We start from the raw sequence: 115,343 nt of genomic DNA, 5'->3' as shown, positions 1-115,343 counted from the left end.
GAACTTCATTTTTTTTTCTTCATAATCATAAGCATCTAATATTAATAATCTTTTTTTATCATTTTTATCCTTGTCAAATCTACCTTTATCCCCATCCAGTAAATACTTAAGTATTTCTAATTCACTAAGACTATATCCTATAAAAATCACATTATGATTTTTAAATACATTAGACAAAAATTTATGATATATATTTTTTTCTTCTCCATCCATTTGATATCTCTTGATATAATCTTCATTCGAAACAACCATGGTATCAATATTCTTTACACTTCCGTGTATATGGTAAATCTCCCCTTGTTTCAACCCTTTTTTATTTATATCTATAAAATCTGATTGTTCAAAGAATATTTTTTTGCTACACCCTAAACTATTTACTACTTCGTCCTTTATTTTACTACTAATATATATATCTTTTTCTTCCATTGCGAGTATATCAAAAACATCATCATAATTTGTTGTTATATTAATTAAATTCAAATTATATAATTCTCTAAAAATACTATTTTCGTCCTTAACCTTATTAAATTTATCACTTGCTTTATTACTCCCTATTTCAAATATATTTTTATATTCTCTCTTAAATAATTCTCTTATGTCTTTTTCTGTATCTATATAATACTTTGCAATAGAAATAATCGTTCTAAAATCTACATTCCTTAATAGTTCTTTTGTTTCATAATCTAATTGTAATCTTTTTCTAATTTTATCTTCCTTCATTAATATATCTAAATGCTGATAGGCAAAGCTTTTCCAATCAGGTAGCCCAATATTCATAGATACACCTGCTCCTATAAATAAAACAGTTTCATCATCATCAAAAAATCCGTCTAATTTATTTTTAAATTCATCATAAGTCATATAAAAATTCCTCCAGTATTAATTAATTCATTGAAACAAAAAATAATCTACCATTCTCAGTAATAAACAGCAGATTATCTTTTATATTTACCTTTTCATTATTCCAACTAAAACTCCCATAACATTTACATTGCCTTCTTCAACCATAATTGGTTCGTAAGCTGAGTTTTCTGCAACTAGAAGAACGCTTCCACCCATTCTCATATATTTCTTTAAAGTTGCTTCTCCGTCTAATGCTGCTGCTATTATTTCACCTTGCGTTGCTGTGTTTTGTGATTTTATCACCACATAATCACCATCATTAATATTTGCATCAATCATACTATCCCCTCTAACTTTAAGGATAAATGAATTATCAGGTACAATATTTCTTGGCATATAACAGTCTTCTTCTATTTGTGCATTCATTGCTATAGGAACGCCCGCTGCTATTTCATTATAAATTGGTATTTTTATAAGTTCTGATTCTTCAAATTCTATAGAATCATTACCTTCATATAAAATAATATCTTTTCTATCAATAGAATCCCTCACTATTTCATAGGTTCTATTATGCTTTTTATCTATATATGTTACACTCTCAATCTCCTCCGGTAACATACTTGATGAAAAGGCTGGAATATCCTTAACTTTTTCAAAATCTCTATTAATTATTTCAATATCATTTCCATCAGTTATTATTCCATATTGAACATCACTATTACCGCTAATATAACTTTTTAATTGTCTTTCACCCTCTATAGTTCCACTTCCCCATGATTTAATCTCACAAAATATATACGGAACTTTAACCTTATTTTTATATATTGAAAGAACTACATCAACTAGTCCTACTTTTGATCCAATATTTGTTTTAACTTCAACGTCTAATAACTCTTCTGGATATCCATAGCTTGTCTTCATTTCATTTAAAAACCACTGCCTTATAAGTTCTTCATTTCCATATCTGTCTGATAATTTTTCTTTAAACATATAGTCATTCATAGTTACCCTATAAAACATTTTTATTTTAGAGTCTTTTTTCAGTTTAAGATATTTTGAATCAATTTCTTTTACGTATTTAGAAAGTTTTCCATCACTTGTCATAAACAAAAGTTCAGTTGATCTAGTCATAGCAACATATAATAATTTTCTATTTAAAGTATCTATAACTTCTGCATCTTCTATATCGTTTGAATTTTTTAAAGGCATTATTTTATAATTTAGCCCTATTATTATTACAACTTTAAATTCTAAACCCTTAATAGAATGCATAGTTATTAGTTTTATACTTTCCTCTTCAAATTTAAAGTCATTACTATTTGCATCTAATACTTTTGCTTCTATATTATTTTCGCTTAAATACTCTTCATACTCTTTTAATTGATTATGAGTTCTCCCTACTATTGCTATATCTTTCATGTCAAAATCATTTTTAATACTATTTATTATTTCTTTAATATAGCTTTTCTCTTCTTCTTTATTTTTAAAGCATTTATATATAGGATAATCTCCTTGCCTATCAATTAAAGAAGGTTTTACAAAGTTATCATCTTCAATTAAATTCTTATCATTTTCTATTAAGCTATAAGCTGCTTGAGCTATTTGAGTTGTAGTTCTGTAATTCTTAGATAAAACTCTACTCTTCCCTGTCATATCAAAGCCTAAACTAGTAAAGCTTCTACCTTTAACAAGCCATGAATGTGCATAAATACTTTGTGCAACATCTAATATAAATGTGATACTTGAATATTCTTTCTCGTTATATAATTCCTTAATAAAATCTAATTGTATTTTACTTAAATCTTGGCTTTCATCTATTAAAATATGAGTATATCTTTCAGCCTTATTTCCTTTTATATATTTTAGAGCATATTCCCCTAAATCTTGAAAATCTACTAATCCTTCTATTTGAAGTCTTTCATTATATTTAATTAGTATTTCGTAAATCGCCTCTCTTGCCTTAGAGTTTTTTATAAGTCTTTGAGGCCCATCCCCTGAATTTTTTGACATCCTTCCAATTCTATCTGTATTTTGGTATTCAACTAACTCTGAATATCCACAAGCTTTTATCCAAGTAATTTCGTCCCTAAAAAAACTTAGATTTTGCTGTTTAATAAATTTTACTTCCGGATATTTTTTGCTAACTTCTAAAATACTTTCTAACAATGCATTTTTTGTTTGAATTGGAGTTGCAAGTTTTAAATTTACTTTATTCCTTTTGCAATACATTGAGAAATACTTAAATATTATTCTATCTATAGTTGATATTTCTAGTATTTCATCATTAGGTTTATCAAAAATCAAAGTATCTTGTATTTCATTATTATGTTTTTGTATATCTTCAAAAATATATTTAACATATTTAGTTAAAGCTTTGTTGTAAGTAATCATAAGAATTTTATCGTCTTTTTGAAAAGCATATCTATCTATAAGTATCGGCAATCTATTTACTGCAACAGTTGTTTTTCCAGAACCTGCAACACCTTTTATAATCATATGCCCATTAGGTTCAGCTTCTATGATTCTTTTTTGTTCAACATTCAAATTCATATTAATTTCCCCTTATTTCTGTAATTACTTACATTATATCATTTTTACCATTATTTATAAATTTATCTATTAATTACTTTTATTTATTCATTTGTATTGCATAAATCTAATATTTTATTTTGAAACAGGCATTTATAAAACATTCTATTCATTTCATAAGTTTAAAAGATTAAAACTACTAAAATTCTATGCTATACTTATCTGGGAATGTGAAGTTAATTAAACTAAGGGGCTATCTACTAAATTAATAATGAATGAATACTAATTCATCCATTAAAAAAGGTAGGAGAATCATAATGAGAAACAACGAGGAATACAGAAAGAAAATAGAACTTGTAAATAGTACACCCGCTGAAGAATTAGAACTTGTGCACGATGAAAAAATAGAAGCTATGACTTCTGAGGAATTTTCAAACTATAAACCAGAAATAACAGGAATCTTTGACGAGTATATACTTCTTAGCAAAAGGGATTACAGTGATGATTTAGCTTTAATTAACACCGGGTTAGATCTTCAAAAAATGAATTATTTATTTGAAAGAGAAAAAGAATATAAGAATGTCAAACTTTATAGGGGCGAAGTTAGATATTGTGAAATATTCGGGTGTCCTATAATCTACGATTATTCTTTAAATGAACTTATAAAAGAATATTTGCCGGAGTAACTTATGCCGACACTTTTATATGCAATTGGGTTTTTAATGTTTTTGTTCTTAATTACTTTAGCTTACGCTATCTATGATGAATATTTTAGAAAATAATTTGTAAGTTATTAAAGGAGATTCGAATGAATGATAAGATTTTAGTTGATAGAAAATTTTATTTACTGCTTTTAATTGTAGCAGTTTTAAACGTTTTAGATTTGATAGTAAGGATAATAACTTGGTTAATCTAAAATTACATATATTTAAATCTAAAAGAGATTAGAAATACACTTCTAGTCTCTTTCTACTATATATTTAAATAAATTTTTTCATAAAAAATAATTTATAATTCTAGTACACATTTTAAATTCCTTTAAAATACTTTACATAAAACCTTTACTTAAGGTTTTCAGATTGTTATTTGCTTTTATAAAAATAAAGTATTATAATCTCAGATATAAGTGAGTGATTACTCACCTCGTTTTGAAAGGAGATTTTTTTATGAATTTATTATCAGTTGAAAATGTTTCAAAGAGCTTTAAAAATTCAAAAGTTTTAGATTCCATTAATGTTAATGTTTCTGATTCTGAGATAGTTGGGATTTTAGGTCCTTCTGGAGCTGGTAAAACTACCCTTATAAAATGTATTATGGGGATGGAAAAGGTTGATTCTGGTGATATAACTTTATTAGATTCAAAAATTCCAAACAGAGAGGTTTTAAATAAAGTTGGTTATATGGCTCAATCCGATGCTTTATATACTGAACTTACAGCAAAAGATAACCTTTATTTCTTTGGTGAAATTTTTAAGATCCCCAAAAAAGATTTAAAAGAAAAAATAGATTTTTTAGTAGATTTAGTAGATCTAAAACCTTTTTTAAGTAGAAAGGTTAATAAGTTTTCAGGAGGAATGAAAAGACGTTTATCTTTAATTATCGCTTTAATCCAAGACCCTCAGTTTATAATATTAGACGAGCCTACTGTAGGGATTGACCCTGAACTTCGTTTAAATATTTGGAAAGAAATAAATAACCTAAAATCTAAAGGTAAGTCAATTATAGTAACTACTCACGATATGACTGAAGCTATAAAGTGCGATAGGCTTCTTTTACTTAAAGATGGTAATATCACAGCGAGTGGTACTCCAGATGAACTTATGAAAAAATTCAACGTAGATTCTATAGAAGAAGTTTTCTTGATTGCAGGGAGGAAAAAATAATGAGAATAAAAAGTATGGTAAGTAGGATTATAAAGCAAATAATAAACGATAAAAGAACTCTTGCTCTTATGCTTTTTGCTCCATTAATTTTACTTGCTCTTATGAACTTTCTTTTTAATTCAACTTCTACTAAAAACCCTACTTTAGGTGTGCAAAATATAGATAAGAATTTAGTAGATACTTTAAAAGATAATGATATAGATATAAAAGAATATAATAATCATACTGATATTAAAGATAAAATCAAAACTGATGACCTTGATGCTTTTGTTTATATGAATGATGATACTTTAAAAGTAACCTTTGAAAATTCTGACCCTTTAACTTCAACAGAGATTTCTGCAAAAATTAAAGGTGCAGTTTCAAAAATCAAGGTAGAAGATATAGTTAATCTCTCAAAAAAGCAAGGCGAAATAATCAAAAAACAAGCTAAAGCCCTAGCTCTTTTAGGAAACATTAATCCTGAAAAACCAAACTTAACTAAACCTTCTGATATTACTATAGATTCGAGTTATATTTATGGAAATGAAAACACAACTATTTTTGATACTATGATCCCTGTACTTATCGGTTTCTTTGTTTTCTTTTTTGTATTTTTAATCTCTGGAATATCACTTGTAAAGGAGAGAACTTCTGGAACTTTAGATAAGCTATTATCTACCCCTATTAGAAGATCTGAAATTGTGTTTGGGTATTTGATAGGTTATGGGTTGTTTGCAATTTTACAAACTATAATTATAGTTTTATTTACTGTTTATGTTTTAAAAATAAATATTATAGGAAATTTAGGCTTAGTTTTCTTAACTAATATAATAACTGCTTTTGTTGCACTTTCACTTGGAACTCTTTTATCAACATTTGCAAATTCTGAGTTTCAAATGATGCAATTTATCCCTATAATAATAATCCCTCAAATATTCTTTTCTGGTATAATACCTGTAGATACTATGCATAGCGGCCTTCAAGCCTTTGCAAAGATTATGCCTATCTACTATGCTGGAGATGCTTTAACTAATGTCGTTATTAAAGGAAGCTCTTTAAATATAATAGGAAAAGATTTAATTGTTCTATTATTATTTGCAGTAGTATTTACAATTTTAAATATAGTAGGCTTAAAAAGATATCGTAAAGTTTAATTAAACTAGGAGGAATAAAATTGATTGATTCAATTTCTAATGTATTTATAGATAAAATAAATTCAGATACAGAAATGACTGAAAAAAAGAAAAATATACTAAAAGTAAGCGTAGAGCTCTTCGCTAAAAACGGGTATTTAAATACATCTACTCGTGAAATTGCTTCTCTTGCAGGAGTTGCAGAAGGCACAATCTTTAAGCATTTTGGCTCTAAGGAAAATTTATTATTAAATAATATTATGCCATTTATGATAAATAATTTAGTTCCTGAATTTGCATTAGATTTTGCAAAAGATAAACTTAAAAATAATAACTTAAGTTTTGATTCTTTTATCTATTCTGTAGTTAAAGATAGAATAAATTTTATAAATAATAATCTTCAAATGTTTGAGATATTAGTAAAAGAAGTATCTTATAACAGCGTGATTTTTAATAAATTTTTAGATGCAGCTAAAGCTAATATATTCCCTCCCTTTAACGCTATTTTAAATAAATACAGGGAAGAAGATATTTTAGTAGATTTAAGTAATGAAGATATAATAAGGTTTATTTTAACTAATATCGCAGGGTACTCTGTATCTAAGATTCTTTTAAAAGACTTAAAAGAATTTAATGATGAAGAGGAGATTAAAAAAATCTGCCTTGTCTTAACTAAAGGATTAAAAAAATAATACTTTATAATAAAAGCCCCAATAGAAGAATACTTTCTAGTGGGGCTATGCTTTTATAAAATAATACGCTATATTTAATAATAGTATTGAAAAATAAATATTTAAAATTATTCATCTTTTTTGTTTTTATGTCTATTACTAGTTTCAATAGCAAGTGTTGTTGCAATACAAAAAATCAACGTGAAAACTTGCCATGAGGACCATCCTCCAAACTCCATAAACATTCCTCCCCACATAATGAATTGCTTCTTAGTATAATACAAACCTTCATTACTTTCTTATTTAATTATATACAAACAACAGTAAATATTAAACATTATTTACAATAAATTATCAATTGCTTTTCTTTTAATCTTAGTGTATTTAATCTTAATCCTAGCAGCAATCCCAGTTGTATAAAACCCTGCTAAAATCACAATTCTTTAAATCTTCGCTATTTATAAAGAAATTACAGATACCGCTATCTCCCCAGATAATTTCTACGCCTGTCCCAAACTCGGAATCAATTTGAAGAAGTATAGTATCAAAATTCTCTCTAGAATCATATTTTCTTGGATCCTCTTGAGTGAAATATGAATATCCTCCAATTTTATGTCCATCATTTGCATATTCCTCTGCAAACTTATTATATATTTCTTCATCTAAATCATATATATTATCAATCTTATTTTCAGTAAAAACCTTGTTATACTCTTCTAAAAATAGCTTTTCAAAATCATAATCATCTATTGAAATACCTTCTTCTACAGGATCTTTAAATTTAATGTTGTTATTCTAAAGCTCTGTTTCCCTATTATTTATAAAGTTTTATATATAAAAAATTCACTAAGACCTATATCTTAGTGAATTTCATAGTTTATTTTTATAAACTTAATTTAATTTCTTACTTCTTTCTTCTCTTATCTTTTTAACTTCCTCTATAGATATTTCAAACTTTTCTGATATAGTTTTATCGTCTAAAACATCAATTATTTTACTTATCGCTTCTTTAAAGCCTTCAATCTTCCCTTTTTCTATACCTTTTTCTATACCTTTTCCTTCATAGTATAATCTTCTTACTTCTTCTACTGTCATCTTATATACACCACCTTTTGATTTTTTGTAATCTTCGAATTTCTCTTCTAGGAATTTATCTTTTATTAAAAATAAATACTCTAAGAAATCTACTAGTGCTTTTATTAATTTTAGATTTTATCAAAATTCTTTATTCTTTTAAATATCTTAGAAAGTTTATACATTATAACTGCGTGAAAAACCAATAAACAATTCATTAAAACAACGCTTACGCTTGCTATAACTAAAATTGTTATGCCAAGTATAAATCCTGAAAAACTTAATATTTTAGCTCTTTTTAAACTTTTACAATCTAAATCTTCAGCTACATAAAATAAAAATATATCTACAGGAAACTTCCCCCTTTGAAGTTTTATAAATGCTATTAAGTAGTTTAAAGCTATAAAAATAAGTACACTATAAATCAAAATCATAATTTAATTCCCCCTATGATTTTATTATATCATTTGTAAATATTTGTGATAATAAAAAGAAACCCTAAAATTAGAGTTTCTTTTAAAATTAATTTATTTTAAATTAAAGATATAAATCTCTTTTACCTTTAAGTAAGTTATCTATATTATTTTCTGTTATTTTTCTTGTTTGATCGTTTTTAATTTCGCTAGCTATTTTTCTTGCAAAGTTTATAGCTTTTTCTTTGAATCTATCATCACCGTAATCTATAGCGTATTCAACTAAAGTTGTGATTGCGTTTGGCTCGCAAACCTTTTGTATCTCTCCTGATTTTGCAAGGCTCATAAATCTATCTCCGACTCTTCCTTTTCTGTAGCAAGCTGTACAGAAGCTTGGAATATAACCGCTATCTATTAAGTTTTCTATAGCAACTAAGCTGTTTTCTTCAACGTCGTATAGCTTAAATTGCTCGTCACTTTCTTCGTTTAAGGCTCTCTTTTTGTAGCCGCCTATAACTGTAGTAGATCCTATAGAAATTTGTGAAATACCATATGTCATTATTTCTTTTCTAAGTTCTGGTGTTTCTCTTTCTGTTATCATAAGACCTGTAAAAGGAACTGCTATTCTTATAACTGCAACTACTCTTTTAAATGTTTCATCATCTACTAAGAATGGTAATTCTTCTAAATCAACCCCTGCAGCTTCTCTTATTCTTGGAACTGATATAGTATGGAATCCTACCCCGTATTTTTCTTCTAAGTGTGCGTTATGCATCATTAGACCTAAAACTTCGAATCTTGGGTCTGAAAGTCCAAATAAAACTCCAGCTCCAACGTCTTCAATTCCAGCTTCCATAGCTCTATCAAACGCTGTTAAGTGGTACTCGTAGTTACTTTTTAATGAGTTTGGATGAACCTTTTCATACATAGGTTTGTTATATGTTTCTTGGAATAATACGTAAGTTCCTATTCCTTTTTCATATAATTTTCTATAGTTTTCAACTGATGTTGCTGCTATATTTACGTTTGTTCTTCTTATTTCTCCATTACCGTTTTGAGTTTTATACATTGTATCTATGCACTCTAAAACGTACTCTATAGGAGCGTTTACTGGATCTTCACCTAATTCTAAAACTAATCTTTTATGTCCCATAGCTTCAAGGTATTTAACCTCTTCTGCTACTTCTTCTTGAGTTAATTTTTTTCTTTTGAATTTATTACTGCACTTATATCCACAATAAACACATTTATTTACACAATAATCACTTACATATAGTGGAGCAAATATAACTATTCTCTTACCGTATATCTCTTCTTTTATCTCTCCAGCTATTTTAAATATTTCTTTTTCTACATCCTTTTCTTTTGTAGCTAAAAGGATTGCTATGTCTTTGTAATCAAGCTTTTTTCTTTTTCTTGCTTTTTCTATAACCTCTAAAGATTCCTCTCTAGTTGGATTTTTAGTTTCTTCTAATATCTTGTTTATGTACTCGTGATTAATAAACATTTTATTTCCTCCTCTAATCCTATGAGTTATTAAATTTTTGCTTGAATTACTTTAAAATATTCTTTCTATATTAATCTATAAAAATCCAATTAAAATAAAAAAACTGACTTTCTAAAAATTTAAAGAAAATCAGTTTACCACAATAAAGACTATTAAAAATAGCCAATTAATCAAAATTATAATTGTTTTATAAACGTCTCTTCCAAATTAGATTTAATATATCTCTGCCTTGTTAGAATGAATAGTTTAAAGCCCAAAATCTTAAAGAATTCTCTCTAAAATATGGATATCTTTAATCATTATATACCTATTTTAGCTTTATTTCCAATAATTAATTATTATAAAAAATCCCATTTTAGATAAAAAAACAGGTTTAAACTCCCCTTGTTTAAGTTTAAACCCGTTTTATCTAGAAATCTAATTATTCTTTTGCAATTATTTTTATCTTTAGTAATATTTATTTATCTTTTAATACTTCTTCAAACCTTTTATCTATAAAATCTTTTGAGAATTTAATTCCTTCTTTGTAATCTCCTTCTCCTGTATACCAAAACTCAGTAACAAATCTTCTAACACCCATCTCGTAAGAAGTTTTTATTATTTCGTTAAAGTCTACATGACCTGTTCCAAAAGGAATTTCTCTAAACTTCCCTCTAACTGTTTCTTTTAAGTGAAGTGCAAAAATCTTTCCGTGACCCTTTTTTAGATCGAAAGTCACATCTTCCCCTAAACTTTTAGAAGCATTAGTTATATTTCCGCAGTCTGGATACACTCCAAGATAAGGTGAATCTATCTTTTTAACATACTCCATAGCTTTTCCTACTGTATTCATAAAATTAGTTTCCATAGTTTCAAAAGCTAAAATTATTCCCTTTCTTGAAGCTAAATCTACAGACTTTTTTAAGTTTTCTAAAAAAAGTTCTCTTGTTTTTTCGTTTCCGTTTTCGTAGTACACATCATACCCTGCAAGTTGGATTATCCTTATCCCTAAATCGCAAGCAAGGTCTATAGCTTTTTCCATTATTTTAAGAGATCTTTCTCTAGTAGTTTTATCCTCGCTTCCTAAAGGAAACTTTCTGTGTCCGCTTAAACACATAGTTCTAATTGGAACTCCAACTTCAAACATAAGGTCAACTAAAACTTTTCTCTCTTCTTTTGTCATATCTAATCTTTTTAATTTCTCGTCTGTTTCATCTATGCTCATCTCTAAAAAATCATATTTAAAAAACCTTGCGCACTCCAATTTTTCTCTCCAAGTTAAAGTGTTTGGCATAGCTTTTTCATATAATCCTATAACGTAATCTTTCATAATATCCATCTCCTATAGTTAAAGTTATTAAGCCCCTGTTTGACCGTAATATGCGTTTGGTCCATGCTTTCTTTGGAAATGCTTATTAAGTAGATCATCTGACATACTATTTATTTCTTGGTTTGCTAAAAGCTCTGTATTATAAGCCATCATAGCTACTTCTTCAAGAACTACAGCATTATGAACAGCTTCTTTTGCATCTTTTCCCCAAGTAAAAGGACCATGATTTTTAACTAATACAGCAGGTATGAAGTCTGGGTTTATATCTTTAAAAGTCTCAACTATAACTGCCCCTGTGTTGTATTCGTACTTTCCTTCTATCTCTTCTCTTGTCATATCTCTAGTACAAGGTATCTCATCTGCAAAATAATCAGCTTGAGTTGTTCCGTAAGGTTTTATCCCTCTTCCAGCTTGTGCAAATATAGTTGCCCACCTTGAGTGAGTGTGTACGACTCCCCCTATATTTTTAAATTCTTTATATAATTTGATGTGAGTATCTGTGTCTGATGAAGGTTTGTATTTGCCTTCAACTACATTTCCATCTAAATCAACAACAACCATATCTTCTGGTTTCATAGTGCTATATTCTACACCAGAAGGCTTAATTACTACTAAGTTTTTTTCTCTATCTATAGCTGAAACATTCCCCCAAGTAAAGGTTACTAAATTATGCTTTGGTAGAAACATATTAGCCTCATAAACTTCTTTTTTTAAATCTTCTAACATATCTTTAAACCTCCTTTAGTCTGTAACTATATATAGAGCAGCTTGTCCTAGCTCTCTATTTGCAGAAATTATAATATCTCTATCTTCTTCATTTATAACTGCAACATTACTTGGACCTACTCCTGATTCTATAATATTAGTTTCAAATTTTAAGTTTTCTTTATCTATGCATCTTACATAAAATAAATCTTTATCGCATCTTCTGTAGCCCCCGATTATAGTCGGAACCCCTCTAAGTTTTCCGCCCCAAACTACGTGACCAAAATCCATCTCTTTAGGGTATTCGTAGATTATTTTATAATCATCCCCTACTTTTTTATTTATTCTAAAATGTTTTCCGTGGAAAGACTCTATAGTAACTAATTCGTCTTCTCCATCTTCGTCTATATCAACTACAGCCACGTCACTTGTAGGTCTGTCCATAATTTTTTCAACAGTCCAATCTTCGTTATCATTTTTAGGAGGAGTAACTTTAAATACCCCTTCTTCTGAAGTTACAAGTCCTACTGTAACCCCATCTAAATTTGCTCTGCAGTATCCGTGATTTTTAGTTAAACCTTCTTTTATAACTTTAAGTTCTATTTTTTCGTTTAAATCTTCTTTTATTTCTCCTACATATATTTTTCCAGGGTCACTCCAGTCCTCTTTAGATTTTTTACTATTACAAAGAACTGCACCTAAAAAATATAATTTTCCGTTAGCTTCTAAAATATCAAAACGGTGAAGGTAAGGTAATTTAAATAAAGTTTTTATCTCCCATTTTCCCTCTACATATCTTCCCCAAACTATCTCTGCATCTTCTGATTGGAATGTTGGAAAGAATCTTTGAACTGCAAGAAAATCTCCGTTTTTACCTGGAATAGGGATTATAGACATAGTTCCTCCCGGAGCCTCCCAAACAGTAGATCTTTTAAAATCTTCTCCTTCATACATATAGCAAGGTCCTTCGCCTTCTGTAGCTATAAGTATCTTTCTGTCTCCATCTATAACAGTGCTACTAGTTGCGTAGCATCTATGTAAATCATTTAAAAACTTCTTTTCTATCCTCATCTAAACTTCCTCCTCTTTTTAATCTTTAAAGTTAAAGAGGATGTTACTCTAAATACTTTAGGGTAACTCCTCTTAAAAATTATTTATTAACTATATTTTCAGTTATCTTTTCTTCTATTTCTTTTTCTGATAAAAGGTTTTTAAGTCCTATAACAGTAGTTCCTGAATTTTTAGCTTTATCAAAATTTCCTTTTAAAGCTTCTGAACAAAATACTACATCGTAAGAAGAAGCTTCCGTTTTTGCTGCCCCTATACTAGTGTGGTGGATTTGTACTGGTATATTTAATTTTTTAAATACCTTTTTTATTTTCATTTTTATAATTTGGCTAGATCCCATTCCATTTCCGCATGCTGCTATAACTTTTAACATATTAATCTCCTCCTAAGTTTTATAAATTCTATCCCTTTTAGTAAATGTTTACATAGTCTTTAAAAATTTTTGAGTGAATTTTTAACTTGCACTCTTTTCTTCGTTTTCTTTATCTTCTAGATATCCTTCGTAGTCTTCTACTATTTTGAAGTATCCTTTTTTATTTTTGTAGTATTGGATTTGAGGTATTATAAGCATTCCTATAACTGCAATTCCAACACCAACGTAAGCTAGTTTATCCATAAGGAATCCGATTACTGGCCATAAAGTATCCCAGTCAAAGTTTCCGTGCCATCCTCCAAACTCAGCTAGTCCGAAGTAGTAAGCTGCAAAAGCTCCTCCTAAAACTTGAATAACTCCTGATAAGAAAGGAATAATCATTGCTGCTTTTAAGCCACCTTTTTTGTTTGCAAAAACTGCAAATGTTGCATTATCGAAAAACAGTGGTACGAAACCTGCAATTATAAGTACTGGGCTCTTAAATACTACTAGCCCTATTATTGCTATAAATTGACCTATAGCTCCAAATAAGAATCCTATAGTAACAGCGTTTGGATGACCGAATCCATAAGTTGCAGCGCAATCTACAGCTGGAACTGAACCTGGTAATAATTTATTTGAGATACCTTGGAATGATTCTGTAAGTTCAGCTACGAACATTCTAACTCCAAGTTGTAAGATACTTAAATAAACTGCAAAGTTAAGTGATTTTTCTAATATATAAAATATAAAGTTTGTGTTTTGATCAAAACCTTTATCAATACTATGCATAAGGTCTGGTCCTAGTATACCCATTATTATTCCAAAGAAAACAGTCATTAGTATACCAGTTGCAACAACGTTGTCACTAAATATTGATAAAAATCCTGGAAGTTCTAAATCTTCTATACTCTTTTTGTTGTTACCAACTTTTCCTGCTATTTTATCTGTAATCCAAACTCCAAGCATTTGTTGGTGACCTATAGCAAAGCCTCCACCTTCAGTTAAGTCTTGGCAAGGTTCTACAGTCAGATTTGAAAATACAGCCCAATATGTTCCAAGTAAGAATCCTAGCATAACTACTACACCTAAGTTATTTAAATCTGGGAAACAGAAGAATACAAGCCATAGCGCTGTAGCTGATTGTTGTACCATTACGTGACCTGTAATAAATACTGTACGAACTTTAGTGAATTTTCTAAGTAGTACAAGTATTAGGTTAAATAAGAATGCTATAAGTAAAACTACCATCATCATAGAGAAAGATTTTCCGGCTTTTCCTATTGCTTCTTGAGCTGCCGTCTGACCGAAATACGGGTCTATAACTGCAGCTTGCAAGTTAAACCTGTCTTTAAGTCCTGCTAAGATAGGACGGAAGTTACTAACAAGACCACCTGCTGCAACGTTTAAGATAAGATATCCAACTGTTGCTTTTATAAATCCTGCCAAAGACTCGTAAAATGGTCTTTGAAGTAACATATAACCTATAAGAACTATAAAACCAATAAAGAATGCAGGCTTAGTCAGAATGTTGTTTTGGAAAAATTCCCAAATTGAAATTATTATATCCATATGATTTATCCTCCCTTTTTTCCTTTATATTTTATCTATTTGTTTATTAAAATTTATGTAAATCTAAATAAGTTCTTTTAAATCTTCAACTGATTTTGCTTTTAGAAGTTTTTCTACTATTTCTTCGTCAGAAATAAGTTCTACCATATTTGAAAGGTTTTGAAGGTGGATATTATTATCTACTGATGCTAAAACAAAGAATAATCTAGCTTCATAGTCAGCATCCTCTCCAAAGTTTACTGGCTTTTCACTTTTCATAAAGCAGATTGAAGTTTCATTAACACCTTTTCCTTCTTGAGCGTGAGGGATTGCAATATCAGGTGCTATAACTATATAAGGTCCGTATTTTTTTATGCTTTCTATAATTAAATCTGAATATTCTTTTTCTATAGCTTTTTCTTTTTCTAAGGGAGCGCATGCAGCTTTCACTGCATCCTCCCAAGAATCAAAGCCCTCGTGAAAAGAATATCTACCTTTTTCTATTAATTCTTTTAACATAGCTTTTTCCTCCTAAGTCTTAAATTTATAAGAATGAGTTGTATGGTAAGTTTATATCAACTTCGAAACAATCATCAAACCCTCTAGGATAATGGTATTCTCTCTTATCTTTATCTTCTGGGAATGTGAATTTTCCTCCAACTTGCCAGATAAATGGTTTGAATTTGTATTGTAATCTGTGTTTTTTCATATCATATAAAGCTAAAATCTCGTCTGTATCAGCTTGGAAGTTTGACCAAATATCGTGGTGGAAAGGAATAACTACTTTAGTATTTAAAGATTCAGCCATTCTTAAAATATCTACTGAAGTCATCTTATCTGTTATACCTCTAGGGTTTTCTCCGTATGACCCTAAAGCTACGTCTATTTTGTATTCATTTCCGTGTTTTGCGTAATAGTTTGAGTAGTGTGAATCTCCGCTGTGATAAAGGTTTCCCCCTGGAGTTTTTATAAGGTAGTTTACAGCTTTATAATCCATATCAACTGGCATCTTACCTCTTAAATCTCCTTCTGGTGGTGCTGTAATTAAAGCTGTTCTATCAAAAGACTCTAAAGCGTGAAGCTCTATATCTTTTATTTTTACAACATCTCCAGGTTTAACTACTATACATCTTTCTACTGGAACTCCCCAGCCTACCCATTTATCAACACAAGCTTGTGGTCCTATAAAAGGAATATCGTTTGAGCAGTTTTTAAGAACTGCTGCAGCAACATTTACGTCTATATGATCGTTGTGATCGTGAGTTGAAATTACTGCATCTATTTCTTTTATTGCAAATGGATCTAGTACAAAAGGTGCAACCCTAAGGTTTGGTTGAAGTTTCTTTCCTCCGCACATTCTAGCCATCTGGTGTTCTGGATTTATATAAGGATTCTTTTTAGTTTTTTTACCACTTCCACACCAGAAGTCTATGCATATATTAGCGTCCCCTTCTGATTTAAGCCATATTCCTGTACAACCTAGCCACCACATTTTAAATGTTCCTTGTTCTACTACTTCATTTTCTATTTCTTCGTTTAACCAAGTTCCCCACTCTGGGAATGTATTTAAAATCCACTGTTCTCTTGTTAATTCATTTACTATACTCATTATTTGTACCTCCTAAACTTGTCCTTTTTGATTGTTTTGAACTTTTCTGAGTTCGTTTAATCACTTCTTGACTTAATTATAATCTGTAAATGTTTTCTTTGCAAGTATTTTTGTTTATTTTGTTTGATATTTTTATCTTTTTGTTCTTTGTGTAGCTATTTCACTATATTTTATTGTTCGTTTTGTTCGTTTTGTCTTTTTATTTACTCTAAACTTATTGATTTATCTCTAGGTTTTTTGTACAATTTATATATAAAGATGATTTATGATTATTTTGAACGTTTTTATCATTAATTTATCATCTTTTAATATTAAGTTCATTACAGATACAAAAAAATTTACTATTATAAATGGACATCTTATATTTATTAATTATTAAGGAGGTGCAAAAATGAAAAATGCAAAAGGTTTCGTTTTTAAAAGGCAGCAAGCTATCTTAAAATATTTAAAAGAGCATAAATTTGCAAAAACAGAAGATTTAGCAGAACTTTTAAAAACATCTAGTATTACTATTAGGCGTGATTTTCAAAACCTTGAAAACGAAGGTGTTGTAAAAAGAAAATACGGTGGCGCTGAACTTATAGAGGGTGCTTTAAATGATGACCCTTACTTTAGTGAAAATAATAACGAAAGAGAAATAATAAAAACAGCTATAGCAAAAAAGGCAGCTGAATTTATAGAAGAAGGAGATAGCATCTTTATAAATTCAAGTTCTACAGCTATTAAGGTGTTAGAGTATGTAAAAGATAAGAGAGTTGTTGTTATTACTAATAACGGTAAAGTTTTAGGAATGAATTTAGACCCTAAGATAGAAGTTATCTTAACTGGTGGAGAAGTTTACGGAAGAAAACAATCTATGGTTGGAGATATAGCAACTCAAATAGTTTCAAAAATAACTGCAACTAAATGTTTTATGGGGGTTAGCGGAATAACAGCCCACACAGGTATAAGCACCTCAGTGCTTCAAGAAACTACAGTAAATAAGAAAATGCTTGAAAACTCAATAGGTCCGACTTTTATACTAGCTGATAGTTCTAAAATAGGGATCCACCACAACTTTTCAAGCGGTGAAATAGGCTTTGTTAACTATATAATTACAGATAATAAAGCAGATAAAAATGAAATTTTAAAACTTGAAGAAGCTTCTGTTGAAGTAATATTTACGGAATAAAATAAAAAACTGCCAGAATAATCTTTATCTGGCAGTTTCTTTGCATTCTTTATCTTTTTTGAATATATTTTTCATTGCTCTTTTTAAAACTTCAAAAAAGCTAAGTGATCTAACTATATTATCAGGATTAATATATTCTCTTATTGCACGAAGCACTTTCTTAGAATCTTTTGATGAAAAAGTATAAGTACCATTTTTCTTTGTTTTAAGAGCAAAACGTGGAATCCATTTCCCTTTAAACATAACTGATACTATAACACAATCTACTTCTTCCCAAGGAATTTGAATGAATTTTCTTATATCACGATCATTGTAAAATTCAAACCCCTTATCACCTACCATTATTTTACCGTAGTCTGAGATTCCAGTGAAAGCTGTTCCTTCAATAACTAAATCAACCTTTGTATTAAGTGATTTTACCATAATTAATCCCTCTCTTCTAATTATTTTATATGTACTCTTTTAAGTATATTATATCTAATAAAGACCTAGGTTAAAGAATTTTTTAACCTAGGCCATATAAACATCTTACATTAATCCAATTACGTGTAATAGTATACCTATTATAAATAGAGCTATAATCATAACGATTGGAGATACTTTTTTCTTTAATAACCACATGCAAAGAAGTGTTAATAATAACCCTGCAAGCCCTGGGATTAAAGAGTTTAAGTTATCTTGTAAAGTTGTAACTTTTTCTGGAGTTAATGATAACCCTTGGCCTTGTTGAATTAAAGCAGTTTTAATTCCTTCAGCGCCAGCTGGTAAGTTAGCCCAGTCTATAAAAGCACCTTTACTTAGTTGAACAGAAGATACTACTGGTGTAAATGAGATAGATACCCATCTGTTAACTAAAGAACCTAAGATAAACATACCAAGGATTGAAGCACCTTTAGTAACATCTTGAAGTAAGTTACCTGATAAATCGTCTGTAATACGAGAACCAGCTTTGTAACCAAACTCTTGAGTGTACCAAGTAAATGCCATTCTAATAATATTCCAACCTAAGAAGAATATGATTGGTCCTAAAATATTACCAGCCATAGCAAGAGATGCTGCTAAACCACCTAAAATAGGTCTTAAAGTGAACCAGAATACTGGATCTCCTATACCTGCTAAAGGTCCCATCATACCAACTTTAACACCTTGAATAGTTACATCATCAACAGGTGCACCGTTTGCACGATCTTCTTCTAGTGCTAGTGTTACTCCGATAATAGGAGAAGCTACGTATGGGTGAGTATTGAAGAATTCTAAGTGACGAACAAGTGCCGCTGATCTTTCTTCTTTTGTTTTATATAATTTCTTTATAGCTGGAACTAATGAGAAAGCCCAACCACCATTTTGCATTCTTTCATAGTTCCAAGAACCTTGAATAAAGAATGAACGAAACCAAATCGCAAGACGATCTTTTTTTGATAATTTTAATTTCTTTTCGTTTTCCATTATAAATCCCCTCCTCTTTAGTAGTTATCGATAATATCACCTACTGGATCCCCAGTATTTGTATTACCGCCTGAACCACCTTTTTTACTAAGTGCTAAGTAGATAAGTGCTAAAGATACACCGATTGCACCAAGTCCAATAAGAGTGATTTCTGAAACAGTTGCTAAAACGAAACCAATTGCAAAGAATGGCCAAACTTCTTTTGTTGCCATCATGTTTATTACCATTGCATAACCAACAGCAACAACCATTCCACCACCAACAGCTAAACCTGCTGTTAACCAAGCTGGCATTGAGTTAAGTAATGCTTTGATTGGCTCTGCACCGATTAAGATAATAAGTCCAGCTGGGATTGCTATACGAAGCCCTTGAAGACAGATAGCAATTATGTGCCACATTTCTACTTTTCTTATGTTACCTTCTTTAGCAGCAGCATCCATTAAATGAACAAATGCAGTAGCTATAGTACGTACTATGATAGTTAATAATAAACCTGCAACAGCTAATGGAATAGCTATAGCTATAGCTGAATCAACACCTGCTGTGCCTTGACCACCTAAAACTAAAATAATTGCAGATGCAACAGATGCAAGTGCTGCATCAGGTGCAACAGCTGCACCAATGTTTGCCCAACCTAAGGCTATCATTTGAAGTGTACCACCTAAGATTAAACAAGGAACTAAGTTTCCTGTAACTAATCCGATTAAAGTACACGCTATTACTGGTTGATGGAATTGAAATTCATCTAATATCCCTTCAACACCTGCTATAAACGCTATAATAATAACTAATGTAATTTGAAAAAAATTTAAATCCACGACCTTAATCCTCCTTTTAAATTAAAATATGATTACTTTAATTTATTTAATTCTTCTTGTGCTTTTTTTAGGATATCGTCCATCTTTCCTTTATCATCATTTGGGACTTTACGAACATCAAATGTAAGTCCTGCTTCTTTAAGCTTAGAAAAAGTATCAATATCTTTTTGGCTAAATGCAAGTACTTTGTTTGGTTGAACTTTTCCAGGTGAGTGTGCCATAGATCCAACATTTACGACCTTTATAGGAACTCCCCCTTCTACTGCTCTTAATAAATCTTGTGGATTTTCAAAAAGAAGTAATGCTTTTTGTCCTCCAAAGTGCTTGTCGTCTTTTGCAAGCTTAATCATTTGTTCCACAGGAACAACGTGAGCTTTAACCCCTGGTGGAGCTGCTTGTTGTATTAACTTTTTACGAAGCGCATCTCTAGAAACATCATCAGAAACAACAATAATTCTTGTTGGATGTGTTGCTTTTGTCCAAGCTGTAGCAACTTGACCATGAAGTAAACGAGAATCTATACGTGCTAAAACGTATTCGAAAGATCCAGGAGCTCCTGAATTAGATTTTGCACTAGTATCTTCTTGTGCTTTTTCTACTACTTCTAACTCTTCTGGTTTGATCTTAATTCCTTCTCTAGAAGGATTTAGGATATTTTTTGCAATTTCGTGTGCTGTATCCATTGAAAAACGAGATCCAAAAGCTTCAATTACCATAGGTAAGTTCATACCAGCTACGATTGCCCATTTGTCTTTGTGTTCTTCAAATAAGCTGTTAGCTTGGTTAAATGGAGTCCCTCCCCAAAGGTCTACTAAAAATAAAACCTCTTCTGAATTTTCAAATGATGCAATTGCATCTTCCATTTTTTTCCTGATGTCATCTGGTCCTTCACTTGGCATTAAAGTAACCGCTTTAACGTTTTCTTGTTCACCGAAAATCATTGAAGACGATTGCAGAATACCTTTGGCGAATTCTCCATGACTTGCAAGAATAATTCCTACCATCATATCTCCCTCCTATTACTCACTTAAACTTTCTTTAAAATTGAATTGAAATTTTAAACAAAATTTACATAGTTGAATTTTATCACTTTTTTTATGCATAAGTACATTTTTCTACAATATGTTACAAATTGTTAATCTTTTACTAAACCATTATTTTAAGTAAATTTTAGCTGAAAGTACATATAATCTACTTTATGCCTTTTTGATGTTTAGTAAACGTTTAGTAAACAAATTTTAACACTTTGTTAATATATTAACTTGTAAAAAAACATTTTTTTAGGATTTATTTTTATGCACAAAATTTGAAATTACTTTCATAACACCTTATTAAAAACTCCTTTTTCAGAAAAAATTTTTCAATGCTCTGCTTTAAGTTTCCTCTAGCTAAAAATTTATCGCTAAAAGGAAATTTAAAAAGACTATAGCATATTTAATCTATAGTCTTTCCTTATTATCTCTTTATTATTTATTATTTTTTATTTGGCATTTGTGCCTTTCCTAATACAACATTCATTAATCCATCATCTGTTTGAATTTTCCATTCATTATCCTTTTTAGTTAAATGAATTTCTCCACTTCTCTCGTCTGTAGGTGGATTTTTAAATTCTTCTTGTAACATTTTTTCCATTTCTGCATCTGTTACTTGTTTTCCACTAAATGCAGCTTGCATAGCTTGAGAGATAAATTTTAACATCATTTGAGATATGTTAGGTCCCTTTACAGTAACATTTACTGTTGCATTATCTCCATCTATTTTTTCTGAAGTTGCTTTACCGTCTATTTGCTTAATTACATTTGTCATAGCTTTTTCAGTATCTTTAGATACCTCTTTATCTTCTTTTGCATCTCCAGTTTTAACCTTATCTTCTATAAGATCATTTAATTCTGAGTTATCACCTTTTTTAATTTCGCTGAAATACTCATTTACAACATCAGTAGGCGTTTTAGTTCCACATGCAACAAGCCCTAAAGCTAATATACCAATAAGAACTACAGCCGTTAACTTTTTAAGATTTTTCATTTGCTCTTACCCCTTATCATTTATTTATAAAGTATCTATACAATTTTACCCTAAAGCTTTATATAAATTTGTCATACTTTGTCTAAATCTAGTTTAATTATCAATTTATTCATATTTTTTTAGATACATTTACGAACATATGTTCTATTTTAAGGCTTTTTGGTTTATAATAAACTTAATAAATTATTTTGAGGTGTTTAAATGATTGATTTAAATTTAATCTTTTCTAATGATGATATATTTTTAAAACATATATATTTCGAAGAAATAGAACTACAAAGATTATTAGATAAAATAGAGAAATCAAACTATAAAGACAAGGATTTATCTTTAAAAATTTTAGGTAAATTGATAGATATTTATAATCTTCTTTAATGTTTATAAAAAACTTTTAAAAATAATACTTGCATAAACAAGTAATGTGTCTTATAATAAATTTAAAATTACTTGCATAAACAAGTATCACTTTTTGATATCGGCCGAATTTAAAAAGTAAAAATAACATAATTAAAGAAAAGAGGATTTAAACAAATGAAAACATTAGTAATATTAACACACCCAAATATCGAAAATTCAAGAATAAATAAGGCATGGATGACTCGTTTAGAAAAAGAAGAAAACATAACAATCCACAATATTTATAAAGAATACCCTGATATGAAAATCGATGTAAAGAAAGAACAAGAATTAGTACAAGCTCACGAAAGAATAGTATTTGAATTCCCATTCTATTGGTATAATGCTCCTGCATTATTAAAAATGTGGCAAGACGAAGTATTTGCTTTTAACTTCTCACACGGACCAAACGGAGATAAATTAAAAGGAAAAGAATTTATGTTAGCAATATCAGCTGGAGGTCAAGAAGAATCTTACAGAGCTGGTGGAATGCAAAGATTTACTATAAGTGAATTAACTAAAACTTTTGAAAATATGGCAAGCTTCACAAAAATGAATTACAAACCTGCATTTGTAGCATACGATGCACACAACTTAACAGGTGAAAAAGTTAAAGAAAGCGCGGAAGCTTTAGCTGATTTATTAACTAAATAATATATTTAAAATTTTGTCCAAAAAAATATAAAATTTCTCATAATTAACTTCTAATTAACTAATATAAAAATAGGATGCTTTTAATCTTTAAAAGCATCCTATTTTTTATTTATTTAAATTTTCTTTTATCGTATTTAATAAATCTACGCCTTGCATTATTTGCTCTTCGTTAAGGCCATTAGTAGTTTGAACTAAGCATTCATTAATTAACTTTAAAACTGGTTCCTTTAAAGAAGCTCCTTTTTCTGTTAGTTCAATCCTATTTATCCTTTTATCTTTAGCACAAACTCTTTTTACTATAAGCTCATTTTTTATAAGAGTATTAATAATTCTAGAAGTACTAGCCTGATCCCTATTAGTTAGCATAGCTAAATGGCATTGAGAGAGACTATTTGTATTCCATAAATTATTTAAGATAGTGTATTGTTCAAAAGTGATTTCTATCCCGTTTTCTTTAAATTTACGAGTTATGCTATTTGATATAAGTTTTTCTGTTTCATTTATAAGAAGTGCTAAGTTTTCAATCATTTTATCACCTTTTTTTATTTTTTATCTTTATATGATTATAACACAAACTAGCTTAAAATTTAAAAAACTTGCAGAATATTCTCTGCAAGTCCTCTACCAGAAGATTCCCCTCTTAGTCATCTCTTTTTGAGCTAACTCTATAGCTTTAGGTTCCTCTTTTTCTATTGCTTTTTTATGATAATCTTTAAGTTCTTCATCTTTTAATTCTTTAAGTTTATTTTTGATTTTTTCCTCTTCACTTTTAAAACTCATAAAAATCATCTCCCATCCTTTTATATATAAAATTATATCAAAATTTTTTTCATATGATTTAGAAGTTAACAATTGTTATTTGAATGTTTTATCTTGTAGATTTTTATTAATATACTCTTTGTAAGAAGTTATATAAAAAAATAGCCTACAAAAACTTTGCAAGCTATTTCCTTAAATTAAATTATCTCAACTTTAGTAGTTTCTTCTGTTATTATTTCTGCCCCAAGCTTTTTAGTAACTTTACCACCAGTAGTTACAAAAACATCATTAGAGACTATAGCATCCATAGCTCTATTTATCTGTTCTTTTGTTAAGTCTGTTTTGATCTCCCTTATTCTTAAATTAAACTTTTTCCCAGACTCATTTTCAAACCCCATTACTAATGACTTTTCTAACATATACAAATTCCCCCTTTTAAATAATTTATTTTGCCTATCTTTTGATACTTAAGCTTCTTCTTCTAAAAGTACACTATCTTCTTCGACTGTAAGTTCTGATAACGGAAATGCTATTAAACTAGCTATCTCTGACGCTACAGCGTACAGTCCTTCTTTAGTAGCTGAAAGGTTAAGATTACTAAATCTTTGAGATTTAATTATATCCTTCCCATTTTCGTTTTGCCCCTTTAAATAAGCGACTTTTAAGCTTGCCTCATTCACTATTTTTGATACCATATCTATCAACTCCTTTCATCTACTAAATATGCAAAAGGAGTTCTTAAATAGAAAAAGCATCAAAATAATTGATGCTTTTTTTTAATCCACAGATAACGTTATTAATACAGAGTTATCCTCTAAATAATCCTCCTCTATAACTTTCATATCCGTTTTATCTATTTTTCTAATTAAATTCTCATATACTTTACCCTGTACGTTCTTCTTATATTCCTTATCAAACTCTTTAAGCTTTATATATAATTCATTAAGTCTCTTTATATCCTCAGTTAATACCTTTAAAATATAACATTCTTTTGTTTTAGTAAAAAGTAAGTCGTATCCTTCTACACTTGTTTTAATATTATCCTCTAAAAGTTCTATTGGAAGGCAATATTGTTTTAGAGTCTCTAAAAGCACTTCCTTATCATTAAACTGAGTTTTAAATTCTTTTACATTTTTTGTTTTAAGTGCTTCCCCTAGCAAATTATCAGTAGTTGATGTAAATATTACGACAGCTATTGGAATAAGTAGCATACACGCTGACATTTAAATCACCCCTTAAAAGTCTACTATTCTAGATTGTCTGTAATCAGTGTTCCTTTTTTCTTCTTTTACTTTTAGTCTTCTTTTTAACTCTTCTCTTCTTGAATTTGGAAGACTTAAAAGTTCTAAAAATTCATCAACATTTTTGAATGCACCTTTTTCATTTCTGTATCTTATAACTCTTTTTGCTAAAATGATATTAGTTCCACACTCTTTCATTATCTCATCTTCATCCATACTATTTATATCTATAAGATTACTATTTTTATTATATTCAACCTTAACTTCTTCTTTTTTTACACCAGAAGTTCTAAGATTATTTATTTCTTCCACAGCTTTATTAACTTCAGCTTCTGGCTCTATGATTTCTATATCTTCTATTGATTCGTCTTTTGAAGAGTATTCCATTTTAATTCTTTCATACATCATCTCTTCTTTAGTTGGAAGCTTTGAATCCTCTAATGCTTTTAATCTAATTAAATACTCTTTTCTTATAACAAAATCATAGATTATATTTGCAAAAAATAATATTATTACTGCATTTGCTCCAAAATCTAAATTAATAATCATTAAAATCCAAATAGCAGCAACTGATATTGCACCTAATATAGTCCATAAATTTTTATTAACTTTTCTTCCTATATAAATAAGTTGCACCCCTGAAAAAAATAGTGTTAAAGGTGTTAACATCCAAAAGGAATTTAATAACCCCCACTGTTTATCATATATTATATTTTCTTTCACTTTATAATTTACCTCCTAGTCTACAGTTAAAGTAAGGACAACCGAATTATCTTCTAAAAAGTCTTCACTTTCAATTTCCATATTAGTTTCTTTAATCTTTTCTACTAGATTTTCATATACTTTCCCTTGAACATTCTTTTTATATTCACTGTCAAACTCTAGTATTTGAGAATAAAGTTTATCTAAATCCCCCTCATTTTCATAGTTTATAGTTAGATTATATCCGTCCCCTTCTTTTTCATATAATAAATCATAATCTTCTACTCTGACAGAAATATCATCACCCTCAACTTGCATTGGAAGGTTATAAGACTCTAAAGTTTTGATTAACATTTCTTTATCAGTAAATTGAGTTTCAAAACTTTTAGTAAATTCTAAATTCTCCTCTTCTTCGTTATGCTCAACAAATATCGTCCTTCCAGCAGCTTGTTCAACCCTTGATAAATGGCTTATAACAGTCTGTCTATTCATTCTTGATTTTGCTAAGTCTATGCACATATTTCCATATTCATCTGTTTTCCAAAGTAAGAAATCATACTTAAACCCGCTCAGATGTGTTTTTATAATAGTTGACATTATATTTGCATCATATCCAGCCCTTCTTATATAAGATTGCATTTCATCTATACTTTGAACATTCGTATATATTCTCTTTGTTCCTAACCTACAAAATTTTTCAAACCCTTCTTTACCTAAAGATACCCTTAATACTAAGGCTACAGGTAAAAGTGCTATACATACTGACATTTATATTCCCCCTTTTAAAAATCTATAGTTCTTCCACCTCTAGATTTTTTAATTTCATCTGAATTATCTTCATCTTTTACACTGATTTTTTCATCTTCATCTTGATTTTTATATTCGTTTCTATCTTCTAAAGCAGTTGCTGCTACTGCTCTTACGTTAGCCCATTTTCTTATTGCTAATATCTGTTCTCTTTGAGTAACTGAAAGAGGTACTGTGTTTTTAATTACTCTTTCTAAATCTTTAATTTCTAGATTTCTATCCTCTGAAAAAGCTTCAAATAAAGCACCTATTACTGCTTGCTCTATTTCAGCTCCAACGAAACCTTCTGTTAAATCAGATAATCTATCTAATAAATCTTCTGAGACCTCTATACCACCTGAAACTTCTGTGTTTTTTAACTTTTTATTTAAATGTAATTTAAATATCTCTTTTCTTTCTTTTTTAGTTGGTAAATCAACAAAAAATATTTCATCAAATCTACCTTTTCTAAGCATTTCTGATGGCAAACTATTTATGTTATTTGCTGTTGCAACAACGAAAACAGGTTTTTCTTTTTCCTGCATCCAAGTTAAAAATGTTCCAAGAAGTCTTGAAGAAACCCCTGAATCTCCACCACCACTTAATCCACTAAACCCTTTTTCTATTTCATCTATCCACAAAATAGAAGGAGATACAGCCTCAGCAGTTTTAATTGCTTTTCTCATATTTTCTTCCGAACTACCTACTATACCGCTAAATATTTTCCCCATATCTAACCTTAAAAGAGGAAGTTTCCACATTGCACTTATAGCTTTAGCTGTTAAACTCTTACCACAACCTGGTACCCCTGTAATTAGAACACCTTTAGGTGCTGGTAAATTATATTTTTTTGCCTCTGGCATCCAGCTTCTATTTCTTTTAATTATCCATCTTTTTAAATTTTCTAAGCCACCTACATCATTAATATTTAAATCTGCCTTTATAAATTCTAAAATTCCTGTCTTTTTTATAACTTGACATTTCTCATCAATTATAAGTTCTAAATCATCTATATCAAGTCTACCGTCTTCAACCATAGCTCTTGCGAAAGCATTTTCAGCTTCTTGGACAGTTAGTCCTAATGCTGCTTTTGCTAAGATTGATTTTTCTTTTTCATCTAAATTTATATTGATTCTTCCACTATCTTTATTAGCCTCTATCATACCATCTAATATCTCTGTAATATCCTCTACTGTTGGTAATTCAAAGTCAACTATAGTTATATCTTTTTGAAGTTCAGTTGGTAAAACAAGCTCAGGTGAAATAAAAATCACATTTTTAGGATTCATACTACCCTTTAGGCTGTATGATAAATCTCTTAATTTCCTTATAACATCAAAACTTTTTTTATTATTTTGAACTCCTAAAAACACATGGAAATCCTTCAAAATAAATATTGCTGGCTCTTCGACTTTTTCAATAAATTCAAGTGCATCTAAAGGATTTTTTGCATCTTTTTTAACATATTGCCCGTCACAAAGAACTCCCTCTGTTTGACTCCAAGTATAGACCTTTCTAACAGTTTTAATGTACTCTGTATCTTTTGCAATATCTTCTATAAAACATATTGCTCTATCTTCTTCCCAAGTAGTCATATACAAAAAAGGAAACCTAGCTTTTAATAGATTCGATATATATTTTTTGTAATCTGTCTTTAACATTTTAGTCCCTCCAACTCTTAATTACACTCTCTTTAATCTTTTCAATTTCACCCATACCATTTATAAATATGCTTCCGTTTTTACTTACCCTAACTTCCACTTTATTTTTTATATCTGAAATATTATTTTTCATATTTTCATACCTTTTTGATAAAAACCTATAATTTTGATTTGAAGATCCTACCCAAGGTCTTGAAAAGTCTCTTTTATCTTTTATATATGGTCCATCAATAAGTAAGTCTATATACCTTAACATCTTATTCCATTCTTCTTTATTACTTTTTAATATGTATTCATATTCATATCCACTAAAACATAAAATTGAAAGATTTGTTTCATTCTTTATTCTTTTAAAGATGTAGGCAAGCTCTTTTCCTTGACAAAAAGGCTCTCCACCTAAGATTGTAATTCCTTCAATCTCCTCTTGCTTTTTTATATCTAAAATAAGCTTTTCTACATCTAAAAGTATTCCTGATTCAAAGCTCCAAGTATCAACATTCATACACCCATCACAATGAATAGGACATCCCTGAACCCAAATACAGTACCTTAAGCCTGGACCCTCTACATTTGTTTTTTTTAATATTTTATAAGTTCTAAGTTTCATTAAAAATCAACTCTTCTAACTCTTCTATTTTCAATATTTCTTATTATTTCTTCGCATTTAATTTTTCTTCTAATCTCATTTTTTTTTGATGGTGCTACATTAATAAGTTCTATAAACTCATCAATACTTTTAAATCCACCCTTTTCTTCCCTATACTTTATAGCTCTTTTTGCTATTACTATGTTTGTCCCACATTCTTTTATTAAAGTTCTTTCATCGCAGGTATTTATATCTATTTTATTTGATACATAATTTTCTTTTGATGATTTATTCACTAAAGAATTTATTTCTTTCATAGCCTCATTAACTTCTCTATTTGCATCGACACTAACCTTTTTTCCTTTTAACTCAGTATTATTTGTATCCTCATCTAACTTATAGTATTCTTTATTATTTTCCATAATTTTTTGCGTTAAAATATTTGAATAGGCTCTCAAATATTCCTCTCTAATCGCGAAACTATAAATAATATTCCAAATATAAACTACGGCGAAAATTCCTACTGAAACATCAAAAGATATAAACTGAAATATTATATGTAGCATAGCTGATGCATATATTAATGCTAAAGTAACAATTCCTATCACTTTCCACTTTTTATTATTTACTTTAAGTCCTATATAAATAAGTTGAAGTCCAGATAAAAGTGAAACAAAACTTAATATAACCCAAAGGGAATTTTCGATTCTCCATGATTTATTATTCATAAATTCATTCATCTTAATTCTCCTCGTTTAAAACTTCAACTTCTTCTTCAAATTCAGCAACTTCAGCCTTTTCATAATATTCATCTAAAAGTTCCGAATCAACTATTCTAGCTTCTAAAAGAGCTTCCAATTCATCTGCATATTTTAAACATTCTTCACCTTTCATACCTTCTGTGTATGCAGAAATCTCTCCATTTGGATAAATTCTTACTTTTATTTTTTTATTACTCATATTACTCCCCCTAAAATTTTTTTAAAAAACTACTTAAATTATACCACCTATGTCTAAATTTATCAGTAATCATTTACCATAATAGTCCTAAATACCCCATAATAATCTATAAAAATAGAAAAAAAGGTAACGGTGTGTCCGAAGCACCGTTACCCTTTCCTGCGATATAAGTTATCCTAGTTACTATCAGTAAATATTTTAACCATATTTTATATTTTTATACATAATTTATATTAGTATATCTTAAATAGAATATTACAATAAAAAAGACAATGGCAATTTGCCATTGTCTAAAATTCTAATTAAAAACATTTTTTACAAGGTTCATACCCTTGAGCCTTTGCTTTTTCTGAATCTGTACTCCAACTAGTTTTAGTGTTACCGCATTTTGGAATCCTATGATATTTCTTACCTGTTGCTGTTAAATAAACTGTTTGTCCTTTTTTAGCAGGCGCTTCTACAGTAGTATTTTTCTTTGGCTTACTAGATTCATTTTTAGAAGTATTACTATTTGAAGCTGGTTTCTTGTTGCTTGAACTTGAAGAGTTTGAATTACTCTTAGTCTCACTTTGGCTCTTTTTTGGAGTAGAAGTTTCTTTTTTAGGTTCTGCCTTTTTTGGCTCCTCTTTTTTTACTTCTTCTTTCTTACTTTCTTCAGAAAATGCGCTATCATCTTTTTTATCGTCTTTAACTTCCTGCTTATCTTTTGATTGATCATCTTTTTTATCTTTCAAATCAATCTTTTCAGTATTTTCTGTTTGCTGAGTGCTAGGTGCCTCAGTCATTACAGTTTTATCAGAACCACATCCTATTAATGTCCCCGAGAATGCAATTATGATTCCTAAAGTAATTTTTTGTAGCAATTTATTCATATTATTCACCTCAGAGGGTATTTTATCATTTTTTTGTATAAATTGTAATAAAAACCTTATTTTATGTTGTAATTTTATTATTTTGCTAATTCTTATAAATATAAATTATTTATTTCACAAAATATAAATAACTATTTTTTATAATATCAATCTTTAGTAACTTTATAAGTATTAATTTGACTTCCTTATTCTATATTTTCAATTTAAAGAATATTGTATTTTATTACCATATAATCAATTTATTTGTTATATTTAAAACTTTTTACTATAATATTGATATAAACTTTTATAAGGGAGATAAATATGCTAAAACAATTTCTATTTGGTTCATCAATTAAAGAACCAATATTTTTAAAAGACTTTAAAGATGATAACACTCAATTAAAAGACTTAGAAAATTTGATAAAGCAAGTTAAAACAAGTAAGGTTAATCAAATTAAAACTGATTATTACCTTTTAAAATATGGAATTGAGGGTGAAAAAAATATTAGATATGAACTTAACAACTCATTTTTACCTATCCTTGTTCTACACGATATTAGGCTTGAGGACGGCGAACACTCAGCTCAAATGGATTATATAATCCTAAACCCATATTTTATTATGATTCTTGAAACTAAAAGGTTAACTGGAGATATCTATATTAATGAGTCAGGCGACTTTATAAGAAACTTTAAAACTAAAAGTGGGAAGATATATAAAAAAGAAGGAATTTTTAGCCCAATTTCACAAAATGAACGACACGTTAGAATTCTAAGTAAGATCTTAAAAAAACATAATCTAGTAAATAATTTTCCGATACTTTCTTGTGTTACAATAGCTAACCCTAAAAGTATCGTCACAAAAACAAAAGCACCAAAGCAAATAAAAAGCGGGATAATAAAATATGATCAACTTACAAATCACTTAAGTAAAACAATAGATACATATAAAAAGAAAAATGCATTTGATATGCCTGATAAAAAACTATATTCCATAGCAGACTTTTTAAAGGAAAACAATAAACCCGTTAAGATAGACTATAATTCAAAATACGCCTTAACTAAAGAAGACTTTGTAGAAAATGTACCTAATAATAATTCTTTAAATTCTTCACCATTAAATGAAGATTTAAATTTCAAATCTTCAAATTTAGAAATTAAAGAACCTACAGTAAAAATTATAATAGAAGATTTTTGTAGCCCTAAAGAAATAAAAAATAAAAAAATAAATATAGAAACACTTAGAAATAAGCTAAAAAATTATAGACTTCAAAAATCAAAAGAAGAAAAGGTCGCAGCCTTTTATATTTTTAATAATAAAACTTTAGAAGCAATTCTTAATGCTTTACCTAAGACTAAAGATGAGCTTCTAAAAATCCAAGGCCTTGGTCCTATTAAAGTAGAAAAGTACGGTCAAGCCATCTTAGATATCCTCAAATAAAATAAAGCCAAAGAGAAATAATGCATCTTTTCTCTCTGGCTTTTAACTTATAATATATATTCATCTATTATTTTATCTATAGTGCTTCCTCCACCTTTGGTCCCTCTGAACTCTTTAATAAAGCCTTCCCTAAAATATGCCCTTAGATTATAGCTATTCCCGTCACAAATCCTAAATATATCATCATCCCTTATTCCACTTTCGATATAGTTGTTAACCTTAGTAAATAATTCTATTGCTTCTCTTTTCTCTTTCATATAAGTTCTTTCTTCAATTATTTCTTTAGTTTGAGATTTATAGTATTTGTAATTTATACTTCCATCTAAATCGATATCGTATTGCTCTGTTTTAAAATCCTCTACCTTTCCTGTTCCCTTATCTATTATCTTTATTCTTAGCTTTTCAATCATTATCTTTTCCTCATCTTTAAAAATCGTAAAGTTATATCTTTTAATTATTTAACTATAATTTTACCTCTTCTACTCTTAAATATCTAACTTTAATCATACAATTAAAAGTGGTAACAATAATTAGGAGCATAAAAATGAAAAAAACTATATCTATTTCTCTTATTTTACTTATTTCAATAAGTTTAATTTCTTGTACTAATGAATCTACAGTTTCTTATAAATGTGATTCTAAAGACGATGAAATTGTTCTTAAAGATAAAGATGAAACATCTAAAACAGATGATAAAAAAACTTCTAACAAGGAAAACACTAAAGATACTAAATTAGAAAAAGCTTGGAAAACTCAAAAATTCTTAGATACAGATATCAAAGGCCGTAATCTTTACGAATCTGAACCTAATTTTTGTGAAGAAGCAGAAGGTCTTTCTTTTCCTATTAAATATCAATTTTATTATAGTGATGATATTGCACTTGGTGCTAGTATAAAAATTTGTTTTAAAACTATAGGAAAAGATACTATATTAGATTCACAAAAAGAAGAAGTTTGGAATTTAATCTTAAATTTCAATAAGAGAAATCCAAATAACAAACTAAAGAGCGTGTATTTCTATAATTTAGATAATACTGCAAATGAAAGGTATCATTTTAATTATACTAATAATTGTTATATTCAAAATTAAAAACATTATTTAAATATTAACTTTGAAATTATACTTCCGTATAATTTTAAAAAGGAATCTCTAATTAGCAATTCTTTTATTTGCTAAATTGAGATTCCCTTTATTTTATAACCCTAAAACCTATCTTACGTCATAAATTTTATTTAATTTTTCTGAAATAGCTGAATCTATTTTTTCCATATATTCATTGAAAGTGTCCATATTTCCTAAGAATGGTGAAAGCACACAAGCTCTTAGTAAAGTAACTTTACCTTCTTTATCCCACTCTTCCCTGCTCATACCACAGCTGTGAACGAAGTGGAATGGAGAGTCACCGTAATCTGGTTTAGCAAAATCAGTGTGTGATGTTATAAAGTCATTTGCATAAAGTCCGCCACTTACAAATGAAGCTTGATCATACATATCGTGATTTAACTTATTCATTATTTTTAAGTCTTTATTTCCTTCTTCATTGAATACGAAATCCACCATATTAAAGTCTGGTCTAATTAAAGTATGCATAATAACCTTTTTGTCTCCAACCATAAATGATTTTCCGCTAAAGTGATTATAAAGGTTAAATGCCCCTTCTATACTAGCTCCCATAAGTTTACCGTACCCTGTTATATTAAGTGGTAAAACTTTATGTGCTGTCCAAACTGCTGCTGCTGTTGCACCTGCTTTTGAACCTTCAAGCATAAATGCTCCAAGTAATGCCGGTATATTCATTCCTTTTTCAAATACATAAGTTGCAAAATAAGATATTGAATCTCTCATTCTCTTATCTTTTATTACTATACCACCTGCTGAATAAGGAATATATCCCATTTTGTGTGGATCTATTGTAATACTATCAGCTTTACTCATAGCTTTATAAGCTTCGTAAGTTTCGCTAGTTGGCCAAGCATCTGCTGTAGCTTCATTTTCGAATACACCATATTCTAAATATTTTGCTTTTAATTCATCTTTTTCAATGAATTTATCATTTTCATCTAAGAATATAGCTCTTGAATATCCACCATAAGCTGCATCTACGTGAACATAGAATTTGATTCCTTCTTTTGCTAATCTATCTTTAACTTCTATTATCTTGTGGATGTCATCAACAGCACCCTCTTCTGTTGAACCTACAACCCCTACAACTCCTAAAGTTGGTATGCCTTGTGATGCAAACTCTCTAATTTTCTTTTCAAGTTCTTCTGTATCCATTCTATATTTTTCATTTACTTTTACAGCTTCGATATTTTCAGTTCCGATACCAATTATATCTGCTGCTTTAAGCCAAGAATAGTGCTTAGTTTGTGGAACAAACCATTTACCTAGCTTTCTTATTTTATCTCCACATCCTCTTGCTGAATGTTCTTTTAACTCGTCTAATTTTTCAGGTACTTTAGCTAATAAATCTAAAACTTCTTCTGTAGACATATTTAAAAGTTCCCATTCACTTTTACCTTCAACTAAATTTGGAGTAACTTCTTTCATAGCTAATGGTAATGATTTAATATTTCTTGCATACCATAGTCCTTCTAGGTTTGCAATTGAACCATCTGCACAGATGTGTCCCCAACCTATTCCATCTTCATATCCCATAAACTTTGCAAACTCTAAGCCTACTTCTTCTTCCATTTCTGAAGTTCCAGGTGAAGATTCATACGCAACGTTATTTCCGTTATAAAGCATTGCTGCAAAATATCCAAGTAATGCTGGCATTAAAGTTTCTGAATTCATATGTCCTAAAAATCTAGGTGAATGCCAAGGTAATGATTTTGATCTTAATTTAACTGAAAGTTCTGTTAAAACTTCTTCCATTTTATCAGAAGTCTCTAAATAATCTTTTTGTCTTTTATCAGTATTTTTTATAATTGGCATATCCTCTGGATGATAGTTTTTTCTCCATTCACTATGGTCCTCAAAAAGGTCTACTAAATGTCTTTCAAAGAACTCTGTATTCTCTGATTTTGGTCCTAAAAATAATGCTTTTAAGTTTAAATCTTTTCCACTCATTTTAATCTCTCCTTTAGTTTTCTTTTTTCCAACTTGGTTTTCTACAAGCAAAAATAATTAAAGCTATACCTACTGAAACTATTGTTCCTATTACTTGGAATGCTACATAAAAAGTCTTATCTGGTGTTCCACTTGGTGGAATTAATCCGACTATTATTGTTAATAAAATTCCAATTAACGCCAAACTAGCTGTAACCCACATTAAACCATTTCCTTTTGAACCTAGTCTAAATGTTCTCTTAACATCTGGCCTTGTATATCTTAATTTAATAGCTGAAATTGCAATTAAAATATAAACTATACAATAAAGGATTGTTGTAGTTACAGTGATCATATAAAATGCACTGTTAACATCCTTTGTAAATAAATAAGCTAATGATATTATTGAAATTACTGTAGCTTGGATCAACACTATAGTAAGTGGTGCTCCATTTTTACTTCTTTTTTGGAATACCTTTGGTAGATTACCTTCTTCAGCAACCTTTATCATAGCTTTAGATGGTCCAAGTACCCAAGCACTAAGTTGTGCAAGTACACCTATAGCTATCATAGCTGAAATGATATTATTAAATAGCTTTGGTATTCCTAAACTTTGGCAGTATATAACAAAAGGCTGAGTTATATTAGATAGCTCCATTTGTCCCTTTGGCACTGCATTTGCAACTGTTAATCCTGCAATTAAGTTGAAAATTACAAGTAAAATTACTGATCCTATAACTGCTATTGGATAATTCTTTTTAGGGTTTTCTATATTATTTGCATGAACTGATGATATTTCAACTCCTGCAAAGATAAATATAATTCCTGTAAAATAAGATAAGCTTCCTAAATTACTAAAATCGGGTAATACCTTACTCATAGAAAATGTTCCTAAATAACCATCAGGATTTATACCATTTTTAAAAAGATAAGCTAGTCCTAAAATAACTAAAGCTAAAAACGGTACGTATACTCCAATAACTGCTCCTAAATTACCTACTACTTTAACCATATCAAATTTTAAATTTAATAAAGTTACTAACCAATATGAAATAACTATAACCCAAAATATAAATATATTATTTTGAGCTAAAACTGGATTATTTATAACATATCCAATTAAAACACCAACTGTAGATGCAACCATAACCATTCCAAAGAACATTTGAACCCATAAAAGCCATGAAGTTACAAAACCCCATTTATCTCCAAATGCCTCTCTTACCCAAACTTGAGGACCACCTTCTTCTGGCCACCCAGTTGCAAGTTCTGCTGCAATTAACGAAATTGGAATAGCAAATAATATAACAGCACCAATTAAATATGAAATCTGTGTCCATCCGTTAATTGCTAAGGTTGGTACACTCCTAACTGTGCCGAAAAATGCCATTGTTATACCAATCAGTTGAAAAAGTGTTAGTTTTTTCACACTACTCATATAAACTACTTCCCTTCATATTAAGTTTTATTTATTTTAAATAATCAGTATTTTATCCTCCTTTCTTTAAATCGTTTACATTTTTTATCTTTGAAATATTGATTATTTAAAGTCCACCCATTTAATTTTGTCCCTACCTCTTTACACCTCCATAATATACCCATTAAATTCTATGTCAAATAACATCCTTTATTTTATAAATTTATTTATTAACTTTATGATGAATTTTAAAATACATTTTTTTCTACTTAATCAAATTAAATCTAAATTTTGAATTTTTAAAGCAATTTCCCTAACCTTTACGAATTATATTTTTGCTGATTTATATATAATTCAATAGGTATCGATTTTTTTATTTAAATGCTCTCATTTTTATTTGTATTTTAAAAGTAAAATTTTTAAACTTAAAATGAACTTTATTTAACTACATTATTTTTATTTAATATATAAAAAGTGCGATGTTTTTAAACACCGCCTTATTTTTATATTAGTTAATATAATTTATTCATTTTTAAAACTTCTTCTTTCATTTTATCAACCATCTTTGACGGTGATAAAACTTTTACGTTTTTACCTTGACTTAGAAACCATTTTTTTATTCCATCACCTAAAATTTCTACTTTAATAACCGTCTTATCTAAGTCTTTTGATATTACTTCTGCTGTAGGGAGCTTATCTAGAACCGATTCCACTGATTCTCCATAATATTCAAAAACAATTCTTTGCACTTTTCCACCTAGCGTGTATTGAGCCTTCTTTCTTAGTTCACCGTCATCTATCTTTTTGTTATCTTCTAATATGAACGGCTTGTCTAACTCTTTATAATCTATTATTTTATCTATCCTATAAACATTAGCACTTACGTAATCATTAAAATCGGCAAGGAGATAAAAATAGTATTCCGAAAAAATTATAGATATCGGCTTTACCTTTTTATCAATTATACTTCCATCATCTTTTTTATATATAATATTTGTCACTTTTCTATGTTTGATGCATTCACTTAAATCCCAAATTTTATCTATAAGTGGTTCCTTATGTGATAATTCAACATAATTGATCTTCTCATTCCCTATAATCTCAATTATGTGTTTCTTTTGAGCATCACTTGCAATATTTAATAATCCCTTAGATAGCAACTCCATTTCTTCTTTGCAAAAGGCTCTGCTTTCTAAAAGAACCTTTATCAAAGCTAATATACTTTTAGTATTTAGCCCGTCATAGCAGCTTTCTAGTATGTATCCTTTTTTAGATTTATCATAGTTAATATTGTTTTCACCAAGCTTTGTTATATTCTCAGTAAAATAACATCTGATATCTTCTATGTCTCTTTGGATCGTTTTTTCATTTACATTATATATGTCTGCTAGCTCTTTCTTATTTAGGATTTCATTTTTTAAAAATCTATTGTAAATATCTAAAACTCTTTTAACTTTCTTATCTTTAGGTTCCAAATATCTCCCCCCGTTTCAATATATATTATATATATTTACATGGACATATCTTGTCTATTTTAATATATTTGGCAACTTATTAAAAATCCTAGTCTAGTTATATTTAAATGTCTTCTTTTAATAAAAGTTCCTTATTAACTACCACTATCTCAGGTATCAGAATTGTTTTCTCTTTATCATCTAGTAAAAGTAATTTCTCTTTAATTAAAATCCTTAAGCTCTTCTTTATATTTGATATATTCCTTAAATCTTTTTCATTTAATTCTATTCCATCTTTATAGTTAAGCTTCATAAAATTAATATACCCTAAGATTTCTTTTTCTTTTCCATCTATTAATTTTATTAAGTTATAGAGCAAGTTTTTTTCTAGCTCGTTTAAAGCGTTAATCGAATTAAATAATCTAATGTATATATCGACTCCTAAAGGATGCTTCTTTATTTCATTTTGCATCTTTTCTAATTCTATCTTATAATTTGAAACACCATTCAAATCATTCTTTTTTATCTTTAGTCTATTCATCAAATCCCTCCTCTCACTCCCTATTTAATTATATTTATTGTTTTGGACAAATTTTGTCCATTTGCAAATGTTTTTTCAAGAAATAAAAAAAATCTGGGCTAAAAGCCCAGATTTAACTACCAATTTAATTATTAAAGTTAATTTTAGTGTTTGGAACTTTGCTTCTAAATACTATTGTAGCAAATAATCCACCTAAAATTGCAGGTACAACCCAATTTAATCCTAGTCCTGATAAAGGAAGTTTGTTTACAAACTCAAAGTTTAATCCATAATTATTTAAAACTGTTAAAAGACTAATTATAAGAGTTACATACGCAGCCCCTTTATAAGTTACATCTCTAGTAAATACACCTTTAAATAAATTCATAACAACTAATACTATTGATACTGGGTATATTAAACTTAAAATCGGTACTGCAATTTGAATTATAGTGTCTACGCCTAAGTTTGACATAACTGCACTGAATAAGCAAATAATAATAACTATAACTTGGTACTTTAATTTTCCTTTAGTTACATCTTCAAAATATTTAGCTGTAACTGAAGTTAATCCTACTGCTGTAGTTAAACAAGCAAATCCCACTACTATAGCAAGTATCATAGTGCCTGTTGTACCTAATAATTGATGTGTAATGTTTACTAATAAAGCTGTTTGAGAAACACTTGTATCATATAATCCTGAAGCTGTAGCTCCTAAATAAGTAAGCCCCCCATAAACTAAAGCAAGTCCAACACAAGCTATAAGGGCTGATTTAGTTGTAAGTCCTAGTAATTCGTTATTTCCGTATCCCTTATTTCTAAAAGCAGTAATAACAAGTGCAACTATTCCACCAATCCCTAGCGCATCCATTGTTTGATATCCTTGAGTTAATCCTGTAACAAATAACTCATTAGAACCTACATTTTCCAATGTACCTATAGGTGAAACTATTCCTTTTATAATTAAAAATGCTAATGCTACAAGTAATATCGGTGTTAAAAACTTTCCTATTATGTCCATAACTTTATTTGGCTTAATGCTTAAAATCAGTACTAAAATAAAGAATATTATTGAAAATACCATAGGATTAAATCCACCAAATAAAGGTTTTATACTCATTTCAAATGTTGTTGCTGCTGTTCTTGGAACTACAAGCATAGGCCCAAGGCATAACATCATTAATATTTCTAAAGTTATTCCAAATTTCTTTCCGGCTCTTCCTACAACGCCTTGAAGTGATCCGCTCTTTGCAACAGCTAAAATTGATAAAAATATTATACCAACATCTGCTACTATAAATCCTAAGAAGCTAGTTCCCCAACTGCTACCTGATGTAAGACCTATAAATGGTGGGAAAATTAAGTTTCCTGCACCAAAAAATATAGAGAAGAGTGCAAATCCAACTATTAGTATATCTTTGTTCTTTTTCATAATATAACCCCATCTCTCTGTTTTGAATTAATTTCATTTTTTCCTTTGCTTATTAATAATCCCTTAATAATTATGCACTATTATACTCACTCTTTAAATTTTTTTCAACTTTTTTCGATTGATTTGTAAATAAAAAGGTTAAAATTATAAATTTTATAATTTTAACCCTTACCAAATATTAATCTATTATATTCATTTTTAACTATCTTTTCTAAAAACTCGGTGTAAAGACTGTATCACCACTATAATTACCAAGTTCTTGAACTCTTTTACCTTCGATTAAAAACATAACTTTATCAATTCCAAGTTCTTTATTTAAACAAAGAGTATTAACTATGGAAAAAATCTTAGCAGTACTTCCCGCAGAAGTATTATGTTGTGGGTTATTAAATTCTTTTCCCATATCAACCGTCGCCACTCTTTCTTTTACAGTAACGCTTGAAACTCCTACATTTTTTGAAAGTCCAACTAATGGATGATTTCTTAATTTAATAACAATATCCTTTAGTCTATCTAAATTAGCTTCTGACTTTTCAGTAATCCAAATATCCTTTTCAACATTATATAGATGTAACGTAATTGGGATAATTTTGTTTTTTGGATTTTCTACTGGTTTTTGTATTGGTTTTTCTACTTTTCCACTAACTTTTGATTCTTCTTTTGCCGTCGCTTTTTTTACAGGTGTTGATTCTTTTTTTAATTTTTCTTTTTTTGGTTCAGCTTTATCTAGCTCTTCTTTGCTTTTCGTATTAGTCTCTGCATCACTCTTTTTAGAAATATCTTCTTTTAATTGCTCTTTTTCTTTATTTTCTTTTTCCGTAGTATCTGAAATCTCAATTTTTTCAGCTATAGATATTTGTTCTTCTTTATTTGTACATCCTACAAATAAAGTTAAAGACGCTAAAACCGTTATTAAAAATATTTTTCTCATACTTCCCCCCAGAAAAAATTATATATTTTATAAAAATAATTTATCATATCCAGTTCTATTTTTTATTAAAATATTGTACTTTTACGAACTAAATAGTTGCTTTTATGATTCTTTTCTATATTTTTAATAATTATTAAACTTCTACATTTATTTTCGACATTAAATAAATTTCTATATTTTTGCTTGTAGGTTAACACATAGTATAAACTCCCCTACAACATTGTTTTGCTTCCTTGTTGGTATTTTACTAAAATCACCTGAATAAAGGCATTTTTTTATGTCCATAATCAAAATATATAAAATTTTCAAGAATTTTTCGAGGTGAGATTATGGTACATACATCTACTTGTCCACATTGCAATTCAAAACACTTTATTAAATACGGGAAATATAGGAATGTCCAAAGGTATCAATGCAAAGATTGTCTTAAAACCTTTAACGAAGGAACTGGACTTGTTTGGCATAACACTAGAAAGAGTGTTGACCTTTGGGACAAATATACTCGTCTTATGTTATCTGGTGCCACAATACGAGATTGCGCAGATAAACTAGATATTTGCATAGAAACTTCTTTTAGGTGGAGACATAAAATCTTAAAGCATATCGGAACTTATACAGCTTCTAGAAGAACTCATATAGTTACAGCTATGAGACATACTAAGTTTTTAGAAAACTTTAAGGGGCAAAAGATTCCCCCCATTTGCACTATTTCTAGAAGAAAAAATATCTTTGTAGCTACTACTATAAATAAAAATAATTACTCTCTAGCTAAGATATCCTTTGATTCTATGAGCCCTACAAAAGAATCTATAGAGAATTTATTAAATGAGTTTAAACCTGTATTTAACACTTATTTCCTGCCAGGAAAAGATAGGTTTTCTTATCTTGTATCAAAAAAATTAAACTACTTTCTTCATAAAAAGAAAGAATTAGAAATCTCTAGAGAAGAAAGTGAAATTTTGCTTAGTAACTGCTCCAATTTTATATTGAATTTGAGAAGATGGCTTAGAAGATTTAGAAGCGTTGCTACAAAGTATCTTCAGGTTTATTTAAATTGGTTTGTTTATATTTATGAGGGATCTTATGAAAAACATACTGTTTTATCTAATTTAATAAGCTCGATTTTTTGTGTTAAAGTGCTTTAATTTTCATTATATATTAGTCCTAGTATAATTATATTTTGATAACTCACCCTTAGCTATTCTACTTGTCCACATTTAATCATTTTATAAAGCATGTCTTAATAATTTTTACTTGTCCAAAATATTAAAAATTTAACCAAATATAGCAAAAATCCCTTGTACCAATAATATCTCGTAACAATGGTGTAGTTTTTTTAAATTTTTATATTTAGTTATAACCGCAGGCTGAATTCTATTTATTCCCAAATAAAAAAAGACCACTCCTTTTCAGAGTGATCTTTTAAAAATTTATTTAATTCCATTTTTAACAGTGCTTCTATAGCCTACATATGTAGCAACGAAATATCCTCCGTATACTACAACCATTATTACAACAGTTAGTAATGATGACATACCTATATCTGGTTTGTTAAATAATGAAAGGAAGTCATTGACAACTTTAATCGCAACAACTGAGTGCATTAAAGCAACTATAAGTGGTAATCCAAAGTATATGCTTACTTGCTTAAATATAGCTTTGTTTATCATACCCTCTGAAACACCAATTCTTCTTAACGATTTATATCTTTCTAAACTATCGCTAGCTTCTGATAATTGTTGAAGTGCTAAAATAGCTGTACTAGTAATTAAGAATATTATTCCAAGATATATTCCTATAAATAGTATTGTACTTGTCATACCATTACTTTGATTATAAATCTCTGTTCTTGTCATTCCATTTATAAAATCAATGTTCTTGATTTTACCATCTCTAATTGCTGTAAATGTAGTTTGAGCTTTAGCCTCATCCCCTTTATCAGCAAAGTTTATGTTCATTATTTCAGAAGAAGGTTTTATATTTTTAACAACGTTATCTGGAACAATTAATGTTAGTATATTTGATTCCATTACTGTACTTTCAAACCCTTCATTTATAACTTCTTTATTTTGAATCGAATAATCTTTTCCATCTATTTTTATCTTCTCATTTGATGCTTTTTCTAAAGCATCTATTATTTCTTTTTTCTCAGAAGAAACTAAAACTTTTCCTTCTTCAAGATTTATTCCTTCTTTTCCTTGTAAACCTCTTAATTGATTAAAAGAAGTTATAGTTATAGCCATCACCGGCATCTTATTTTCTTCTAAAGTCTTTTTAACTGTGCCATCAGCTATATATTTACCAACTATATCTATACTTGGTGTACCCTCTAAATAATATTCATTAAAAGTTACTTGCTTATCATTTGATCCTAAATTTATTCCTGCCTTTTTAAGATTTTTTGATATACTAGGTATTGATCCATCTCTATCTTGGAAAGAAGTTATACTAGCTCCATATGGCGTAGTTTTTTCTAATCCTTTTTCTAAAGCATTCTTAAAGCTTAGTCCTGTTGATAACGTACCAATTGTTAAAAATAACATAAGTGAAATTACTGTCATTGAAATAAAGTTAGTATTTATTTTGCTATTTATTTGTCTTAAAGTAAATATATTTAATCCTTTTAAATATACATTTTTATTTTTTTGAATTAAGTTTAAAACAAATCCTGCTAAACTAAAGAATATTCCTAGCGTTGCAACTACTCCAAACACTATAGATAACTTAAATTTAAAGTCTGATGGGTTAAGCCCTGCCTTAATTACAAAACTATATGCTACTGCTAATAAAGCTATTGAAATTATAAATATAATTCCATTTACTATAGGACTCTTAACCTTAATATTTTCACTTTTTCTTGCTGCTGTTAACATATCAATAAGCTTGTATTTTGAAATAACAACTGAGTTAAATATCATAACTAATACGAATATTATTCCAAAGTATATAACCGTTTTGACTATGGCATCTACTGATAATAAAAATTTATATTCACTAAGTGAAACTGTAAATAATTTTGCTGCAAATAATGATATTACCTGAGAAAGTCCTATCCCTACTATAAGTCCCACTACTAACGAAAAAATACCAACTACTGCTGTTTCGTAAGTTAATATTTTTGCAATATTACTTTTTTTCATACCTAAAGTCATATAAACTCCAAGCTCTTTTTTACGCTTTTTAACTAAAAAGTTATTTGCATAAAGTATTAGTCCACCTAAAATGAATGAAATAAATATTGAAACACCTGATATAAGTTGTTGCAATAGCTGTATGTATTGCGCCTTACTTGATGCCATATCAGAAAATGCTTTCTGATCTCCTACTGAGTTAAAGGCATAGAATATACAAACACCTAAGGTAAGTGTTAAAAAGTATATTGAATAGTCTTTAAAACTCTTTCTTACGTTTCCTATCGCTAATTTTAAGTACATTAGATTTCTCCCTCCCCTAGAAGAGTTACTGTATCCATAATTTCATCAAAGAATTCTTTTCTAGTTTTGTTTCCTTTTACTAGTTCTTTAAATAGCTTACCATCTTTTATAAATAAAATTCTATTTGCATAACTTGCTGTGAATCCATCATGTGTAACCATAAGTATTGTAGCATTTAATTCTTTGTTTATGCTCTCAAAACTTTCAAGTAGTTTTCTTGCTGATTTTGAATCAAGTGCTCCTGTAGGTTCGTCTGCTAAAACTACGTTAGGTTCTGTAACTATCGCTCTAGCGCAAGCAACCCTTTGCTTTTGTCCTCCAGATACTTGGTATGGAAATTTATTTAGCATTGCATCAATTCCAAGTCTTTTTGCTATATCTCTAACTTTTCTATCTATTTCTCTTGGCTTTTTACCTTGAATTGTAAGCGCTAATGCTATATTTTCGTATATTGTTAAAGTGTCTAAAAGATTATAATCTTGGAATATAAATCCTAACTTATCACGTCTAAATTCTTCAAGTTTTCTTCCTTTTAATTTAGTTTCGTCTTCACCATCTAATAGTATTTGACCTCTTGTTACTGTGTCAATAGTTGATATGCAGTTAAGAAGTGTTGTTTTACCACTTCCTGAAGGTCCCATTATTCCAACAAATTCACCTTCTCTTACATCAAAGCTTACTCCCTTTAATGCTCTAGTTATGTTATCTTTGTTTCCATAAAATTTTTCTATATCCTTAACTTCTAAAATGTTTTTCATAATTTAACTCCCCTTACGTTTCGTTCTCTATGTATATTATAATACTCCCTTTTATGCTTTAATCATATTTAAATACCTTACAGTTACCTTTCAATTTTGTAAGGTATCATATATAAAAATAAGGATATTAGAACCCTAATATCCTTACTTTTATATAGTAATTATTTTAACTATTTATTTTTTGAAACTATTTTTAACAGTTCCTTTATATCCTAAATATGTTGCTATAAAGTATGCTCCATAAACAGCTACCATTAATGCTGTGGTAATTAAAGATGATACTCCAATATCAGCTTGGTTACCTGATGTTAAATATTTATTTACAACATTTATTCCAACTACAGAGTGGATTAATGCCATTATAAGAGGTAATCCAAAGTAAATACTAACTTGAGTAAATATTGATTTATCAATCATACTCCCATCTACACCTATTCTTCTTAATGATTTATATCTACTAATGCTATCATTTGCTTCTGAAAGCTGTTGAAGTGCAAGTACCGCTGTACTAGTTATTAAGAATATAATCCCTAAGTATATAGCTATAAATAAAATTGTACTTGTTGATGCAACAGATTGATCATATACTTCTATTTTTGTGTGCCCTGAAATATATTGTCTACTATTAGTTTTATCTGCTTCTTTTTTGAACTTATCAAAAAGATTACTATATCTTTCTGATTCTTTTTCATCATTTTTCTTGTGTAAATTTACAGCCATTCTTTTACTGTCTAGCTTTAAACCTTTTATTGCATTGTCTGGAACTATTACAGTTAAATTATTTTCTGCAAATCCGAGACTTAAGAATTCTTGATTTATTACTTCTTTGTTTTGAATTCCATATTCTTTTCCTGAAACTTTTATTTTCTTTTTATTTTCTATAAGACTGTTTATTGAATCTTTAAATTCTGAAATATTTGAAGTTACTAATATTTTATCATTATCTAAAGATATCGGCTCCTTGTCTTCAATCTTTCTTATATTATTATAATCAGTAATCCCAATTGCTCTACCTTTAAATTTCATATCTTTATATTGTTTTTCTGCTTCGCTATCTTTTTTATTTGAAGATATATAATCTGTCATTACCATATCCGGTATAGTATAAATACTATAGAAAGCTGCTTTATCTTCTGGGTTTATCTTAAAGCCTTCTTTATCTAAAGATTCTTTTATAGAGATATCTTCACTTCCATCTCTACAATAAACTGATGATGATATATCAAACGGTGTAGCGTTCTCAAAATCACTCTCTACTGACTTTTTAAAGCTTAATCCAGTTGATAAAGTTACTATAGTTAAAAATAACATAAGTGAAATAACTGTCATTGATATAAAATTAGTATTAATCTTACTGTTTATTTGTCTTAAGGTAAATATATTTAATTTCTTTAAATATATATTTTTGTTCTTTTGAATTAAGTTTAAAAAGAACCCTGATAAGCTAAAGAATATACCTAATGTAGATATTATTCCAAGTACTATAGATACTTTAAATTCTATTTTTTCAGTATTAAGTCCAGCTTTAAAAACAAGTTTATATGCTAAAGCTAAAATGCAAGCTGAAACTATAAAAATAATAGCATTTTTTATAGGGCTTTTTATTTTTATGTTTTCATTCTTTTTAGATGCATTTAATATATCTATAAGTTTGTACTTAGAAATAGAAAGTGAATTAAATATCATAACTATAATAAATACTGTACTAAATGCAATTGTAGTTTCAATTATTGCACTTACAGATATAAAGAAGCTATAATTACTAACTGTAAATGTAAATAATTTTGATGCAAAAACTGATATTAACTGTGATAAACCAAAACCTACTAAAAGCCCTACTATTAATGATATTATCCCAACTAATATTGTTTCATAAGTTAAAATTCTAGATATTTTCCCTTTGCTCATACCAAGAGTCATATAAACCCCTAGTTCTTTTTTACGTTTTTTAACTAAGAAGTTATTTGCATAAATTATTAAACCACCTAAAATTATTGTAATAAATATAGATGTCGCTCCTATTAGAGCTTGAAGAAGCTTTGCATATTGAGCTTTGTTTTCAGCCATATCTGTAAATGCCTTTTGATCTCCTATAGAGTTAAATGCATAGAATATACAAACACCTAAAGTAAGTGTTAAAAAGTATATTGAATAATCTTTAAAACTCTTTTTTATGTTTCCAAGTGCTAATTTAAAATACATTTTTAAGCCTCCTCACCTAGAAGAGTTACTGTATCCATAATCTCATCAAAGAATTCTTTTCTAGTTTTATTTCCTTTTATTAATTCTTTAAAAAGACTTCCGTCTTTTATAAATAAAATTCTGTTTGCATAACTTGCTGTGAATCCATCATGTGTAACCATAAGTATTGTAGCTTGTAACTCTTTGTTTATGCTCTCAAAACTTTCAAGTAGTTTTCTTGCTGATTTTGAATCAAGTGCTCCTGTAGGTTCGTCTGCTAAAACTACGTTTGGCTCTGTAACTATAGCTCTAGCACAAGCTACCCTTTGCTTTTGCCCTCCTGATACTTGATATGGAAATTTATTTAGCATTGCATCAATTCCAAGTCTTTTTGCTATCTCTTTTACTTTTTTATCTATTTCTCTTGGTTTTTTACCTTGAATTGTAAGCGCCAAAGCTATATTTTCGTAGATTGTTAAAGTATCTAAAAGGTTATAATCTTGAAATATAAACCCTAACTTATCACGTCTAAACTCTTCAAGTTTTCTTCCTTTTAATTTAGTTTCATCTTCACCATCTAATAAAATTTGGCCAGTCGTTACTGTGTCAATAGTTGATATACAGTTAAGAAGTGTTGTTTTACCGCTTCCTGAAGGTCCCATTATTCCGACAAACTCACCTTCTCTTACATCAAAGCTTACTCCCTTTAAAGCCATTGTCCTATTTTCTTTATTTCCATAAATTTTCTCTATATTTTTAACTTCTAATATATTTTTCATTTTTATTCTCCTTCTCTTTTGTTAATTACTTTCTACTTTTCAAAAGTATATTTATAGTATTTTTATAACCGATATATGTTAGGTAAAAATATCCAAAATATATAGCTAAAACTACTAAAGCTATAAATGTAGTTGTCGTGCTTATAAGCGAACTATTATCCACAAAAATGCTTTTATTAATTGCACTAATCCCTATGATTGAATGTATTGAAGCTACCAAAAGTGGTAATCCAAAGAAAATACTCATTTGAATTAGTATTGATTTATTTATCATTTTTTTTGGAGTACCTATTCTTTTTAAAGCTGAATATCTATCTATGCTATCTGTTGCTTCTAATAATTGTTGAAGTGAAAGTACAGCGGTGCTTGCTATTAAAAATACTATACCTATATAAATCGCTATAAATGTTATTACAGCCATATTTTCATTATTATCTTTTATAGCATCCTCCTTAGTTACTCCATAAAAGTTGTTACCATTTTTGCTTTTAAAAAATATACCATCTTTATCAAATATATTTTTAACCTTTAATAATTCTTCATTATTTAGATCTAAATTAATATCTGTTTCACTTGCTTTTAAACCTTTTAATGAACTATCTGGAAGTACTATTGTAAATCTATTACTATTTAATCCTGTACTATTAAATGATTCATCAATAACCTTTTCATTTTTCATCTTATAATTATGTCCATTTACCTGTATTTTTGTTTTAGTTTTTAAAAGTTCATTTATAAAATTATCTAAATCATCTGAATTTGATGTAACTAATATTTCATCTTTATTTAAATGTTCTTTTTCTTGTTTATTGAATTCTTTTATTTTATTATAATCACTTAGTTTAATCGCAGAAGTTATTACACTTCTATCAATAGTAGTATCTGTTCCTGTAGCATTTTCAACAATTTTCTTTAACCTAATATCTTTTAATTTATAAATATCTATTGAAACTATTTTTGATTTATTTAAATCTATATCTTCTTTAAAGATACTTTTTAAAATACTATAAGTAGATTCTTTATATTTTAATTCTCCCGTCAATGACAAATCATAAGGAGTTACTTTTCTTATCGCTTTATCATAACTACTTTTAATACTAAAACTCGCTACTAAAGATACACATGTTAAAGATAACATCAATGTTATAACTGCCATAGAAATAAAGTTCGTATTTATTTTGTTATTTATGCCTCTTAAAATAAAACTATTTAGACCTATAAAATAAATTTTCTTATTCTTTTTAATTAGATATATCATTGAACCTGTTAAGCTAAAAAACAAAAGAATAGTTCCAATTATCCCAAGTAATATTGAAATTGGAAATTCTATAGCTTCTAAATCTAATCCTACTTTTAATATTAATTTATAAGCAATAAATATAATTATTACCGACAAAACAAATAAAATAAAAATAACAAATTGATTTTTTATTTTAAACTTTTCACCTTTTTTCTCTTCTATCAATAAATCTATTAACTTATATTTTGATATTGAAATTACATTAAATACAATTACAAAAACAAATATTATGCCGAAATATATGATTGTTTTTATTATTGAACTAACTGATATTATGAAGTTATATTTATCTACCTGTATTTCAAAAATACTTGTAGATATAACTGAAATAATTTGAGATAAAACTATTCCAATTAAAAGCCCCCCAATCAATGATATTGCTCCAACTAAAAAAGTTTCATACGTTAATATCCTTGAAATATTCTTTTTTCTCATTCCTAGAGTCATATATACCCCTAATTCTTTTTTTCGTTTCTTAATTAAGAATTTATTAGCATACACAATTAAGCCTCCAAGTATAAATGAAACGAAAACTGATATTCCTGATGTCAAATCGTTTAACAATTTAATATAGCCGAATGTCTTTTCTCCTGCATTATTAAATAAACTCTGGTCTCCAATAGAATTAAAAGCATAAAATATACAAACTCCAAGTGTCAATGTAAGAAAATATACAAAGTAATCTTTAAAACTTTTTCTTACATTACTTATTGCTAACTTAAAATACATTTCGTCCTCCCAAATGACTAATTAATCACATTAATCATATTGTTTCTTTTAAAACTTAATATTACTCTTTTAAGTTATCCCTCCTCTTAGTGACTTCCCAATCGTCATATACATAATATAATTTTTTTTGAAAAGTCCATATTTATCTTTATTACATTTATCTTTCATTTTTGTAAGAAACAAAAAAAGATAGCTAAATGACACAATCCAATTTAAATTGGATTGTATCAAAAAGCTATCTTTTTTTAATATTTAACTTGCAATTAAAGCGCCTGATAATTCTACACGCTGTGGTTTTCCTGTCATCTCTATTGCTTTATTTATTTCTTCTTGTAATTTTTCTTTAGTTTCACTGCATTTAACTAAATCTATATCTATTATTATTGATTTACCTTTAATTTTAACTGCCGTTTTAGTACCCTCTGTTATTTTACCTGTTTCAAAATTATAACCATTTAAAGATTTACCTTCGCTTATAGAAATAACATACCCTAAAAACGCTAAACTTGCCGGTCTTCTTCCGTACTTACCGCCTTGGATACTTATCTTTCCAAATTTTTTTACAAACTCCGGAACATCCGCTTCTTTTAGAGCACCTTCTTTAATAAATTCATCTAATGGTTTAAAATTTCCTCGCAATTTTAATCTTTGATCTACCTTTACATTTTTTAAAGCTTTATTTATGGCATTTTCTATTACTTCTCTATCAGATCCGTCATATAAATCTACATTTAAAATTATTTTATCACCATCTATGCATGCGCTTGTACGTGTTCCTCTATCGTACTCACCTATTTCAATAGTATATCCATTTAGTTCTTCGCCAGCATCAAATCCAAATATTAACCCTAAACATTCATAAAGGTTTGGAGTTCTCTCCTCCTCCCCTCCAAACACTTCTGCTGACATATATTTTTTATTTATATTATTTAGCTTATCTTTTTCAGCTAGTTCATTTGATCTATCACCTTCAGGATTTCTTTTAGATGTTTCAGTAATATCTTTTGGATTATCTTTATTTGAAGTTTTATTTAAAACTCCATCATCAATTTTATTTTCATTTTTCACTTCAACTTTATTATCATTATTTATATTTTCATCTTTAGAATTAAATTTATTTGATACCTCTTTAGTTTTTACTTCTGCATTTACTTTAATTGTAGAAATACTTTTCTTTACAGGAATATCATTTAAATCATTTTTATAACTTCTACTATAACTATTTTTAACTTCTAATGCCGGTTCTTTATAAATTTTAGTTTTCTCATTACTTTCCGATTTTTCAGATGATACATTTACTTCGTTATTTTTCTTATCTGTATCTTTTTTAGTTTCATCTTTTTTCTGATCTAAATTAACTTCATTTTGAACTTCTGCACTTTTTACATCATTTGGGACTGCAGCTTCTTTATCCTTTCCGCACCCTGTAATAACCGATGCAATCATAACTGAAGCTAGTATTATACTAATTATTTTTTTACGTTTCATTTGTTCCCCCTATTTCCTTTGTTTTTATTTTAAAGCATTTTTTTCCACTTATATTATCGCCCTTATACTAACGATTTTGAATGCATCTACTTATAATTCATAAAAAGTTAAAAGTCAGCAATTAATTTGCTGACTTTTAATATCTTAAACACCCATAGGTTTTAATACTCTAGTGTTATCTATAGGTCCTATAGTTTCTGATTTTTTTCCATCTATTAAAAACATAACGCCGTCTATTCCTAAATTCTTATTTAAGCATAAAGTGTTTACTATAGAATATACTTTAGCTGTTGCCCCTGCTGAAGAGTTTGTTTGGGGGTCTAAAAATTCACGGCCTAAATCTACTGTTGCTATTTTATCTTTTATAGTTACGCTATAAACTTTAGTTTTTTTAGGAATACCGCTTTTTTTGTTATTTCTTACTTCTATTACTAGGTCTTTAATTCTATCTGATTTAACCTTAGTTTTTTCTTTTACCCATTTATCATTTACAACGTCATAAAAGTACATATTTACATTTAAAGTTTTTACTTTGCTTTCTTCAGGGTCTTTTTTATCAGTTACTTCAGTTTTAGAACCATTACTATCTTCCTTTTCTTTTACTGTATTATCATTTGTCTTATCTTTATTTTCATTTTCTTTTATTTCTTCTTTAGGCTTTTCTTTTTCATCACTACTAGTTTGTTCTGTAGTTTGAGCTCCTTCTTCCTTAGGACTCGCATCCTTTTTTTCACCACACCCTACTAAAATAAACATAGACATAATCAAAATTAAAGATAGTATCTTTTTCATAATTAATCTCCTCCCATTTTAAAATAATTTAAAAGACTATTATTAAATAACCAATTTATTTTTGAAAAAAGAGAATTTATGATTAGTTTTCTATATCTTTATTATACCAAATTTATCCTAATTTTAAACTACTTCCTAAAATTTCACTCTTCTTTCCTATATTTAATCTATATCCATTAAATAACATCCATATTCTAAATTCTTTAAATTTAATAAGCTATTTCCTTTAAACTCCTTTCATTAATAATAAATTTCTCTAAGGTTTTAAATATCATATAAAGTTTATTCTCATTTAACTCGATAACATTATTTGGGAAGCAAAGGAGGAAGGCTATGAAAAAAATATCTACTAAAGTGATGTTTTCAATACTTTTTTGTTGTATTGTTACATCTATAATAATCACAACTACAAGTACTATTAAAAGTAAGTCTTTATTTAAAGAACAGGCTACTAGTAATATGGAATTACTATCTAAAACTAATGCCGATTCTATAGATGACGTCTTAAATAAAACTATGAACTATGCAAATAGCATTGATCTTTTAGTATCTAATGTTTTTGATGAAGGAAAGCTAGATAAAAACGACAAGTACATAACTGATTTCACTAATATGCTAGATCCATACATAAAAAACATTGCAAAAGATTATAATGATGCACTCGGGGTAGCTCTTATAATTAACCCTGAACTTACTGACAAAACTCATCAAATAATCTATGAAAGAGATACTTTAGGCGGACCTTTAGTTAAAAAGAATAAATTTACTAAAGATCAATTTAAACCTGATGCTCCGGATATGCAGTGGTATTATAACCCTGTAAATTCTAAATCTCCTATTTGGAGCGACGCTCATACTGATGCTCACTCTTCTAATATGAGAATGTCTTACACTATGCCTATATATTCAAATGATAAATTGATTGGTGTTATTGCTATAGACTTATTTTTTGATAAGTTTAAAGAAATGATAGACAATGTAAAAGTATTTGATGACGGTTATGCTTTTTTAACTAATAAAGATTTGAACTTTATAGTAAATAAAAATGCAAAACCAGATGAATCTTTAAAAAACACTTTAGGTGTTGATTTAAAAATAGGCGATAAAACTACAGGTACAGAGGAAGTTAATGCTAATGGTAAAAAAGCTATCCTAAGTTACACTAAACTTACTAATGGAAATATTATGGCTATAATAGCAAATGAAAATGATATATTCAGCAGCATTAATAAAGGTATTATGGTTAACGTTCTTATAACTGTTATTATCTGCATAATAGTTGCAATAATAGCTTTATATATTTCTAGAAAAATAACTGACCCTATAAATTTCCTTTCTACTTTAGTTAATACTACAGCTAATTTAGATTTAAAGGATAAGGATGAATATAATAATTATAAATTCCCCGAAGATGAAACTGGAATTATGGGAAATGCTGTTCTTCATTTAAGAAAAGTTCTTAAAGAAAGCATGTCTCACATAAAAGAATGTTCTGATAGCACATTCTCTCAAGCAGAGACTTTAAATTCTATAACCCAAGACTTAAAAGAATCTTCTGTAAGCATTAATCAAACTGTTATGGAACTTGCAAACGGAGCTCAAGAGCAAGCTAGCGAGGCTCAAAAAGGTTCTGAAATGTTAGCTGAACTTGCAAGTAGAGTTGATAGTGCAGTTAATTCAGTTGAAACTATAAAAAATGATTTAAATAAAGTTATTGAATTTAATAATAATGGTGGAGAAGCTATGAAAGACTTAGTAAGCAAGTTAGATTTAACTACTTCTATGGGAATAGCTACAACTGAGAATGTTAAAATTTTAGCAGAGAAATCTAAATCTATAGGAAATATAGTAGTTGCTATAAATTCTATTTCAGAACAAACTAACCTTTTATCATTAAATGCAGCAATAGAAGCTGCAAGAGCTGGTGAAGCTGGTAAAGGCTTTGGTGTTGTAGCTGAAGAGATTAGAAAACTTTCAGAAGAAACTTCTCGTTCTACTAACGAAATCGAAGTTATCATAAATGATATTTGCAAAAATATTGATAATATCGAAAAAGTAATAGGTGATTCTAATGACACTATTAAAGAAGCTAATATATCTATGGATGTATCTTCAAAGGTATTTGATGATTTAAGTAATTCATTTAAATCTATGGCAAGTAAAATAATTACCCTTGCAAAAGATATGGATAATATAGAAAGTTCAAAAGCTGATGTGCTTAATTCTATAGAGGGAATCACAGCTATTTGCGAAGAGTCAGCTGCTGCAACTGAAGAAATTTCAGCAACTATTCACTCTCAAGCTGAATCAGTTGATACTGTTTCAAACGCTTCAGAAATTCTTATAAACATAACTGAAAACCTTGAAGAAAATGTTGATAAATTTAAGCTATAAAAATAATATTATTTAAAATTAAAAAAGTCTTTGCAATGAATTTTTGCAAAGACTTTTTTCTTTATTAGTTAAAAATTATTTAAGTAGAAGCTTTTTTAAATTATTTTTCTTCTTTTGAAGTTGGTAATATAACTTCAACTTCTGAATGTGGTCTTGGGATAACGTGTACTGAAACTAACTCCCCAACTCTTTGCGCTGCAGCTGCTCCTGCATCTGTTGCAGCTTTAACTGCTCCTACGTCACCTCTAACCATTACAGTTACAAGTCCGCCTCCAACATATTCTTTTCCTATTAAGTAAACATTAGCAGCCTTAACCATTGCGTCAGCAGCCTCTATTGATCCTATTAATCCTTTTGTTTCAATCATTCCTAAAGCATCGTATTTCATATTAAAATCCTCCTAAAAATCCTTTTATTTTTTATTTTAATTTTTTTATAAACTTATTAATGTTTTTTATTTTAAGCGATATTTTTTAAGCGCTTAAAATCTTTATTTTTGATTTTGGTGTTATTCCAAAAGAGTTTGCCTCTTCTACATCTAAGTGGCACTCAAGGCTAAACGAATCGTTAGTTCTAATACTTACGTTATTTAAAACTCCCCCTCTTAAACCTTTTATTTCTATACTAACTATATCCCCATCAGAAACTTTAAAATGCTCTGCATGTTCGTTATTCATGTGGATATGTCTTTGTGCTACTATTACACCTTCTTCTAACTGGACACTTCCTTTAGGTCCAATTAAAGTTATTCCTGATGTATTTTTTAAATCTCCTGAAAGTCTAACGCTTGGTGAAACTCCAGTAGCTCTACAATCACCTATAGATAATTCTACTTGTGTCTTACTTCTAACTGGGCCAAGCACTCTTATCTTTTCTAAAGATCCTCTAGGACCACATACAGTTACAGTTTCTTTGCAAGCATACTGTCCTTTTTGTGATAAATCCTTAAATTTTGTTAATTCATATCCTTCTCCAAAAAGCATTTCAACATGTTTTTTTGAAAGATGTATATGTCTATTTGAGATTCCAACTGGGATCTCAAAAGAATCTTTAACTTCTTTTTTCTTTTCTTCACTTTCCTTAACTGCTGTAAGTAAAAGTTTTAATACTTCATCTAAATTTTCCATGTTTAAATCTACCTCTTCATAGTTTCTACTTTTTCATAGTAGCTATGATTTTATTTACTAAGTCCATCACTTCTTCGTTATCTAAGTTATTAACTTTTTCTACGATTGTCTCATCTATAGTTACAGGTTTTTCTGATTTTCTTTGAATCTCAGCTGGACTTAAGTTCATTTCCCCGTATGTTTTATTTGAATTATTACAGCAATTATCAGTGTAATTAGTTTCACAGCAAGTTTTATTGCTATTATTTTCTCTTCCTTTACCGATGGCATCACAATCGATTAAGCCATAAGCAACTCTCTTTATATTTATAAGATGCATTGGAGTTACGTTTTCTGAAACTGAACTTCCTCCCCATGTTCCACATCCTAAAGTGAAAGATGGCATAAGTCCTGTTGAAGCTCCTGTTCCTCCAAATGATCCGCCTGTATTTACTAAAATCCTTGATGCTGGTTTTTTAGCAAACTTTTTAACTATTTCTATATCTTCTGTGTGAATACTCATAGTATGACCTATTCCATTTTGAAGAAGTTCTATACTTAATTCACAAGCTTCCATCCAGTCATTTACTACATAGAATCCAAGAACTGTTGTAAGTTTTTCATAAGATAGAGGGTATTTAGGTCCTACGCCCCCTTGTCTTCCTATTAAAACTTTAGTTCCTTCTGGTACGTAAATGTCTGCAGCTTTTGCAATATATTCTGCGCTTCTTCCAACAAATGCTGCGTTCATAGCGTTCCCTTGCTTAAATAAAAGACTGCAAACTTTATTTGTCTCATCTTCTGTCATAAAGTATCCGCCAGACTTTTTAAGTTCTTCTACAACCTTAGCTTCGTTACAGTATTCGCAGATTATTGATTGTTCTGATGCACATATTGTTCCGTTATCGAAAGTTTTACTAGCTATTATGTTTCTTATAGCTTTTTCAACATTTGCAGTTCTCTCAATATATGCAGGTGAGTTTCCAGCTCCTACTCCAAGTGCTGGTTTTCCTGATGAATAAGCTGCTTTTACCATTCCAGGACCACCTGTTGCTATTATTAAACTTACTTCTTTTGCTTTCATAAGTTCATTTGTAGCTCCTATTGAAGTTAATGTAACACAAGTTATAATATCTTCTGGTGCTCCAGCTTCTACAGCTGCATCGTGCATAAGTTTTGCTGCTGTGCTTGTACATTTAACAGCTGATGGGTGAGGTGAAAATACTATAGCATTTCTTGATTTTATTGCTATTATTGATTTAAATATTGCAGTTGATGTTGGGTTTGTTGAAGGAACTATCCCCATAACTAATCCTACAGGCTCTGCTATATCAATTAATTTATTTTCTTTATCCTCTTTTATAACACCTATAGTTTTCATATCTTTTATTGAGTCATATAAAACCTCTGATGCTAAGTTGTTTTTTGTAGCTTTATCTAAAACTTTACCAAATCCAGTTTCTTCTACAGCCATCTCAGCTAAACATAATTCATTTTCCTTTGCAGCTTTAACCATATTTCTAACTATTTTATCTATTTCTTCTTCGCTAAAATCAGCAATTTTGTTTGCTGCAATCTTTCCTCTTCTTGCTAAGTTTCTAGCTTCTTGTATTGATCTTAAATCTTTATCGAAATTTTCCAAACCAATATTCCTCCTTCTTTAAAGACTATTTTTTATAATGATTTTTAAGTCTATTTAGAAGTGACACCTTATCTGCCTTTGAAATAGCCTTACTTGTAATGTCTAAATCCTTATATTCTTTACAAAGTTTTCTAACTTTAGATACCTTTAAGCTATCTAAATCTTTAAAAGCTTCTTCTAAACCTTTTTCTTTTACAAGCTTGTCTAATTCCTCTTTAGTAATTTCTAGATCTATAATTTTATCTAGAACTTCTAAATCTTCTAAAACTTCTTCTTTAGAGGCCTCTTCTACAGCTTCAGTTACATCTTCTTCTATAACTTCCTCTATAGCCTCTTCTACTACTTCTTCAATTAATTCTTCAAAAACTTCTTCCTCTATAGTTTCTTCTAATCTTTCTATAGCAGGTTTAGTTTCTATTATGCTTTCTATATCTCTATGTGGTCTTGCAATCACATGGTTTGAAACTAAAGCATTACTATCTAATCTATTCACTGCTGAAACTCCAGCATCTACAGCTGATTTAACGGCTCCAACATCACCAGTTACAGTAACTGAAACATACCCTCCGCCTATATATACTTTTTCAAGGATATTAACATTTGCTGATTTAACCATAGCATCAGCCGCTTCAATAGTTGCTAACAACCCTTTAGTTTCTATCATTCCTATTGCTTGCATGATTATCTATCCTCCTTAAGTAATTAAAGTAAATCTGCCCAGTTAGCTGGATATGTTGCGTAGAATAATTTAGCTTTATTAGGCGATCCCCAAACTACTTTAGAGTTTTTAGGAACAAATAACACATCTCCAGCATTTGCTTCATATGTTTTACCATTTATAGAAACAGTTACTGTTCCTTCTATTACGTAATCTATTTCTTCGTAAGTTAGTTCCCACTCAAACTCTGAATCTTCAATTATTAAAAATCCAGCGCTCATCTTAGATTCGTCTTTACTAACTAGCTCTTGGAAAAATACTTTATTATCTGGGTTTCCAGTATCAAAGACATCCATCTTTACTGAATTTCCTCTTACTACTTTTAATCCACTTTCATCTACTGAAGATATAAAGTTTGAACTTTCTCCTGTAGCTAATATTTTTAACATCTCTTGAAGTAAACCTTCATTAACTAACTCTTTAAACATATCTAAAAGCTTCATAGCATCTCCATTTTTTGAAACTATATTTTCTAAGCATTTAGATTCAGCACTAAAAATTTCTTTCTCACTAATTTTTTCTGTAGTAAATGAAATGTTATTATTTTTAGCTATATCTTTAGCTGATGGAGTCAAGATTATATCTTTGTCTATATAGAAAACCTTTTCTCCTGTAGCTAAAAATTCTTCCATATCTTTTGCACAAATTAATCTTTTCACCTTCTCACATCCTTTCAAAGATTATAATTTATTTTATTCGCTGAATTTGCAGTCTTCGTCTATAATCCCTATAACTGCAGCATCAACTGGTATCTCATCATCTTTTAGCATCTTTCTTGCAGATGATCCTGTGCTTACGATAACTCTATCTCCTATCCCAGCCCCAATATTATCTACAACTATGAATCTTCTTCCACTAAAGCTTCCGCCTATTTCCTCAGCTAACATAAACTTAAGTCCATAAAGATTATCCGCTTTTCTAGTTGCCCAGATATTATCTATTAATTTTGCTGTTATCATAAGCCCTTTCCTTCTTTCATCTTTATTTTTATCTCTTCTATTGCAGATTCTACTGATGCTGTGTCTCCAAGAATCGCAATTGAAGTCATATGCTGAGGGCAAGTTCCCTTTATATCTTCAACTATTACCCCTGCTGCTTTTTCAGCAACATCTATCGCATAAATCATCTCTATTAATTTGCCTTGCATAAGGCCTATAGCATCCACATTTTCTATCGCTTCTTTGCCTTCTATTCCCATCCTCTTTATAAGAGCACGTTTTGTCCCTTCTGTAGGTGATTTTATAAGTTTAAAATCCATAGCTTAAAGCTCCCTTTAATCTAAAATCTCACTTGTGCAACTTAGTGCTATTCCAAGCGGCGTAACAAACATAGGATTCTTTGGTTTATGTGTATATACCTTAATCTTATTTTCTATTACCCCTTCAATTCCTGTAAGGCAAGCTGTTCCTCCAACTAATGATATCTCTCTAACGTCTTGCCCGTTTATATGATCATTAATTATTGAACCAACCTTTTCAATTACAGGTTTTAAAACTGGTAATAATTCTTCATGTTTACTATTATCTCTTTTAAATTCATCAGCTTCATCAAAAGTCATTCCGTATGCGCCTGAGATAACTAAGGAGAAGTGAGTTCCCCCTGTTGCCTCGTCTGCAACATAAACTACTTTTCCATCTTTTATAATGGAAGTACCAGTAGTTCCTCCCCCTATATCAACTACAGCTCCGTTTTGAATTTTCAAAACTTCGTTTGCAGCTGTAGGTTCATCTAATAGGTTTGTAAGTTCGAATCCCGCAGCTTGTACAACGTTTTTTATAGCCCCACCGTCTAAGGAATCTGTTCCAGGTGGAATAGCGGCTGCTGCATAAATTAGTTCAGAGTTTAACTTTTCTTCTATCTCTTTTTTTAATTCTCTAACTATTTTTACTGCACCAATATAATCAACTACCATACCGTCTCGTACAACATCAGCATATCTATACGCTCCTGCAACTGGTCTGTAATTTTCATCTAGGACTGCTAAAACTACACACGCAGTTCCAAGGTCCACCCCTGTATAATAAACTGATGACTTTTCTAAGATTGGGTCTTCTATAACCTTCTCGAATTTACTTACTAAATCATCACAGTACTCGAAAGTTTTACTTTTATCACTCAATATTTTATCCTCCTATTTCCATAGATATAGTCATAGATAATTCTTTTATAATATCTTCTAAATTGTTTTTTATAACTAAAACTATCTCATCTTCTTCTATTTCTAGAAGGTAATATTTAAATTCGTTAAGTTTACAAAGGAGGATGTAAATATTTAATATTTTTTCGCATTCTTTTAGGTGTATATAAACGTCTGTAATTTCTATTTCGATACTTTCAAAATCACAAACTTTAGGATTAATGGATTCTAATTTTGTTTTTCCTTCTGTAAACTCTCTTAAATTTTTTATTTCTCTCTCTAAATCTATAAGCTTTTGAGATAGTTTTAAGTCCTCATTAATTATCTTGCTTGCTGCTTCTAAAAATGATGCTTCAATAGATTTTAATTTGTATGTAACGATTTTGTGACTGTCTTTTTTATCTAAATCTATTAAAACCTCTTCTTTAACTTCTTCTTTTTTGCTATCTGTAGGTAAATTACTATTTATTTTTATCCCTTTATCTAGTAAATATTGTCTCCCTCCAGGAGTAAGCCTTTGATCTTCTCTTAGCTTAAATTCTTTAAAGGGCTCTTTTCTATATAAGTCTTTTAAATAATCTTCAGTAATAAATCTAAGCATTTATCTATTCACCTACCTATTTAAGTAGATACTCTTTAAGGTATTTCATATCTACTTCACTATTTTCTCTAATTAAAAAATATGGCTCGTTTATTCCTATCCTCTTTAAAGTTTCCTTGCATGTTTTAATATTTTTTTCATCATCATTAGCCTTATTTATAACTCCAACAACTTCTAAATTAAAAAGTTTTGTAAAGCCATCACTTATTGTCTCTTTAGGATTTTTAGAATCTAATACATATACTATTTTTTTAGCATCTTGTGCTAAGGCTATAATGTGCTTATACATCCAAGGGCTTTCTAAATAAGAACTTGGAATATCCATAGTTTTTTCACCATAAATAACATCTGCTGTCCGCTTCAGAGGACCCTTATAATCATTTAAAAAATTTACTATAGTTGTTTTTCCAGAGGCTCTTCTCCCAACAACCATAATTCTCTTTTTCTTCATGTTCTAGTTATAGGGCAAACAGTAAAACCTAACATCTCTTTTAAGGTTTGATTTACTGATATTAAAGCTTCATTTACACTATCTACATCACCACTTATTAAGACTGACCCTGTAAATCTATCTAAAAAACCAATCTCAACGTCTGATGATTTAGTTGCAATATCTGCTGCTATAATTGCAGTTTCATAAGGTGATAATGTAAGTATCCCTATAGCTCCCTTTTCATCTACTCCTAATCTGTCATAAATATCTTTCATAGGAGATGCAATAATATGTGATAAAGTTATTTGCTTTCCTGGTACTGATTCTTGAATTACCCTTTGTATATTTCTATCATTTAAATTACTACTCATTTTAGTGACGAACTACCTTTGCATTCATTTCATATCTTTTGATATAATTTTCAATTCTGTTTAAGTCTTCTTCGCTTAAACTAGGGTCGCCGTATACTGGGTATTCAATGCCAAGTTGGTTATATTTATTAACTCCCATCTTGTGATATGGTAATAAATCTATACCTTTGAAATTTTTATAATCTTTATATGGTAGTAAAAATTCCATAGCTTTAGTTATTGCTTCTTCGCTATCATTTACACCCTTTAAAAGAGGCATACGTATTTGGACATTAAATTTATTTTGAAGAAGATTTTTTAAATTTTCTAAAATCTGCTCATTTCTAACTCCTGTCCATTTAAAATGCTCATCAGAGTTTATGTGCTTAATATCAAATAGGAATAAATCAGTAAATTCTGCAATTTTTAAAATATTTTCCGTTTTTGTATATCCAGATGTTTCTATAGCTGTATTGATTCCAACATTTTTACAAGCCATAAGAAGACTTAATGCAGCTTCAGGTTGCATTAAAACTTCCCCTCCTCCAAGAGTAACTCCACCACCTGACATCTCATAAAAGGTTCTATCCTCTTCTATGATCTCTAGTAATTCTGATATAGTCTTGTTTTCACCGACTATATTTATTGCTGATTTTACGCAAGATTCTTCACATTTTCTACAGCCTATGCAATCAACTTCTCTATCTATTTCATGAAGTCCTGTAACGCTATTTACTTTGTGCACCTTAACGGGGCAAACATCTACACATTCTAAGCAGTTTTCACAAAGATCTTTCTTAAACATGACTCTATTTTTTACCATCATCCCTTCAGGATTTGCACACCATTTACAGCGCAAAGGACAACCTCTAAAAAACACTATAGTTCTAACACCTGGGCCGTCATACATATTGTATTTTTGTATATTGAAAATTCTTGCCTTTCTTTCGATAATTCCATTTGTGTTATTATTCATATCTAAACTCCTAAGCTTTTTTAAATCTTTTCTTTTGGGGAAGTTTAAATTAACTTTTATCCCCCAAAGAAAGATTTATAATTTTATTAAAAATGTGTTAGCATAGTTCTACTTATAATCTCATCTTGAACATCTTTGCATAACTCTACAAAGTAAGCACTATATCCAGCTACCCTAACTATTAAATCTCTATAAGCTTCTGGATTTTTTTGAGCTTCTATTAATGTGTTGTTATCTAGATAGTTAAATTGGATTTCTCCAAGTTGAAGAGCACAAGCACTTCTTAAAAGTGTTATTATTCCTTGTTCTCCTTCTGGTGTATCTAAAAGTCCTGACATTAATTTAAAGTTATGAACCATTCCTATATTCATATTGTCACAAGCCATTTTTGAAACAGATTTAATAATAGCTGTTGGCCCTTTAAAATCTGCTCCTTGAGTTGGACTTATACCATCTGAAAGAGGAGTCCAAGCTCTACGTCCATTTGCAGTAGCACCTGTTAACTGACCAAATGGAGTGTTATTTGAAATTGATAAAGTTCCGTGACTTAAAACTGAATATAATGTTTTATATTTTCTATGTTCCATTTCAGTAAAGTTAATTAAATCTGCACCGATGTAATCAGCGTAGTCATCATCATTACCATACTTTGGAGCTTCTAAACAGTCTTTTCTTAATTTTTCATATCCAACGAAATCTGCTTTTAAAGCTTCTTTAAACTCTCTTAAAGTGTATTTCTTTTCTTCAAATACTAACTTTTTAATTGCAGCCATTGAATCTATATAAGTTGCAAGTCCGCTCCATACAACTCCAGGTCCGAAGTTATACATAGCACCACCAGCTTCTACACCTCTACCTTTTTCCATACATCCTTCATACATCATTGACATAAGAGGTTTTGGTGCAAGTTCTTTGTGAACTCTTTGAGATATAACTGTTGCAACGCTTGTCCATTTAGTTATAAATTTGATTTGCTCTTTAACAGCATTTTCAAACTGCTCGTAAGTTTTAAAGCTATCTACATCTCCAAAGTCTGGACAAACTTGTTTTCCATACCATAATGGAATACCGTTATTTAAAACTAATTCTATACAAATTGGCCATTGAGTATATCCTGTTGAAGTCCATTGATATAATCTACCTGATTTTTGTGGCTCTACACATCCCATTAAGCAGTAATCTCTAGCATCTTCAATCGATACGCCTTTTGCAAGCATCATCTTTATGTGAACATCATCAAAGTGACAAGCTGGGAATCCCATTCCTGCACGGATAACTTCAACTATCTTTTTAAGATATTTTTGAGGTGATGATTTGTGAATACGGCAAGCTAGAGATGGTTGATAAATCTTAACGTGTCTTACTGCATCCATTAAAAGATAAGTTAGTTCGTTAGTTGCATCTCTTCCTTCTCTTGTAACTCCACCAACACACATATTTACAAATGGTTGATATCCTGCGAAGAATTTAGATCCTCCTTCACTTGTAATCCACATCATCTCTGACATTTTAATTAACATACATCCTGCAAGTTCAAAGGCTTCAAACTCAGTCATTCTTCCTGACTCTAAGTCGTTTTTAAAGTACTCGTACATGTATTGGTCAACACGTCCTATTGACATACCAGTTTGGTTTTCTTCAACTACAAGTAGTGATTCTATAGTCCAAACAGCTTGAATAGCTTCATAGAATGTTTCTGGTTTGTGAGCTGGAACTTTAGCATTTACTTCTGAAATTTTTAAAAGTTCTGCTTTTCTTTTTGGATTTGTTTCTTTATCTGCTAATTCTTTAGCGTAGTTTGACATACGTTTTGCATATATCATTACACCTTCTGCTGTATCTATAAGTGATTTATAGAAGTATATTTTTTCTATATCATCAGGGTTTGCATAGTTAAGTTCTAAAAGCTTTTCTTTAGCTTCATTAACTATATCTATCATTCCCTTTTTCATTAAGATAACATCGTATCCTGGGTTTGAATCTCCTCCACCATTAACTGCGTGGTAAGAGCAATCTGATACAAATGATTCTCCTGAAAGTTCCCAAACTCCAGCTTCTCTATATTGGTCTTCACAGTATTCATCTACTGATTTACCTTGCCAAAATGGGAATAATTCTTCTCTCATAAACTTTTTATCTTCTTCTGAGATGTAGAAAGGGTCTTGTGCTCTTTCCCCTATAGTATCTATTTCATCTACCATCCATCTCCAAGCTATATCAGGAGAGAATGCTCCAGCTCTTGGAGCACCGTTTGGAGCTCCTACTATAAGCTCGTTATCTTGGATTACAAGTGGTGCTGTTTCGCAGCAATGTTTAAAACATTTTCCTCTTAATATTGATTTTGGTGTTCCTGGGTTTTGCTTTGCTATTTCAGTTATAGCTCTAGCTCTATGAGTTGTTATTGTTGGAACATGTTTTAAATAATTATCTTTAAGTTTCTTTAAACGCTCTGTTATTCCATCTGGAATACTTCCATCATTTGAAGTAACTATACATTCTGTAACTTTAGGTTCATCATCTTTTTTAATATCATCTGACACGCTTTCAAACATTTTTAATAGTGCTTGACGCTCATTTTCAGACATATTTTTTGTGGCTTCCATAAATTTATTTGAAAATTCACGAATATCCATTTTATCTACTCCTTTACTCTTTAATTAGTTTCTTTTAATATTCTAGTTAAAACATTTTTAAGAAGCTTCATATTATCTACAGAATTATCTAAACCTTCATCTATATCATTATTAACCTCTCTATTCATGCCTATAGAATTTAAAAACTCATCTTTATCTCGAACTTCGTATCCAACTTTTCTTATATATAATAAGTTCATTGGAGATACGTTGTCTGATGTCATTCCTTTTAATGCAGAACCACTTCCTAAAGTCATAGATGGGAATAGGTTCGTAGTTCCTCCCATACTTCCAAATACTCCAGAAGTATTTACTAAGATTCTTCCAACTGGCTTTTTAAGTGCAAATTGTTTTATAACCTCTTCATCATTTGAGTGAATAATAAGCGTATGTCCTTGCCTCTCGCTTAAAAGTAACTCTATGCATTTTTCGCAAGCGTGCATCCAGTCGTCTTCCACGTAGAAGGAAAGTACTGGGCAAAGCTTTTCTTTAGAATATAAATTATCTAAAGAAACGAATTTTTGATTAGATATTAAAACATTTACATCTTGAGGAATATTAAAACCTGCTCTCTTACTTAGATCCTTTGCTGACTTTCCGATAAATTCTTTTTCAAAATTACCATACTTATCAAAAAGGATTTTTATTAATGACTCAGATTCTTCTTCACTCATAAAATAAGCTCCGTTTTTTATAAGTTCTTCTTTTACTTCATTTGCAATTGGACTATCTACAACTATAGATTGCTCTGCACCTGAAACTATTCCGTAATCAAAACTTTTGCTATCAATAATATCTTTAACTGCTTTTTTAATGTTTGCAGTTCTCTCTATAAAAGCAGGTCCGTTACCTGTTCCGCCATAAATCACAGGTTTTCCACATTTGTCTGAAATTTTAAGTAATTCTTTAACACTTGTGTTCATAACTAGTGAAGTATCACGGTGATTCATTAACTCTTTAAAACCGCTTTCTGAAACTATGCTTAAATACGATATAGCTCCCTCTGGAAGTCCATACCCGTTTGCAGCTCTAATTAAAATATCTAAAGTTCTCTTCATTACATTTTTAGCTTTTGGGTGAAGTGCAAAAACTATTGCATTTCCTGACTTTACAGCTATAACTGCATTATAAATAATTGTTGAAACTGGGCTTGTCATAGGGCAAAATGCTGTTATTACTCCTATAGGAACTCCGATATCAACGGTTTTATTTTTTTCATCTTTTCCTATAATCCCAACGCATTTCATTCCCTCTAACTTTTTCTTTAAATAAGAAACAACAAACTTATCTTTTATTAATTTATCTTCTACCTTTCCGGAATCTGTCTCTTCAAAAGCTAACCTAGAAAGTTCACCGTGGTAATCTTTTATAACTTCTAACATACGGTTTACTATTTCATCTAACTTTTCTTGAGGGAAAGTTGATAAACTTTTTTGAGCTTCTCTTGCGTTTTCAACAAGTATTCTAGCTTCTTGCATGGAGAGTAAATCATTATCTATAATATTCATTCTCTTCTCCCCTTTTATTAATTTCTATAGTGATTCTATAGCGTATTTATCTATAATTTTTTGAAGATCATTATGAGGTCTTGCTATAACTACTGAGCTATAAAGATTTCCATCTTCCATTTCTTCTACAGCTCTAACTCCTGCATCTACAGCAGCTTTGCAAGCTCCAACATCTCCTGTTACTATTACTGAAATATAACCAGATGCCACGTTTTCATATCCTACTAATTCAACATCGGCTGCTTTACACATAGCATCAGCTGCTTCTAGAGCAAAAACTAGTCCAAACGTTTCAATTAATCCTATTGCTTCACGTCTAATCATATTAACCATTTCCTTTCTATTCATCTATATCATGAACTGATACTATTTTTCCAACTTCTTTAATAGGTCTTGGCATAACATTTTTAGCTGTTAATTTTCCTATAGCATTTGCAGCTTCAGCTCCAACTTCTACAGCAGCTTTTACAGCAGCAACATCACCTTTAACCATAATAGTAACAAGAGTTGAACCAATATTTTCGTATGAAACTAATTCAACATTTGCAGCTTTAAGCATTTTATCTGCAGCCTCAAGTGCTGGAACTAGACCTATTGTTTCTACAAGCCCTAAAGCTTCATCTCCATAATATTTCATATGTTAATACCTCCAATTTAAATTAATCTCTTATATACCCATTAATAGTAGCTTTACTTTCTTCGTTTGCATGATAGAAAATTAAAAGCTCCTCATTGTGGTCTAAATCAACTCTAGTTTCTTCGATTAACCCGTTTGCTTCTGCTGTTAATAAAGCATCTATTATTGATTCTTTATTAAAAGTTTTAAAGCTTTGGTAATCTCCTTTTAAAGCTTCCATAATATCTATAACTGAAGCTTCGTGAACTTTAGTAAAATGTTTTAATATTGCATAATTTAAAGGTTTCATAAATTTATGCCTCCTTCTTTTTGAAAAAGTCTAAAGGATTTGTAGCTATAGTTAATATACCAATCATCATAATAATTGCTCCAACCCAAGCTACTATAGGTAATGACCAACCGTCTATTCCTGAAATCACACCTAATATTAAGTAACAGAAGAATGGTCCAAAGAATGAATATGTACCGTTACAAGCTGTTCCAAGACCAGCTCCACACATACTATTCCCTTTATACCAAGACATAAATGTTAGGAATGTAAGTAATCCACTTAATACAAACCAAATCATTGCAGGGCCACTAGTAAATGCATCAATAACTAGGTTTTTAGATATATTTATATCTCCAGCTAAAAGTCCCATTATAGGTACTACTATAAATAGGTTAGCTATACCTGATGTTAATTGACGAATACAAATACCGATTTGAGGGTCTACCATAGTTGATGCATATCCTGCAACACAACCTTCAAATCCCCAGCCAAGTGCTGCTATAAGTGCTATAAAAATACCTAAAAATACTGTTCCTGAAACTCCACCTTGGAATCCTGTACTTCCAATTAAGAAACTTGCACAAACACAAATTGCAATTCCTATTGCCATACGTTTTGTGATCTCTTGCTTGTAAAGTATTTTACCTAGAATCGCTGCTATTGCAGGACAAAGTGCTGAGATAGGAACTATTATAGGGCCTGCCATTTGAAGTGCTATAACGTAAGCTGTTCCAGCTATAGGTCCTCCAAGTAATGCTGCTCCTACTATAATTCTTCCTGGTTTAGAATTTAAACATCTTATGAAATCTTTAAATTTACCTTGCACTAGGGAATTTCCAATCGCCCAAAATGCACTACATGTATCATTAATTGCGTTTCCAAGTGCTGCTAGTAAGTAAACTACTATAAATGCTGAAAGTCCAGCTGTGTTTGCACCATACCAATCAGCCCAAACCCCTTTACTCATTCCCATAGTTAAAAATGCTGTGTAAAGTCCGTAAGCTATACCTGAAAAAAGTGCAATTCCAACTCCTTTTTTAAAGAAATTGCTTTTCATTTTCTCCTTTAATTCCATAGCCTTACTAATTCTTCCGTCATTAGTTTTGCTTTTAGAATCAACTCCTACTGATATCTCCGCCATAAATAAGAACTCCTCCCGTTTAATCTTTTATTAATAAACTGATTGTATGTTTAAATTTTAACAATCACCCTATTTTTAAACGTTTACTTTTGTGATGTAAATGTACCTTAAAAATTTTCTTGCATTGGAATGTGTATACTTCTTATTTTTATCTTTTCTCTCTACAATTTGATTATAATCCCTCCCCCTAAGTTAAATGTCAATATTAAATTTCGTCATTTTGTAAACGTTATTTTAGGGATGTTTTTTAAATTTAATTAAAAATTCAACAGAAATTGACTGTTTTTTAAACTTTATGAATGAATTATCCACTTCTTCTTTAAAGAAATTTATAGAATATAAAAAAAGGTCATATAAAAACTTTACCCTTAGGTGAAAGGTTTTTATATGACCATATTAGTAATATTAATTTTTAATTTTAATCATAACCTCTGTGACAAAATTTCTACTATCTTTGCTTGTCCAGTAATCAACTACGTATCTTTCGTAGCATTCTTCTTCGCACTCATAATTATGTAATTCAATCCAGTCCATAATTTTTTTATAAGTATCATCTATATTATCGTGAGAACCTATATGGTAACAAGATGCAAAAAGCCCTCCACCAAATTCAGTAGTTTTTTCTTTCTCGCTTTTTAATAGCCCTTGTTGTATTATTCTCATAGTTTTGCAGTTTTTTGAAAGCTTTTCTTTGAAGGATGGAAAGTTTATTATAACTGGCCCTGTAATTGCATTTTCTATACTTTCAATATAGTTAGTAAAGTCAATATTAATTATTGAGTCCATATAATCATAGTTAAATTCTTGATCTAGATATAACATATCAGTTTTATTTATAAATTTTGCTGAAACCTCATTTAAATTGTTATCAATAACCATCTTAGCCTCTTTAACTAATGAATGCCAATCTCTTATTGACTGCTTTTTTAAATTTAAAAGTCTTTCAGCCTCCTCAAGTTCTTTGATCTTCCCTCTAAAGTTTTCCTCTATTTCAGTACATTCTGATTCATAAATTAATCCTTTAATCTCTTCTAGCTTAAACCCACTTTGCTTATAATACTTAATAACAGGAATAGATAGCATATTGTCTTTACTGTAATATCTGTATCCGTTTTCATCACAAATCTCGTCAGGTGATAAAACCCCAAGTTTATCGTAATATCTTAAGGTTTTTTTGCTTATCTTACAAATCTTTTCCACTTTACCGATATAGTACATTTCATCTTTCATATGTTTTCCCCCTAACCTTTTGTAAACCTATAGTAAATTTTGTTAACTATACTTAATATATCACAAACAGATTATATTTAAATACTAATAAAAATTCTAAAATTTAATTTTTTCTTTAAAATATGTAAAAAAAATAGAGGTAAAGCAATCATTATGCCTCACCTCAAATATATTAAATACCAATTATCTTATCTAACAATGAATCTAAGTCTTTTCTAGAAACTTCTCTAGGATTTGAACTAGTGCAGACATCTTTAAGTGCTGCGTTTATTATGTCTTCTCTAAAATCATTTACTAATTTTATATCCACTCCAAGTTCTATTAAATTCTTAGGGATATTAAGGTTAGCTTTTAGATTTATTATATTCCTTATTAAATTATTAACTCCAATAATTGTGCTAGATGCATTTATATCTAAAAGCTTTGCAAGCCTTTGATATTTAAGTGCAACTATATCGTAATCTTGCATATAAGAATTATTATCTATATTTGCATTAAATTCCATAACATATGGAAGTATTATAGCATTAGCTTTTCCGTGAGGAATATGAAGCTTTCCTCCTAAAGCGTGGGCTAAACTGTGAGTTATTCCAAGTCCAGAAGAATTAAATGCCATCCCTGCAAGGCAAGATGCATTATGAAGTTTTTCCCTAGAAATCATATTATTAGGTTCATTATATGCTGTTAAAAGGTTATTTACGGCTAAACATAATGCTTTTTCTGCTAAAGCATCTGAGAAATCATTAGAATTTTTTGAAACATAAGCTTCAATAGCATGAGTTATTACATCCATACCTGTGTCTGCTGTTATTGATTTTGGAACTGTTTTAGTTAATTCCGCATCTAAAATAGCAACGTCAGGAAGAAGTGATTTATCAGTTAATGCGTATTTTAAGTTTTCTTCTTTGTTTGTTATTACCGCATATTCTGTAACTTCAGAGCCAGTCCCACTTGTTGTAGGAATAGCGTAAAACTCAATCTCTTTTGAATCTTCTTTAAATAGATTATTGTAATATTCACGTATAGCTTTAGCACCATCTATAGAAGAACCTCCACCTAAAGCTATAATAATATCTGCGTTAAGTTCTTTAAGCTTTTGAACTCCAAGTGCTACGATTTGAACACTAGGGTCTGGTACTATATCACTGAAAATAAAAGTATTACAAAGAGTTAATTTATCTGCGATTTTTAAAGCAGTTTTACTCTCTTCCATAAATTTATCGCAAATTATTAAAACATTTTTATTTTTAATATCGCTTAATTTATTTAAAGCACCTTCTCCAAAATATATTTTAGTTTTTAAACTAAATTCATTCATTTTTATCTCTCCTTAAATATTAATCGAAAGATAAAAATAAGTTTTAAGTATACGTTTCCAATATCGTTATTTACATTGTAACATTTTTTTTTAAGATGTAAAACATAATAATACAAAAATCGCCTAAACTTTTATTTTTTAAGCGATTTTTATAGACTTTATTTAACCTTTTCGTACTTATTTTTAATTATATCTAGCTCGTAGACTTGGTAATTTTTATCCACAAAATAATGCATCTTGCTGGTACTTTTCCTATTTGAATCTTCTAAGATTTCTATTTTAAAGCCTTCTTTATCGTTTTCTTTAGCTTCTTCTGGGATATAAATTACACGATTTCCTGAATTCACTAAATCCTTAACCTTTTTAAGAGTTGATATTTTTTCTATAGCTTTGTTTGCTGTAAGTTCTTTTTCTTTATTTTTTCTTTCTTCTTCTTTTTTCTTTTTATCATCTAAATCTTTTTTATCTTTAAGTTTATCATCATATATTTTAAATTTTAGATATTTTATCTTTTCTTTTTGCCTGTCTGTTATATTACTATTTTCTAATGACTTTATTTCTTCTAAGGCTTTTTTATAATCTTTTGATTCTATAAAATCCTCTATTTTATAGAATTTTTCGTTAAAAACATCTTCTAATTTTAATTTTTCTTTTAATTCATTTTTTAAAGAGTAGATATCACTTTTTAGTGTATTATTTTTCACATCTGAAGTTTTATCGATTAAAAGATTAGAATTTATAAAATCGCCTTTATCAAATTCTTCTTTAGAACTTAGATATAATGTAATATTATCTTTTAATTCTTTATTTTGATCCTTATTAGGTAGTTCATTTATTTTTGAAATAGCATTATTATAATCCTTTTTATCTAAAAGTGTTTCTATCTCTTTCTTTTTATTATCTATACTTTTATTTTCATAAATCATATAAGCTATGGAACCTACTATAATAAATATTAATATAGGAATCATTATTTTTATAAGTTTTTTCATATTTTTATCCCCTTATTTTTCATATCTTAAAACTTATTATAGCATTTCTAAATTTTAAAAATGAAAATTTAAAAGGAGATGCAAAAAGCATCTCCTCCTAAAACATTATGAAAATTATAGTAGAAACCCACCCTTAGAATATAACCCCTAACAAATGAGTTTCTACACTAATTCTTATATCAAAAATTAAAGATCTTCAAGTTCATCTTTCATATCTCTAATTAATTCTTTTTCATCAGCTCTAGTTAAGCCCATATCTTTTGAAAATTCTTTTATGCCCTTATCAAATATTTCGTTGAATTCATCAATCATATCTGCGCTAGCTTTTCCTTTTTCTTTTTCAAGTTCAATAACTAGTTTTTCTAAATCTTTGATAAATTTTAATTTCTTTTTAGCTTCTAATTTAGCTTCTTTTTTAAGCCCTTTTATGTTATCTAAATCAATTTTTAAGTTTAATTTATCTAATTTAGACTCTCCTTTTTCAGTTTGTTTTAATTCATCTGCTTCATCATTTAAATCAGCAATATCAGATATTTTATCTAATTTTATATCTTCTTTAACTTCTTCAAAGTAATCTTTAGTTTCTTTTAATTCTTCTTTTTGAGTCTTTTTAGCTTCATTACTCATCTTAAATTCACCTCTTAAACTTTTTCTATAATCTAATTATAGCAACCTTTATCTAAGAATTATCATTTGTGAATTAAGATTTATTCCTTCTAACTAGAATATTAATTTTTAACTTAATTACTTAATTTTGTTAATCCTTTCTTAATAGAAAAAAGCATTATCAAAGTTTGATAATGCTTTATTTTACTGACAATCAACTATCCATTTGCTGTTTGGTAAAAATTTTATTTTATATTCTTTTCCGGCTTCTGGGTAAACTGTCCATTGTTCTAAATTAGTATCTTCACCTTTAAAAGTTACTTCTTTTTCTTTACTAAATTTTTTTAGTCTATCGCAAGTTCCTTTAGCTTCTTTGTAGTTACCACTAATAAAATAAGGTATATCACGCACCTTTGGAACTATTCTTACTGGAATGTAGTATATAAGAGATATAAAAGCTAATGCCAAAAATATATAATAAATCTTTGATAACTCTTTTCTCTTTATTTTTTTATGAATTGCTACCATTCCAACAACTACAAAAATAGTTAAAACAATCTCTATTAGTAGAATGAATAAAAACTTCATAATGCCCCCCCATTTTCTTTTGTATCATAAAAACATTCTACTATACTTACTAAAAAAATTTATAATTTCGTAAAAAATTTAAGTAAGTTTTAACTTTTTAATGAACATACTGTAACTTTGTTATAAATAAACAATTATTCTTTATCTATTTTCCCAATTCCATTTACAGATTTTTGAACAGATTTTGGATCTCCCTTATATATAATGCTACCAACCCCATTTATAGTTCCATCAAAGCTTTCATTAGCGTTTACTATACAGTTACCCGCTCCATTTAATTTTACATTTGCATTTTTAACGTAAAATTTTTCAGCATCAATATTTCCTGCACCATCACATTCTATATTAAAATCTTTTGCTTTTCCTATTAAATCTAAATCACCAGCTCCTGCAAAATCCAAGTCTACTTTATCTGCATTTTTAATATCTATATTTCCATTTATTGCACACCTAAATTTAGAATAAAAGTTCTTTTCACTTTGCATTTTAATATCTAAACTAAATGCTCCGCCAAATATCTGAATATACGAAATAGGCACGTTTATATTGATATTTAAATTACCTTTACTGTCTATATATTTTCCTTTAGGAGATATTATTATCTCTTTTTTATCTTTATTTATATCTAAATTTACTTTATCACTGCCCTCTCCAGTTAAAGAGCAAATTTCCTTATTTCCCTTTTCTTCTTTGATTGTTATTTTCCCAATCTTTTTATCATCACTATTTCTTAAATTTTGTATACTTACTTTATAACCTTCTATATCAGGCATTTTAATATCTTTAAAGCTCATATTTTCTTCATTGAAATTACTTTCAATTCTAGTCTCGCACCCTACAAAAAATAAAGCTAAGAAAAAAATTATTCCAAAGCTCATTAATTTCTTATATTTTCTCATCTATCCACCCCTTAATTGTATTTTTTTACCTTTTATTTAATATTATACTACACCATAAAATATTCACTTTAAAGGTAAAACACATTAACTGATAAATGTTTGTAAAAGCAAAATACATCCAATTATTATAAGAATACTACCTATAATTCTAACTATTATTCTACTCTTCTCATATTTTTTAATATTACTCATTCCTAAAACCTCTTTTATAAAAATAATTATCCTTAATTTATATTATAATCTTTCTAATTTCGTATTTTATTAAATATCCATTCTGTTTTTTAACATAATTTGAATTAACCTTTAAAATAATATTTGTATCAATTGATTTAAAGTATTATTCATATCTTAATAAAATAAAAATAGCTGCAACTTAAAGATCCAACTTTAAATTACAGCTATTTTTTATAATATTTATTTAGTTAAGTACACGTATAAAAGTTTTACAACACCTTCAAGTGCATTATAATGTGTTCTTTCTACTCCGTGACTTGCGTGAACTCCAGGACCTATAAGTGCCCCTCTTATATTATTTCCACCTCTAAGTGCAGCACCTACGTCTGAACCGTATCTTGGATAAATATCAACTACGTGAGGTATGTTATTTATTTTTGCTAAATTAAGTAATTCTGTAGTCATATTGTAATCATAAGGTCCACCAGAATCTTTAGCGCAAATTGATACATCGTACTCAGTGCAGTTTAAATCGTCTCCTATACAGCCCATATCAACTGCAATCATCTCAGTTATATCATTTGGAATATAAGATGATCCGTGTCCTACTTCTTCGTATGTTGATATAAATATCTTTGTTTTGTAGCTTGGAACTATCCCTTCCCTATCAAAAGCTTCTAATAGGTTTAAAAGACAAGCTACGCTTCCTTTATCATCAATAAATCTTGATTTTAAAAATCCACTTTTAGTTATAGTAGTCTTTGGATCGAAGAATATATAATCTCCAGAATTTATTCCTAAAGCTAAAACATCTTCTTTATTTTTAACTACTTCGTCTATTCTAATTTCCATATTTTCTGGATCACGTTTTTTTGAAGATGCATCTTCATAAACATGAATTGCAGCACTAGTACTTAAAAAAGTTCCTGTATATTCTTTTCCTTCTCTAGTTCTTATAGTGCAGTACTCTCCATCTAAAGTTGGAACTATAGGTCCTCCAACTAAAGTGAATTTTAAAGTTCCATTTGAAGTTACAGACCTAACCATAGCCCCTAAAGTATCTACGTGTGCTGAAAGTCCTATAACTTTTTCTTCTGATTTTCCGTCGATTGTAATTATTCCACAACCTTTGTTTGTCATTTCAAACTTATACCCAAGTTTATTAACTTTTTCTTTAATCAAATCCATTATCTCAAAACAAAACCCACTAGGACTATTAAATTCTAAAAGTTCCTTTGCTACACCTAATAAATGTTCTTTATTTACTTTAATCATTTATACCCTCCTTATAAATCTCACTTTTTAATAAATTATACCATATTATTTTACTGTCCATCTTTCTATTAAATACGGTTCAAGTTTTACTATATTTTCTAAAACCGTTTCTTTATTTATAAGTTTTAATAATAATCTAATAGCTTCTTTTCCTATATGGTAAATAGGCTGTGCAACAGTTGAAAGCTCTGGCTCTATAAATTCACAAATATCTATATTATCAAAGCCTAATATACTTATATCTTCTGGGATTTTAAAGCCTTTTCTAATTAAATATTTCATCCCGCCTATAGCTAAAACGTCACTACTATAAAATATAGAATCTATCTTTTCTTCTTTTTCTATAAGTTTTTTCGTTCCAATAAAACCGCCTTCTAAGGTTATTTCTTCTTGAACGTTTAGATTTTCATTATAGATTCCTAATTCTCTTGCTTTATTTATATAAGCTTTATGTCTTATTATAGAAACTTTATCTAAAAGTTTTCCACTAACAAAAGCAATATTTCTCTTCCCCTTACTATATAAATAATCTATTCCTTCCTCAATACCTTTTTCACTATCACAAAATACACAATTTAAATTTTCAAAATCATCTATAATTCTATCTACAATAACAAAAGGTATCCCTTGGGTTTCTAAAAGATTCAGTCCCTCACACTCATTACCTATAGGAATTATGATTACTCCATCTACAGATTTACTCATAAGTAATCTTATGTGATTTAGTTCTCTTTTTTTGTTATTTAAAGTGTTGCATAAAATTATACTGTAGCCGTTTTCTTCAGCTACCTTTTCTATTCCCTTTGCCATCTTGCTAAAGAAAGGGTTTTGTATATCTGGAACTATTACACCTATAGTAAAAGTTTTTTTAGAACTTAAACTTTTTGCAAGAAAGTTTGGTACATAGTTTAATTCTTTTGCCGTTTTTAATATTTTCTCCCTAGTTTCTTTTGAAGTATTTATATCTTTATTATTTATAACCATAGAAACTGTTGTTTTAGAAACATTTACAGCTTTCGCTATATCTGCTAAAGTTGTCTTTTTCATCTTCCACCTCTACATATTTATCTATACTTAAATTATATCATACAAACTATTTCTATAGCCCCCTATAAATATAAAGAGGATGTTAACTATAAATAGTTTTGCATCCTCTTTTTCTAATCTTAATTTAATTTTACAAAACTAATTTTTGTCATAAACTTTTAAATCAGCTGCTATGTTTTCTTTTACTTCTTTACCGTTATAAATATCGTTTGCAAGACCTACTCCTAATGCTCCTATTTCTTCAGGTTGCTGAGCTATTGTCGCTGTCATATCTCCTGAATCTATTGCATTTTTAGCATCATCATTTCCGTCAAAACCGATAACCATAGCATCTACCCCTGCTGCTTTTAAAGCTTTAGTTGCACCAAGTGCCATTTCGTCGTTGTGTGCAAATACCACTTGAATATTTTTATCTCTTTGGATTATATTTTCCATAACTTGAAGACCTTTTTGTCTATCAAAGTCAGCTGCTTGAACTGAGATAAATTTTGCTTTATTTTCTTTATCTAAGACGTTATGGAAACCTTGACCTCTATCCCTTGTAGCTGAAGCTCCTGGAATTCCTTGAAGTTCTACTATGTTTATAGAATCCTTATCTTTTAGTTTATCTAAAACATATTTCCCAGCCATCTCACCACCTACAATATTATCAGATGCGATATGGCTTGTTACTTTACCACCGTTTGCTTGTCTGTCTAGAGTGATTACAGGTACGTTTGCTTTATTTGCAACTTCTACTGTTTTTACTACTGCATCACTATCTGTTGGGTTTATTAAGATTGCTGTTACTCCTAATTGTATTAAGTCTTCAACGTTTGATCTTTCTTTTGCTGGGTCATTAGTTGAATCTAAAACAATTAAATCGTATCCAAGCTTTTTAGCCTCTTTTTCTGCCCCATCTTTCATTGATATGAAAAATGGATTGTTTAAAGTTGATACTACCATTCCTATTTTCTTTGGGTTATCACTTCTAGCACAGCCGGCTAAGGAGCTTATAAAGAAGATACTAATTATTAAACTTACAAGTAGTCTCTTTTTCTTTTTCATTTTTATACCTCCTTAAAGCCTATTTATTTCTGCTTTTTTTATCTAATAATACTGCTATTAATATTACTAAACCTTTTACTATTGATTGATAGAAAGGTGATACGTTCATAAGGTTTAATCCATTATTTAATACTCCAATTATTAAAGCACCTATAATAGTTCCTGTAATCTTACCTTCTCCACCAGCTAGTGAAGTTCCTCCGATTACTACAGCTGCGATTGCATCTAATTCAAATCCTGTACCGGCGTTTGGAGATGCAGAACCTATTCTACTTGTTATAATTACACCTGCAATTGCTGACACAAAGCCTGAAATTACATATGTCATCATTTTTATTTTATCTGTATTTATTCCTGATAATTTAGCTGATTCTTCATTTCCACCTAAAGCGTAAAGATATCTACCGAATTTAGTTTGTGATAATATAAATATTCCAATTATAGCTATAATTATTGTTATGATAACAGGTACTGGTATAAATCCTAATTTTGCATTACCTATTTTTAAGAATGCTTCTGGTAATTTTGATATTGGAGTACCATCAGTATAAACTAAAGTTGCTCCCCTAAATATTGTCATAGTTGCAAGAGTTGCTATAAATGCTTGTAATCTTCCTTTTGCTATAAGAATACCATTTACTAAACCTATTGCTATACCGCAAACTGATGCTCCAAGTATAGCTAAAGTGATACTTCCAGTTGATTTAACTATTGAAGCTGAAAGTGCACCACTTATTGCAAGTGTTGAACCTACTGATAAATCTATTCCTCCAGTTAATATTACAAATGTCATACCAACAGCTATGATTGCATTAACTGAAACTTGAGTAAATACGTTAGTAATATTTGCTACACTTAAGAATTTTGGAGTTACAAAAGTTATTATTACACATAGTAAAACTAAACCTATTAGTGACTTATACTTATCTAAATAAACTTTATAATTTTCTTTCATTTTAATATCTCCTCTCAAAACCTTTATAATTTAGGTTTATTGTAATGCTAATTTCATTATTTTTTCTTGAGTTGCCTCTTCTCTATTTAATTCCCCTGTGATCTTTCCTTCACTCATTACCATAATTCTGTCTGAAATACCTAAAACTTCTGGCATATCTGAAGAAATCATTATTATTGCTTTTCCTTTGTTTTTTAGTTCATTTAATAATTCATATATTTCTTTTTTAGCTCCTACATCTATACCTCTAGTTGGCTCATCAATTATTAAAACTTCAGGGTTTGTTAAAAGCCATTTTGCTAAGATAACCTTTTGCTGATTACCACCACTTAAGTTTTTAATATATTGATTTGGACTTGGAGTTTTAATTCTTATCTTTTTTATATAATCGTTTACATCAGATGCCTCATTTTTTCTGTCTATAACGAACATTCGATTTTCATAGCTATCTAAATTAGCTAAAGTCATATTATCTCCTACAGACATTCCAAGTACTAATCCTTCTTTTTTTCTATCTTCTGAAAGATAGCATATACCGTGCTTAATAGCTTCTCTTATGCTATTTCCTTTTAGTTCTTCACCGTTTATAATTACTTTACCTTCTGTCTTTTTGTATGCACCAAAAACAGTTTTTAAAAGCTCAGTTCTTCCAGAACCCATAAGTCCAGCTACTCCTAGTATTTCACCTTCTCGAACTTTAAAAGATGCATTATAAACTCCAGCTTTTGAAGATAAATTATCTACTTCAAGCATAACTTTACCTTTTTCTACTTCTTTGTAAGGAAATTGATCTTCTATCTTTCTTCCTACCATCATGCTTATTAAATCATCATTATCTATATCTTTAATATTTGCACACCCTGCATACTTACCATCTCTTAAAACTTCAACCTTATCACATATTGCAAAAATCTCTTCCATTCTGTGAGAAATATAAATTATTGCAATACCTTTACTTTTAAGATTATCTATAACTTTAAAAAGATTTTTAGTTTCAACTTCTGTAAGTGCTGTTGTAGGTTCATCCATTATAATTATTCCAGCATTTTTAGTTAAAGCTTTTGCTATTTCAACCATCTGCTTTTCACCTACATTTAAGTTTCCTGCAAGCATATTTGGATCAAAGTCACAACCTATCTGCTCTAAAAACATCTTACTTCTTTCGTTTAGAAGCTTTTTATTTATCTTACCAAACTTACTTACTTTTTCATTTCCTAAAAAAATATTTTCTGAAACTGTTAAGTTATTTATTATACTTAATTCTTGATGTATTATTGTTACTCCAAGTTCTTCAGCTGACTTTATGCCGTGAATGTTAGCTTCCTCACCTTGAATAAAAATTTTACCTTCATCTTTTGTGTATACACCACTTAAAATTTTCATTAAGGTAGACTTTCCAGCCCCGTTTTCACCCATTAAAGCTGTTACTTCTCCGCCATAAGCAGTGATATTAACTTTATCTAAGGCTTTAACTCCAGGGAAAGATTTACTAACACCTTCCATTTTAAGCATAGGTTTTTTAGTTATCATATTAGACTCCTCCTCTTAAAATACAACTCCTGACTTTAGTATTATATTTGCATATGGAGTTTGCTCTCCTGTTCTAATTACAGCTTTGCACACTCTTAAGTCCTCTTTTAATTCTTCATGAGTTACGAATGTTACTTTTACATTACCTATGCAGTTTAATATTTCTTCGTATAATTCCTTGCTTACTTCTTCTGTCTCTTTTGCAAGAATCACTTCTTCAATTTGTAATTCTAATAAAACTGCTTTTAATGTATCTAAGAAACTTGGTAAATTTTTAATTAATGCTAAATCTATTCTTTTAACACCATTTGGTATAGGTAACCCACAGTCCCCTATCCCTAGAGAATCTGTGTGTCCCATTTCTGAAATTACTGTACTAATTTGACTATTTAATAACTGTGTCTTTCTCATAATTACTCATCTCCATAAACTTCTACTATTTCTTCTAAAGTAGGTATTGAAGGCATAGCACCCTCTCTTTGAACTGCTATAGAGGAAACTTTATTTCCAAACCTTACAGCTTTAATTAAGTTATCAAAACTTAAATCTTTAGTATCTAGCTTTGAACTTAATCCTCCGATAAAACTATCTCCAGCTGCTGTTGTATCTTTAGCATTTACTTTAAAGGCTTGTACTATTTCACATCTTTCTTTATTTATAACTGCAGCTCCCTTTTCTCCTAAAGTTACAATCACATATTTAGGACCTTTTTCTAGTAACTTTTCTGAAGCGGCTTTAGCTGAATCTATATCGAAAACTTTAACTCCTGTTATAACCTCAGCTTCTGTTTCGTTTGGAATTATTATATCTGTATATTTTAATAATTCATCACTCATCTCTTTTGCAGGTGCTGGGTTTAAAATTGTTAATTTGTTATTTTCTTTTGCTATTTTAAAAGCTTCTAAAATACACTCTTCTGATGTTTCAAATTGTGCAATTAAAATATCGCTTTCTGTTATCTTTTTCTTAGCTTTAATTATTTCATCATTTGTTATAGTCATATTGGACCCTGAGATAACTACGATAGAGTTGTTACTATCTTTATCAACTGTTATCATAGCCATCCCAGTTGGATTAATATTATCTATATAAATTGAACTTGTATCTATATTATCTTTTTCTAATAACTCTTTTAATATTTGTCCGTTTTCATCTTTTCCGATTTTTCCAATCATCGAAACTTCATTTCCAACTCTCTTTGCAGCAACTGCTTGGTTTGCTCCTTTGCCTCCAGCAATTTTCACGAAAGAATTTGATAAAATTGTTTCTCCAACTCTTGGCATATCTTTTACTTTTATAACTAAATCCATATTAATGCTTCCTAAAACGCAAACCTTATTCATACAAAACATCCTTTCTTAATGATTAACCGTTTTAGTGAAACGGTTAACTAAGTTGTTAATTAGATTATATAACTTTTGTAAACGTTTATCAAGAGTTTTTAAAAATTTATTTATAAAATTAAAAAACTGTTGCACTTAAATTAGTGCAACAGTTTTAGTTTTTCACTGTATTTGATTTATTTTGAATAATTTTATTTATATATTCAACGTATTTTCTAGATCCTCTTAAAACAGTTTTATCATTACTTAATTTTACTTCCATAAATTTAGTAATAAGTTTATCTGTAAAAGGAACTCCTAAAATATATTTTCCGCCCTCTTTATTCTTTATAGGAAGTGCCCCAGACTCTAATAACTTTTCTAGTTTGTGTTTGTTTATAGGATCTAATTCAACAGTAACATCCATATATGACTTAGCTGATATAGCTGCATATATTAAAGCATACCCTGCCATAAACCATATACTAAGTTCCATATGGAAAATCCACTCTAAAAGGACATACGCTATAGTTAACATGAAGAAAACACACCCAAATACATTTATAAATGACATAAACCATTCTTTATAATCAAATTTTTCTTTCATTAGCCAATCCTCCCTTAATGATTTAATTCTATATAAAAATTATACCATACACTATACTTATTTAAAATATATCCAATTTACTATTAAAAAAATACACTAAATTTACATATTTCATCGACAAATTAAAACAAAATTTAATCTAAAAAAAATCTCGCACTAAAAGCACGAGATTTTATAAATTAATCATAATTTATATGTTTAAAATTCTTCTGGAATCATTATAACTATACATTTAACTCTCTTAACAACATAAGCTGTAACTGACCCTACTAAAAAAGAAAACTTTTTGTTAGTGTTTTTACCCATAACGATTATGTCAGTTCCGTCTTCTTGAGTATAGTTTACTATTTCATCTCCTGGAGAGCCGAAAGTAAATTCAGTTTTTACGTTAAACCCAGGTAATTTTTTCTTAGCTTCTTCTAAAACCCTTTTACCTAACATTTCTCCATCTCTTACTTCTTCTGAAACAGCCATTCCATTAACGAATACTATTTCTCTAACATGCATTATAGTTACTTCAACGTCTTCTGGTTTAAAATTATCCTTAACGTATTCTAATGATACTAAGCTTCTATCGCTTCCATCTACAGGAACTAATACTTTTTTCTTACTCATCTCTCGTCACTCCTTTTATATAATAATTATTATATATAGAAAATTCTTCTTTATATAATTATACTCCTTTTTTATACTAAATTTGTTAAATATATTTTTTATTTTTATAAATTTAATATATATTTTTTATTTTTATAAATTTAATATATATTTTTTATTATCTGTTGTTTTTGTATAAAAATGCAAAAAGACTAAGATAAAAATCTTAGTCTTTTACTTAATAGCATATTTTACAAGCTACATATCCTTTATTTTTAGCTTGACTTTCAGTCATTTTTATAGCACCTTCCATTTTATGTGCTGTCGGTGATTTATGGTATTTAGTTGATTCATAAGTTCCCCCGTTAGCATATACTATACTTCCAGACGGTTGTCCACCCGAACTATTAGAAGAATTACTACTAGATGGTTTCTTATTAGTAGTTGGTTTTTTATTAGTAGCTGGTTTATTATTAGGTGACACTTGAGGTTTGTTTTGACTTCCGCTTGTTGAATTATTTGAGCTATTATTTGGTTTAGCTGTTGTTATATTGTTTGTTGTCTGTTCTTTTCTTTCTTCTGCTAATTTTTTTTCAGCCTCAATCCTCTTCTTTTCTTCTTCAGCTTTTCTCTTATCTTCTTCAGCTTCTCTTTTCTCTTTTTCTAATTTTTCTTCTTTTTCAGCTTCTAAATTATCATACTTTGTCTCTTTTTCAGTTACCTCTTCTGATAGTTTTCCACTTTTATCTTTTAAATCATTTATTTCTTTATTTAACTCTTCACTATTGTTTTCTTTTTCAATCTTTGAAATGTTTCCTTCTACTTCAACAATTTTATTGTTTGCAAGTTCATACTCTTCTTTATAATCTTTTTCATTAAATTTCATTAGTAATACCATACCTAATGATAGTACTAGTACTATTTTATATTTTTTTATAAATGCTAAAAATTTATTATTCATTTTCCCCTCTACCCTAGATCCTTAATTTTTGAATCTAATTCCTTACTTTTTGAATTTAATTCCTCAATTTCTTGAATTAATCTTTGCTTTTCATCTTCTAAATTTTTAATTTCTTCATTGCTCTTTTCAGAAATCTTAGAATACTCTTCTTCTAGAGACTTTAGCTTATCTTCACTTTCTGTGTATTTTAAAGATGAGACCTCTACCTTTGAAGGAATTACTAACTCAGTTATAACCATAAGAATAATTACTGATGCAAAGAAAACTCCAAATCCCTTTAAAAACTTAATTAGTTTATTTAATATTTCTTTCATTTTATCCCCCTATAATTTTTCTCGCGGTAATATTTTACAATACCATTCAAAGTTTTACAAGGTTTTATTAACCATTTGTTTTCATTTTGTTAATTATTAGTACATATTTAGTCATATTAATCCAAATATATATTCTGTTTGGGCTATAAAAATATCTTCCTTTTTTAAAACTGAATACTCCTTAAATGCTTCGTTATAACCTATAGGTGGATTTTGAACTTCTAAGCAAACTCCCATCCTTCTCTTTACTTCTTTTCCCCCGTATAACTTTTTGTTATCTATAAAGTTTTGAGTATATACTACTACAGATGGATAACTAGTTTTTATCTTCATATATTTTCCACTTTCTTTTTCATATAACTCTATTATCTTTTTATCTGTAAGCATAAAAGGGTGATCGTATCCGTTTCCTAAATTTAATTGAATATCTTTATTTTCAATATCTCTTCCAATTAGTTTCCCAAAATTAAAATCAAAATTTTTATCTGTATCTAAAATATTTCCTGTTACTCCGCCATCTTTATCTATTTCTAAAAACTTCTTTGCACTTATCTTTAAACTGTGGTTTAAGATATCTCTTTTATAGTTTCCAGATAAGTTAAAATAACTGTGATTTGTAACATTTAATAAAGTATCTTTATCTGATTTTCCAAAAACTCTAAATATTAATCTGTTATCCCTAGTTATTTCGTACTCTATTTTAACTTTTAAATTTCCTGGATAGCCCTCCTCTAAATCCTTTGAAAAATACTCTAAAGAAAGTATTATTGAATCTTCATTTTCTATTATTTTAGAATCAAATATAACTTTATCAAATCCTTTATTTCCCCCATGACCACTATTTTTACCGTAATTTTTATTTAAAATATACTTTTCACCATTTAAAGTGAACTCACCTTTATCTATTCTTCCAGAAGTCCTCCCGATAGTCCTTCCGTAATAGCTTGGATTATCTATATAATCTTTAATATCTTCATACCTTAAAACTATATTTTCTAACTTACCTAACTTATCCTTTGTCTTTATCTCTAATATAGTTCCTCCTAAATTTAAAATACTAACTATTAACCCATTCTCATTATCTATAGTGTATTTTATAACTCTATTTCCTTCTATTTTAAATAATTCTTTCTCTTTAATTCTCATAACTTTCTCTCCTAACTTTAAAAAGAGCGTTTAAATATACTAATTTAAAACGCCCTTTTATTTTATAAACTATTTATAAATTTATTAAATCCCTTTTCTCCACTTTCGTTATTTTTAAATACTCCGCAGTGGACTAAGACTTCTTTAAATACTAATCCTATCTCTTTTTTTAATATATCTAAAGCGTTATCTTCAGTTATATTATTTTCTTTTTTAATTCTATCTAACCAGTCCTTATGACTTTCTATTATAGGGTTATAGACTCCTTTAGTTAAATAACTTATCATATATTTAATTTCATTATTTAATCTTGAAGGAAGTACTGCAAGTCCCATAACTTCTATAAGTCCTATATTTTCTTTTTTAATGTGGTGTAATTCTTTATGAGGGTGAAATATCCCTAAAGGATGTTCCTTAGTAGTTCTATTATTTCTTAAAACTAAATCTATCTCATACTTACCCTCATTAAATCTTGCAATCGGTGTTATTGTGTTATGCATTTCTCCATCTGTATTTGAAACTATATCATTATCTAAATCAGAGTAGTCTCTCCATTTTTTTAAGATATAATCTGAAATCTCTACAAGCTTTTCTTTATCTTTTGAACTCACCCTTATAACTGATAGCGGCCATTTAACTCTTTTTAAAGAGACATCTTTAAAACCTTCTATGTTGTATTTTTCAATTACCTTTGCTTTTTCAATACTGAATTTATAATTTCCGCCTTGATAATGATTATGTGAAAGGATAGACCCTCCAACTATAGGTAGGTCTGCATTAGAGCCTATAAAATAATGATTAAATTTCTCTATAAAATCTAAAAGTTCTTTAAATGTATTTCTATCAATAACCATAGGTGTGTGAGTCTCTTTTAAAATTATAGAGTGCTCATTAAAATAAACGTAAGGAGAATACTGAAGAAACCATTTTTCTTTATTTAATTCTATCGGAATTATTCTATGATTTCCTCTAGCTGGGTAATTAAGTCTACCCTCATACCCCTCACACTCTCTGCAAAGCAAACACTTTGGATAATCACTATCTTTAATTTTTAATGCCTTTTTTATTTCTTTAGGATCCTTTTCAGGCTTTGACATATTTATAGTTATATCTAAAGGTCCAAACTCCGTTGAAACTTTCCACTTTAAATCTTTTTCTACCCTTTTTGTTCTAATATAATTAGATTTTTTACATAAATCATAATAGTAATCTGTAGCTTCTTTGCTTGAGTTCTTATACCTCGCGTTAAATTCTCTAATAATTTCAGATGGCCTTTTAATTATTAAGCCCATAACTTTAGTATCAAATAAATCTCTTTCTGTGATATTATCTTCTATAATATTATTTTCTATTGCAAAATCTAAAATTCCATCAAGTATATAACTTATATCATAAGAAAAATCTTTTTTAGTAGACTTTTTGTAGTCACATAACTTTAATACTTCTAAAAGTTTATTTCTTATAAATACTTCGTCTAAGCTATCTATCAATTCATTTTTTATACCATAATTAATTAATTCATCTATTTTAAAATATATATCACTCATTAATATCTCTCCCTAAAATTTATAGCTTTCTAGTTCCATCTCCTACACCTGCAACGTAAAAGTCTGCATCATACCCTATTTTTTCTCTGTATCCTTTTTTTACTTTATTTATGAATTCATCTACTTTTTCTTCTTTTACTAAAGATATAGTACACCCTCCAAAGCCAGCTCCAGTCATTCTAGACCCTATAACCCCTTCTGTTTTTTGCGCTAAATCTACTAATGTATCTAACTCTATTCCTGTAACCTCATAATAGTCCCTTAAAGATGCATGAGAGTCATTCATTAATTTCCCAAAGCCAGAAATATCTGATTTATTTAAAAGTTCTACAGCTTTTATAGTTCTCCTATTTTCTAGAACAGCATGTCTAGCTCTTAATTTACAGACATCTCTTTTAATATAACTTAAAGCTTCGTCTAAGTTTTCTTCAGTTAACTCTCCAAGAGAATTTATGTTTTTATGTTCTTTTATATCTTTTAAAGCTTCTTCACATTCACTTCTTCTCTCGTTATATTTAGAATCCATAAGTCCTCTTCTTTTATTTGTGTTTGCTATAACTATTTTTATTCCTTTTAAGTCGATAGGAACAAATTCATATTTTAATGAATTAGTATCTAAAAATATAGCTTTATCTTTTTTCCCCATTCCTATTGCAAATTGATCCATTATTCCACAGTTTACACCTATAAACTCATTTTCAGCTTTTTGACTTAACTTAACCATATCTATAGTATCTATATCTAAATTATTATAATCTTTTAATATCTCACTTATTAGTAGCTCTAAAGAGGCTGATGAAGAAAGTCCAGCCCCGTTTGGAATATCCCCATAAACTACTAAATCAAAGCCTTTTTCTATTTTAAATCCATCTTTTTTAAAAGAATAAACTACAGCTTTTACGTAATTTGCCCAGTTATCTTCTTTAATATTTTTTAGATTATCTAAAGTAAATTCTTTTACTCCCTCTTCTTCAAAATTCAAAGAATAAACTCTTACTTTGTTATCTTCTCTTTTACTAGCTATAGCATATGTTCCAAAATTTATAGCACAAGGAAATACATTTCCTCCGTTATAGTCAGTATGTTCTCCTATAAGATTAACCCTTCCTGGAGAAAAGAACTTATCTAAATTTTCATCACCATATTTAAATATATCTTTGAATTTTAAAATCATCTTTTCCATAATATCTCTCTCCTATCTACTAACTCCAAAGTTTTCATTACTACTGCTTATTGAATCTATCTCATCTTCTGAAGCTAATAGCACATCTCCTAAAACGGTGTGTTTATAAACTCCAGCCTTTGTTCCAAACTCTATTATTTTTTGAGCGTCATTATTTCTGATAAAGTTATATAATACTCCCCCTGAAAAAGCATCTCCCGCGCCAACTCTATCGATTATTTCAAACTCATATCTGTTTGAATATGTAATTTTGCTCTCATCTATAAATATTCCCCTTATAGCATTTCTTGAACTTGAAATATTTTCTCTTAAGGTAGTTGCTATAGCTTTTACCCCTAATTCTTTATTCATTCTTTTAAATACTCTATTAAAATATTTTTTTTCTTCTTCTAAACTTTCAAATTTTATACACTTAAATTCTTTGTTATCACTATCTAAATCTATCCAACCAAATACTATATCTGCTCCCTTAACTATTTCTTTCATAGTTTCTGTAAATTCAAAGAAACTCCAAAGTTTGCTTCTGTAATTTAAATCTACGCTAACCTTTATAGAATTATTTTTGCAATATTCTATGCAGCTTTTTACAAACTTTATATTTTCATCACCTAAAGCTACAGTTATCCCTGATACGTGAAATAACTCAGCATCCTTAAAGATTTCTTCTAATTTAAATTCTTCCATTTTTAAACTAGCCATTGCAGAATTTTCCCTATCGTAAAGGACTTTTGAACCTCTAACTGAAGTTCCCTTTTCTAAATAGTATACTCCTAATCTATCGCCGCCTAAAATAACGTTTTCAGTATTTACTCCATTGCCTTTTAGAAAGTCTAAAGCCATATGCCCTATAGGATTATCTGGTACTTTACTTACAAATTTAACATCTTCTAAAAGCTTACTTAAAAAAACAGAAACATTTGCCTCAGCACCTCCAAAGTTTATCTCAAAACTCTTAGCTTGGCTAAACCTAGTGTTTCCGTTAGGTGAAAGTCTCATCATAACTTCGCCTAAGGCTACTATCTTTTTTCCCTTCATTTTAATCTTCCTTTCTTTAAATAGCTTTTACAACTTCTTTTTTCATACAATTTATACCTTTAGCTTCTTTAACCTTTTCTACAAAGCTCTTTGATAACCTTGTTATAGATTCAAAATCACCAGATTTTGACCCTGAAGTTAATGCACCACCAACACCAACTGCTATACATCCATTTTTTATCCACTCACTAACATTTTCTAAAGATACTCCTCCAGTTGGCATAATGCAAACTTGTGGTAATGGTCCTTTAATATCTTTTATTATAGAAGGTCCAAATGCTGACCCTGGGAAAAGTTTAATAACATCTGTCCCACATTCCATAGCCTTAACTATCTCTGTTATAGTCATACACCCCGCCATATATGGCACTTGATATCTGTTGCATAACTTTGCTGTTTCTAAATCAAAATTAGGTCCTACGATAAATTCTGCTCCATTTAATATTGCAACTCTTGCTGTTTCAGAATCTAAAACCGTTCCAGCTCCAACTACAGCTAAATCTCCATACTCTTCTTTTAAAGTTTGTATCACTTCATGAGCCTTAGGAACTGTAAAAGTAACTTCTAGTATATCTACCCCACCTTTTACGCAAGCTTCAGATATTTTTTTAGCTTCCTCTAAATCCTTACCACGCACAACAGCTACAACAGCTGTATCCATTATTCTATTTAAAACTTTAATTTTATTTATCATAGTCCCTCTCCTTATATACCTTAATTAAAATCTTTTTATACCCTACGCAAATTTTTATTTAATATAAGAGGTGCTAGTCCTAAAAATAGCACCTCTTTATAATTTTTATTACCTAACTAACCATCCGCCATCAACAGCTAATATATGTCCGTTTATATAGTCTGATGCTCTTGATGATAAAAATACTACAGTTCCCATTAAGTCAAATGGAGTACCCCATTTCTCTGCAGGTATTCTTCCTAATATCTCTGCATTTCTTTTTTCATCAGCTCTTATAGGTGCTGTATTATCTGTAGCTATATATCCTGGTGCTATAGCATTAATTTGAACATTATATCCTGCAAGTTCGTTTGCAAAAGCCTTAGTGATTCCAGCTACTCCGTGTTTACTTGCAGTATATGGAGGTACAAACTTTCCTCCTTGGAAAGAAAGCATTGAAGCTATGTTTATTATTTTTCCTGAGTTTTGTTTAACCATAACTTTTGCTACTTCTTGGCTTAAAAAGTAAACTGCATTTAAGTTTATATTCATAACAGCATCCCAATCTTCTGGCTTGTATTCAAGAAGTGGTGCTCTCCTTATAGTTCCAGCATTATTTACTAAAATATCTATTTTAGAGAACTTATCTAAAGTTTCTTTAACTACCTTTTCTCTATCTTCCTTTTTAGTTAAATCTGCTTGAACAAATAAAACTTCTCTTCCTTCTCTTTCTATTAATTCACGCGTCTCATCCCAATTATCATCAAAAGTTGCAACAACTAAGTTTGCACCTGCTTTAGCAAGTGCTACAGCATACCCTTGACCAAGCCCAGTATTACCTCCTGTAACTATTGCTACCTTTCCTTCTAAACTAAAAAAATCCATACTAAAATTATCTAACATTTCAAAGTCCTCCTTAAATAACTAAGTTCTATGTTTATTTCTTATAAAATTATCTTAAAGTCTCCATCGCTATAGCGTCCATATCATCAAACGTTTGGTTTTCACCACACATTCCCCAGATAAATGTATAGTTGCTTGTTCCAACACCTGAGTGAATTGACCAACTAGGTGAAATTATTGCTTCTTCATTTTTCACTACTAAATGTCTAGTTTCAGTAGGCTCTCCCATAAGGTGGAAAACTCTAGTTTGTTCGTCCATATCAAAGTAGAAGTAAACTTCCATTCTTCTCTCGTGAGTATGGCAAGGCATTGTATTCCAAGCATTTCCTGGTTCTAACATAGTAAGTCCCATTAGTAATTGGCAACTCTCGCATACGTTTGGATGAACGTATTGATAGATAGTTCTCTTATTTAAAGTGCTATTGTCTCCAAGTCTTACTGGATTTGCATCTTTAATATTTATTTTTACAGTTTTATAGCTTTTATGAGCAGGTACTGAATTTATATAAAACTTTGCAGGGTCTTTAGAATCCTTTGAACTAAACTTAACTTCCTTAGTTCCAGCCCCTATGTAAATTCCATCTTTGCTATCAATTTCATATTCAGTGCCATCTAAAATAATAGATCCAGCTCCACCTATATTTATAACTCCCATTTCTCTTCTTTCTAAAAAGTAAGAAACTCCAAGTTCTTTTCCAGCCTCTAAAGATAACTCTTTATCTACTGGCATTGCACCACCAAATATTATTCTATCAACATGACTATAAGTTAATTTGATTTCATCTTTAACAAATACTCCCTCTACTAAGTAGTGATCTCTAAGCTCACTAGTTGTATATTTTTTTGAATCCTCTGGGTGATTTGCATATCTTATTTCCATTTTTAAAAACCTCCTAAAATTTAAATATCTTATACATTTATATAAAGCAAATTCCATGCCACTTATTTAGATATTTAATTTAAATATATAAAAGCCCCTGTTTAAGCCGTTTTTTAAAACTTAAACAAGGACTTTAAAATAAAATAATTTAAGTGTATATGACACTAATTTAAAAATAAATTAATTTAGTGCCACAAAGTTGTTATTTTGCTATTAGTTATGAGACTGTAATTAATATCTTTACCAATATATGTTAAAATCTTTTTTATATAATCTCATTAATGCTTCCATATAAAAATAATCTCCCCAAAGATTGCATTCATCTATTCCTTTATTATGATGATAAGCGTATACTCCATGCTTTAATATCCCATCTGCTTCTTTTAAGTCTTTAGTTGTGTAATTATTTATCAATTCTCTAAGCATTTTGTGTGCAGATTTTATATAAACTTCTTTATCTTTTAAGTCGTAATATTTTTCCATTTCAAATATACCACAAGCAACTATTGCAGCTGATGAAGAATCCCTAGGCTCCTTATCCTCTTTTTTAAATATTAAATCCCAGTAAGGAATTAAATCTTCCGGTAGTCTATTTAAATAATAGTTTGTTACTGCCATAAAAATTTCAATACTATCTAAAGATTTATTGTATCTGTAATTTAAAGGCATCCCAATTATTGCCCAAGCTTGACCTCTTGCCCAACAAGACTCATCACTAAATCCTTGATGAGTAATACCACTTTTAGGCTTTCCTGTCTCTTTATCGAAATAATAAGTATGGTATGTTGAAGAATCCTCTCTTATAACTGTATTGATTGCAGTCTCAAAATGATTATTTGCTACATTTAAAAAGCTTTCATCTAATGTTTCATCGTATGCCCAATATAAAAGAGGTAAGTTAAGAAGGCAATCTATTATAAGCCTATATTCTCTTTCATCACCGTATTTACCCCAAGCTTGGATAAACTTTCCTTTTTCTTGATATCTTTCTTTTAGCTTTTTTGCAGTTAAAAGCCCAAGTTCCCTTGCTTTTTTATCACCAGTAACTTTATAGCTTGCAACTGCCGAAAGACTATATAAAAAACCTAAATCATGGTGGTCTAATACAAAATTATCCTCATACCTTTTTCTAAAGTTTTCAGTATGTAAATCCCCTACTATTTTATATTTTTCATCACCAGTATACTCGTATGCCATCCAAAGCATGCCTGTCCAGAAACCATTAGTCCAATCATCATTATCTTTTATTCTATATTTATGATTAGTGGTACAAGCGCTTGGAAACTTTTCTGTAAATACCTCTAAATTTTCGTCTATTTTACTTATTATAAAATCTAAAGCATCTTTTACTTCTTCTTTATTTAAATAATCTTCTTTTATAAGTTCTTCTTTATTTTTAATTTCTTCTATATTTAAATTTTTAAACATACAAAATCCTCCTAACGCTTATTCATCCTCTATATCACATTTAGTAATTTTATTAGTTTTAATACCTTCTATTCCTGCGTTTAAGATATTATCATAAACCTCTTCTAAATTAGATTCCATATTCATAACTGCTTCTATGAGCATAGGAAGATTAACACCTGTTATAATCTTAATTCTAGTATCATTTATACTTTCCATAAGTGCTCTATTAAATGGCGAGCCTCCAAAAAGATCTGCTAAAACTAATATTCCATCTTTATCATCTTTTATTTCTAAAAGCTTTTTATTTAATTCATCTGAAAACTTTTCTACGCCTTCTTCTGTAAGACTAATACATTCTACTCCTCTTACATCTCCTAGGATCATTTTTGCCCCTTCTAAAACTCCCGTACATAAAGCGCTATGACTAACCATTAAAATTTTATACATCTTATACCTCCATTTTTAAATAATGTTATATACATTTACTCCTATCAAAGTTATTATTACAACATTAAATACTGTTAAAATCGTTTTATTATTTAATACTCTATTTAAACTTGAACCTAAAGTCCCTCCTAAAATTGCACCTATTATCATAAAGGGAAGCATACTTAAATCCATACCATTAAACCCATCATTTATAAATACCGTAAAAAGCTTTGAACTTTGAGAAAATAATATAATAATTATAGAATTTATAGCTGCCTCTTTAGTATCTAGCGAAAATATTAATGACAAAACACATACATTAATAGGTCCTCCCCCAATCCCTAAAAAAGCACTTAAAAGCCCTAAACTTAGTCCTACAATTATACAAACTACTTTATTTTCAACCTTATATCTTTTAAATCTTGGTTTATTATTCATATAAATTATTATTATTGTTAATAGTACTGCTAAAACCATATTTTGAATTATAGATATTACTGATTCATTATTTACTATTGATAAAGCTAACCCTAAAACCCATTCTCCTAAAACTCCCCCAAGTATCGAACCAAAACCTATATAAATAGTTTTACTTGTTTCAAATTTCACCCCATACTTAGTTTGCTTTATTATAGATACTACTGCCATTACAAAAACTGTAAATGATGATAGTACACTTATAGTTTGAACGCTATAATTACCTAATATATCTAATACAGGTTTTATTATTACTCCTCCGCCAAGCCCTGCTAAAGAACCTACTATAGTTGAAACTAATGCTACTAAAAAATAAATTAAAGCCATTATTTTATGCTCCTGCTATTCTTGGCATCCACATCGGCTCTTTCTCTAATTCAGCCCAAGCATACTTTAAAAGCAATTCACTTTTTAAATCCTTAAATTCTTCTTTATCCCAAAGGTTATTAATCTCTAATGGGTCATTTTCTAAATCATAAATTTCCCCGTACTCTTTATTATAATAAATAGTTATTTTGTATCTTTCATCTACATAAGTCCTTTGATTTATAGTCGTAGGCTCGTGGTGATTTTCACAAATTATATGTTCTCTTACCTTATCTTTTTTCGAAGTCCAAACATCTAATTGACTTTTTCCTGTTATATCCCTTGAAACTTTAGTTTTAGTAGCTTCTAATACTGTTGGTACTACATCTACTAGTGACTGAAGTGCACTATTTACTTTATTTTTTGAAACTTTATTTGGCCACCTTACTATAAATGGAATCTTTATTAAGTCTTCATATAAAAAAGCTCCCTTTCTAGTTAATCCATGTTGCCCAAAATAATTTCCATGATCAGTTGTAAAAATAACTATAGTATCCTCTGAAAGTCCTAAACTAGATAATTTATCTAGAATTTTACCTATATATTTATCCATCATACTAACCATTCCATAATAAACTGAAATATCCTTTTTTAGTGTTTCCTTTGGAACTAGATGATTTCTACTCATTCCATGTATTGCAAAACCTGTTTCTCTATACTCTGAAAAATCTGCATTTTCTTTTTGTGTCATCTTAATATGTGGAGGACTATCTATATGTTCTCCTTCAATTACTTCTGGAATTGTAATTTCATCTTTATCATACATAGATGCCCAAGGTTCACATACTAAATATGGTGGATGTGGATCAAAAAAGCTTGCCCACAAAAAGAAGTTTTCATCATTTTCTTTATACTCTTCTAATAATTTATTTGTTCTTTCAGCTATCCAAGTGTCATAGTGAAATTCTTCTTTTATATCCCATTTATATTTAATGCTCGGGTCCATACACCCTGTATCTCCTAAAAAATAATCCCTCCAATTTTCTACTCCCTTTTCTTTAAGCCACAGAGCATAATGCTGCCCTACATGAGGTTCATTTGTATGGTTTCTTGTAAGTTCAACTTTTTCAAATCCATAAAAGTCCTCATTAAAATTTTTCCAAAACTCTAAATCTTGAAGTATAGGGTAAGCTTCTAAAGAAGTATACTCCTCAGTGCTTTTAAGGGGCTGAAAATGTGCCTTTCCAATCAAAGCTGTCCTATATCCCTCTTCTTTTAAATATCCCCCTAAAGTTTTTTCACTTTCAGGAAGTTTTGTTCCTAAAGTCCAAGCACCATGTTGGCTTGGATATTTGCCAGTTATAAGAGTTGCTCTTGAAGGAGTACAAGTTGGGTTTACAGTATATGCCCTATCGAAAGTTGTTCCTTCTTTAACTAACCTATCTATATTTGGAGTTTTTATTTCTTTATTAAAAGCACCTATAGTATTAAAATGCTGCTGATCGCTAGTTATAAATAAAATATTTGGCCTTTTTTCTTTCAAACTAACTCCCCCTTTTGTATTTTATATCTATAATTAAAGCAATTACCGTGCCACATTCTGTCACATACACTTAAAGAATCAATCTTACAGAATAAAAAAAAGATACAAAAAAATTTATTTTGTACCTTTTTAAATCTTTTAGTAACTTAAAACCTCAATTTCTTCATTATCTTTAGTCCTTTTAATTATAGTAACTCTTCCGTAAATAACTGTTCCATCAACTATATAAGTTTTTCTTCCGCTTGGCTCTTCGTCTGTTGCTATAACTACTATATAAGTTGTCTCTCCTTTTATTATCTTTATACCTTTAGCGTATTTTTCATCTAATTTTTTATTTTTCCAATCTAATATTTCTACATAAGAAATATTAGTTACTTTTTCCTCTTCATTTACATACATTACAGTATTTAAAAAAGTATCAGACTCACCTTCAAAATCTATTACTACTTTTTGCGTTTTATAAATAGAGTTATATTCTTTTGAAATCAATCCCTCTTCAAGCCTTATTTCGCCTCCATTTAAAGGAATTAAATTAAACTCATAAGAATTTAAATCATTATAAATAACTTTATTTTTATCTATCTTACAGTTTGGCTTATTAAAATTAAATATCCTAGAGTATTTATGTTTTTCATCAGTAAAAAACTCATCACTTAAAATCCAAATTCCTGAATTTAAATAAATTAATTTTCTATTTGTAAATACACCTTTATAACCTGTATGCGCACCTTCAACTAAACTCCCTAGTTTTCCGAATTTATAATCCCTCTTTATATAATTTGATACTTTAAGGCTTGACCACGCCCCCTTACTTATATTAAATTCTAAGTCATCTACCAAAATCGTATTGTGAGACTTAGCTTCTTTTAATTTATTTCTTAAAACATCTTCTTCATTATATGTAAATCTACCTGAATCACTTAAAATTTCAAAACCTTTATAATTAATCATAAAGTGTAATAAATCGTAATGCCCGTGTCCACTTCCAAGAGGTCCACATTTAAAAAATGTAAATATATCTTTATCTTTAAAATTATCTCTAATTATATAATTTCCTGAATCTAAAAAAGCTTTAGATTTTAATATGCTTTTAGTATTTAAACTTTCAAAAACTTTAATTCCGTCATATCCAAAAGTTAATAACGTCTCTAAGGGAGCTTTATTTACTCTTTTTAAATTGTCATCTTCTAAAACAATTGCACCTAATGATAATATATCACTTAAATCTTCATTATCACTATCTCCGTAATTTATCTGATGAAGGTTTGGATCTGCTATATTTAAAGTTGCATACAACATATCTTTTAACTTATCTTTTATATTTTCTTTTAATAAATTATTATTTCTTTTATCTATAATAATCATATCTAAAATGCAATTTACCATCTCGTTATGATACATAAAGGATTGTTCCCACTGAAGCCCATCACTAAGTATTTGAATATTTAAGGCTTTTTCTATCATTTTAATTGATTTTTCTTTTCCTTCTTTACTAATTTTAAGCTCTTCAAAATATTCAGAAGCTATAAAAACACCGTGGTTTTCAAGTATGACCCAATTACTTAAAATCCTAATTTCTTTTGAGTTTCTTAGAATATAATCTATATGTACATAAATAGAATTTAAATATTTTTCTAAAAACTCATAGTCAAAATCTTCATGTTCTATTATAAGTTCAAATATTTTAGTAAAGTTTCTAAGTCTTATTCCAGCTTCTATAGTTCTCCAGGCTAGTGTCATATTTTCATCTTGAAGTTTTACATTATCTATCCAATCTGTAAGTTCTTCTTTTAATTTATAAAAATATTTATCTTCTTTTGTAATATAAAAGCTCCAAGCATAAATAAGTAAATGCTTATGCCTATTTAACATATAAGTCCACTCTGGATCTTTAAAAGGAACTACAGTCCAATCTATTTTTTCTTTAAATTCATACGGAGTTTTACATCTTTCCATATCCCACTTTCTATCAAAAATAAAGATTCCACTTAAATATCTATCTGCATCTTCTAAAAGTTCTTCTACTTCTTTATAATTATTTTTAATTAAATACTCTTTTAAATAATCATTATCTTCTATATACCCCTTCTTTTTTCTAGTTTTATAATATTTTAGTATCCTTTCTTTTTCTAGGTATGAATCTTCTAAATTCAAAATATCTAATAACCCCATATTTATATCCTCCTATATTAAAAATGGGGCTATCACAATAAATTTTGCAAAGCCCCGCTAATTTAAAATTTAATATTTAATTTTTATCTATAGACCTGCTTTATCTATGAAATCTATAATGTTTGTTTTAGGATCATCTGGTACCATTATTGATGTCATCTGTACCCCTAATTTTGCAAGTTCTCTAAATGTTTTTACGTTTTCTTCTGTAACATTTACTGAACGCTTTATTTGAGTTGTATCATTTTTTGATGCCATGTTCCCTACATTAAATTCTTTTATATCTAACCCCATATTTATTAAATCTAATAAATCTTCTGGATTTTTTACTACTACTAGAACTCTTTGGCCTTCATATTTTCCAGCTTGTATGTTTTTAAAAGCTGTTTCCTTTGAAATAATTGAAGTTCTAATTGAAGCTGGTGCAACCATTCTTAAAACTGATTTTTGCATTTCATCGTTAGAAACCTTATCGTTTATAACCATAATTCTAGTTGCCTTTAAAGTATTGCACCAAAATGCTGCAACTTGTCCGTGGATTAATCTATCGTCTATTCTTATATGTATTATACCTTTCATAAATAAAATACCTCCAAATTCTTATACTCTTTAATTCTATACCCAAACCATATTTTTTGTATCGTAGTTCCTTAAAATATATATTCTAAGGAACTACACTTTTTTTATTATCCTAAGAACCCTATAACTGATCCTAATATACCCATTATTATTAATAAGAAGATTACCTTTGTTGAGTTTAATCTCTTTCTTCCAAGTAACCAATAAGTTAAAAATACTATTCCAAGTGGTAATAACCCTGGCATAATTTTATCTAAAATATCTTGGATTGGTAATTCTACCTCTCCTGTTTTAAACACGTATGCTGTCTTTGCTTTAACAACAGTTGGGATAAGTGCCCCGATAACTGTCATCCCTAATATAGTTGCAGCCTCTGTAACATTTTTTAGCTTTGTTCCTACAGTTCCAACTACCTTTGCCCCTTCTTTATATCCTAGGTGCATAAAGAAGTTAGATAATAATATTCTAGCTAAGTTTGCAAATATCCAAATAAAACATCCTACTGGGTTTCCTTCGATAGCCATATAAGCTGCTATTGAACCAAATACTGTATTAAATGTCATACCAAATAATGTATCACCAACTCCAGCTAAAGGTCCCATAAGACCAGTTTTTATAGCTGCAACTGCTTCTTGAACGCCTTCTCCACCTTGCTCTTCTATAGCAAGGTTTGCTCCGATTATAAGTGCACTTGTTGTCATATTACAGTTGAAAAATTGCATGTGATTTTTAACTGCATCGTTAAGTTCGTCTTCATCTTTATAAATTTCTTCAAGGAATGGAAGCATAGTATAGCAATATCCAAGTCCTTGCATCTTTTCATAGTTCCAAGCTGTCTCTCCAGCTCCATACCATCTAAAATAAGCTCTATTTATATCTTTTTTAGTAAACTTTTTTACTTCATTACTCATCTTCATCAAAACCTCCTCCTGAAACTTGTGTGCTGCTTAATTCCTTAGAAGCTTGCTCTTCTCTTTCTTTAAATTTAATAAATGCTATAGCACCACCTATTAAAGCTACACCCATAACTGGTAAGTTTAAGAATGCTGCAAAAGCAAATCCTATAACTAAGTAAGGTGCATAAGTTTTAAGTGGTAAGTATTTAAGTAATATTGCTATACCTATTGCAGGTAATAATCCCCCTGCTACTTGTAATCCTGTTAAGAACCATTGTGGTGATGCTGCTAATATCTTATTAACTACGTCTGCACCAAAGAATAATACTACAAATACTGGTACAAATCTTGATAAAGACCAAGGAATTACTCCTAATATGTTCATAAGTTTAACTTTTTTATAGTCTCTCTTATCTGCGTAATTTTCCGCTTTATGTTGGAAGAATGTGTTTGCCATTCTTGCTAAAATATCTAATTGAACTAATAATAAAGCTGCTGGAACACCTATACCAACTGCAAATTCAACACCTTGTCCTGTTGAAATAGTTAGTGCTGTTGATATTAATGTAGCTGACATATAATCTGGAATTGAAGCTCCCCCGTAGTTACTAACTCCTAAATTCATTAATTGGATAGTACCTCCAACTAAAAGTCCTGTTGTTACATCTCCCATAACTAGTCCTGCAAATAAACCTGCTATTGCTGGTTTTGGTAAACCAACTAAAAAGTGTAGTCCATCATATTGAGCTAATGCTGCATAAGCTGCAAGAACTAATATTTGCCATAATTGAATATCCATATATAATACCTCCCAAAATATTTTAATATTTTATTTTTGATTTTAATTTGTTAATGTTTACACTTATTTATAAAGCAACTCTCGTGCCAACTTTTTGTCATACTATAAATTTTTATATAATCATAATAAATAAAGGTTCCTAGATATTCTAGATCGTTTATTATTCCTTTAAAGTTAATTTTAGTATGACAATAGTCTATAATTTAAAGTATTTTTATTTTTTATCAATTACTCTTTACTAAATTTACCCTGTACCCGTATGACACTATATTTTTACAAATTTAAAACTACCTTACAAACAGAAGGTAGTTTTAAAGATTATCTGTTCTTTTCCCTTTTTATGATATCTTTACAGATTTCTATAAACCTATCTATTGTATAATCATAAAAGTTTTTAAAAGTGCTGCAATAATAGTACTCTAACGTATTTTCATCTCTATACCTTTTGCAACCACCTTTGCAAAGAGGCCCATACTTACACTCTTTGCATTTATCTAAAGGTTCTTTTATATCTATAAATTTAATACTTGATTTAAGTTTTGGTACATCTTTAAAAGATATTTCGTTTATGTTTCCAATTCTCTTATCATCTGAAACATAGAAATCACAAGGGTATATATCCCCATTTGCTTCTATTACATTTTGAATACTGCAAAATCCCATAAGTTCGCAGCTTTCAGGTTTCATTCCGAGAAGCATTGCACAAATATTCTCAAATAACCTTACGCTCATAAAATCGCCTTTTTTATAGTCTATATACCACAGGTCAAAAAACACCTTTAAAAACTCTTCGTACTCATCAGGAGTTAAAGAATATTTTTCTTCTCCACTTTGCTTAAATCCCTTATCTAAACAAGGAATAGTTTGAACAAAGTTTATATCATTATCTTTATAAAACTTATAAAGCTCTCTTGCATTTTTAGCTGTTTCCTTTGTTATAACAGAAAGAATATTGTATTCTACGAAGTCTTTATCAAAAATCTTTTTAGTATTAAAGGCCTTATCAAAACTTCCATTTTCTTTAAGATTAACTCTATATTTATCATGTAAAAATTTAGGCCCATCTAATGATAAACCTACTAAAAAGTTTTCTTCCTTTAAAAATATAGAAAACTCTTCGTCTATGTTATATCCATTTGTTTGAATTGAATTTTTAACTAATATTTTTCTTTTATTATATTTTTTCTGTAATTTTATTAATTCTTTAAAGAAATCTAAACCTATAAGAGTAGGCTCTCCCCCTTGAAACGCAAATACTACACCATCTTTTGAATAATCAAAAGCTTTCTTAACTATATTTTTAAGAGTCTCTACCTTCATATATTCTCTACTGATATTAGAATTTTCTTTTGAAGTAGATTTATAAAAACAATAATCGCACTCTAAATTACAATCTGATGATACCGGCTTAATTAATACACTTAACATATCTAACAACTCCTATTTTATCTATTACACTTTATTTTTTTCTTACACTATTATTTAAAGCAACTTTCATACCATATAAAAATTAAATTACCTTTCACTAAAAAAGCTATAACTGATGTTATAGCCTTTTATATATATCTAATTTAAATAATCTAATTCTCTTAATTTTATAATGTAATAAATATTTACTATCTCCGCTATAGGAAGAGTCACTTTATACTCGTTTAATATCTCTTCAAAGATCCTGTTTGTCTCTTCTATAAAATCCCTGTGTTCTTTTTTGAATTTTTCTTCCTTAGGGTGTGATATGATTGCATCTCTAAGTACAAGTCTTTCTATAAGTGCACTTATATGAATAAACAAAGCTAATTTTAATTCGCTCTTAAAATCCATATGTAGAGCTAATTGATAATTATTTATTATTTTTGAAACTTCATCTATTATCTTATTTGGATTTAAAATAGTAAGCTGGTTTATTATATTTTGAAGTGAGAAAAATTTTATAATATCATCTTTTATTTCTGGTAAAGTCTTTTTCTTACTTATATCATAAAATACCTCTTCTAAAATACTATCTGATTGTCCACTAATTAAATTTTGTAATTCAATAACATTAACACCCTTTAAATCTAATGCTGTAGTTGATATAATAAGCTTTACATCATACCCTTTTAAATTATTGTTATTAGATATTCCGTTTACTATACTGTCATAATCTTGTGCTATTATTTCTGCATCAGATTCACCTATACATTTTTTAAGAATTTCTCTTATTTTTTCAGCAGTTCCAACTCCTGAAATACAAGTAACTACTATAGCTTTTTTCTTATTTTTAGCTTCATAATATTTAAATTCTGTTTTATTATTTAGGGAGCATTTTTTTACTATAGTTTCTACAGGTTCGTTATTTATAATATTATTTGCAACATCTAAAGCAAGTCTAGTTGAAATATTATTTATTATTCCAACATCTCCATTTACGCAGTCTTTAAGTTCGTTGTATATTTCATTTAAAGAACCCATATCTACTAAGATCACTATACCTTTTTCTGTGTTTATATAATTTAAATAATCTTTTATTTTTTTAGTTACTGTTGCTGTTGTAACATCTATTGGCATATCAAAAGGTTCAAATATAAAATCTTCAAAACAAGTATTTGCAACAGATGCTATACTACTTGCAGTTGAAAAGCCGTGGGCTACTATAATACCTTTAATTTTGTTTTTGTTACCACTTGAAATACTATTTATATAAAGAGTTATAACTATAAGTATTAAGTCGCTAAGCTTACTATCTAGTGTATTTTCAATAATCTCACTTAATTTTTTGCTAACTAAATAATTATCAGTAAGCTTCTTTTTAATTATCTTTATATAATTTTTAAATTCTGATTTTTTACCTAGTTCCCTTTCATCAAAGTTTCTTAAATAAATAATTGCATAAGTTAAAACCTTTGTTGTATTTCCGTAATATTTTATACCATAATTTTTTTGTATAAACATAAGTGCATTATTTACAATATTAAAGATAAGCTCGTAAGTTAAAATATCTTTTTCTATGTTTGAATTATTAAAAACAATCTCTTTTAAAATATTATTTAAACTTCTGTTTGAGTTCTTTTTAAATTTTTCATACTCTAACGTTCCAACATTATAATTGTTTAAAAACTTAAAAATATTTTTTAATTCCGTAACTATAGTCTGATTATAAGAGGTATTATTAATACTGATATTAGTTTCTATGTTTTCATCTCTAAACACCTTCATATTCTCAAAATAGAAGTTATCTTTGATATTTATAGAATTTTTAAATTTACCTGGAAGGCTATCTAAATTAACACTTATAGTTTGGTCCTTTGTGTTCATTCTATAGGAGTTTGCAATACTGCTTATTATTATATTTTTTAATAGCCCAACGTTCCCATTTCCTTTTATTGATAACAATGAATTAATTACATTCTTATTTATAATTAAATCTCTTCCTATCTCCTTTGCCTCATCTTTATAGAAACTATAAACCATAGAAAGTCTTTCTGATACAGTCCTTTCAGAAAGGTTTGGAATCTCTACAAATATAGGTATCCTTCTTCTAAATGTATCTAATAAAACCTCATCTAGATTTTCAGTAGTTGCAAAGATAAACCTTACGTTTGCACTTCTCCATTTGTTAGTTTCACCTATTCTTCTAAACTTTCCTTGGTCTAAAAATAAAAATAGTTTTTCTTGCCCTTCTGGAGATAGTCTATGTACTTCATCTAAAAATAAATACCCGTTATCTGCAGCTTCAATTAAACCTATAGCATCTTTATCGGCACCTGTAAAAGCACCCTTTTTATACCCGAAAAGGTTAGCTGATAATAATTCTTTATTGTTTGCATAATCTGCACAGTTAAAAGTAACAAAAGGTGCATCTTCTTTGATGCATTTTTTATAAATAGCGTATTCATAGATAACCTTAGCTATATAACTTTTACCTACTCCACTATTACCAGTTAAAGTTATAGGAAGTCCTTTATTCGGGTAAACAGCAGCTGCCTTGCATTGTTCTATCTGCTCTTTTAGACTGCCTGTACTACCTATTATTTTAGAAAATGGATCTTCTAAAAAAGATTCATCTTCTGACTTTTCTTTTTTATTTATAAAATTTGTGTCAAAAAAATACACAGGTCTAGTATTAGTCTTTACGACCTTTCCTTCTCTGCATAATTCATTTAAGTAGTGACTAACTACATTTCTTTGAACGTTTAAAATTTCTGCAATTTCTTTTGCTGTTATTCCAACAAAATCTTTTTCTTCGGTTACTTCACAAAGTTCTCTAAGTTTTAAGAACACCTTCTCTTTAATTGTCATTTTAAAACCCTCTTCCCCATTTAAATGTTTACATTCATAAATCTTAGTTAAGATTATAATAAACTTTTAACTAAGTGTAAATATTTTTTTACATTTTTTAGTGACACAAACTAATTCATATGACACTATACTTGGCATAGTAATTGCTTTTTAAATTAATAAAACTATTTCTGGAGGGAAAAAGATTTATGAGAAGATTTAAAATAAAAGAAGATTTTTATTTAGATGGAGAAAAAATAAAATTAATTTCTGGTGCCGTTCACTATTTTAGAATAGTTCCAGAGTATTGGAGAGATAGATTAGAAAAGCTAAAAGCAATGGGGTGTAACACTGTTGAAACTTATATCCCTTGGAATATACACGAACCAAAGAAAGGAGAATTTGATTTTTCTAACAATAAGGACATAGTAAAGTTCGTAAAACTTGCTGAAGAGTTAGACCTTTTAGTGATTTTAAGACCAACTCCATACATATGTGCTGAGTGGGAGTTTGGAGGACTTCCTTATTGGCTTTTAAATGAAGATAACATAAGAGTTAGAAGTACAGACACTAAATTTATTAATCACGTATCTGATTATTTTAAAAAGTTATTTAAAATAATCACTCCCCTTCAAGTTACAGAAGATGGACCTGTTATTATGATGCAAATAGAAAATGAGTATGGTTCTTTTAGTAATGATAAAAAATACCTAAAACAAATAAAAGATCTTATGATACAAAACGGATGTACAGTTCCTTTATTTACTTCTGATGGCGGTTGGAGAGAAGTACTAGATTCTGGTACTCTTTTAAACGAAAATGTACTTCCTACTGCAAACTTTGGTTCAAGGACTAAAGAGCAAATAGGCGCCTTAGATACCTTTATGAAAGATAATAATATAATAGGGCCTTTAATGTGTATGGAGTTTTGGATAGGATGGTTTAATAATTGGGGTTCTGAACTAAAAAGAAGAGACTCAAAAGACGCCTCAAAAGAATTAAAAGATATGTTAGATGTAGGTAGTGTCAATATCTATATGTTCCACGGTGGAACAAACTTTGGTTTCTTTAATGGGTGCAGTTACCATAACGGAATAGATCCTCAAACTACTAGTTATGACTACGATGCCCCTTTAACTGAATGGGGAACTTATAACGAAAAATATCATGATTTTAAAAATGTAATTTCAAAATATAGATCTATACCTGATGTTGAATTAACTACTGATATTAAATTTAAACATTACGGAGAAATTAAACTAAAAAATAAAGTGTCCCTATTTAATACTTTAGACTCATTATCTAAACCGCTGTATAATGACTATACTTTAAATATGGAAAAACTAAATCAAGGCTACGGATACACTCTTTATAGGTCTAATGTTGGAAAATCTAGATATTTAGAAAAAGCAAAATTAGTAGATTGTGATGATAGAGCTCAAGTGTTTGTAAATAATAAGCATATAATAACTCAGTTTGGAGAAGAGATCGGAGAAAATTTCAGCTTAAATCTCCCTTTAAAAGAAGATAACATATTAGATGTATTAGTTGAAAATACAGGTAGAATCAATTATGGTGCAAGCCTTATAAGCCCTAAGCAAAGAAAAGGCATAAAGGGTGGAGTTATGCTTGACCTACACTTTCAAACGGGATTCTATCATTATCCTTTAGATTTATCTAATATAGAAAAAGTTAATTTTGATGGAGAATTCATTCCTAATACTCCTGCTTTTTATGAGTATACTTTTAATGTTTATGATAAATGTGATACATTTTTGCACCTACCAAAATTTAAAAGAGGCTGCGCTTTTATAAATGGATTTAACTTAGGTAAATTTTCCGATTTAGGCCCTACTTTATATCTTTATATACCAGCCCCACTTTTAAATTATGGAGAAAATAAAATAGTAATATTTGAAACTGAAGGTAAATACTCTGATTCAATAACACTTAGCGATAAACCTTTATATAAGTATTAAAAATAAAAAGTGGCTACATAACTTTAAAGTTATGTAGCCTATTTTCTTTATAAATCACTACTAAATCATTTTTTATAAAAAAATTTTTGAATAACAAGTTTGTGAGCTAAATCTCTAATCATATAATAAACTGGCATAGAAAATCCTACTATAGCAGTTACTATAATAACTCCGTGAAAAAGCAAATCTATAACTATATCACCCTCACTTAATCCATGTATTATATCGTATGCACAAATCAAGGGTAATATAGATGATGTTATTATCATAACCCTATTTACAACTCTTAAAATCGGTTTTATATCTTTAAATTCTGATTTTAAAATTCTCTCTGCTACAAATAGCGTTATTCCAGGATGTTTTTCATTTAATATAATCATAAGTACTATTATGAAAAAAGGTATAGTAATTAAAATCACATCTTTTAAAGTATAACTGCCTGGACCGTCCCCTATTATCCAATAAAGCAATTGCACAGTAAAAGCTAAAAAAGCAATTAATCCTTTCATTAATAATTCCCCCTATCACTATTAATGATACTATTAAAATAGGAATAATTGTTATATTTATTAACAAAAGTTACATATTATTTAAAATAATACAAATTTAAGCATAAAAAAATCACTTAGCTTTTGCTAAGTGATTTTTTGGCAGGGGCAGTAGGACTTGAACCCACAACCAATGGTTTTGGAGACCACTACTCTACCAATTGAGCCATACCCCTAAGACATTAGTTATTATAATATAGCTCTAGAAAAAATGCAATACTTTTTCGTTATTTTTTTGAAACAAGCTTTGAAAATTGTTTTAAGTTATCAATAATTAAATCAGAATACGTTATATTACTGTTATAAGAATCTAAATCTATAACTTTACAATCATCATCTTTATTTTTCTTTTCATTACTATCTTTTATTAAAACTATTTTATCTTTATCTATTTTTTTAGCTTTTGCAAAGTCTTCTATGCTTTCGTTATCTTTTAAAAGCGTATAGTTTATTCCTATACTATTTAAGAAATAATTAAACTTGTCATTTCTAGTTACAAAAGTAAACTTATCTAATCCTTTAACCTTTTGAAACTCTGCATTTGCTTTATCTACCTTTTGAAGCATTTTGTTGTAATTATCCTCATAAAAACTTCTTCTTGCAGGATCGTTTTCTTGAAGAAGAGTTTTTGCATTATAAAGCATTACTTTATAGTTGTTTATACTAGTCCAGTAATATGGATTTACTTCTACCTTATCTTTCTCTTTAAAAGTTTCTTCTCTAACTCCTCTTGAAAGATCTGTAACGGATACATTATTCTTATTTAGGTTGCTTGTTAAATCGTTAATCCAAGGCTCAAAGCTATTTCCTGAATATAAAAACAAATCCATATTAGAAATATTATCTACAGCGTCCTTAGTTACTTTATATTTTTTTATATCTTTTTCTGATTCAAACATATAACTTACGTTATGAATATCACTTGTTAATTCTTTTATCATATTGCTTTGCATCTTATTAACTGTCATTATATTAAGGAACTTTAATCGAGTTTCGCTTTCCCCATTTGTAGGCGTATCCGCCATAAGCGATTTTGAACCCATTCCTAAAAATAATGCAAATGTTATAATAAGCATAACAAAGGTTAATTTCTTGATTTTAGTGTCCATAAGATTTCTCCCTATAATCTAAATTAGATTAAACATATCAATACCATCTGTAAATATTTTGTTATTCTCTATTTTACTCTTTTTAATCTTTTTTTTCAATGACTTTTCTTTTTAATATTTTTTGGATAGAATATAAAGATAGAATGGTGCTTAGAAAGGAGCTTTTTGATGGAGTTTGAAGTACGTAATATAGAAGAAACTACTGCCCTTGGTGAAGCTTTAGGGAAAATTTTAAAACCTTCTGATATAGTTTGTTTAACTGGTGAATTAGGGACTGGTAAAACTCATATAACTAAAGGAATCGCAAAAGGTCTTGGAATAGATGAACCTATAACTAGTCCTACCTTTACAATAGTTAACGAATATGACACTGGAAGATTAAAACTATATCATTTTGATGTTTATAGAGTTAGCGATCCAGATGAGATATATGCAATAGGTTTTGATGACTACATTTTCTCAGACGGTGTATCCATTATAGAGTGGGCTAACTACATAGAAGAAATCTTACCTTCTGAATATCTTCATATATATATTCAAAAGGATTTAGAAAAAGGAGAAGATTATAGAAAAATAACAATCACTCCTTACGGCGAGAAATACAATTATATAAAGGAGCTATAATTATGAGAGTTTTAAGCGTAGACTCATCATCTAAATGCGCAACTTGTGCAATATTAGATGAAAGCGGCATAATAGCTGAATGCACCCTAAACAACAAAAGAGAACATTCTGTTTTATTAATGCCTATGATAGAGGATCTTTTAAAAGATTCAAATCTTACAATAGAAAATATAGATGGATTCGTAGTCTCTAAAGGTCCTGGATCTTTTACAGGTCTTAGAATCGGTATGGCTACTATAAAAGGTCTTAGCTTTGGAGGAAATAAACCTTATATAAGCATTTCATCTTTAGAGGGGCTTGCCTTCTCTGCTTCTCCATTTGACGGAATAATTTGTTCTGTTATGGAAGCTTTAAGAGAAAATGTTTATGCAGCTATGTATAAAGTAATTGACGGAAAACTTCAAACTATACTAGAGCCAACTTCAATAGATATAGACAAACTTATGGAAATAGTCAAAGAAAAAGATGAGAAAATTATTTTTGTAGGGGATGGAGTTTTAAAACATAGAGATTATATAAAAGAAGAATATCCTTCTTCTAATTTTGCAAATAACTATTTAAACCTTATCCGTGCATCTTCAATAGGTGAAATCGGTCTTTACCGTTTAAAAGAAGGAATTAAAGATGATGAAAATTCTTCACCACTTTATCTAAAGCAACCTCAAGCTGTTAGAGAACTTAATAAAAGACTGGAGCTTAAAGGAAATGAAATTGATTCTTAAAGAAATGGATGAGTCTCATATTTTAGAAGTTAAAGCTATAAGTGACTCTAGCCTTAAAGAAAGCTGGTCTTTAGATTCTATTAAAAATGAGTTATCAAATTCTCTTGCAACTTATATAGTCGGAGTTTTAGATAACAAGGTTGTAGGTTTTGCTGGCGCTTGGTTAATAGCCTCAGAAGGCCAGATAACTAACGTTTCAGTATCTAAAGATTTTAGAGGACAAGGAATCGGTTTTAGCATTATAAATGAACTTTTAAAAACCCTTTCTTCTAAAGGTTCTAAAGAAGTAACTTTAGAAGTTAGAGAATCTAATTTAGCTGCACAAAAGCTTTATGAAAAATGCGGTTTTAAAAACGAAGGAATAAGAAAAAACTTCTATCCTGACAAAGAAAACGCAATTATAATGTGGAAAAGAGATTAAAAAAGATGATGCATATTTTTTATGCATCATCTTTTTTTAAGTAATTATAGTATCTAAACAACCATTACTTATAGCTTTATCTTTTAAATTTTCCATAAATTCAAGGCTTGGACTTTCTTCTTCGTGAAGTTTTATTCCCTCTTCTCTAACTCCAAACTCCCTATACTTTATAATTTTATATCTGCATCTATCTTTTATTATCTTTGATGTTTCATCTATAGTTTTAAAACTATCTAAATTATTGCAAACTACTGTCCTCACTTCAAATATCTTATTTAAATCTAATAGATATTTTAAATTTTTTATAGGTAATTTATTTGAAGCACCTGTAAGAGTTATATTTTCTTCTTCGTCTATAGATTTTATATCTAACATAAACTTATCTGTTATATATACTAAATCTTTGTTTTTCTCTAAATCTATATTCCCATTTGTATCTACAAAAACTGTAAGTCCTAAATCTTTAACCTTTTTAAATAGCTCTACTAAAAATTCTTTGTTTAAGGTGCATTCTCCACCGCTAACTGTTATTCCACTAATAAATGGGCTACATTTTTTAATTTCTTCTAATAATTCTATAACGTTATAATCTTTAGTTTTTGGTGAGGAAAGATTTTTACAAACCTTTATACACCTATCACAATCTATGCACTCTTCTCTATCATAGCTTACTTTCCCAGAAGCCATTTTTAAAGCACCGCTAGGACAACCTTTAACGCATTCTCCACAGTTGTTACACTTATTTATAGTCTCTGGGTTATGACAATAAGTACAAGAAAAATTACAGCCTTGAAAAAATATAACCATCCTGTTTCCAGGCCCGTCAACACAAGAAAAAGGAATAATTTTATTTACTACTGCCATTATCTAATCACTTACTTTCTTATTTTTCTATCAAAAGCCATACAGTTCTCTTTTGCGCCTAAAGCAAATATATCTGTATTATTTAAAACAGCTTTTCCGCTTTTTAGTTTTTCTACTTCTGATTTTTTAGCTAAGTATCCAGTTACTCTTATAACGTCTGCTCCCTTGCCATAAAGAGAAAGATATCTTATTCCACTATTAAACGCACCATTTATAATATCTATTAAAGATTCTGGGTGGTCATTATAAGTATCTTCAAATATAAATATATCACCTATACCATTAAAGAAGTATTTGTGAAAAGGAGCTGATTGCATTATATGCTTAAATATCTCTGGCTCCTCCCCTACAGGTATTCTGCAGCCTGGAGATACATGATGATCTAAATCTATTCCAACTTGTGCATGAAGTACGTGATGACCATCAAAGCAATCTACTCCATACCCTTTGTGATTATTTACAATTAAATTTAGTTTTTCAATTATTTTAAGACCTAAGTCGTCTGCTTTTTTTGAATAACCAAATCTATCTTTTTTATCCTTTGCATCTAATAGAGTGTTTACTGCTTCAGCTAACCCTACAACTCCAAACATTCCAGTAAATAATTCCTTTTTTATAAATCCTTCTCTTACTAAAAAGTTAGTCTTAAAAAATGGTGTCTCATCTACTAAAAATCTAATTCTCTCATCTATATAAGCTAACATTTTTTCACTTACATAAGGTAATACATTATCTAAAAAGTCTTCTATAGAATTAGCTTTTTTAGCTACTTCATTTAACTTTATTCTAACTAATGTATAACCTCCTCCACCTATATGGAATCCGTTATAACAGCTAGCTATTGCATAGTCTTCAGTTTTAAAGCTCTCTACATCCATTTTATGATTAGCAAAGCTTGGCTTAGCTGTACTTAGTGCAACTTTTGCACATAAATTTATAAAATCTCTACTTGTATTATCAATATCATATTTCATTGTTAAATTTGGAACTGCACACTGAAGTTCATCCATAGCTTCTAATATAAGTCTTCCTGAAACTGTTTCTTTAGGCCCAATATTTGCATGAACGAATGAGTCAGTTAAAGTTCTATCTATATGTTTTAAAAATAATTTTATAGCTTTTTTAGCTTCTACTTCATCTTTAACAAAGGGCTCTAAAAGCTCGTCTATATTTCCAAGATAAACAGGGAAAGAAGTAATTGATGGAACGTGCTTATAAAAAATCAATAGATTGTTTGTAGCATCCCATATATCTTCTGGTTTATCTAAGTTTAAAAACTCGCACCCTTTTTCCATTAAAATTCTATAGTCTGGAATTATATATCTAGATCTATATGGCGCATTCCCCTCAAACAAATTACATATGCAACCATCTTCCATAAGTTTTTTTGTTTCGTCATCAACATTTAAAACCTCAATTGTGTTTTCAGCATAACAAGCTAAGTTTTTAACTCTTTGAGCATAAGTTAAAGATTCATCCTTTATGATTTCTAATACTCTATCCATCTTTTCCTCCTATGTACCATATACTTTAAATCCATTGTAAACCTTAACTTTTATTATTTAAAGACTTGATTTTTATTTTGTGAACTTTTTGTACATAAAATATTTTTAAAGGCTATCTCAAAAAAACTTTTAAGATAGCCTTTATTTTAATTTGTGTATTGAATAGGTAATTTATATAAATGTGAGGGTGTTAGTTCACATTTATTGCATCTTTATTTTTCTTTTTGTAGCTTCCAAAGTTAGGCTCAACTTTAAAGATAGCAACTGATACCCTCTTATAAAGAATATAAGTCATAACTGAAACTACTACAGCCTTAATTGTATTAATTGGAACTAATCCAACCATAATATAATTAATTAATTCTGAACCTGACAAATGCATCCCATATGCAGGTAATAAAAGATAAGCATTAGCTAAAATTCCAACGATATTAATTGATATCCCACCAACTATCATTCCTATAATTGCAGTTTTCTTTGATTTATTTCTAAAGTAAATAAATGCAGCTGGTGCTATAAGTGAAGCACCTATTAAAAAGTTTGCAAGTTCTCCTATACCTCCTGTGCTTGTACCACTTAAAAGTAAATTCATCATAACCTTTAAAAATTCTATAAGAATTCCAGCTAAAGGTCCAAAAGCAAATGCACCCATAAGAGCTGGTACGTCACTTAAATCAAGCTTTAGCCAAGGAAATGGTGTAAGTGGCAATTCAAAGAACATTAAAATAAATGCTATTGCTGCAAGTAATGAGATTTTGATAGTTTTGTTTAAATTTTTGTTTTTCATTTTGATATTCCCTCCCAAATAGAATCTTCCATTTAGATAAGTCATTGGAACTTTAAGATTAGCAAAAAATTACCTAAGATAATTTAAAGTTATCTAAGAAATTAAAAAAGCCCTGATATAAAAAAGTATATCAGGGCAGAATTTACTAAAACTTAAGCAATTCTAATATCTTACCTTCTTTCATCCAGACTATACTGTCGGCTTTGGAATTACACCAAATCATGCAAAATTTGCTCGCGGGCTTTACCGCCGGTGGGGAATTACGCCCCGCCCTGAAGATTTAAATATTTAATTTACTTCTTAAGTATAAAACTTTGTTATTTTTTTGTCAACTGTTAATTAAATAACATTTTAATTTCATAATTTTAGTAATTAGTGTTAAAATATCCTAGAAGGGTATTTACATATAAGGAGGGGTTTTATGAAAAAAATATTTTTTAATGGTGACATCTTAACTATGGATGAGGACAACTTATTTTCTACCGCTGTATTAATTCAAAATGGAATTATAAAAAAAGTGGGTCTTGAAGAAGATATTCTAAATTTGAAAGACGAAAAAACAGAATTAATAAATCTAGAAGGACATACTTTAATGCCTTCATTTATAGATTCACACAGTCATATTTCATCTTTTGCAAATACTTTAAGATTTGCAGATTTAAATAACATAGATAACTTTGATGACCTTATAAATACATTAAAAGAATTTAAAAGTAAACATAATTTGTCTAATGAAGAATGGATTGTTGGATTTGGGTACGATAACAATCTATTTAAACATTCACTTCATCCAACTAAAGGAATTTTAGATAAAGTTTCTTTAACTAATCCAATAATAATAGCTCACAAATCAGGACATATGGGGTCTTGTAATAGTGCAGCTTTAAGAATGCTAGAAATTACTGAAAATACTTCTGACCCTAAAGGTGGCATTATAGGAAGAATTAAAGATTCAAATATTCCAAACGGATATCTTGAAGAAAAAGCATTTATGTCGTGTGCTTCTAAAATACCAGAAGCTTCTTTAGAAACTAAAAAGAATCTTTTAATTAAAGCTATGCAAATTTATTCAAGCTATGGAATCACTACAGTTCAGGATGGCTTTACTACGTCAAAGGAATTTGATTTATTTAAAGAAATCTCAAACTCTAAGGATTTTTCTTTAGATGTTACTTCTTATATAGATATAAAAGATAACAAAGAAACATTTGATGATAATATTTTTTATTTTCATAAATATATAAATGGTTTAAAAATAGGTGGCTTTAAATTATTTCTAGACGGGTCTCCCCAAGGTAAGACAGCTTGGATGACTAAGCCATACCTTAATTCCACTGATAACTACGTAGGCTATCCTATTTATGATGATGAAACAGTAAAGTCTTTAATAAAATATTCTTTAGATAAAAAGGCTCAGCTTTTAACTCATTGTAACGGTGATGCAGCTTGCGATCAACTTCTTAATTGTTTTGAAGAAGTTATAGATAATTCAAAAAGCAAAGAAACATACAGACCTGTTATGGTACATGCCCAGTTAATAAGATACGACCAAATAGATAAGATGAAAAAATTAAACATGATACCATCTTATTTTATTGCTCACACTTACTTTTGGGGTGATACTCATATCGAAAACTTTGGAGTTAAGAGGGCGTTTAGAATAAGTCCTGCTAGGACTACTTTAAGAAAAGATGTTCCTTTTACTTTCCACCAAGATACACCTGTACTTCTTCCAGATATGCTTAAAACTATTTGGTGCGCCGTAAATAGGGTTACAAAGTCTGGAGTAGTTATAGATGATTCTGAAAAGATACTTCCTCTTCAAGCACTAAAGGCTATAACAATAAACGCGGCCTTCCAATATTCAGAAGAAAATACTAAAGGTTCTTTAACTGAAGGTAAACTTGCTGATTTAGTAATTTTAGATAAGAATCCTATTAAAGTTCAATTTGATGATATAAAAGATATAAAAGTATTAGAAACATTCAAAGAAGGCGTTTCTATTTATAAAGCATAAATAAATGGGGTTGTCGCATTAGCAGATTAAAAATCTGCTAGCGACAACCTATTTTTATGGATTTTCATATAAATTTAGTTGATCAGTTAATTGTGAAATTTCTGTTTTGAAAAATAGACGCACTTAAATAA

117 protein-coding genes, 1 tRNA gene and 1 riboswitch (1 of these 119 running past the window's edge) are annotated in these 115,343 nt (G+C 29.1%); of the genes, 16 read left to right on the top strand and 102 right to left on the bottom strand.

The window, feature by feature from the left end; all coding sequences use genetic code 11:
• Together INR60_RS00590 and lexA are read right to left on the bottom strand one after the other, a co-directional pair.
• On the bottom strand, positions 1-861 hold the start of the coding sequence (locus INR60_RS00590) for an SIR2 family protein (protein ID WP_194189528.1). The gene continues 2,961 nt to the left of window position 1, outside the view; the window shows 861 of its 3,822 coding nt (coding positions 1-861); the start codon lies at positions 859-861; the stop codon falls past the left edge of the window.
• A gap of 87 nt (positions 862-948) precedes the next feature.
• Positions 949-3,393, bottom strand: a complete 2,445-nt coding sequence (lexA, locus tag INR60_RS00585) for a transcriptional repressor LexA (protein ID WP_194189527.1) — start codon at positions 3,391-3,393, stop codon at positions 949-951.
• 296 nt (positions 3,394-3,689) lie between these two features.
• Between lexA and INR60_RS00580 the strand changes: the two genes are divergently transcribed.
• From INR60_RS00580 to INR60_RS00565, 4 genes are all read left to right on the top strand, one after another.
• Complete coding sequence (locus tag INR60_RS00580; RefSeq protein WP_194189526.1) at positions 3,690-4,058, top strand: hypothetical protein; 369 nt, start codon at positions 3,690-3,692, stop codon at positions 4,056-4,058.
• Positions 4,059-4,538: 480 nt separating this feature from the next.
• Entirely contained in the window at positions 4,539-5,255 is a 717-nt protein-coding gene (locus INR60_RS00575; protein ID WP_194189525.1) for an ABC transporter ATP-binding protein, read from the top strand.
• Positions 5,255-6,391 (top strand): ABC transporter permease, encoded by a 1,137-nt coding sequence (locus tag INR60_RS00570; protein WP_194189524.1) that lies wholly within the window; start codon positions 5,255-5,257, stop codon positions 6,389-6,391. Before INR60_RS00575 ends, INR60_RS00570 begins: the two co-directional genes overlap by 1 nt.
• A gap of 20 nt (positions 6,392-6,411) precedes the next feature.
• A complete protein-coding gene (locus INR60_RS00565) occupies positions 6,412-7,062 on the top strand; it encodes a TetR/AcrR family transcriptional regulator (protein ID WP_194189523.1) in 651 nt (216 codons plus the stop codon).
• A 375-nt stretch (positions 7,063-7,437) separates the two neighbouring features.
• Here the strand turns inward: INR60_RS00565 and INR60_RS00560 are convergent, their stop codons facing one another.
• The 11 genes from INR60_RS00560 to ulaG all read right to left on the bottom strand — a co-directional run bounded on the left by INR60_RS00560 (position 7,438) and on the right by ulaG (position 16,629).
• Positions 7,438-7,827: a DUF1963 domain-containing protein gene (locus tag INR60_RS00560; RefSeq protein WP_194190946.1), complete on the bottom strand. Its 390-nt coding sequence runs from the start codon at positions 7,825-7,827 to the stop codon at positions 7,438-7,440.
• A gap of 105 nt (positions 7,828-7,932) precedes the next feature.
• The gene (locus INR60_RS00555) at positions 7,933-8,136 is read right to left on the bottom strand and encodes a hypothetical protein (protein WP_194189522.1); all 204 of its coding nucleotides are present in this window, start codon (positions 8,134-8,136) and stop codon (positions 7,933-7,935) included.
• Between the two features lie 110 nt (positions 8,137-8,246).
• Entirely contained in the window at positions 8,247-8,549 is a 303-nt protein-coding gene (locus INR60_RS00550) for a hypothetical protein (protein WP_194189521.1), read from the bottom strand.
• A 103-nt stretch (positions 8,550-8,652) separates the two neighbouring features.
• Positions 8,653-10,035 carry a [FeFe] hydrogenase H-cluster radical SAM maturase HydG gene (gene hydG / locus INR60_RS00545; RefSeq protein ID WP_194189520.1) on the bottom strand — a complete coding sequence of 461 codons (1,383 nt, stop codon included), beginning with the start codon at positions 10,033-10,035 and terminating at the stop codon, positions 8,653-8,655.
• A gap of 457 nt (positions 10,036-10,492) precedes the next feature.
• A complete protein-coding gene (locus INR60_RS00540) occupies positions 10,493-11,344 on the bottom strand; it encodes an L-ribulose-5-phosphate 3-epimerase (protein ID WP_194189519.1) in 852 nt (283 codons plus the stop codon).
• A gap of 27 nt (positions 11,345-11,371) precedes the next feature.
• Positions 11,372-12,070 carry an L-ribulose-5-phosphate 4-epimerase gene (gene araD, locus INR60_RS00535; RefSeq protein WP_194189518.1) on the bottom strand — a complete coding sequence of 233 codons (699 nt, stop codon included), beginning with the start codon at positions 12,068-12,070 and terminating at the stop codon, positions 11,372-11,374.
• A gap of 15 nt (positions 12,071-12,085) precedes the next feature.
• Positions 12,086-13,120 carry a hypothetical protein gene (locus INR60_RS00530; protein WP_194189517.1) on the bottom strand — a complete coding sequence of 345 codons (1,035 nt, stop codon included), beginning with the start codon at positions 13,118-13,120 and terminating at the stop codon, positions 12,086-12,088.
• A gap of 79 nt (positions 13,121-13,199) precedes the next feature.
• Positions 13,200-13,490, bottom strand: a complete 291-nt coding sequence (locus INR60_RS00525) for a PTS sugar transporter subunit IIB (RefSeq protein WP_194189516.1) — start codon at positions 13,488-13,490, stop codon at positions 13,200-13,202.
• Positions 13,491-13,571: 81 nt separating this feature from the next.
• On the bottom strand, positions 13,572-15,041 hold the full coding sequence (ulaA, locus tag INR60_RS00520; RefSeq protein ID WP_194189515.1) for a PTS ascorbate transporter subunit IIC: 1,470 nt from the start codon (positions 15,039-15,041) through the stop codon (positions 13,572-13,574).
• 63 nt (positions 15,042-15,104) lie between these two features.
• A complete protein-coding gene (locus tag INR60_RS00515; protein ID WP_194189514.1) occupies positions 15,105-15,539 on the bottom strand; it encodes a PTS sugar transporter subunit IIA in 435 nt (144 codons plus the stop codon).
• A gap of 25 nt (positions 15,540-15,564) precedes the next feature.
• A complete protein-coding gene (ulaG, locus tag INR60_RS00510) occupies positions 15,565-16,629 on the bottom strand; it encodes an L-ascorbate 6-phosphate lactonase (RefSeq protein WP_194189513.1) in 1,065 nt (354 codons plus the stop codon).
• 391 nt (positions 16,630-17,020) lie between these two features.
• Here ulaG and INR60_RS00505 point away from each other — a divergent pair, with 391 nt between their 5' ends.
• Positions 17,021-17,800, top strand: a complete 780-nt coding sequence (locus INR60_RS00505) for a DeoR/GlpR family DNA-binding transcription regulator (RefSeq protein ID WP_194189512.1) — start codon at positions 17,021-17,023, stop codon at positions 17,798-17,800.
• A 24-nt stretch (positions 17,801-17,824) separates the two neighbouring features.
• On the opposite strand, the gene INR60_RS00500 is transcribed toward INR60_RS00505, so the two are convergent.
• The 5 genes from INR60_RS00500 to INR60_RS00480 form a co-directional block, all read right to left on the bottom strand.
• Positions 17,825-18,223, bottom strand: coding sequence for a DUF956 family protein (locus INR60_RS00500; protein ID WP_194189511.1), 399 nt, complete (start codon positions 18,221-18,223; stop codon positions 17,825-17,827).
• 105 nt (positions 18,224-18,328) lie between these two features.
• Positions 18,329-19,246, bottom strand: a complete 918-nt coding sequence (locus tag INR60_RS00495; RefSeq protein ID WP_194189510.1) for a PTS system mannose/fructose/sorbose family transporter subunit IID — start codon at positions 19,244-19,246, stop codon at positions 18,329-18,331.
• A 17-nt stretch (positions 19,247-19,263) separates the two neighbouring features.
• Entirely contained in the window at positions 19,264-20,064 is an 801-nt protein-coding gene (locus INR60_RS00490; RefSeq protein WP_194189509.1) for a mannose/fructose/sorbose family PTS transporter subunit IIC, read from the bottom strand.
• A 32-nt stretch (positions 20,065-20,096) separates the two neighbouring features.
• Positions 20,097-21,068: a mannose/fructose/sorbose PTS transporter subunit IIA gene (locus INR60_RS00485; protein WP_194190945.1), complete on the bottom strand. Its 972-nt coding sequence runs from the start codon at positions 21,066-21,068 to the stop codon at positions 20,097-20,099.
• A 469-nt stretch (positions 21,069-21,537) separates the two neighbouring features.
• Positions 21,538-22,089, bottom strand: coding sequence for a DUF4878 domain-containing protein (locus tag INR60_RS00480; protein ID WP_194189508.1), 552 nt, complete (start codon positions 22,087-22,089; stop codon positions 21,538-21,540).
• 201 nt (positions 22,090-22,290) lie between these two features.
• Here INR60_RS00480 and INR60_RS00475 point away from each other — a divergent pair, with 201 nt between their 5' ends.
• Both INR60_RS00475 and INR60_RS00470 read left to right on the top strand, forming a co-directional pair.
• Positions 22,291-22,464: a hypothetical protein gene (locus tag INR60_RS00475; protein WP_194189507.1), complete on the top strand. Its 174-nt coding sequence runs from the start codon at positions 22,291-22,293 to the stop codon at positions 22,462-22,464.
• A 156-nt stretch (positions 22,465-22,620) separates the two neighbouring features.
• Positions 22,621-23,139: an NAD(P)H-dependent oxidoreductase gene (locus INR60_RS00470; protein ID WP_194189506.1), complete on the top strand. Its 519-nt coding sequence runs from the start codon at positions 22,621-22,623 to the stop codon at positions 23,137-23,139.
• 105 nt (positions 23,140-23,244) lie between these two features.
• On the opposite strand, the gene INR60_RS00465 is transcribed toward INR60_RS00470, so the two are convergent.
• The 12 genes from INR60_RS00465 to INR60_RS00410 all read right to left on the bottom strand — a co-directional run bounded on the left by INR60_RS00465 (position 23,245) and on the right by INR60_RS00410 (position 30,706).
• A complete protein-coding gene (locus tag INR60_RS00465) occupies positions 23,245-23,667 on the bottom strand; it encodes a MarR family winged helix-turn-helix transcriptional regulator (protein WP_194189505.1) in 423 nt (140 codons plus the stop codon).
• Between the two features lie 93 nt (positions 23,668-23,760).
• Entirely contained in the window at positions 23,761-23,919 is a 159-nt protein-coding gene (locus tag INR60_RS00460) for a hypothetical protein (protein ID WP_194189504.1), read from the bottom strand.
• A 176-nt stretch (positions 23,920-24,095) separates the two neighbouring features.
• On the bottom strand, positions 24,096-24,317 hold the full coding sequence (locus tag INR60_RS00455) for a DUF2922 domain-containing protein (protein WP_194189503.1): 222 nt from the start codon (positions 24,315-24,317) through the stop codon (positions 24,096-24,098).
• 48 nt (positions 24,318-24,365) lie between these two features.
• Complete coding sequence (locus INR60_RS00450) at positions 24,366-24,593, bottom strand: DUF1659 domain-containing protein (RefSeq protein WP_194189502.1); 228 nt, start codon at positions 24,591-24,593, stop codon at positions 24,366-24,368.
• 81 nt (positions 24,594-24,674) lie between these two features.
• Positions 24,675-25,121, bottom strand: a complete 447-nt coding sequence (locus tag INR60_RS00445) for a hypothetical protein (protein WP_194189501.1) — start codon at positions 25,119-25,121, stop codon at positions 24,675-24,677.
• 12 nt (positions 25,122-25,133) lie between these two features.
• Positions 25,134-25,862 (bottom strand): helix-hairpin-helix domain-containing protein, encoded by a 729-nt coding sequence (locus INR60_RS17590; RefSeq protein ID WP_194189500.1) that lies wholly within the window; start codon positions 25,860-25,862, stop codon positions 25,134-25,136.
• 15 nt (positions 25,863-25,877) lie between these two features.
• Positions 25,878-26,609: a hypothetical protein gene (locus tag INR60_RS00435; protein WP_194189499.1), complete on the bottom strand. Its 732-nt coding sequence runs from the start codon at positions 26,607-26,609 to the stop codon at positions 25,878-25,880.
• Positions 26,610-26,623: 14 nt separating this feature from the next.
• Positions 26,624-28,288 carry a Ycf46 family AAA ATPase gene (locus tag INR60_RS00430; protein ID WP_194189498.1) on the bottom strand — a complete coding sequence of 555 codons (1,665 nt, stop codon included), beginning with the start codon at positions 28,286-28,288 and terminating at the stop codon, positions 26,624-26,626.
• Between the two features lies 1 nt (position 28,289).
• Positions 28,290-28,895, bottom strand: a complete 606-nt coding sequence (nrdG, locus tag INR60_RS00425; RefSeq protein ID WP_194189497.1) for an anaerobic ribonucleoside-triphosphate reductase activating protein — start codon at positions 28,893-28,895, stop codon at positions 28,290-28,292.
• Positions 28,895-29,614, bottom strand: coding sequence for a helix-hairpin-helix domain-containing protein (locus INR60_RS00420; RefSeq protein ID WP_194189496.1), 720 nt, complete (start codon positions 29,612-29,614; stop codon positions 28,895-28,897). Before INR60_RS00420 ends, nrdG begins: the two co-directional genes overlap by 1 nt.
• A gap of 1 nt (position 29,615) precedes the next feature.
• Positions 29,616-29,834, bottom strand: coding sequence for a DUF2997 domain-containing protein (locus tag INR60_RS00415; RefSeq protein ID WP_194189495.1), 219 nt, complete (start codon positions 29,832-29,834; stop codon positions 29,616-29,618).
• Positions 29,835-30,136: 302 nt separating this feature from the next.
• Positions 30,137-30,706, bottom strand: a complete 570-nt coding sequence (locus tag INR60_RS00410) for a hypothetical protein (protein ID WP_194189494.1) — start codon at positions 30,704-30,706, stop codon at positions 30,137-30,139.
• A gap of 303 nt (positions 30,707-31,009) precedes the next feature.
• Between INR60_RS00410 and INR60_RS00405 the strand changes: the two genes are divergently transcribed.
• Complete coding sequence (locus INR60_RS00405) at positions 31,010-32,128, top strand: HRDC domain-containing protein (protein ID WP_194189493.1); 1,119 nt, start codon at positions 31,010-31,012, stop codon at positions 32,126-32,128.
• A 47-nt stretch (positions 32,129-32,175) separates the two neighbouring features.
• Here the strand turns inward: INR60_RS00405 and INR60_RS00400 are convergent, their stop codons facing one another.
• Entirely contained in the window at positions 32,176-32,538 is a 363-nt protein-coding gene (locus tag INR60_RS00400) for a hypothetical protein (RefSeq protein ID WP_194189492.1), read from the bottom strand.
• Positions 32,539-32,672: 134 nt separating this feature from the next.
• Here INR60_RS00400 and INR60_RS00395 point away from each other — a divergent pair, with 134 nt between their 5' ends.
• A complete protein-coding gene (locus INR60_RS00395) occupies positions 32,673-33,218 on the top strand; it encodes a hypothetical protein (RefSeq protein ID WP_194189491.1) in 546 nt (181 codons plus the stop codon).
• Positions 33,219-33,338: 120 nt separating this feature from the next.
• Here the strand turns inward: INR60_RS00395 and tdc are convergent, their stop codons facing one another.
• From tdc to INR60_RS00365, 6 genes are all read right to left on the bottom strand, one after another.
• Positions 33,339-35,201, bottom strand: a complete 1,863-nt coding sequence (tdc, locus tag INR60_RS00390) for a tyrosine decarboxylase (protein ID WP_194189490.1) — start codon at positions 35,199-35,201, stop codon at positions 33,339-33,341.
• Between the two features lie 13 nt (positions 35,202-35,214).
• Entirely contained in the window at positions 35,215-36,618 is a 1,404-nt protein-coding gene (gene tyrP / locus INR60_RS00385) for a tyrosine-tyramine antiporter (protein ID WP_194189489.1), read from the bottom strand.
• Between the two features lie 491 nt (positions 36,619-37,109).
• Positions 37,110-38,072 (bottom strand): helix-turn-helix transcriptional regulator, encoded by a 963-nt coding sequence (locus INR60_RS00380; RefSeq protein ID WP_194189488.1) that lies wholly within the window; start codon positions 38,070-38,072, stop codon positions 37,110-37,112.
• A 103-nt stretch (positions 38,073-38,175) separates the two neighbouring features.
• Positions 38,176-38,592, bottom strand: coding sequence for a hypothetical protein (locus tag INR60_RS00375; protein WP_194189487.1), 417 nt, complete (start codon positions 38,590-38,592; stop codon positions 38,176-38,178).
• Positions 38,593-38,716: 124 nt separating this feature from the next.
• A complete protein-coding gene (brnQ, locus tag INR60_RS00370; RefSeq protein ID WP_194189486.1) occupies positions 38,717-40,003 on the bottom strand; it encodes a branched-chain amino acid transport system II carrier protein in 1,287 nt (428 codons plus the stop codon).
• Positions 40,004-40,214: 211 nt separating this feature from the next.
• Positions 40,215-40,934 carry a GerMN domain-containing protein gene (locus INR60_RS00365; protein ID WP_194189485.1) on the bottom strand — a complete coding sequence of 240 codons (720 nt, stop codon included), beginning with the start codon at positions 40,932-40,934 and terminating at the stop codon, positions 40,215-40,217.
• A 329-nt stretch (positions 40,935-41,263) separates the two neighbouring features.
• On the opposite strand from INR60_RS00365, the gene INR60_RS00360 reads away from it, so the two are divergent.
• A complete protein-coding gene (locus tag INR60_RS00360; protein WP_194189484.1) occupies positions 41,264-42,079 on the top strand; it encodes an IS1/IS1595 family N-terminal zinc-binding domain-containing protein in 816 nt (271 codons plus the stop codon).
• A 285-nt stretch (positions 42,080-42,364) separates the two neighbouring features.
• Here the strand turns inward: INR60_RS00360 and INR60_RS00355 are convergent, their stop codons facing one another.
• The 7 genes from INR60_RS00355 to INR60_RS00325 all read right to left on the bottom strand — a co-directional run bounded on the left by INR60_RS00355 (position 42,365) and on the right by INR60_RS00325 (position 52,395).
• Complete coding sequence (locus INR60_RS00355; protein WP_194189483.1) at positions 42,365-44,368, bottom strand: FtsX-like permease family protein; 2,004 nt, start codon at positions 44,366-44,368, stop codon at positions 42,365-42,367.
• Positions 44,368-45,126 (bottom strand): ABC transporter ATP-binding protein, encoded by a 759-nt coding sequence (locus INR60_RS00350; RefSeq protein WP_194189482.1) that lies wholly within the window; start codon positions 45,124-45,126, stop codon positions 44,368-44,370. Before INR60_RS00350 ends, INR60_RS00355 begins: the two co-directional genes overlap by 1 nt.
• 174 nt (positions 45,127-45,300) lie before the next feature.
• The gene (locus INR60_RS00345; RefSeq protein ID WP_194189481.1) at positions 45,301-47,328 is read right to left on the bottom strand and encodes an FtsX-like permease family protein; all 2,028 of its coding nucleotides are present in this window, start codon (positions 47,326-47,328) and stop codon (positions 45,301-45,303) included.
• A 2-nt stretch (positions 47,329-47,330) separates the two neighbouring features.
• A complete protein-coding gene (locus INR60_RS00340; protein ID WP_194189480.1) occupies positions 47,331-48,086 on the bottom strand; it encodes an ABC transporter ATP-binding protein in 756 nt (251 codons plus the stop codon).
• Positions 48,087-48,111: 25 nt separating this feature from the next.
• A complete protein-coding gene (locus INR60_RS00335; RefSeq protein WP_194189479.1) occupies positions 48,112-50,115 on the bottom strand; it encodes an FtsX-like permease family protein in 2,004 nt (667 codons plus the stop codon).
• A gap of 252 nt (positions 50,116-50,367) precedes the next feature.
• Positions 50,368-51,603 (bottom strand): hypothetical protein, encoded by a 1,236-nt coding sequence (locus INR60_RS00330; RefSeq protein WP_194189478.1) that lies wholly within the window; start codon positions 51,601-51,603, stop codon positions 50,368-50,370.
• Positions 51,604-51,747: 144 nt separating this feature from the next.
• Entirely contained in the window at positions 51,748-52,395 is a 648-nt protein-coding gene (locus tag INR60_RS00325; RefSeq protein ID WP_194189477.1) for a GerMN domain-containing protein, read from the bottom strand.
• Between the two features lie 333 nt (positions 52,396-52,728).
• On the opposite strand from INR60_RS00325, the gene INR60_RS00320 reads away from it, so the two are divergent.
• Positions 52,729-54,789 carry a methyl-accepting chemotaxis protein gene (locus INR60_RS00320; RefSeq protein WP_194189476.1) on the top strand — a complete coding sequence of 687 codons (2,061 nt, stop codon included), beginning with the start codon at positions 52,729-52,731 and terminating at the stop codon, positions 54,787-54,789.
• A 100-nt stretch (positions 54,790-54,889) separates the two neighbouring features.
• Here INR60_RS00320 and eutM read toward each other — a convergent pair whose 3' ends face one another.
• The 52 genes from eutM to INR60_RS00060 form a co-directional block, all read right to left on the bottom strand.
• Positions 54,890-55,177: an ethanolamine utilization microcompartment protein EutM gene (gene eutM, locus INR60_RS00315; protein ID WP_194189475.1), complete on the bottom strand. Its 288-nt coding sequence runs from the start codon at positions 55,175-55,177 to the stop codon at positions 54,890-54,892.
• Between the two features lie 85 nt (positions 55,178-55,262).
• Positions 55,263-55,916, bottom strand: a complete 654-nt coding sequence (locus INR60_RS00310; RefSeq protein ID WP_194189474.1) for a phosphate propanoyltransferase — start codon at positions 55,914-55,916, stop codon at positions 55,263-55,265.
• 25 nt (positions 55,917-55,941) lie between these two features.
• A complete protein-coding gene (locus tag INR60_RS00305; RefSeq protein WP_194189473.1) occupies positions 55,942-57,537 on the bottom strand; it encodes an acetaldehyde dehydrogenase (acetylating) in 1,596 nt (531 codons plus the stop codon).
• Positions 57,538-57,562: 25 nt separating this feature from the next.
• The gene (locus INR60_RS17445) at positions 57,563-58,216 is read right to left on the bottom strand and encodes a BMC domain-containing protein (protein WP_194189472.1); all 654 of its coding nucleotides are present in this window, start codon (positions 58,214-58,216) and stop codon (positions 57,563-57,565) included.
• Positions 58,217-58,239: 23 nt separating this feature from the next.
• Positions 58,240-58,914, bottom strand: coding sequence for a EutQ-related cupin domain-containing protein (locus INR60_RS00295; protein ID WP_194189471.1), 675 nt, complete (start codon positions 58,912-58,914; stop codon positions 58,240-58,242).
• Between the two features lie 33 nt (positions 58,915-58,947).
• Entirely contained in the window at positions 58,948-59,214 is a 267-nt protein-coding gene (locus INR60_RS00290) for a EutN/CcmL family microcompartment protein (RefSeq protein ID WP_194189470.1), read from the bottom strand.
• A complete protein-coding gene (locus INR60_RS00285; RefSeq protein WP_194189469.1) occupies positions 59,211-59,513 on the bottom strand; it encodes a BMC domain-containing protein in 303 nt (100 codons plus the stop codon). The genes INR60_RS00290 and INR60_RS00285 overlap by 4 nt, the downstream gene beginning before the upstream one ends.
• Positions 59,514-59,528: 15 nt before the next feature.
• Positions 59,529-60,374 (bottom strand): ethanolamine utilization protein EutJ, encoded by an 846-nt coding sequence (gene eutJ / locus INR60_RS00280; protein WP_194189468.1) that lies wholly within the window; start codon positions 60,372-60,374, stop codon positions 59,529-59,531.
• Positions 60,375-60,378: 4 nt separating this feature from the next.
• Positions 60,379-60,993, bottom strand: a complete 615-nt coding sequence (locus INR60_RS00275; protein ID WP_194189467.1) for a cobalamin adenosyltransferase — start codon at positions 60,991-60,993, stop codon at positions 60,379-60,381.
• A gap of 16 nt (positions 60,994-61,009) precedes the next feature.
• Positions 61,010-61,444, bottom strand: a complete 435-nt coding sequence (locus INR60_RS00270; RefSeq protein WP_194189466.1) for a EutP/PduV family microcompartment system protein — start codon at positions 61,442-61,444, stop codon at positions 61,010-61,012.
• Entirely contained in the window at positions 61,441-61,797 is a 357-nt protein-coding gene (locus INR60_RS00265) for a BMC domain-containing protein (protein WP_194189465.1), read from the bottom strand. Before INR60_RS00265 ends, INR60_RS00270 begins: the two co-directional genes overlap by 4 nt.
• A gap of 1 nt (position 61,798) precedes the next feature.
• Positions 61,799-62,752 (bottom strand): choline TMA-lyase-activating enzyme, encoded by a 954-nt coding sequence (cutD, locus tag INR60_RS00260; RefSeq protein ID WP_194189464.1) that lies wholly within the window; start codon positions 62,750-62,752, stop codon positions 61,799-61,801.
• Between the two features lie 86 nt (positions 62,753-62,838).
• Complete coding sequence (gene cutC, locus INR60_RS00255) at positions 62,839-65,385, bottom strand: choline trimethylamine-lyase (RefSeq protein ID WP_194189463.1); 2,547 nt, start codon at positions 65,383-65,385, stop codon at positions 62,839-62,841.
• Between the two features lie 20 nt (positions 65,386-65,405).
• Positions 65,406-66,893 (bottom strand): aldehyde dehydrogenase family protein, encoded by a 1,488-nt coding sequence (locus INR60_RS00250; protein ID WP_194189462.1) that lies wholly within the window; start codon positions 66,891-66,893, stop codon positions 65,406-65,408.
• A 24-nt stretch (positions 66,894-66,917) separates the two neighbouring features.
• A complete protein-coding gene (locus INR60_RS00245) occupies positions 66,918-67,217 on the bottom strand; it encodes a BMC domain-containing protein (RefSeq protein ID WP_194190944.1) in 300 nt (99 codons plus the stop codon).
• A 16-nt stretch (positions 67,218-67,233) separates the two neighbouring features.
• Complete coding sequence (locus tag INR60_RS00240; protein WP_194189461.1) at positions 67,234-67,530, bottom strand: BMC domain-containing protein; 297 nt, start codon at positions 67,528-67,530, stop codon at positions 67,234-67,236.
• Between the two features lie 22 nt (positions 67,531-67,552).
• On the bottom strand, positions 67,553-67,819 hold the full coding sequence (locus INR60_RS00235; RefSeq protein WP_194189460.1) for a hypothetical protein: 267 nt from the start codon (positions 67,817-67,819) through the stop codon (positions 67,553-67,555).
• 4 nt (positions 67,820-67,823) lie between these two features.
• Positions 67,824-68,876, bottom strand: a complete 1,053-nt coding sequence (locus INR60_RS00230) for a DMT family transporter (RefSeq protein ID WP_420797480.1) — start codon at positions 68,874-68,876, stop codon at positions 67,824-67,826.
• Positions 68,877-69,347: 471 nt separating this feature from the next.
• A complete protein-coding gene (locus INR60_RS00225; RefSeq protein ID WP_194189458.1) occupies positions 69,348-70,172 on the bottom strand; it encodes a MerR family transcriptional regulator in 825 nt (274 codons plus the stop codon).
• Positions 70,173-70,344: 172 nt separating this feature from the next.
• Positions 70,345-71,490 (bottom strand): 1-propanol dehydrogenase PduQ, encoded by a 1,146-nt coding sequence (locus tag INR60_RS00220; protein ID WP_194189457.1) that lies wholly within the window; start codon positions 71,488-71,490, stop codon positions 70,345-70,347.
• A 158-nt stretch (positions 71,491-71,648) separates the two neighbouring features.
• The gene (locus INR60_RS00215; RefSeq protein ID WP_194189456.1) at positions 71,649-72,482 is read right to left on the bottom strand and encodes a hypothetical protein; all 834 of its coding nucleotides are present in this window, start codon (positions 72,480-72,482) and stop codon (positions 71,649-71,651) included.
• A 186-nt stretch (positions 72,483-72,668) separates the two neighbouring features.
• The gene (locus INR60_RS00210; protein ID WP_194189455.1) at positions 72,669-73,109 is read right to left on the bottom strand and encodes a hypothetical protein; all 441 of its coding nucleotides are present in this window, start codon (positions 73,107-73,109) and stop codon (positions 72,669-72,671) included.
• 183 nt (positions 73,110-73,292) lie between these two features.
• A complete protein-coding gene (locus tag INR60_RS00205; RefSeq protein WP_194189454.1) occupies positions 73,293-73,676 on the bottom strand; it encodes a hypothetical protein in 384 nt (127 codons plus the stop codon).
• Between the two features lie 134 nt (positions 73,677-73,810).
• Positions 73,811-74,575, bottom strand: coding sequence for a GIN domain-containing protein (locus INR60_RS00200; protein ID WP_194189453.1), 765 nt, complete (start codon positions 74,573-74,575; stop codon positions 73,811-73,813).
• Positions 74,576-74,989: 414 nt separating this feature from the next.
• Positions 74,990-76,024 carry a M42 family metallopeptidase gene (locus INR60_RS00195; RefSeq protein ID WP_194189452.1) on the bottom strand — a complete coding sequence of 345 codons (1,035 nt, stop codon included), beginning with the start codon at positions 76,022-76,024 and terminating at the stop codon, positions 74,990-74,992.
• A gap of 45 nt (positions 76,025-76,069) precedes the next feature.
• Complete coding sequence (locus INR60_RS00190) at positions 76,070-77,071, bottom strand: LacI family DNA-binding transcriptional regulator (RefSeq protein WP_194189451.1); 1,002 nt, start codon at positions 77,069-77,071, stop codon at positions 76,070-76,072.
• A gap of 138 nt (positions 77,072-77,209) precedes the next feature.
• On the bottom strand, positions 77,210-78,118 hold the full coding sequence (rbsB, locus tag INR60_RS00185; RefSeq protein WP_194189450.1) for a ribose ABC transporter substrate-binding protein RbsB: 909 nt from the start codon (positions 78,116-78,118) through the stop codon (positions 77,210-77,212).
• 19 nt (positions 78,119-78,137) lie between these two features.
• Positions 78,138-79,073, bottom strand: coding sequence for an ABC transporter permease (locus INR60_RS00180; RefSeq protein ID WP_194189449.1), 936 nt, complete (start codon positions 79,071-79,073; stop codon positions 78,138-78,140).
• 36 nt (positions 79,074-79,109) lie between these two features.
• Entirely contained in the window at positions 79,110-80,603 is a 1,494-nt protein-coding gene (locus tag INR60_RS00175) for a sugar ABC transporter ATP-binding protein (RefSeq protein ID WP_194189448.1), read from the bottom strand.
• Between the two features lie 15 nt (positions 80,604-80,618).
• Positions 80,619-81,014 carry a D-ribose pyranase gene (rbsD, locus tag INR60_RS00170; RefSeq protein ID WP_194189447.1) on the bottom strand — a complete coding sequence of 132 codons (396 nt, stop codon included), beginning with the start codon at positions 81,012-81,014 and terminating at the stop codon, positions 80,619-80,621.
• 2 nt (positions 81,015-81,016) lie between these two features.
• Positions 81,017-81,946: a ribokinase gene (gene rbsK / locus INR60_RS00165; protein ID WP_194189446.1), complete on the bottom strand. Its 930-nt coding sequence runs from the start codon at positions 81,944-81,946 to the stop codon at positions 81,017-81,019.
• A 154-nt stretch (positions 81,947-82,100) separates the two neighbouring features.
• A complete protein-coding gene (locus tag INR60_RS00160) occupies positions 82,101-82,532 on the bottom strand; it encodes a hypothetical protein (protein ID WP_194189445.1) in 432 nt (143 codons plus the stop codon).
• Positions 82,533-82,730: 198 nt separating this feature from the next.
• Entirely contained in the window at positions 82,731-83,147 is a 417-nt protein-coding gene (locus tag INR60_RS00155; protein WP_194189444.1) for a universal stress protein, read from the bottom strand.
• 217 nt (positions 83,148-83,364) lie between these two features.
• Positions 83,365-84,087: a hypothetical protein gene (locus INR60_RS00150; RefSeq protein WP_194189443.1), complete on the bottom strand. Its 723-nt coding sequence runs from the start codon at positions 84,085-84,087 to the stop codon at positions 83,365-83,367.
• An 8-nt stretch (positions 84,088-84,095) separates the two neighbouring features.
• Positions 84,096-84,401 carry a hypothetical protein gene (locus INR60_RS00145; RefSeq protein ID WP_194189442.1) on the bottom strand — a complete coding sequence of 102 codons (306 nt, stop codon included), beginning with the start codon at positions 84,399-84,401 and terminating at the stop codon, positions 84,096-84,098.
• Positions 84,402-84,512: 111 nt separating this feature from the next.
• Positions 84,513-85,547, bottom strand: a complete 1,035-nt coding sequence (locus INR60_RS00140; RefSeq protein ID WP_194189441.1) for an aldose epimerase family protein — start codon at positions 85,545-85,547, stop codon at positions 84,513-84,515.
• A 62-nt stretch (positions 85,548-85,609) separates the two neighbouring features.
• Positions 85,610-87,094, bottom strand: a complete 1,485-nt coding sequence (galT, locus tag INR60_RS00135; RefSeq protein WP_194189440.1) for a UDP-glucose--hexose-1-phosphate uridylyltransferase — start codon at positions 87,092-87,094, stop codon at positions 85,610-85,612.
• A gap of 19 nt (positions 87,095-87,113) precedes the next feature.
• Positions 87,114-88,268: a galactokinase gene (locus INR60_RS00130; protein ID WP_420797479.1), complete on the bottom strand. Its 1,155-nt coding sequence runs from the start codon at positions 88,266-88,268 to the stop codon at positions 87,114-87,116.
• A 21-nt stretch (positions 88,269-88,289) separates the two neighbouring features.
• The gene (locus INR60_RS00125) at positions 88,290-89,312 is read right to left on the bottom strand and encodes a sugar kinase (RefSeq protein WP_194189438.1); all 1,023 of its coding nucleotides are present in this window, start codon (positions 89,310-89,312) and stop codon (positions 88,290-88,292) included.
• A gap of 16 nt (positions 89,313-89,328) precedes the next feature.
• Positions 89,329-90,006, bottom strand: coding sequence for a bifunctional 2-keto-4-hydroxyglutarate aldolase/2-keto-3-deoxy-6-phosphogluconate aldolase (locus INR60_RS00120; protein WP_194189437.1), 678 nt, complete (start codon positions 90,004-90,006; stop codon positions 89,329-89,331).
• Between the two features lie 108 nt (positions 90,007-90,114).
• Complete coding sequence (gene kduD, locus INR60_RS00115; RefSeq protein WP_194189436.1) at positions 90,115-90,888, bottom strand: 2-dehydro-3-deoxy-D-gluconate 5-dehydrogenase KduD; 774 nt, start codon at positions 90,886-90,888, stop codon at positions 90,115-90,117.
• Between the two features lie 49 nt (positions 90,889-90,937).
• The gene (kduI, locus tag INR60_RS00110) at positions 90,938-91,768 is read right to left on the bottom strand and encodes a 5-dehydro-4-deoxy-D-glucuronate isomerase (RefSeq protein WP_194189435.1); all 831 of its coding nucleotides are present in this window, start codon (positions 91,766-91,768) and stop codon (positions 90,938-90,940) included.
• A 240-nt stretch (positions 91,769-92,008) separates the two neighbouring features.
• Complete coding sequence (locus INR60_RS00105; protein WP_194189434.1) at positions 92,009-93,196, bottom strand: glycoside hydrolase family 88 protein; 1,188 nt, start codon at positions 93,194-93,196, stop codon at positions 92,009-92,011.
• Positions 93,197-93,214: 18 nt separating this feature from the next.
• Positions 93,215-93,625: a PTS sugar transporter subunit IIA gene (locus tag INR60_RS00100; protein ID WP_194189433.1), complete on the bottom strand. Its 411-nt coding sequence runs from the start codon at positions 93,623-93,625 to the stop codon at positions 93,215-93,217.
• Positions 93,626-93,640: 15 nt separating this feature from the next.
• The gene (locus tag INR60_RS00095; protein ID WP_194189432.1) at positions 93,641-94,411 is read right to left on the bottom strand and encodes a sulfite exporter TauE/SafE family protein; all 771 of its coding nucleotides are present in this window, start codon (positions 94,409-94,411) and stop codon (positions 93,641-93,643) included.
• Positions 94,412-94,415: 4 nt separating this feature from the next.
• Positions 94,416-95,933 carry a sulfatase family protein gene (locus INR60_RS00090; RefSeq protein ID WP_194189431.1) on the bottom strand — a complete coding sequence of 506 codons (1,518 nt, stop codon included), beginning with the start codon at positions 95,931-95,933 and terminating at the stop codon, positions 94,416-94,418.
• Between the two features lie 138 nt (positions 95,934-96,071).
• Positions 96,072-98,105 (bottom strand): alginate lyase family protein, encoded by a 2,034-nt coding sequence (locus INR60_RS00085; RefSeq protein ID WP_194189430.1) that lies wholly within the window; start codon positions 98,103-98,105, stop codon positions 96,072-96,074.
• Positions 98,106-98,192: 87 nt separating this feature from the next.
• A complete protein-coding gene (locus INR60_RS00080) occupies positions 98,193-98,684 on the bottom strand; it encodes a PTS sugar transporter subunit IIB (protein WP_194189429.1) in 492 nt (163 codons plus the stop codon).
• Positions 98,685-98,791: 107 nt separating this feature from the next.
• On the bottom strand, positions 98,792-99,601 hold the full coding sequence (locus INR60_RS00075) for a PTS system mannose/fructose/sorbose family transporter subunit IID (protein WP_238480380.1): 810 nt from the start codon (positions 99,599-99,601) through the stop codon (positions 98,792-98,794).
• Positions 99,588-100,379, bottom strand: a complete 792-nt coding sequence (locus INR60_RS00070; protein WP_194189428.1) for a PTS mannose/fructose/sorbose/N-acetylgalactosamine transporter subunit IIC — start codon at positions 100,377-100,379, stop codon at positions 99,588-99,590. The genes INR60_RS00075 and INR60_RS00070 overlap by 14 nt, the downstream gene beginning before the upstream one ends.
• A 318-nt stretch (positions 100,380-100,697) precedes the next feature.
• Positions 100,698-101,807 carry an anaerobic sulfatase maturase gene (locus INR60_RS00065; protein WP_194189427.1) on the bottom strand — a complete coding sequence of 370 codons (1,110 nt, stop codon included), beginning with the start codon at positions 101,805-101,807 and terminating at the stop codon, positions 100,698-100,700.
• 138 nt (positions 101,808-101,945) lie between these two features.
• Positions 101,946-104,657, bottom strand: a complete 2,712-nt coding sequence (locus INR60_RS00060; protein ID WP_194189426.1) for a sigma 54-interacting transcriptional regulator — start codon at positions 104,655-104,657, stop codon at positions 101,946-101,948.
• A 188-nt stretch (positions 104,658-104,845) separates the two neighbouring features.
• Here INR60_RS00060 and INR60_RS00055 point away from each other — a divergent pair, with 188 nt between their 5' ends.
• Positions 104,846-106,615 (top strand): glycoside hydrolase family 35 protein, encoded by a 1,770-nt coding sequence (locus tag INR60_RS00055; protein WP_194189425.1) that lies wholly within the window; start codon positions 104,846-104,848, stop codon positions 106,613-106,615.
• A gap of 65 nt (positions 106,616-106,680) precedes the next feature.
• Here INR60_RS00055 and INR60_RS00050 read toward each other — a convergent pair whose 3' ends face one another.
• The 3 genes from INR60_RS00050 to INR60_RS00040 form a co-directional block, all read right to left on the bottom strand.
• Positions 106,681-107,124, bottom strand: coding sequence for a hypothetical protein (locus INR60_RS00050; RefSeq protein ID WP_194189424.1), 444 nt, complete (start codon positions 107,122-107,124; stop codon positions 106,681-106,683).
• A 139-nt stretch (positions 107,125-107,263) separates the two neighbouring features.
• Positions 107,264-107,339, bottom strand: a tRNA-Trp gene (locus INR60_RS00045).
• 51 nt (positions 107,340-107,390) lie between these two features.
• Positions 107,391-108,272, bottom strand: a complete 882-nt coding sequence (locus INR60_RS00040) for a metal ABC transporter substrate-binding protein (RefSeq protein ID WP_194189423.1) — start codon at positions 108,270-108,272, stop codon at positions 107,391-107,393.
• Between the two features lie 168 nt (positions 108,273-108,440).
• Between INR60_RS00040 and tsaE the strand changes: the two genes are divergently transcribed.
• From tsaE to rimI, 3 genes are read left to right on the top strand one after another with little or no spacing between them, the layout of a single operon-like run.
• Positions 108,441-108,896, top strand: coding sequence for a tRNA (adenosine(37)-N6)-threonylcarbamoyltransferase complex ATPase subunit type 1 TsaE (tsaE, locus tag INR60_RS00035; protein ID WP_194189422.1), 456 nt, complete (start codon positions 108,441-108,443; stop codon positions 108,894-108,896).
• Positions 108,897-108,898: 2 nt separating this feature from the next.
• On the top strand, positions 108,899-109,618 hold the full coding sequence (gene tsaB / locus INR60_RS00030; protein ID WP_194189421.1) for a tRNA (adenosine(37)-N6)-threonylcarbamoyltransferase complex dimerization subunit type 1 TsaB: 720 nt from the start codon (positions 108,899-108,901) through the stop codon (positions 109,616-109,618).
• Positions 109,602-110,039 carry a ribosomal protein S18-alanine N-acetyltransferase gene (rimI, locus tag INR60_RS00025; protein ID WP_194189420.1) on the top strand — a complete coding sequence of 146 codons (438 nt, stop codon included), beginning with the start codon at positions 109,602-109,604 and terminating at the stop codon, positions 110,037-110,039. The genes tsaB and rimI overlap by 17 nt, the downstream gene beginning before the upstream one ends.
• Positions 110,040-110,075: 36 nt before the next feature.
• Here rimI and INR60_RS00020 read toward each other — a convergent pair whose 3' ends face one another.
• The 3 genes from INR60_RS00020 to INR60_RS00010 all read right to left on the bottom strand — a co-directional run bounded on the left by INR60_RS00020 (position 110,076) and on the right by INR60_RS00010 (position 113,195).
• Entirely contained in the window at positions 110,076-110,903 is an 828-nt protein-coding gene (locus INR60_RS00020) for a YjjW family glycine radical enzyme activase (protein ID WP_194189419.1), read from the bottom strand.
• 11 nt (positions 110,904-110,914) lie between these two features.
• On the bottom strand, positions 110,915-112,408 hold the full coding sequence (locus INR60_RS00015; protein ID WP_194189418.1) for a YjjI family glycine radical enzyme: 1,494 nt from the start codon (positions 112,406-112,408) through the stop codon (positions 110,915-110,917).
• Between the two features lie 190 nt (positions 112,409-112,598).
• A complete protein-coding gene (locus tag INR60_RS00010; protein ID WP_194189417.1) occupies positions 112,599-113,195 on the bottom strand; it encodes an ECF transporter S component in 597 nt (198 codons plus the stop codon).
• A 168-nt stretch (positions 113,196-113,363) separates the two neighbouring features.
• Positions 113,364-113,479, bottom strand: a riboswitch (FMN riboswitch).
• A gap of 137 nt (positions 113,480-113,616) precedes the next feature.
• Here INR60_RS00010 and INR60_RS00005 point away from each other — a divergent pair.
• Positions 113,617-115,212 (top strand): amidohydrolase, encoded by a 1,596-nt coding sequence (locus tag INR60_RS00005; protein ID WP_194189416.1) that lies wholly within the window; start codon positions 113,617-113,619, stop codon positions 115,210-115,212.
• Positions 115,213-115,343 lie beyond the last annotated feature (131 nt).

Origin of the sequence: Clostridium chrysemydis (assembly GCF_015234215.1) — a bacterium.
Classification (GTDB): Bacteria; Bacillota; Clostridia; order Clostridiales; family Clostridiaceae; genus Clostridium; species Clostridium chrysemydis.
Note: the sequence above shows the minus strand (reverse complement) of the source record. Positions and strands in the feature narration are given on the sequence as shown.

Coding starts and splice junctions, on each gene's coding strand:
- lexA (WP_194189527.1), bottom strand. CDS start 3,393: ATGAATTTGAATGTTGAACAAAAAAGAATCATAGAAGCTGAACCTAAT.
- INR60_RS00580 (WP_194189526.1), top strand. CDS start 3,690: ATGAGAAACAACGAGGAATACAGAAAGAAAATAGAACTTGTAAATAGT.
- INR60_RS00575 (WP_194189525.1), top strand. CDS start 4,539: ATGAATTTATTATCAGTTGAAAATGTTTCAAAGAGCTTTAAAAATTCA.
- INR60_RS00570 (WP_194189524.1), top strand. CDS start 5,255: ATGAGAATAAAAAGTATGGTAAGTAGGATTATAAAGCAAATAATAAAC.
- INR60_RS00555 (WP_194189522.1), bottom strand. CDS start 8,136: ATGACAGTAGAAGAAGTAAGAAGATTATACTATGAAGGAAAAGGTATA.
- INR60_RS00550 (WP_194189521.1), bottom strand. CDS start 8,549: ATGATTTTGATTTATAGTGTACTTATTTTTATAGCTTTAAACTACTTA.
- hydG (WP_194189520.1), bottom strand. CDS start 10,035: ATGTTTATTAATCACGAGTACATAAACAAGATATTAGAAGAAACTAAA.
- INR60_RS00540 (WP_194189519.1), bottom strand. CDS start 11,344: ATGAAAGATTACGTTATAGGATTATATGAAAAAGCTATGCCAAACACT.
- araD (WP_194189518.1), bottom strand. CDS start 12,070: ATGTTAGAAGATTTAAAAAAAGAAGTTTATGAGGCTAATATGTTTCTA.
- INR60_RS00530 (WP_194189517.1), bottom strand. CDS start 13,120: ATGAGGATAGAAAAGAAGTTTTTAAATGATTTACATAGATGCTACGCA.
- INR60_RS00525 (WP_194189516.1), bottom strand. CDS start 13,490: ATGTTAAAAGTTATAGCAGCATGCGGAAATGGAATGGGATCTAGCCAA.
- ulaA (WP_194189515.1), bottom strand. CDS start 15,041: ATGGATATAATAATTTCAATTTGGGAATTTTTCCAAAACAACATTCTG.
- INR60_RS00515 (WP_194189514.1), bottom strand. CDS start 15,539: ATGTTAAAAGAATTAATAGAAAAAGGTAGATATTCTTTTCACGAGGGC.
- ulaG (WP_194189513.1), bottom strand. CDS start 16,629: ATGAGTATAGTAAATGAATTAACAAGAGAACAGTGGATTTTAAATACA.
- INR60_RS00505 (WP_194189512.1), top strand. CDS start 17,021: ATGAAAAATGCAAAAGGTTTCGTTTTTAAAAGGCAGCAAGCTATCTTA.
- INR60_RS00500 (WP_194189511.1), bottom strand. CDS start 18,223: ATGGTAAAATCACTTAATACAAAGGTTGATTTAGTTATTGAAGGAACA.
- INR60_RS00495 (WP_194189510.1), bottom strand. CDS start 19,246: ATGGAAAACGAAAAGAAATTAAAATTATCAAAAAAAGATCGTCTTGCG.
- INR60_RS00485 (WP_194190945.1), bottom strand. CDS start 21,068: ATGGTAGGAATTATTCTTGCAAGTCATGGAGAATTCGCCAAAGGTATT.
- INR60_RS00480 (WP_194189508.1), bottom strand. CDS start 22,089: ATGAAAAATCTTAAAAAGTTAACGGCTGTAGTTCTTATTGGTATATTA.
- INR60_RS00475 (WP_194189507.1), top strand. CDS start 22,291: ATGATTGATTTAAATTTAATCTTTTCTAATGATGATATATTTTTAAAA.
- INR60_RS00470 (WP_194189506.1), top strand. CDS start 22,621: ATGAAAACATTAGTAATATTAACACACCCAAATATCGAAAATTCAAGA.
- INR60_RS00465 (WP_194189505.1), bottom strand. CDS start 23,667: ATGATTGAAAACTTAGCACTTCTTATAAATGAAACAGAAAAACTTATA.
- INR60_RS00460 (WP_194189504.1), bottom strand. CDS start 23,919: ATGAGTTTTAAAAGTGAAGAGGAAAAAATCAAAAATAAACTTAAAGAA.
- INR60_RS00455 (WP_194189503.1), bottom strand. CDS start 24,317: ATGTTAGAAAAGTCATTAGTAATGGGGTTTGAAAATGAGTCTGGGAAA.
- INR60_RS00450 (WP_194189502.1), bottom strand. CDS start 24,593: ATGGTATCAAAAATAGTGAATGAGGCAAGCTTAAAAGTCGCTTATTTA.
- INR60_RS00445 (WP_194189501.1), bottom strand. CDS start 25,121: ATGTCAGCGTGTATGCTACTTATTCCAATAGCTGTCGTAATATTTACA.
- INR60_RS00435 (WP_194189499.1), bottom strand. CDS start 26,609: ATGTCAGTATGTATAGCACTTTTACCTGTAGCCTTAGTATTAAGGGTA.
- INR60_RS00430 (WP_194189498.1), bottom strand. CDS start 28,288: ATGTTAAAGACAGATTACAAAAAATATATATCGAATCTATTAAAAGCT.
- nrdG (WP_194189497.1), bottom strand. CDS start 28,895: ATGAAACTTAGAACTTATAAAATATTAAAAAAAACAAATGTAGAGGGT.
- INR60_RS00420 (WP_194189496.1), bottom strand. CDS start 29,614: ATGAATGAATTTATGAATAATAAATCATGGAGAATCGAAAATTCCCTT.
- INR60_RS00415 (WP_194189495.1), bottom strand. CDS start 29,834: ATGAGTAATAAAAAAATAAAAGTAAGAATTTATCCAAATGGAGAGATT.
- INR60_RS00410 (WP_194189494.1), bottom strand. CDS start 30,706: ATGAATAAATTGCTACAAAAAATTACTTTAGGAATCATAATTGCATTC.
- INR60_RS00405 (WP_194189493.1), top strand. CDS start 31,010: ATGCTAAAACAATTTCTATTTGGTTCATCAATTAAAGAACCAATATTT.
- INR60_RS00400 (WP_194189492.1), bottom strand. CDS start 32,538: ATGATTGAAAAGCTAAGAATAAAGATAATAGATAAGGGAACAGGAAAG.
- INR60_RS00395 (WP_194189491.1), top strand. CDS start 32,673: ATGAAAAAAACTATATCTATTTCTCTTATTTTACTTATTTCAATAAGT.
- tdc (WP_194189490.1), bottom strand. CDS start 35,201: ATGAGTGGAAAAGATTTAAACTTAAAAGCATTATTTTTAGGACCAAAA.
- tyrP (WP_194189489.1), bottom strand. CDS start 36,618: ATGAGTAGTGTGAAAAAACTAACACTTTTTCAACTGATTGGTATAACA.
- INR60_RS00375 (WP_194189487.1), bottom strand. CDS start 38,592: ATGAATAGACTAAAGATAAAAAAGAATGATTTGAATGGTGTTTCAAAT.
- brnQ (WP_194189486.1), bottom strand. CDS start 40,003: ATGAAAAAGAACAAAGATATACTAATAGTTGGATTTGCACTCTTCTCT.
- INR60_RS00365 (WP_194189485.1), bottom strand. CDS start 40,934: ATGAGAAAAATATTTTTAATAACGGTTTTAGCGTCTTTAACTTTATTT.
- INR60_RS00360 (WP_194189484.1), top strand. CDS start 41,264: ATGGTACATACATCTACTTGTCCACATTGCAATTCAAAACACTTTATT.
- INR60_RS00355 (WP_194189483.1), bottom strand. CDS start 44,368: ATGTACTTAAAATTAGCGATAGGAAACGTAAGAAAGAGTTTTAAAGAC.
- INR60_RS00350 (WP_194189482.1), bottom strand. CDS start 45,126: ATGAAAAACATTTTAGAAGTTAAGGATATAGAAAAATTTTATGGAAAC.
- INR60_RS00345 (WP_194189481.1), bottom strand. CDS start 47,328: ATGTATTTTAAATTAGCACTTGGAAACATAAAAAAGAGTTTTAAAGAT.
- INR60_RS00340 (WP_194189480.1), bottom strand. CDS start 48,086: ATGAAAAATATATTAGAAGTTAAAAATATAGAGAAAATTTATGGAAAT.
- INR60_RS00335 (WP_194189479.1), bottom strand. CDS start 50,115: ATGTATTTTAAGTTAGCAATAAGTAATGTAAGAAAAAGTTTTAAAGAT.
- INR60_RS00330 (WP_194189478.1), bottom strand. CDS start 51,603: ATGAAACGTAAAAAAATAATTAGTATAATACTAGCTTCAGTTATGATT.
- INR60_RS00325 (WP_194189477.1), bottom strand. CDS start 52,395: ATGAAAAAGATACTATCTTTAATTTTGATTATGTCTATGTTTATTTTA.
- INR60_RS00320 (WP_194189476.1), top strand. CDS start 52,729: ATGAAAAAAATATCTACTAAAGTGATGTTTTCAATACTTTTTTGTTGT.
- eutM (WP_194189475.1), bottom strand. CDS start 55,177: ATGAAATACGATGCTTTAGGAATGATTGAAACAAAAGGATTAATAGGA.
- INR60_RS00310 (WP_194189474.1), bottom strand. CDS start 55,916: ATGGAAAATTTAGATGAAGTATTAAAACTTTTACTTACAGCAGTTAAG.
- INR60_RS17445 (WP_194189472.1), bottom strand. CDS start 58,216: ATGCAAGCAATAGGAATGATAGAAACTAAAGGGTTGTTAGCAACTATT.
- INR60_RS00290 (WP_194189470.1), bottom strand. CDS start 59,214: ATGATAACAGCAAAATTAATAGATAATATCTGGGCAACTAGAAAAGCG.
- INR60_RS00285 (WP_194189469.1), bottom strand. CDS start 59,513: ATGGATTTTAAACTTATAAAATCACCTACAGAAGGGACAAAACGTGCT.
- INR60_RS00275 (WP_194189467.1), bottom strand. CDS start 60,993: ATGCTTAGATTTATTACTGAAGATTATTTAAAAGACTTATATAGAAAA.
- INR60_RS00270 (WP_194189466.1), bottom strand. CDS start 61,444: ATGAAGAAAAAGAGAATTATGGTTGTTGGGAGAAGAGCCTCTGGAAAA.
- INR60_RS00265 (WP_194189465.1), bottom strand. CDS start 61,797: ATGAGTAGTAATTTAAATGATAGAAATATACAAAGGGTAATTCAAGAA.
- cutD (WP_194189464.1), bottom strand. CDS start 62,752: ATGAATAATAACACAAATGGAATTATCGAAAGAAAGGCAAGAATTTTC.
- cutC (WP_194189463.1), bottom strand. CDS start 65,385: ATGGATATTCGTGAATTTTCAAATAAATTTATGGAAGCCACAAAAAAT.
- INR60_RS00250 (WP_194189462.1), bottom strand. CDS start 66,893: ATGAATATTATAGATAATGATTTACTCTCCATGCAAGAAGCTAGAATA.
- INR60_RS00245 (WP_194190944.1), bottom strand. CDS start 67,217: ATGATTAGACGTGAAGCAATAGGATTAATTGAAACGTTTGGACTAGTT.
- INR60_RS00240 (WP_194189461.1), bottom strand. CDS start 67,530: ATGAAATATTATGGAGATGAAGCTTTAGGGCTTGTAGAAACAATAGGT.
- INR60_RS00235 (WP_194189460.1), bottom strand. CDS start 67,819: ATGAAACCTTTAAATTATGCAATATTAAAACATTTTACTAAAGTTCAC.
- INR60_RS00230 (WP_420797480.1), bottom strand. CDS start 68,876: ATGGAATTAAAGGAGAAAATGAAAAGCAATTTCTTTAAAAAAGGAGTT.
- INR60_RS00225 (WP_194189458.1), bottom strand. CDS start 70,172: ATGAAAGATGAAATGTACTATATCGGTAAAGTGGAAAAGATTTGTAAG.
- INR60_RS00220 (WP_194189457.1), bottom strand. CDS start 71,490: ATGAATGAATTTAGTTTAAAAACTAAAATATATTTTGGAGAAGGTGCT.
- INR60_RS00215 (WP_194189456.1), bottom strand. CDS start 72,482: ATGAAAAAACTTATAAAAATAATGATTCCTATATTAATATTTATTATA.
- INR60_RS00210 (WP_194189455.1), bottom strand. CDS start 73,109: ATGAGTAATGAAGCTAAAAAGACTCAAAAAGAAGAATTAAAAGAAACT.
- INR60_RS00205 (WP_194189454.1), bottom strand. CDS start 73,676: ATGAAGTTTTTATTCATTCTACTAATAGAGATTGTTTTAACTATTTTT.
- INR60_RS00200 (WP_194189453.1), bottom strand. CDS start 74,575: ATGAGAAAATATAAGAAATTAATGAGCTTTGGAATAATTTTTTTCTTA.
- INR60_RS00195 (WP_194189452.1), bottom strand. CDS start 76,024: ATGATTAAAGTAAATAAAGAACATTTATTAGGTGTAGCAAAGGAACTT.
- INR60_RS00190 (WP_194189451.1), bottom strand. CDS start 77,071: ATGAAAAAGACAACTTTAGCAGATATAGCGAAAGCTGTAAATGTTTCT.
- rbsB (WP_194189450.1), bottom strand. CDS start 78,118: ATGAAAAAGAAAAAGAGACTACTTGTAAGTTTAATAATTAGTATCTTC.
- INR60_RS00180 (WP_194189449.1), bottom strand. CDS start 79,073: ATGAAAGAAAATTATAAAGTTTATTTAGATAAGTATAAGTCACTAATA.
- INR60_RS00175 (WP_194189448.1), bottom strand. CDS start 80,603: ATGATAACTAAAAAACCTATGCTTAAAATGGAAGGTGTTAGTAAATCT.
- rbsD (WP_194189447.1), bottom strand. CDS start 81,014: ATGAGAAAGACACAGTTATTAAATAGTCAAATTAGTACAGTAATTTCA.
- rbsK (WP_194189446.1), bottom strand. CDS start 81,946: ATGAATAAGGTTTGCGTTTTAGGAAGCATTAATATGGATTTAGTTATA.
- INR60_RS00160 (WP_194189445.1), bottom strand. CDS start 82,532: ATGAAAGAAAAATTTGATTATAAAGAATGGTTTATGTCATTTATAAAT.
- INR60_RS00155 (WP_194189444.1), bottom strand. CDS start 83,147: ATGAGTAAGAAAAAAGTATTAGTTCCTGTAGATGGAAGCGATAGAAGC.
- INR60_RS00150 (WP_194189443.1), bottom strand. CDS start 84,087: ATGAATAATAAATTTTTAGCATTTATAAAAAAATATAAAATAGTACTA.
- INR60_RS00145 (WP_194189442.1), bottom strand. CDS start 84,401: ATGAAAGAAATATTAAATAAACTAATTAAGTTTTTAAAGGGATTTGGA.
- INR60_RS00140 (WP_194189441.1), bottom strand. CDS start 85,547: ATGAGAATTAAAGAGAAAGAATTATTTAAAATAGAAGGAAATAGAGTT.
- galT (WP_194189440.1), bottom strand. CDS start 87,094: ATGAGTGATATATATTTTAAAATAGATGAATTAATTAATTATGGTATA.
- INR60_RS00130 (WP_420797479.1), bottom strand. CDS start 88,268: ATGATTTTAAAATTCAAAGATATATTTAAATATGGTGATGAAAATTTA.
- INR60_RS00125 (WP_194189438.1), bottom strand. CDS start 89,312: ATGAAGGGAAAAAAGATAGTAGCCTTAGGCGAAGTTATGATGAGACTT.
- INR60_RS00120 (WP_194189437.1), bottom strand. CDS start 90,006: ATGATAAATAAAATTAAAGTTTTAAATAGAATAATGGATACAGCTGTT.
- kduD (WP_194189436.1), bottom strand. CDS start 90,888: ATGTTAGATAATTTTAGTATGGATTTTTTTAGTTTAGAAGGAAAGGTA.
- kduI (WP_194189435.1), bottom strand. CDS start 91,768: ATGGAAATAAGATATGCAAATCACCCAGAGGATTCAAAAAAATATACA.
- INR60_RS00105 (WP_194189434.1), bottom strand. CDS start 93,196: ATGTTTAAAAATTTAAATATAGAAGAAATTAAAAATAAAGAAGAACTT.
- INR60_RS00100 (WP_194189433.1), bottom strand. CDS start 93,625: ATGTATAAAATTTTAATGGTTAGTCATAGCGCTTTATGTACGGGAGTT.
- INR60_RS00095 (WP_194189432.1), bottom strand. CDS start 94,411: ATGGCTTTAATTTATTTTTTAGTAGCATTAGTTTCAACTATAGTAGGT.
- INR60_RS00085 (WP_194189430.1), bottom strand. CDS start 98,105: ATGGGGTTATTAGATATTTTGAATTTAGAAGATTCATACCTAGAAAAA.
- INR60_RS00080 (WP_194189429.1), bottom strand. CDS start 98,684: ATGAAAGGTATAATACATATAAGAATAGACGATAGATTAATCCACGGA.
- INR60_RS00075 (WP_238480380.1), bottom strand. CDS start 99,601: ATGAAGATGAGTAATGAAGTAAAAAAGTTTACTAAAAAAGATATAAAT.
- INR60_RS00070 (WP_194189428.1), bottom strand. CDS start 100,379: ATGGATATTCAATTATGGCAAATATTAGTTCTTGCAGCTTATGCAGCA.
- INR60_RS00065 (WP_194189427.1), bottom strand. CDS start 101,807: ATGTTAAGTGTATTAATTAAGCCGGTATCATCAGATTGTAATTTAGAG.
- INR60_RS00060 (WP_194189426.1), bottom strand. CDS start 104,657: ATGACAATTAAAGAGAAGGTGTTCTTAAAACTTAGAGAACTTTGTGAA.
- INR60_RS00055 (WP_194189425.1), top strand. CDS start 104,846: ATGAGAAGATTTAAAATAAAAGAAGATTTTTATTTAGATGGAGAAAAA.
- INR60_RS00050 (WP_194189424.1), bottom strand. CDS start 107,124: ATGAAAGGATTAATTGCTTTTTTAGCTTTTACTGTGCAATTGCTTTAT.
- INR60_RS00040 (WP_194189423.1), bottom strand. CDS start 108,272: ATGGACACTAAAATCAAGAAATTAACCTTTGTTATGCTTATTATAACA.
- tsaE (WP_194189422.1), top strand. CDS start 108,441: ATGGAGTTTGAAGTACGTAATATAGAAGAAACTACTGCCCTTGGTGAA.
- tsaB (WP_194189421.1), top strand. CDS start 108,899: ATGAGAGTTTTAAGCGTAGACTCATCATCTAAATGCGCAACTTGTGCA.
- rimI (WP_194189420.1), top strand. CDS start 109,602: ATGAAATTGATTCTTAAAGAAATGGATGAGTCTCATATTTTAGAAGTT.
- INR60_RS00020 (WP_194189419.1), bottom strand. CDS start 110,903: ATGGCAGTAGTAAATAAAATTATTCCTTTTTCTTGTGTTGACGGGCCT.
- INR60_RS00015 (WP_194189418.1), bottom strand. CDS start 112,408: ATGGATAGAGTATTAGAAATCATAAAGGATGAATCTTTAACTTATGCT.
- INR60_RS00010 (WP_194189417.1), bottom strand. CDS start 113,195: ATGAAAAACAAAAATTTAAACAAAACTATCAAAATCTCATTACTTGCA.
- INR60_RS00005 (WP_194189416.1), top strand. CDS start 113,617: ATGAAAAAAATATTTTTTAATGGTGACATCTTAACTATGGATGAGGAC.